Genomic DNA, 114,489 nt, shown 5'->3' on the forward strand with positions numbered 1-114,489 from the left:
GTGGGCAATCGGCGCAAGCAACGACGGATCGAAGGGTTCCGGCGCGCGTCCCTCCAGCAACCGTTGTACAAGGTCCGGATTGGCCAAGGCAGCCTTGCCGACAGCGACAATATCTGCGCCAGCCTGCAGGGTTTGTTCAACGCTGCTCAAGTCCTGCACTCCGCCATTCGCAATCAACGCGACACCAGGCGCATAACGGCGAGCCAGCGTTACCAGGCTTGCCTCGTTACCGCTGAAGGCCGGCTGCCAGGCTTGATGCTCCGTCACATGGATGAAGTCGACCCCAGCGTCAGCCAAGCTGCCGAAGATCGTCTGTGCGTCATGTTCCCCACCCGCCCATTTGTGCTGAAAGTCATTGACCTTGCCCTGGGATATACGCACACCGACCGGCGAGTGCCCGACCACCTTCTTCACCGCTGCAATGACCTCAAGCGTCAGGCTCAAGCGCTGGCGAACATCACCGCCCCATCGATCTTCGCGTTGATTGGAGTAGCCTGTCATGAACTGATCCAGCAAGTAGCCGTTGGCACCATGGATCTCAACGCCGTCAAAGCCCGCGATTCCAACAGCCCGTTTAGCCGCCTGGGCAAACCCCTCAATGGCATCCGCGATAGCTTCATCGCTCATGGCCTGGGGCACTCGATACGCCCCCTCGCCGTAATAGAACTTCATCTGTTCGCCTTTCGGGCGAATGGCCGAAGGGCCAGCAGATTGCTCAACAAAACGGTTCGCCTGGCTCAATGCACCGGCGTGCATGATCTGCGCGATTGCTGCGCTCTCATGGCGATGAATCGCCTCGACTACCTCGCGCCAGGCAAGCGCCTGTTCGCTGTCCGTGATACCGGGCTGGTTCAGGTAGCCCTGGGCATACTGCCGATCGGTGTAGATCCCCTCCGTGATGACCAAGCCAAAACCGCCACGGGCAAAACGCTCGTAGTATCGCGCCATCGCAGGTGTGGCATTGCCGCTCCCGCTCGCACTGACGCGTGTCATAGGAGCAAGCGCCATGCGATTGTTCAGCTTAAGAGCGCCCATATCGAATGGCGTTACAATGCGCGAGTTTAGTGCTGTCATGATTTGCCCTCAATTATTCGCCAGCCACGACGATAAGCGTGGCAATCGCCCATTAGAAGCGCACGCTTGCAATAAGGCGCCTTAACGCAAACGGTTATAACCATGCAGATTCCCGAGATAGAGGTGTTCGCTAACGTCGCCATCAGCAGCAGTTTGTCCGAGGCTGCGCGGCGGCTTGGGCTGTCGGCGATGACCGTCTCACGGCGTCTGGCGGCCCTGGAAAAAGAGCTGGGTGTGCGCCTGGTACACCGCACCACACGCTCCGTCGCACTCACGCCGGAAGGCGAAATGTACCTGCCTTACGCAAAGACCATGCTTGAGGCCAACGAAGCTGCGCGGGCCACGTTGAAAACCAGTGCGGGCAGTGCCAGCGGCACATTGAGGGTCACCGCGCCTAGCGTCTTTGGCCAAACCGTCATCATGCCGCTGCTGCCAGCCCTGCTGGCTGACCACCCAACCCTCAAGGTCGACCTGACGCTATCGGATAGCATCATCGACATCGCCGGGCTCGGCATTGATGTGGCCATTCGCATCGCCACGCTGCGCGACTCGACATTGGTGGCTACCAACCTTGCGCCCAATCCGCGTGTCGTGTGCGCAAGCCCGGCCTACCTGGCGCAATGGGGCACACCGACGGTGCTGCATGACCTCAATCATCATCGATGCATCGCGTTGCACGGAATGCCCTATTGGCCGTTCACCAACGGCGAGAACGCCGTGGCCATTCGGGCTCAGGGCGCGTTTTGCGCCAACAGTGTTGAGGCGGTGCGCACCGCAAGCAAACAAGGTCTGGGGCTGGCCATGCTGACCTATTGGGATATCCGCAATGAGCTTGCAGAAGGCTCACTCGTAATGGTGAACCTTGAGGATGTGCTGCCCGAGCAGCTGTCGATCACGGCGGTGCTGCCGACGCGTCAGCAAGTTCCGTACAGGGTGCGCGTGTTCGTTGACCACTTAGAAGCGGAACTCAAGAAAGACCAATGAAGGGGTAGCATCCACCAGCCTCTCGAAGCTGGGCAACATGGTTCACCACCATCGCTTATGTGCGCGTCAGGATAACGGTTGCATTTAGTGAGTCCTGATAGATTTCAGCATCATTTCATCGCCAGCAAGAATCCCGGCGCAGATTGCTTGCAGACTTCTCGGGTGCGGGGAACGCCTCCTTCTCCACACCAGCGTCGGCGGCAAAAAAAGCGCTGCACACTGATGCAGGAAAACAGTCGTGCTGGTTGTAAACGGTTTCCCATGATCAAGCGATTGGCCGCTTGATCATGGTGGGCGGTGGGAAGTTAGATCGCTAAGGGTGTTACGTTCTCAAAACCACTGTGTCGCAACAGCGCTTGCAAGTCAGGTTCGCGTTGACGGAAGTCGACAAAAAGCTCCATCGCGCTCCGTGAACTACCTGAAGCCAGGATGGTTTCACGAAATGATTGGCCGACACTCCTATCAATTCCGCCTGCTTCCTCGAAGCGCGAATAAGCGTCAGCAGAAAGCACTTCAGCCCATTTATAGCTGTAGTAACCCGCAGCATAACCGCCAGCGAATACATGTGAGAACGTGTTCGCGAAGCGATTGTAGTGAGGTGGAGGCATGACGGACACGCGACTGCGTACCGAATCGAGGACGCTTTGAACACTACGTCCATCACCATGGGTGGCATGCAGTTCGAAATCAAATAGCGCCAGTTCGACCTGGCGGAGCGTCGCAAGCCCTGACTGGAAGTTTTTGCCCGCAAGCATCCTTTCCAGAAGCTCAGGAGACAACGGCTCGCCGGTCTCGAAATGCGCGGAAATGAGCTTGAGCCCTAGCTCTTCCCAACACCAGTTCTCCATGAATTGGCTAGGAAGCTCGACCGCGTCCCATGCAACGCCATTGATGCCTGATACCCCAGCTTCCTCAACGCGTGTCAACAAATGGTGCAAACCGTGGCCAAACTCATGGAATAAAGTCGTAACTTCGTCATGAGTCAACAAGGCCGGATGGCCTTCGCCGGCGGGTGTGAAATTGCACACCAACTGAGCCACAGGCTGATGCAGTTCGCCGTGAGCGTCACGACGACGCGTGGTGACGACATCCATCCACGCACCACCGCGTTTATTGGCGCGAGCATACAGGTCCAGGTAGAAACGGCCGATAGACGCGCCCTCTTCTACGACTTCAAAAAGTCTTACATCGGGATGGCACCGATCAAAGTCACTGAGTTCACGCACCTCAATGCCGAACAGCAACCGAGAGATATCAAACAACCCATTAAGCACGTGATCAACCGGGAAATACTGGCGGATCTCTTCCTGAGACAGATCAAGCAATTCTTTACGCATTTTCTCGCTGTAGAAACCCATGTCCCATGGTTTGAGATCGCTGCTGCCCTGAGCTGCAGCATATATTTTTAGCGCGCTCAAATCGCGGCGTGCAGGCTCCTGGCCATGGCGATTCAGCGCGTCTAGAAACTCCAGCACCTGCTCAGTGGTGTCGGCCATCTTTGTTGCCAGACTCAATTGGGCATAGTTCGAATACCCCAGCAAAGCCGCCATTTCGGCGCGCAACGCGAGTGTTTCCGTAATGATTTGGGTGTTGTCTTCCATGCCTGCGCGAGGCCCCTGATCCGAGGCGCGCGTCGTATTAGCAACGTAAACCTCTTCACGTAATGCCCGGTCCTTTGCATAGGTCAGGATGGCCTGGATGCTGGGTTGTTCGAGGGTTATCAACCACCCTGCGCTACCGCGCGCCGATGCCGCGGCTGCAAGTTGTGCTTTGGCGTCGGCTGGCAGGCCATCCAGATCTGCTTCGTCAGTGATTGCTTTTGTCCAGCCTTGAGTCGCGTCCAACGCCTGATTCGCAAAGTGGCTGGAGAGTTCGGAAAGTCGAGCGCTGATAATTTTGAACCGCGCTTGTTCATGAGGTGGCAGGTCGATGCCCGATAAACGAAGGGCACGAAGCTCTTGCTCTAGCACACTCTTCTGCGCCGGGTTGAAATGCTGGCTCTCAGCACTGATAGAGAGTGCGTACAGCGCATCGAAAAGGTCACGGTTCTGACCGAGCTCCGTGGAATACTCACTTAATGCAGGCAGACAGGACTCATACGCCTCGCGAATTTCGGGCGTATTACAAACGGCGTTCAGGTGGGAAACTGGTACCCACGCGCGCTGCAGTCGGGCACTGAGTTCATCAAGCTGCAGAATCAGACCCTTCCAGGTCGGCGCTATTTTCTGCTGCTTCAGGAGCTTCGCGATTGCATTACGGTTGTCTGCGAGAATCAAGTCGATCGCGGGCTTAAGATGCTCTGGACGGATGATGGAGAACGGGGCCAGATCGTAAGGTTGCAATAGTGGGTTATTCATTGCGTGGCAGATCCTTGAAGTTCAAGCAAAGTAATTAATGTTGGGTTGAATGCGCGCGAGTGATGAGAAACTCAGTCAACAACCTGACGGGACGCCCGGTTGCGCCCTTCTGCGGGCCGCTTCGCCACGCGGTGCCGGCAACATCCAAGTGCGCCCATGGGTAGCTCGTTGCGAAATGCGAGAGAAAGCAGGCTGCAGTGACACTCCCCGCGCCCTTCGTACCGATGTTTGGGAGATCGGCGAAATTGGATTTGAGTTGTTCTTGATAAGCCTCATCCAGAGGCATTCTCCAGGCGCTGTCTCCTGAAGCATGAGCTGCCTGCAGCACCTCCTTGCCCAGCGCCTCATCATTCGCGTACAGCCCACTGTGAACGTGACCGAGTGCAACGATGCAAGCTCCAGTCAGCGTGGCTACGTCGATCACGCAGGCCGGTTCAAATCGCTCGGAATAGGTCAGAGCGTCACAAAGAATGAGGCGACCCTCTGCGTCGGTGTTGAGCACTTCGATGGTCTTGCCGAGCATGCTGGTGATTACGTCACCGGGCTTAACAGCGTTAGGGCCTGGCATGTTCTCGCATGCGGCAATGACGCCGATGACGTTCAGCGCCAGCTTCATCTGCGCGGCTGCACGCAGGGTTCCTATGACCGCAGCTGCGCCGCACATGTCATATTTCATCTCGTCCATGGCTTCACCCGGCTTTAGCGATATGCCGCCGGAGTCAAAGGTGATGCCTTTGCCTACCAGCACCACCGGTGCCTGCGCTGCTTGTGCGCCGTTGTGTTTGATCACGATAAATCGGGGCGGCTGCGTTGAACCTTGAGCCACTGCCAGGAAAGCGTTCATTCCCAATGCGGCGATTTGCTCTTGGTCCATGACCTGCACTTCAACCGGAAACTGATCAGCCATCGTCAGTGCAGACTCTGCCAGATAGGTCGGCGTGCAAATATTCGGCGGAAGGTTCCCAAGATCACGACACAGATCGAGACCATCAGCGATGGCAACCCCGCGAAGTACCGAAGCCTCTGCTGCGTCGTGCGGCCCCTTGATCAGTAAGCGGACATGATCCAGCGGGCGACGTTTTTCACTTTGGCTGCTCTTGAGCGCACCGAACGTATAGTAAGCGTCCCGAAGCGCGAGCACCGATGCAAGCACCTGACACTCATCTGCGACAGTCATCGTGGTTGCGCTCAGGCACCATACCGCATCAGCGCAGCCACTGACTTTGAGCGCCTCAGCGCCTGCACAAAGCGCTTTTTGCAGGTTTTGTTGCGTGAGACTGGCGCTCTTGCCGAAGCTAACCAACAACACTCGACGCGCATTCAGGCCGCGCGGTGCGTGTAGCAGAAGCGTCTTGCCTGTTTCGTTCTCCAGTTCGTCTGCTTCAATCACGCGGGTGAGCAAGCCATCGGTCAAGTCGTCGAATGCCTTCGCGGTGCCTGACAAATCATTGCGGTTGATTCCCAGCACGAGGCATTCGGTCTGTACCTCTGCCAGGTAGCGCGCATCTGGAATATCTTGAGTTAGAACGAAGTTCATGTTCGTATTTACCTAAGAATTAAGTTAAGCCTCTCTCGAGGTCTTTATGCATTGACGCAGGGGACGTTCAGGCGACAGCAAACTGCGTCGGTGCGAAGGCCAGATGCAGTGCGCGGTGGAAGTCTTCAAGTAAATCGTCGATATGTTCAAGACCTGCGTGAACCCGCACCAAATAACCTTCTGCCGCCGGCTTGACGCTTCGCTCAGGTATTCCTACGGGCACCACAAGGCTTTCGAATCCACCCCAGGACAGTCCGATACCAAATAGTTTGAGGTTGTTGAAAAATGTACTGAGCTGCTGTGGGTTTTGCGCGACCAAACGTATGCCGAACAAACCGCTAGCACCTGTGAAGTCGCGCTTCCAGGTGTCGTGACCCGGATCGTTTTGGAGGGCTGGATGCAGTACTCGGGCTACCGCACTATTGCTCTGTAGGCTTTGCGCCAGCATCAGGCCGTTTTCCCAATGCTGGCGCAGCCGCACGGGCATGCTTCGCAGACCACGCAGGGCCAGGAAGATGTCATCAGGGCCCGCGGTTTCACCGAAATCATGGGCGCTTGCTTTCAGTTGGGGCCAGGCACGAGCGTTAGCTGTTGCTGTCCCCAACAGAGCATCGGAGTGCCCCACGATGTACTTGGTAGCCGCTTGAATCGAAACGTCTGCGCCGTGTTCGAAAGCTTTGAAGTAAAGGGGCGACGCCCAAGTGTTATCGATAATCACGATAGCGCCTACTGCGTGAGCCGCGGCGCTGATCGCGGGGATATCCGCTACCTCAAACGTCAGTGAACCAGGCGATTCCGTGAATACTACCTTGGTGTTTGCGCGCAGCATTGACTCAATTCCGGCTCCGCACAAAGGGTCGAAGTATTCAACATCGACACCCAGACGCTTGAGCACACGATCGGCAAACATCCGCGTCGGACCATAGATATTATCTGTAATGAGAATATGGTCACCCGCAGCTACAAACGCCAAAAGCGAATGGGTGCAGGCTGATAGTCCTGAAGGGAATACGAGCGAATGTTGTCCACCTTCCAGCTCTGCAATCGCGCTTTCAAACGAATGAGTTGTTGGGGTGCCAAAGCGGCCGTAATAGGCGTATGGATTGCCATCCTTTTTATGCGCCTGCCACGATTCGAAATTCTCAGCAAGCACTGTCGAGCCTCGAAACACCGGGGTGTTCACCAGCCCAGAGAACTTTTCTGGGGTTCGTCCTGCATGAATGCAATGTGTTTCGATGTTACGCATTTCAGAGCACCTGAGGATTTAAGGTGATGAAATATTACATGCGATCAAGCCGAATTATTTTGCATAATATACTTATAGAAGAACTATAATACGAATATAATTCTAATATGTTGGCTGGGAGGCGAAATGGATAAATTTGACTTGGCGATACTGGGAATTCTTCAAGCGGACAGCACCCAAGCGGTAGGAGCCATTGCTGATCAGATTGGCTTGGGCACTACTGCCTGCTGGAGGCGTATTCAAAAGCTTGAGGACGAAGGCTTCGTTCGTAAGCGGGTTGCGCTTCTCGACAGCGCAAAACTGAACGTTGCCGTAACCGTTTTCGTCTCTATCAAAACCAACCAGCACAGTGCTTCCTGGCTACACACATTCCATGAGCGCGTGGCGGCTATCACCGAGGTGATGGAGCTGTATCGAATGGCCGGTGATACCGATTATCTGGTGCGCATTGCGGTGCCCGACATTGCAGCCTACGACGCGGTTTACAAACAGTTGATTGAGATTCCCGGCCTATCGGACATCAGCTCGAGTTTTGCCATGGAGCAAATCAAATACACCACTGAGTACCCGCTCAAATACGCCCCCTGACAAACCTTCCTGAACGTCAGGTGGCCATTAGGTCAACCAAGTCAAAACAACAAAAAGGGGCCTACCCCCTGAACAGGAGTCACTAGATGTCTGAAGTCAAACACGCCAGGGTCATTATTCTGGGCTCTGGCCCTGCCGGTTACAGTGCTGCGGTCTATGCAGCCCGCGCCAATCTGAGTCCATTGTTGATCACTGGCATGCAGGCCGGCGGCCAGCTGACCACCACGACCGAAGTCGACAACTGGCCCGGCGACCCGCATGGATTGACCGGCCCCATGTTGATGGAGCGCATGCGAGAACACGCAGAGCGTTTTGAGACTGAAATCGTGTTTGATCACATTAATGCGGTCGATCTGGCCAGCAAACCGCTAACGCTTACGGGTGACGACGGAACGTACACCTGCGATGCGCTGATTATCGCCACTGGTGCCAGTGCGCGTTATCTCGGGTTGCCCTCCGAAGAAGCTTTTATGGGCAAAGGTGTTTCGGCGTGTGCGACCTGCGACGGTTTCTTTTATCGCAACCGCGAAGTTGCCGTCGTAGGGGGCGGAAACACGGCAGTCGAAGAAGCGCTTTACCTGGCCAACATCGCCAGCAAAGTTACGTTGATCCATCGCCGCGAGACTTTCCGAGCCGAAAAAATCCTGATCGACAAGCTGCACGCACGCGTTGCCGAAGGCAAGATCGAGCTTAAGCTCAATGCCACACTGGAAGAGGTATTGGGTGATGCGATGGGCGTAACTGGCGCACGCCTGAAGAATAACGATGGCAGCAGCAGCGAGCTAAAGCTGGCCGGCGTGTTCATCGCTATCGGCCATACGCCGAATACATCGCTGTTCGAAGGCCAACTGGCACTAAAAGACGGTTATATGGTGGTGCAAGGCGGTCGTGAAGGCAATGCGACAGCGACCAGTATTGAAGGTGTATTCGCGGCCGGTGACGTAGCGGACCACGTCTATCGTCAGGCGATCACTTCTGCTGGCGCAGGTTGCATGGCGGCCCTGGACTCCGAACGTTACTTGGATGGCCTGGCAAGTGCTTCGCTCTGATCGGCGCGCCGAGTTGAAACGCCAACGCTAGAGGTTGTGCAAAGATATAAAAGTCTGCGCGGCGATCAAAGCAAACGCTCCCTACAGGAATGTAGGGAGCGTTTTTCGTTATGGCTAAAATCCCAACTCGCAGGCACTTAGCGCTACTCTGGGTCAATAGGCGAAAAAATTTCAGGCGAGAAGTAATATTTGTCTCACAACATGTGACTTGGCTCAATGCGCTATCGGTGGGCGCATAAGCAAAGGCTAGGGCAACCCATAAATAGGAGTTGCCCCTTTCCCTGTGCCGGCTAAAGCGTGAAACGCGCAACGACAGTTCGCAGTTCTCCTGCCAGCAGCGAGAGCTCCTGCGCAGTCACCGCGTTGTCCTCTATGCCGTCCATCAGCGCCACACTGCCGTTACGAATCTCGGTCACATTGCGATTGATATCCTCCGAGACCGCGTGCTGCTGAACCGCCGCGCTGGCTATCTGGGTGTTCATGCCGACGATTTGCTCAACGCCGTCATTGATTGCATCCAGGCTGGCCGAGGCCTGATCAGCGGACTCGATGCACTCCTGCGCGCGCAGCTTGCCCGCTTTCATTTGCTCGACGGCGTCGCCTGTCGCCAGTTGCAGCTCCTGGATAATCCGGCGGATCTCTTCGGTGGAGTTTTGTGTGCGCGAGGCCAGCGTTCTGACCTCGTCGGCGACCACCGCGAATCCTCGACCCTGCTCGCCGGCGCGGGCCGCCTCAATGGCGGCGTTCAACGCCAGCAGATTCGTTTGATCAGCGATGTTACGGATCACCTCTATCACGCCACCGATCTGCTGGCTGTGTTGCGCAAGCGCCGAGACCTTTTGCGCGCTGCGCTCCACCTCATCCGCCAGGGCTTCAATGGTCACGCGGGTTTCCTGCATCTTTGCCAGGCCGGCGTTGGAGGATTGGCTGGCGTGCTCGGCGGCGTGGGCGGCACCCTCGGTGTTTTGCGCCACGTCCGCAACGCTGGTGGTCATCTCATTGATGGCCGTGGCGACTTGTTCGGTTTCGCTTTGCTGGGCGCTCATGGACCGCTTAGCCCGGTCAATCGACACACCTATTCGCTCAGCCGCGTCGGAGACCGATTGTGAACTGCGCTCAACCTGAGCCAGCGAAGAGCTAAAGGCCTGCACCATATGGTTAAGGCCGTTGCCCACATCGGCCATTTCATCTTTGCCACGCACGTGAATGCGCACGCTCAGGTCGCCCTGAGCAATCAGTTGGGTGGCAATCAACACATCGTTGATAGTGCGACGCATGGCGCTGTAGATGCCGCTGAACACATACACCAGCAACAGGCCAAGAACGACAAACATGCCGAGAATGAATAGGCGTTCCGACGTTTTTTCCTGAACTCGGCGTTCAAGCGCATTCAGCAGTGCGTCTTGCAGCGTGTCTTGCGCTTTGTACAACTCAGCCACCACCGCATTGCCTTTGCCCGGCAAGTTCTGCACGCCGCTGATGATGTCGCTTGGCGCGTCAATCAATACTTCGAGGTCGGCGCGGAAGCTGTCCAGGCTGGTAAAAGCACGGGTGATCGGCGCCTGAATACTGTCGGCGAGGGCGGGTTCTCTTCTACGCAAAAGTGCCAGGCTTTGCTGCAGTTCTTTATGGATGAGTAACTCGTTTTTGAGCATCGACTTGATGACGCTACGCGTACCCGCATTCAACGTTTGCCCGTCATGCAGCCCGCTGGCCAGCCCGCGCAATTGCCCGACGATATTGATTTGTCGTGGCAGCCTCAAGGTGCTCTGATCGATCAAGAACAACGATGCGTAATCTTCATCCAGCACCATGCCCGACGTGGCCGATACGTAGTACACGAAGTTCAACGTTTCGGTGAGCTGATCGTTCCAGTCATCGAAGATCGCGCTCTGGTTGGCATCCGCTTTCGCCAGCTCAATCAAACGCTGCGCCCCAGCGTGCAGGCGCTGCACTCGATCACCGGTTTCCAGCTGTGTGTTGAGCTGCCCGTCGGTTGCGGCCAGTTTCGAAAATGCGTCCTCCAACTTCAACTGGTTGGCCGATAGATCGGCTTGAGCGGTGCTGTCACCGCCGAGCAAGCGGTTGGTGAGTGCGCGTTGCAACATCGATAAACGCAGTAAAGGCGTTATCTCCAATAGGTAACGCTGGCCTAGTTGTTCCGAGCGAATGACCTCAAGGCTTGCGTTGATCTGATGGATGACGCGCGTACCAAGCAGAACCAAAGGGATTAGGACGATGATGGCGAGCACACCGAATTTCGCGGAGAAGCGTAACCGGTCGGCCAGGTGTACGGCAGGAGCAAGGATGTTCATGGAGTTCTCACAGCCCGGAATGGGACGGTTTGTAGTAGATGTGTGGTTGAGAACACTCCATTTTCTCGAATGCCTGGCTCTATCTGGCTCATTCGGCTAATGACGTTTTATGTAATTAAACGTTTCAGACATCGTGTCGGCATTGAGATTGCAAACTTTATGAAGAGTTGTACATTTATTTATTTTTGTACAACCTTGGAACGCTTTGAAAGCAATGATGTCGCTGAGCCATCACTACTACAGGGAAAAGTTTGAAAGGGAAGCGCTGGGGTAGCTGGTGGATTGACCTGTGCTGGAGGTAGTTTGTCTCCCATCAATACACCAGCAGCGAAGCAAGGTAAGCGACGGCGCCCGTATCTGGATCATAGGTCAAGCATCTTGATCGCTCGTATAGAGCTATTCTTGATGAAATTGGCGCAGATCCTATGCATGCAACCTTCCAGTAAAGAGGGCTATCTCTACATTTGAAATTGCTTGACCAACCTGTTTAATTCAACCGCGAGCTTCGTGAGTTCGGATGTTGCAATAGCCGTTTGACTGGAGCCCTCTGCCGCTTGATTTGAAAGGTCACGGATACTCACCAAGCTGCGATCTACCTCCCTGGCAACCTGAGCTTGCTCTTCCGATGCGGTCGCAATCAGGACGTTGCGCTCAGTAATATTGTCGATAGATTCGGTAATTTCCACCAACGCGGAACCGGCACCTTGAGCAGTATCCAACGTTTTCTGAGCTTGGGTGTTCGTGTGAGCCATTGCCGATACAGCAGATCCCGTGCCTTTTTGAATTGAACTGATCATCTGCTCAATTTCACTGGTTGATTGCTGTGTACGATGAGCCAGAGCTCTGACTTCATCAGCGACTACTGCGAAGCCTCGACCAGCCTCTCCGGCACGCGCAGCTTCGATAGCCGCATTCAACGCAAGAAGATTAGTCTGTTCTGCGATAGCGCGTATCACGTCCAAAACCTTGCTAATGTCTGTGGCCATGACGGCGAGCCCTTGTACCTCTTGCGATGCATCTTCAACATTTGCGACCATCAGACTAATGGCATGCACGGTTTCATCGACGCGGGCACGACCAGCCAATGCGGCGGAGTTGGATCGATTGGCTGCCTCAGAGGCTGAGGATGCATTTCTAGCCACCTCTTCCACAGCGGCACTCATCTCGGTTACGGCAGTAGCCGCCATTTCTACTTCATTATTCTGACGCAGCATGCCTTTATTTGCGTCTTCGGTGACAGCATGCATTTCTTCAGAAGTTGAGGCCAACTGGTTGGAAGAATCAGATATTAAAGTAAGCGTATTCCGCAACCCCTGCTGCATTGCACCTAACGCCCGCATAAGCCTAGCCACTTCATCGTGCCCTTGAGCGTCGATAACCCCAGTGAGATCGTTTTCAGCGATACGCTCCGCGATGGCAAGTGACTGGTTGATCGGGCCAGTAATACTTCGAGTGTACATTAGAGCTATTGCAATAGCGGCCATCGTGCTAACCAATATGAAACCGCCAACGATAAACTTAGCTTGCTCATAAATCAGGCTCGCCTCTTCTCCGGCATTTTTAGCTTTATTATTGTTAACACCTATCAGATCTTTAATGTCGATTTCAACAGCATCAGCAGATTGTTTCATCGACTCACCGGAAAGCTTAACCGCTTCGTCTAAATTGCCCGAAGAAACAAAAAACAAGTATTGATCTTGTACTATCTGATAGCTGGCGAGGCTTTTTGAAAGCTCATCAATTTTCTGTTTACCCAGTGGCGTTACGATGAAAGGCTGCAAGCTCGACAAAGAGTTCTGGATATTAACTCTAGCCCTCTTCAATTCTTCAAGAGCTTGGGCTTTACGGCTTTCTGGCTCTACGGGATTACGCAAACGTGCATTGCTACCTCTGATGCTTACGAACTCTCTGTCAATTACTCCGAGTATAGATATGCTGGGTACGACATTATTTTCCACAAAGCTTTCGGACGCCTTCAAACTAGACGCCTGCTTGAGGGCAACTATCCCCAACGCAATAATCATAAGGCAAAAAAAACCGAAACACAGAGCTGAACGTGGAGCAAGGTTGAATTTACGCAGCATCATAATTGTAGCCTCGTCTATATTTCCAGCTATGTCGTCACTCAAGACGTGATCTTAAGTACCGTTCGTCGAACAATGCCAGGCGACCTGAAAAAGTTAACCTTTCGCTTGAGCAATTATGTTTCTAGATGTAACCACCAAAATATTATCCGGAACCATTCGGTGATTTAGAGCCCATAACATTTATCGATACAAACTTTACTACCTTGCACAGCGTCCATTCAGTGTCATATACCGGGTTGTAGGTGGCTTCCAGCCAGATGGGCTGACCGCTTTTAAGAAATGGTTGTTTACTTTGATTACATACCAGGAGAGGACGAGATCGATTACCCAGCGAACAAAGTAATACATAGAGGAATGACGCTTTCTCCAAAGCTTGATATTAAATAGCTCCGGTTGAAGGCCATAGTAGCCGGGTGGTGACGAAAGATTGTGCTTGTGGCTCGTATAAACGAAAATACCCCTATCATATCGGGGCATTTTCGGGATAGGGCTTCATCATGTGTTCGTGTAGGGTGATCGGTATCTCATTTCCTACTCGTGCTGCTTAGAAGTCATAACTGAGGGTCAGGCGTGTATTTCGTTCAGGGCGCACACCGATGTACAACGGAGTACTAGAGTACGAGTACAACGTGCGATCAAAGATATTTTTCACCCCAAGCGTCAACGACCAGTCTTTCTGACGATAGAAAACCGATGCATCTGTTTGTGCGCCTCCAGGCAGATCAAAGTAGTTGAAATTATTCGGGCTGCCGTTAACCGTAGCACTGAAAGCGTTAACACCAATACCGGCGCCGAACCCTTTCAACTGACCTTCGAGCAGTTCATAGGACGTCCAGACACTGGCCGAGTGCTTGGGTTGGCCAATGGTTTTAGGGGTGTCAGAAAACGTAGGGTCAAAACCCTCTGATGGAGGTGGCTCAGCAAAATGGGTGTAGGTGTAGCTAGCGGCGACCGCCCATCCCGGTACGATCTCACCACTCAAATCAAAGTCAATGCCTTTAGACTTGAGCCCCTGAGAACCTGTTGTACGGCCGAATCCATCGGTAATGGGTACGCCTGTTTCTTCCATCTGAAAAATGGCACTCGTGAAGGTCAGCGCATCGTCGTTCAGCTTGATCTTGACGCCCAGTTCTTTTGAATCACTTTCTAGTGGCGGCAGCGGCGTATTGGTTGACGAGTCCAGCGTGTTGTTAGCCTGGAATCCCTTGGTGCGGTTTACATAAACTGTAACGTCAGGCGTTACGTCGTAGCTGACACCATAACTTGGAACCCATTTCGCACTTTTGAAAGAATCTTTTGTGCTTGTCCCCAACAACTCGGCAGGGATTTCATCCGGGTTGTTCGGAAGGTAGTTTGTTGACTGTCCATCGTACAACGTGCGGCGCGCTGCGAGCATTACGTGGGTCCGATCTCCCAGTTTAATCAAATCCTGAAGCAACAAGCCCTTCTGAACCTGCAGATAGTTAGTGGTGTGATAATAATTAGGCGATTTATAGCCGAACTTGGGAAAATCAAAGTCGGTGCCGTCATTGATGTTTCCTGAAGCCACTATCCTTACATCTGTGTCGAACGAGTTTGTGGTGTAGCGTTGGTAATCCACCCCGGCCAGTAACTTTTGCTCAATGAACCCGGTATTCAGGGTGTAAATAATGTTGTTCTGCGTGCTTGCCGAATAAGTGATGGCTCCCGCCTGAAGCCCCGTCGATTTAATCTCTCCGTTAGGTCCATATCCCGGCGCGCCTCCTCCACCGCCATTGGGCTCCCACACATTAAGCTGGTACTCATTTCGGGAATAGGTCGCCTTGCTTTCGAACGTTAAGTTGTCATTAAACGAATGACTGAACTCGTAATAGCCAATCTTGGAATCCGACGCAATACGGTCGTCCTTGCCCGTAACGCGGTAGTTGGAAAGTTTCTGTACATTCCCTTCAAATCGATAGGTCGCAGGCCCAAGCGCTCGGCGTTGACCCTGGAACTCTGCACCCACAGTAAAACTGGTGCTGTCGTCCTTCCAACGCAAGACCGGAGCAATATAGTCGCGACGGGTGCCGTTGTAGTCTGGCTCACTCTCCGGCGCACGCATGTGAACGATATTGAGTCGGTAGCTGAACGCTTTGTCCGCAGTAATAGCATCGCCCAAGTCTAAAGCTTGCTGAAACTCACCCTTGTCGGTGACATCGAGCCGGAGCTGATGCAGCGGGACAGTGACAGGGGCCTTGCGAACAAGATTGATAGCACCTGACGATCCCGCGGTCCCAGTCATGATGGAATCGGGACCTTTAATAACCTCAACACGATCAATACCTTCTATGGGGGTAGAACCGGTGCCCACGTCTGGAACACCGTTGGTACTGGTATTGGGGATAGCAAAACCACGAATGTAGAACTGCTTTGTACCCCGGTTGGTGTCCCAAGTAGTCACACTGCCTGAGCTGCGCAAGGCATCCTCGAGGGATGAGGCTTGGCGATCTGTCAGCAATTTCTGGCTGATGACCTGCACTGACCGAGGGGTTTCCTGAATCGACGTGTTGCCTCGCATAGCGCCAGTGGCATTACCAGGGTTGTAGACTTCGCGGTCTTCATACTCCGCGGCACTGCTGACGGTGATGTCGGGAAGCTGTGCATCAGTGTTCGCCACCGGCGGCGCAGATGTAATCGCAGGCCTGATGGGTGCCTGCTCAATGGTCAGCGTCCCATTGCCGGTGATGCCTAACCGCAGACTGCTGTTTTTCAAGGCTTGAGCAATCGCCTGTTCAGTCGTGAGCTGGCCACTGATTACCGGCGCCTGGAAGGCTTTTGCGAGCGCTGGATCGAAAGAAATCACCCTCCCACTCTGGCGAGCAATCATTAAGAGCGATTGATCCAGTGGACCGGCCGGAATATTGAACTGCATTCGCTGCACCACTGCGTTTGCCGACGCAGAGTTCGCAAAGCTAGTCGGTGCAACTGCGTAAACTAAGGCTACGCTCAACGCCAGTCTTGCCAGATTGAAAGGTGACACCTTACGTTTCAAGCTCATCTTGCTCTCCCCGAACACACTCAATAAGTACTTGCAATTAATCTGTGCGACGAGAGAGAAAAAGTGACAGCCCGACCACCGAAAAACTTTTTGTACTGCTGCGCGGAATGCGACTTTGCGGCTTTAACGCCGGTGGTTATGGGTGCAATGCAAGACCGTGCGATGAAACGTTTTTCGATGCCTACCTCGGGCATTCGGCAGGTTGCTAGAACCTCTTGAGCGACGCGTCGAAAAATAGTAAGCCCGCTATACGTAAAATGAGTATGACGGCCCATTGGTGTCTGCCAAGCGTTCGCGCACGCGCAAAGTCGATGTCCGCCCAGAAAACACAGATTGGGTATTTTTGGCACATTGAATCCTATTTGCACAGATTCGCGAGAAATTAGGTAACGAAACCGACAGACACATACAAATTAGAATTTTATTCCGGGCATACAGTTTTTTGGTGACGTTCTTCGCGCTTAATTGGTGCTGGCCTTCATTTAGAGCCTCAATTGAGAGCACTAAGCCTGGCAGACTCACATGACGATGGCTGCGCGGGCGCTGAATCGCGAGATTGGCTTGAAATTTGCTGGGTGATTGCCGCTGACACATTTTTATTACAAATGTGTGAGTCCTCAATTTTTCACCGTTGACCAGGTGCTTTCATGGCCGCAAGTGACGCAGTGCTTCGATCTGACTTTTTGACCGTCGTCTTCCGCAGCGACTATAGCTGGCTGGCAGCACGTTTGCGTTACAAGCTGGGATGCCGACACAATGCCGAAGATGTGGCGTGCGAAACCTTCACTCAACTGGCAGCGATGCCCACTCCGCAAGATGTAAAAGAGCCTCGCGCGATGTTGACCACTATCGCGAACAGGGTCATGTATGAGCTTTCACGTCGGCGTGATCTTGAACGCGCCTACATGGAGGCTTTGGCGCTGATGCCAGCGGCGACCCATCCATCGCCCGAGGATCAGCATCTTTTGATGGAATCTCTGTTGGCTGTGGACAAGGCACTCGAAGGATTACCCGTGAAAGCGCGAATGGCTTTTTTATATAGTCAGATCGATGGTTTGACTTATGCCGAGATCGGGTCCCGCCTCGGCGTCTCCGCAAGCATGGTGAGGCAGTATATGGCTAAGGCACTTAAATGCTGCTACCTGGCAGCGTCTGAATGAAAAAAAGCGTCGACACAATCGATAGTATCGCCGAGCAGGCTATCGAATGGATGGTGTACCTGCGCTCAGGTGAGGCAACGGCGGAAGACGAATCTGCTTTTTTGACGTGGCGCGCGCAAAGACCCGAACATGAACAAGCGTGCACGCGAATTGAATCAACCCTCGGAAAAATGCCGTCGCATTTATCCGCAGTATCGTCGCAGAGCGTCCGCAGCGTGTTGCTGGCACCGTCACGAAGAAGAGAGTTTTTGCGCACTGCTCTGAGTATCGCGGTAGTGGGAACCATGGGGGGGTGGTTGGTCAATCGAACTTATCCCGTCGGCGACATGTTAGCCGACGTGACTACCCGCACCTCTCAGCGCCGTACATTGCAGTTGTCCGATGGCAGTTCGCTGACGCTCAACGCACGCAGTGCAGCGAATATCAACATTGATATGCAGTCGGGAAGCAGAAAAATTCGACTGGTGTCAGGTGAAATGATTTTGAACGTCGCCCCCTCCCAGCAGCCATTTCTTGTTCAGATTGGGCGAGCCATTATTGAGGTCAAAGATGGCAGATTCTCGTTGCGCGAAGTGAGCGACGGTTTCAGGGTTGTGGCCTTGAATGGAGGCGTTCGCGCGACAGCGAGGGGTGACACCAAACTACTCTCGGTCGGCCAGGGGGCCACATTCGGGCCTGAAGGCTTCAGAGTATTTCCTGTCTCCATTGGGGCCGAATCGAGCTGGCTACGAGGAGTGCTTGAAGTCAATGACCAGCCTCTTTCCGTCGTCATTGATGCTCTGCGAAATTACCGCACAGGCATTGTCCGCCTCGACCCGGCTGCTGCCTCACTGCGAGTCAGCGGCCTGTTTCCATTGGACGATACAGATTTTGCTATAGAGGCACTCGCGCAGACGATGCCTATCGTCGTTCGTCGCACTACCGGTTACTGGGTAAACATCAGCGGCGCTTAATCCGCTCTTTGCGTCGTTCGCCGCCCCCCCCTCCTCCCTCCTCCCCGACGCACTTTCGCGTCTTTCTCATAAAAAATATCTGCTGACCACTGTCACTTTTCCTTTCTCGTCGCACATAACTAATAAGAATAACTTTTAGAGCGGTTGCCATCTTGCTTAAAGCATCGTTTTACAAGCTTGGGTCGAGTCCTTTGGTAGCCGTTGGACTGGTTATGCTCTTCGCGGGCAACAGCATCGAGGCATTGGCCTGTGATCTTGATACTCATCGCAACTATGCAATTGATGCTGGCTTGTTGAGCAATACGCTGCTGGATATCGGACGTATCAATGGCTGCGTAATCGTTTTTGAACCTGGCTTGATTGTTGAAAAGCGCAGTAAGAGCGTCCGGGGCCAGCTCACAGGTTATGAAGCTGCGCGCCAGGCGCTGGATGCCTCGGGGTTTGAGCTGTCGCGGACCGCCAATGGCACGCTCAAGCTGCTTCCCAGCAATATAAAGATAAGAAATGCAAAAGCGGAGACAGGCGTGTGAGCAATCTCAATTTACCGGGCAGCCATTTTCCTCATGCGCGAGGCTGGGAGTCATGCGCCAATATCGAAGCGGCAGAGCCAAAGAAAAATCGGCTGCCCATTATCGCAGCCTTCTCTGTGGCGCTTCTAGTCCATGTGGGCGGGCTGGCTATATTGGTCACACAGGTGACCAAGCGTGAGCTGACTATGGAGCAAGCTGCTTCCGTAAGCAGTGTACGTGTGAGTCTGGTCGCCATGCCGCCTCCGACTCCGGTCGTGATTCAGCCGCCAGTTGAGGAAGTACCGGTCCAGGCGCCGCCGACGCCTGCCGTGCTCACCAGCGACGCCTCGGCCCGCACCATTGAACAGGAGCCACCGAAGCCTAAGCCAGTGGAAAAACCCAAGGAAGTCAAACCTGTGCCTAAGCCCAAGCCTGTGATCAAACCTGCTCCAAAAAAACCGGCTCCGGTGCAGGAGCAAAAACCAGTCGAGCCCACGCCACCCAGTGAAGCCAAGCCTGACCCTGCCTCTACCCAAGCGCAATCTGCACCCGTCGCGCCGAAGATGATGGATTTGCCAACTGCCGCGCCCAAGGATGTGCCGTCTGTAGGGTGCCGCGTTCCAGCACCGGCTTATCCGCGCAGGGCAAGACGTTTACACGCCGAAGGTCAAGTGTTGGTGCGTCTTGAGATCAACCCGAAAGGGCTGGTGCAGCGAGCCGACGTGGTCCGCAGCAGTGGTAATGAAGAACTTGATGAATCGGCTGTCGCGGCTGTCCGCGGCGCGGTTTGCAACCCTTATGTAGAAGGCGGACAGGCCATCTCGGTTCGCGCTGTGCAAACCGTTGACTTCCGTCTGAGCAACTAACCACTCGATCGTAATCGAGCGCTAATGAGAGAGGATTGACCATGCAAGAATTAGGGTTGGCCTACGCCTGGCAAACAGGGGATATGGTTTCAAAGACCATTGCCATAGTGCTGTTGATCATGTCTGTGCTGAGTTGGGGCGTGATGATCATCAAAACCGTACAGTTACTTAAGTTGCGAGGAATGACGCGCCGTGCAGTCACATCGTTCTGGAGAGCGGAGAACTTCGACGCGGGCGTCGAACAGTTGAACACTGGCCCAGGCAATCCATTCGTGCATTTGGCCCAAGTAGGTGTTGCTGCCAATGCACACCAACAGCAGCAAAGCTCGCAGCTCCACAGTCGTTTTGACTTGAGTGATTGGCTGGGGCGATGCCTGAAAGACGTTCTGGAGGAGCATCTGTCGCGATTGCAGATGGGGCTGGCGATTCTTGCTTCGATCGGCAGTACGGCGCCGTTCGTAGGCCTGTTCGGGACGGTATGGGGTATCTACCACGCGCTCAAGGTGATCGGAACCACCGGCGACGCGTCGCTGGCGCAGGTCGCTGGCCCGGTTGGCGAATCGCTGATCATGACGGCGTTCGGTCTGTTTGTAGCGATCCCCGCAGTGCTCGGTTACAACGCAATCTCGCGTCGCAACAAAGGTGTCAGTCACGCGCTGGCACGCTTTGCACACGATCTGCACGCGTACTTTTTGACCGGTGCGCGGGTCAATGTTGAAGAAGCCTCCCCTGGAGTGCCTAGCAATGCGGCAGATAAGCGCTTCACCAACGCGACGGTCGCGAGGACTACGTCATGAGCATGGGGTCGCAGTTCGAAGCCGATGATGTGATGGCGGACATCAACATGACCCCATTGATTGACGTGATGTTGGTGCTGCTGATTATCTTCATCATCACATTGCCGGTGATTAATCACGCGGTGAAGTTGGAGCTGCCCAAAGCCGATAGTCATACGATGGAGAAGCAGCCCGACGCCATCGACGTTTCTATCACGCCCGATGGCTCCATTTTATGGAACAAGGAGCCGGTCAGCGATGATCAGCTCAAACAGCGAATCGCTGTGGCGGCCGTTCAAGATCCAGTCCCCAATGTGCGGCTGTTTGCTGACAAGGAAGTGCGCTACGAGCGCGTTGCTACTCTTTTGTCGGCGGCCCAGGGCGGAGGCTTGAGCAAGATCGATTTTGTAACCGAAGCCAAACCCACTACGCCCTGAACTTACCGGAACGTCTATGACCAGCGCCACCCTCGCCGCTGCACGGCCATCGCTCGCCCAGCTTTTGTTGCCCTATTGGGTATCCAAAGATCGCTACTGGGCCTGGGGGCTGCTGGCAACATGCCTGTCGATTAGCTTTGGTGGGATTTATGTGTCACTGCTAGCGACTGAGGTGGTTGCCAAGACAACAGACGCCTTAGTCGCGCGTGATTGGCCGACACTATGGTCGACATTGATCTTTGGCTTTGTTCTTGGGTTGCTGATGGCTGGCCTGGCAATCGTGTCTTATGCGGCTCAGGAATACTTGCAACTCCGCTGGCGTGCCTGGCTTAGCCACAGATTGATCGACCGATGGACCGCAAACCAGCGTTTCTATCCGGTAGAGCGAGATGGCCTGGTGAGCAACAGTGATCAGCGAATTTCTGAAGACATCAATATATTCGTACAGCGCTCGCTTCTGCTTACTCTGGGCGTGATTACCGTGCCCGTCAGTGCCGTGACTTTTGGTGGGGTCCTATGGGGGTTGTCTGGGGTGCTGAGCCTGGAGTTAGGCGGGCATACTTTTGAGATCCCGGGTTACCTCCTGTATGCAGCGATCATTTACTCATTGCTCGGATTATTGATCGCTCATTGGGTGGGCAAACCCTTGATTGCTTTGAATATTCGCAAGCAAACGGTAGAAGCTGATTTCCGCGCACTGGGAATGAACTTGCGTGAGAACGCTGAGCAGATTGCGTTCTATCGCGGGGGCCCGAGGGAGGGGCACCGGATGATGCAGCAGTTCCGGCAGGTGCAGCTCAATTTCATCGCGCTGCTGATACGAATCTGCAAATCGTCTGTGGCCAATTCGGCTTATCTTCAAGTTGGGAGCCTTGTGCCTACTGCGCTATCGATGCCTCGCTATTTATCAGGGGCTGTCAGCTTGGGCGGTCTCACTCAAGTGACCGCAGCGTTCAACCAGGTCAGTTCATCACTGAACTTCTTTAGCTCCAGCTACGTAGACTTCAGTATTTGGCTCGCCTCGGCGAATCGGTTGCGTGATCTACAAGGTGCGTTGCTTAGCCTCGAGACGCAAGTGCCTGGGATTACACTACGTTTTACAGATAAGCCAGTCATCGCAGCCTCGGCCCTGACGCTGACCAGCCCACTCGGAGAGACACTGAGTCATACACCCGCGGTGTACATTGAGCAGGGTCAGAAGTGGGTCGTGCGCGGCCCATCCGGCGCCGGCAAAAGTACCCTGATGCGAGCGCTGTCCGGCCTGTGGCCGCATGGCAGTGGCTGGGTGCAAGTGCCGGACAGCAGTGTCTCGCAGCTGTTTGTACCTCAGAAAAGCTACATCCCTCAGGGCACGCTCAAAGCAGCGCTGTGTTATCCGGATGGTGATTCCCGCTTTGATGACGACCAATGCCGCCAAGCCTTGATCGATGTGCGGTTGGAGGCGCGTGTCGAATCGCTGACACAGGCAGCGGATTGGCAAAACCTGCTTTCCGGAGGCGAGCAACAACGATTGGCGATCGCGCGCGTATTGTTGCAGCAACCAAAATTGGTTTTCTTTGATGAGGCTACCAGCGGCCTTGATCCGGACACGGAGAGGTATATTCATCAGCTGTTATTCGCGCGTCTTTCTGAAAGCGCCATCATCAGCATCAGTCATAACCGCGAGTTGGATCCTCTCTTTTCACACACGCTGGACATCACACCCGCGCATGACATTGGTCCTGCTGCCGACGCGACGACTCATATGTCGGTGCGCCCATGAGCCGGCCGTTGAGCGGTGCCCATTTGCCTGAACAGCGCCCTTCGATAGGAAGGGTTTTCAGCGCGTTCTGGCTGTCCGAGGAAAAATGGCTGGCGGCGGCTTTATTTGCCGTCTGTGTTTCGATCACATTGGGCATGGTTTATGTTGCGGTCTGGGCAAACCAGGCGGCCGGTAACTTGGTTGATGCGCTGGTCTCAAAGGACTGGCATACATTGCTACCCGTCTTATTGATGAATTTTGCGCTGGCGCTGACCTCGCCATTGCTGATTATCGTCAACCTTGCTGTACGTCAGGTGCTGGAGTTGCGTTGGCGTACTTGGCTTACGCGCAATTATGTAGAGCGATGGACTCAGGGGGATCGCTACCTTGAACTGGAGCGTGAGGGGTCGTTGACCAACGCCGACCAGCGAATCTCCCAGGATATTGCTGAATTCGTCGAAATCACGCTGACCAATGTTCTGAACCTTATTTACATGCTAGTGAGCGCAGTGTCGTTCGGCGCTGTGCTGTGGAGTTTGTCGGGAGAGTTGTCTTTCAGTATTGCCGGTGCAGCCATCGTTATTCCCGGCTATCTGTTGTTCGCCGCGTTGGGCTACACGGTTGGGCAACTGGCAGTTGTGCATTGGGCTGGCAAGGCGCTGGTAGGCCTTAATAGTCATAAGCAAACCGTGGAGGCAGACTTTCGTTTCCTCGGCATGCGCTTGCGTGAAAACGCTGAGCAGATTGCGTTCTATCGCGGCGGAGCAATCGAGCGTGGTCGCTTGTTGGCGGCCTTCGCACGGGTGCGCAGCAACTGGGCAGCCATCATCAAACGCACGTCCAAGCTGATGTTCGCCCGCGATGCGTACCAAGAAACCTTTTCCTTGTTGCCGATGCTACTGGCGGTTCCTCGCTACATGAGCGGGGATATCAGCCTCGGCGATGTGGCGCGTATCCAGGGTGGGCTCGGTGGCCCGGCGGGCGGCGCCTTCGGCGCGATGACCGCAACGTTGAATCTGTTTGTGCAGGTCTACCCGACCTACACCCGCTGGCTGGCGCTGGTGAATCGGCTGCGCGACTTCAGTTGGGCCATGAACAAGCTCGACGCCCGACCTCGTGAGATCCAGTTGCATGCCGGGGGAGATCAACTGGTCTGTACCGATTTGGACTTGCGCAAGCCGTCAGGTGAGGCGCTGGTCCAGGTGCCATTGCTGCAGATTGAAGCTGGGCAACGCTGGGTGATCAAAGGTGCATCCGGACGCGGTAAGAGTACGTTGCTGCGTGCCATTGCCGGTCTGTGGCCCTACGGCAGCGGGACCATTGCGATCCCTGAGGGGTGGAAGGTGATGTTTGTACCCCAACGTAGCTATGTCCCTACCGGCTCTTTGAAGGCAGCGCTGTGCTACCCCTACCAACCGGAAACTGTGACTGACGAGCACTGCCGGCAGGCTTTAATCGATTGCCATATGGATAAATTCGCATTCGATCTGACGCAGGAAGCGGTCTGGCAGCGCAAGCTTTCAGGAGGCGAGCAACAACGTCTCGCGCTCGCCCGGCTGCTGATTCATCGGCCTGACCTAGTGTTTCTGGACGAGGCCACCAGCGCTCTCGATGGCGAGACCGAACAGTCCATTTACCGGCACCTTTTAACCGAATTGGCCACCAGTGCAATGGTCAGTGTGACCCACCGAACGGCACTGGACAGCCTGCACGATCGCGTCCTGGACTTGGACGCTGTGTCGCAGCCCCCCTACCCCGATCCTCATCGCAAAAGCGCTTCGAGATGCCCTTCCTGAAATTGGAGTTATAGATGAATCAGCAGTTCGCTTATACCGGGGAACAACTGGCGGAGATCGCGCAGGACCTCGTCGCCAAGGCAAGACACTTGGGTGCCAGTGACGCCAAAGTTTCCATTTCAGAGATGTCCGGGCTAAGTGTCGAGGTATTGGATGGGCGGGTCACAACCCGCACGGTACATACGCAAAGTAGCATCTCTCTCACGGTGTTCAGAGGCCAGCGTCAAGGCTTCACGAGTTCCACCGATTTCAGCCCCGCCAATGTGCAGCGAATGGTGAGTGCTGCGTTGGACATCGCTCGCTACGCCAGCGAAGACCCCGACGCGTGCCTGGTCGACAGCGCGCAACTGAGCACTGTCGAGCTGGATTTGCAAACGGACAACCCTTGGTCTCTGGATATAGAGCAAGCGGTGCAACACGTCAGACAGGTCGAAGACGGTATTCACCGGTTGGGTGCCGAAGTTCGCAGCGATGGTGCAAGTCTTGAAACCGCTCGCTCGCAAATGCTCCTGGCGACATCTCAAGGCTTTTGCCGTCGTTCACAGCGCACCGATCACAGTGTCACCGCGAGGGTGATTGGCAGCCGCGATGACCAACGCAAAACTGATTCCTGGACTGATTACCGCACCGCACCGCAGTTGCTCATGGCGCCTGAGCAGGTGGGTGAAATAGCCGCACGTAGCGCTATTGAATCGCTGGGCAGCCGCTCAATCAGCTCTCGCAGCTGCCCGGTCTTGCTGGCGCCGCAGGCCGCCCACAGCCTTGTTCATCATTTCCATCAAGCGGTCAGTGGAGGCGAACTCTCAAGAGATGCGTCGTTTCTACGTGACAGCCTCGGACAAAGAATTTTTGCCGAGCATCTGGACGTCTTCGAAAATCCTTTCCAGTTGTACGGGACGGCAAGCGGTTGTTTCGATTCAGACGGTGTAGTAGGCCAGCAACGAGCGGTTGTTGATCAGGGCGTAGTTCGCGGCTACTTCCTTTCTGCCTATACGGCCCGACGTCTTGGCATGGTAAGCACGGGAAATGCCAAAGGCGCATATAACCTTAGCTTGAAAAGCCGCCTTACCAAGGACAGTGATGATCTCACCGCAATGCTCGGAAAATTGAATAACGGACTGTATATCACTCATCTGATCGGGGATGGCGTGCGCCTGGCGACCGGCGATTACTCACGTGCCGCGCAAGGATTTTGGGTGGAAAACGGCGAGATCCAATTTCCGGTCGACCACGTCACTGTGGCGGGAAATCTGCGTGACATTTACGCCGGTATTTTAGCCGTTGGTAGCGACAGCATGACGCTGGGAAAAGTCAGCGGTGGTTCGATTTTGATTAATGACCTGCGCATCGGCGGGCAGTGACTTCTAACGCATTAACACTGGAGTAGCACTAATGAGTGAATTAATTCAAGACCTTTCCCTGAGCACTTTCGACGCACAAGTCACTGACGCTGATCTGCCTGTACTGGTCGATTTCTGGGCGCCTTGGTGTGGTCCCTGCAAAATGCTTGCACCCATTATCGAGCAGTTGGCCGAGGAATACAGCGGTCGCCTGAAAGTCATGAAATGCAATATGGATGAGGTCAATGCCGAAGATCCCGAAGCGGCTAAGACGCGTTTTCAGGTTTCAGGTATCCCGGCGCTGGTTATCTACCAAAACGGCAAGGAAGTCGCACGCCATGTGGGCATTCAGTCCCGACTGCGGTTGCGCGGTTTTATCGACAAAGGGTTGGCGTCCAACGCTGACTGATCATTCATCGCATCTGACGCTTTCAGTCCGGACCTTCAATGAACGCACCTCATAGTAACGTCGATAATTTGCAAGCCGCCAAGAAGCTGTTGCTGGAGCCTTATGGCCTGAATGAACAACACCTGACGCGAGTGCTGGACACAGTCATGGAGCACCGTGTCGACTTCGCCGACCTGTTTCTGCAATCCGTCAAACGCGAGAACTGGAGCATTGAAAGTGGTCTCATCAAGTTCGGCTCCTTCAGTGTCGATCAAGGTTTCGGCTTGAGGGCGCTGGAACACGATCAAAGCGCTTTCGCGTATTCACAGCAGATCACCGAGCGCTTTCTGATGGACGCTGCTCGGTCGGTGCGCACCATAGCAAGCCCGGGTGGCTCTCGGGTTCAAGTTGGAACTCCGCAGACCTCACCGCAGAGTGCCTACTCCAGCGCTGACTCCATCGATTCGGTGGGTACCGAGACCAAGATCGCTATCTTGCAAAGCGTTGATCGTATCGCGCGAGCTATGGATCCGCGGGTGGTCGATGTGTTCGCAATGATAGAAATAGAGCACGAGACCGTTCTGGTCATGCGCCATGACGGTCGGCTAGCCGCGGACGTGCGTCCGATGATTATTGTCCAGATGACCGTCATGGTTGCGAATGGCGATCACCGTGAAACGGCCGGTACCGGGCTGGGTGGACGGTATGCATTTGAGTTTCTTGATGAGGACCGTATTCGCGAAGAGCTCAAAAAGCTTGTCGAGGGGGCATTACTTAATTTGGACGCTATCCCAAGCCCATCCGGCAGCATGCCTGTCGTGCTGGGGCCAGGATGGACCGGCATATTGCTGCACGAAGCCATGGGCCATGGGTTTGAAGGGGACTTCAACCGTCTGGGTACATCCGCCTACACGGGACGCCTGGGTGAACGTGTCGCGCCAAAGGGCGTGAACATCGTCGACGATGGTTCGCTGCCAGGCTATCGCGGCTCGCTGAATATTGACGATGAGGGCGAGGCCGGGCAATGCACGACTCTGATCGAGGACGGTGTGTTGTGCGGTTACATGCACGACAGCCTCAGCGCCAGGTTGATGGGCATGTCGCCTACCGGGAATGGTCGGCGACAGTCGTATGCGCATCTGCCAATGCCGCGGATGACCAACACCTTCATGCGCAATGGAAATCTTGGGCCCGAAGAAATTATCGCTTCCGTCAAGCGTGGCTTGTACCTCGCGTTGCCAGAGAGCGGTCAGGTCGACATCGTCAGCGGTCAGTTTACCTTTCAGAGTGCGTTGGCCTATCTGATCGAGGACGGCAAGTTAGTAGCTCCGGTACGTGGGGCGACCCTGACCGGGAATGGCCCGCAAACACTTAGTCAAATCAGTATGGTCGGCAACGATATGGCGCTGGACCCAGGCATGGCGGTATGCGGCAAAAAAGGCCAGACCGTTCCAGTCAGCGTTGGCCAGCCGACACTAAAAATCGACAACCTTATTGTGGGTGGAACGGCCTGAGCCGTATCCGGAGGAACTAAGTAATGTCACTTGTCAGTTATGAGCGCCGTGGCGCAGTCGCGATCCTGCAACTCAATAACCCTCCGTTCAACGCATTCAGCGAAACGTTGCTGGAGGACTTTTCGCGGGTTCTTGAACGCTACAGCCAAGATCCTCACGCGTTGATCGCGATTGTGTGTGGGCAAGGGGATGATTTCTCAATTGGCGCCTTGAGAAATGAACTAGGGGTGGTTTACAACAGTGATGCCGCAAGGCCCTTGGTCGAAGCGGTGGAAGCCAGTCGCAAGCCGTTGGTTGCGGTAATGCATGGACGTGTCTTCGGCGCGGCATTGGAGCTGGTCTTGGCATGCCAATGGCGCCTGGCAACCGCCGATGCGTTGATCGGCGCTCCCGAGATTCACGTTAGCCTCCCACCGGGTGCCGGCGCGACTCAACGCTTGCCACGATTAATTGGTGTGGCGCCAGCGCTCGATTTGTTGATGTCCGGAAACCCGATCAATGCTGATCGCGCGCTTGAACTCGGTCTTGTAGACGGCCTGCTGAATCGCAATTGGCAAGAGCGGCCGCAAGATATTTTGTCCTGGACAGCCGCTCATCCCAACCCCGTTCCTTGCCGCGATCGTAATTCGTTACATGCGCATACCCCTGTCGATTATTTAAAAGACTTCAAGGCCCTACAGGCTCCAGATTTTTTTGCCTATAAAGGTAAAGCCGCGATTTTGCAGTTGTTGGAGGCCGCACTTGACGGTGACTTCGATAGCGGATACGCACTGGAAGCAGACCTTTATCTGGATGCTGAGCAATCCGGTCAGAGCATGGCGTTGATGGCCGCCGACGATAATGACGACGCAGCCGCATGGGGACCTTTACAGCAGCCGGATGCAAAACCTGTTGAGCTGAACCGCATCACATTTACCGGCGAGAGCTTACCACCGGGTTGTCGCCTCGATGGCCCGGGGCCCCAGCGGCTCTGGGTGCATCAAAATGCTAAATCGGACGACTTCCTGGACAACGTTTCTGCCAGTGACGTATGGCTGGATTTAAGCACCGACAGCCAGCTCTGCCGATTGAAGAAGTACGCCGAACTCGCGGGACAAATGAGAGAGGGAGGCGTCATCGTTTATGGTGTTTGCGACGGTCAATCCGTAGATCTGGATGCACTGCCCGAACAGATAGAGGGCCATCCAATAATAGCCGCGTTCTCCTACGGAGAAGGACCGCAGAGCCTGTTGCAGTTTGTTAAACGGGAAACTAACACCCTTGACTCTGGTCGTATGGCTGTCAAGGGGGCAAGCACCATGGGTTACGCATGCTTGCACTCAACGGGCAAAACTCCCTTGGGCCGGGCATTAATCAACCTCTGGACGGCCGACTTGGAAAGCCTGTGGGCCGGCGGCGTCAGTCACGACGATACAGTTCGTGTGTTAAATAACTTTGGGTTGCCTCTGCCCCCTGACGAGCAGCTTGCAAGATCGTCGATCAAAGGCGTCTCGACCGTGCCGATACTCGACGACGAGTCATTGTTACAGGCAGTACTGGCGTCAATGGCTAACCAGGGATGCAGGCTGTTGGACGAAAGACTGGCAATGCACCCGGATGATATCGATATGATTTTCACTCGAGGTTACGGCTACCCTCCCTATCAGTTCGGGCCGATGGCGCATTGGTCACCGAGCGTGGTGCAACTGCACGACTCATTATTGGAGTTCGCTGAGCGATTTGGTCCCACTTGGGAACCCGCCTCAATGCTGAAACGCATGGCAGCCGAACAGCGTTAAGCAGTTACACCATCCCTCCCATGAGCCCTCCAAAGCCTGACTTTCGAGGGCTTTTTCAATTCTGCCCTCTTCTCTCGAGCGATTGGCGCCGAGCGCTGTTGGTAAACATAAAGAAAATGACTACCCTCTGCGCGAACATCCAACAATGGGTCACGGTGCAACATGATCAGAGAGCTGAAGACATTTATCTGCGTTACGCAGCGGGGTACCTTCGCAGCGGCTGGCCAGCAGGTTGGGCTGACGCAGTCTGCCGTCAGCGCCCAGATCAAAAGCCTTGAGGACAGCTTGGGGGTCAAATTGTTTGATCGTACCGGACGCTCAGCCACGCTCAATTCAGCAGGCCAGCGCGCCATTCCCCTGGCCGAGGAAATCCTGCGGCTTTTCGGTCGAATGGGGGCCGCAGACAGCGGCAATGACTTCCACGGCGCACTGCGAATCGGAGCGATCGGCACGGTTCAGACCGGGATCCTGCCGCAGGCTCTGGTGGCGTTGAAGTCACAGGCGCCTTTCATCGAAACCAACCTAGTGCCGGGTGTGTCGTTGAACCTGCTGAGCCAGGTGGACGCCGGCGAGTTGGACTTGGCCATCATGATCCGGCCACCGTTTTCCCTGCCCAAGGACCTGCATGCCGAAGTCATCGCGCGCGAGGCTTTCGTATTGATCACGTCCAAAGAGGTGGTGGGTGACGACCCGCTGGCTATTCTGGCGGAACAGCCCTTTGTGCGATATGACCGAGGCTCGTTTGGCGGGCGGTTGGTTACCCAGTTTCTCAAGCAGCAAAAAATTCATGTGCATCAGGCGCTGGAGCTGGATGAACTGGATGCCATTGTCAAAATGGTACGCAGTGGGCTCGGCGTTTCGCTGGTACCCAAGGCGGGGTTATGGCTCGAACATGCGGATGATGTCAGGGTGCTGGAGCTGCGCAAGCTCACGTTTTTCAGGGAGATCGTACTGGTCTCGAAATACCGGCAAAAACATTCACCGCTGTTCAACATCTTCCGCACCTGCGTCCTTGATGCAGTGTGATGCCTTTCGCATGCATAGGGGCAGTAGAAAATCAACCGCGGTCACGCAAGCTTTTCAGCCTTTGCACGAACCATCGTGGTGCAGCACGAACAACAATGGTGCAAAAGCCTGTGTTACCGATTTACTCATCGAAATTATTCGTGCTCAGGACACAGAATTTGCGCTTTTCCCCACCGTGTTTCCGGATAAGAATTGATTCAGATCAAAACAAATCAATAGGAAACCACCGTGAGCCTCTCTCCTTTCCATCTGGCAATTCCCGTCTACGATCTGGCCGCCACACGTCACTTCTACGGTGAGGTGTTCGGTCTTTCCGAAGGTCGCTCCAGCAACCAGTGGGTCGACTTCGATTTCTACGGCCATCAGTTGGTCATCCATGAGCACCCAAAGACTGCTTCGCAGGAAAGCGTGCACAGCAACCCCGTAGACGGCCACGACGTGCCGGTTCCGCACTTCGGCATCATCCTGGAGTGGGCGCAATGGGAGGCCCTGGCCGAACGTTTGAAAGCGCGTGAGACCCAGTTTGTGATCGAACCCTACATCCGCTTCCAGGGCCAGGTCGGCGAACAGGCCACCATGTTCCTGTTCGACCCGTGTGGCAATGCGTTGGAGTTCAAGGCGTTCAAGGATATGAGCCAGCTGTTCGCCAAGTAATACGTTGTTCAAGCGACCGTCGCCATTAGAGCGACGGCGCACTATCAAGCCGTGAAGCCTTGCTGTGTTGCGCCGGATACCTGTGAGAGCCCGCGCTTTCTCTGTCTCGCTGCACGCGCCTGGCCGATGTTTAGCCTGCCGCATGAGGATAGAGAACACTATGTCCGACCTCAGTCGCATTTTGGATGAGCCGCCAAGGGTGCCTCTCTCCACCGTTAAATGGCACTTCGAGCCGTGCGGTGATCGCTGCGTGATCCTGATATTTGGCAGCGTACTTTCCATTGAGCTCAACCGCGAGGCCGCCTCGGTCGGCAGTCAATTACGCACCTTGGTCGCGCAGGGACAATTACCGTGCGTCACGGATGTTGTCTCTGCGATGGTGACCGTCGGCGTTCATTACTCTCCTGAGTCAATTGCCAACCTGTTCCCCGGCGTGTCGCCCTACGAATCGATGTGCACATTGGTGACCGAGCGTCTCATGAATTCGCACAGCGCTGCCGCAACGATCGGCAGCCGCCTCGATATTCCGGTGTGCTACGACCCCGAATATGCCCCGGATCTTGAAGACATCGCGCAGGCCTGCGGCCTGACCACCAACGAGGTCATCGCCGCTCACTCGGCCGACTGGCTGGATGTTTTGATGGTCGGTTTCGCGCCAGGCCACCCCTACATCGGCATGCACGACAGCGCTCTGTCGCTGCCGCGTCGCGCCACACCGCGCACGCTGGTCAAGCAAGGCAGCATCGGCATCGCTAACCGACAAAGTGTGATTTACCCGGCTGATCTCCCCGGCGGCTGGAACCTCATAGGGCGGACACCGCTGCCCATGTTTTCTGCTTTGAGTGAGCCGCCGTGTCTTTTACAGGGCGGCGACCAGATTCGATTTGTACCCATTACCCGCCATGAATTCGATCTGCTGGCTCGGGAGAACATGAAGTGACCATCAAGGTAATCAAACCCGGCATGCTCTCAACCTTCCAGGACACTGGGCGGCATAGGTTCCAGCATTGGGGCGTACCCGTGACCGGCGTGATGGATGAAGATGCGCATGCCCTGTGCAACCTGCTGGTCGGCAACCCTCGTACCTTCAGCACGTTGGAAATGACCCTGCAGGGCCCGACACTGCACTTTCAGGCCAAAGCCGTGATTGCGCTCGCCGGCGCGGACCTCGGCGCCGAGCTGGATGCGATTCCGCTCAAGCCCGGCGTGGCGGCCCTGGTGTCGCCAGGCAGCACCTTGAGTTTCGGCAAGCGGCGACAGGGCGCCCGCAGTTACCTCGCGGTAGGTGGCGGCTTTTTGCTGCACCCGTTGATGAACAGCACCAGCACGTACTCCCGGGGCGGGTTCGGCGGGCTGCGCGGCCGTGCGCTGCAAGCCGGGGATTTGATCCCCATCTGTTCATCGTTTGCCAACCCGCCTCGCCTAAGCCCTCGCTCCAACTTTGGGCTGTATGAAGCGGCCGCCTGCGAACCGATCAGAGTGATCGCGGGGCGGGAGTGGAAGGACTTTTCCGCGGAGTCCCAAGAGCACTTCATAAACAATGATTACACCCTGACCGGTGACTCGGACCGTATGGGCTACCGGCTCGACGGCACGTCCTTGACGCTGTCTTCGCCCAAAGAACTGTTATCGGAAAGTGTTGCATTCGGCACAGTCCAAGTGCCTCCCAGCGGCAAGCCGCTGATCTTGATGGCTGACCGCCAAACAACCGGTGGCTACCCACGAATAGCCCAGGTGGCCAGCGTCGACTTACCTCGGTTGGCGCAGTTGCTGCCGGGCGACAAATTACGATTTTCACTCATAGAGTTGAGCGCCGCCGAAGCCTTGCTGCTCACCCGCGCTCGTACGCTCAAAGCGATGGAGGCCTTCAATGCCTGAAATAGATTTCAACAGCGACCTTGGCGAAGGCTTCAGCATTTATCGCGCAGGCGACGATGCGGCGATTCTTCCACACCTCACCTCAGCCAATATCGCCTGCGGGTTTCACGCCGGGGATTCGCGCTCCATGCGCTCAACCGTGGCACTGGCAGCCAAGTTAGGTGTGGCAATCGGCGCCCATCCTGGCTTTGACGACCTGCAAGGTTTCGGTCGCCGAATGATGACGCTGTCCGAGGATGAAGTGTACGAACTCGTCGTATACCAGGTCGGTGCGTTGCTGGGCTTTACCAAAGCCGCCAAGGTCGAACTGCGCCACGTCAAACCCCACGGTGCGCTTTACAACTTCGCGGCGGTGCACCGGCCCACTGCCGATGCGATCTGCCGGGCAGTCAAAGACATTGATCCGAGCCTGATTCTTTTCGGCTTGTCAGGGAGTGCCTTGGTCACCGCCGGCCAAGCCTGTGGCTTGAGCGTGGCACAGGAAGTGTTTGCCGATCGCAGCTACCAGGCTGACGGTATGCTGACGCCGCGCAGCCAGCCTGGCGCAATGATCGAAAACCTCCACGAGGCCATCGATCAAGTCATGAACATGCTGCATTTAGGCGAAGTGCGCACCACCCAAGGGACCTGGGTACCGGTGACGGCACACACACTTTGCCTGCACGGCGACCAGCCCGGCGCTGCAGCGTTTGCCAGTGCGATCAGGCAAGCCCTGCTCAAAGAAGGCATCACCATTCAAAAACCCGCGCGTGCGCGTATTTGAGTGACACCCACAACGTTTACCCATAATAAAAAGGAAACAACCATGCCTCGTGAATCAACCCCCTCGTTTTAACTGCCGAGCTTAAAACCTCGTCTGAGAGCTGAATAGTCAATGACGGATGCGTCTGGGCGCCTGAATGCCCGGATGAACTGTGCACTGTCGGTTTTCAGTACGTCACTTTCAAGGCAGGCCCCTCTGCCACTTAACTCTTTTGGCCATTGGCCAGAGTGGAAGGTATTTATGTCTCGTGTTCTCTCTGAAAATACGCACTCGCCGCACATCGACGTCGAGGCACACGCCACCGGCGGCACAACGCAGTCGGCCGTGATTGCCAAGCGCGCAGCCATGGCCTCGGCCACCGGCACCGCCGTTGAATACTATGAGTTCAGTATCTACGGGTATATGGCGACCATCATCGCCCCGCTGTTCTTTCCCGGGGACAACCCCGCCGCCGCCCTCCTCGCCACGTTGGCGGTGTTCGGCATTGCCTTTGTTATCCGCCCGATCGGCGGCGTGCTGCTCGGCCGCCTTGCCGACCGCATCGGCCGACGTCGAGTGCTGCTCAGCACCGTGATCGGCATGGGCACCGCCACCGCTCTTATTGGGGTGCTGCCGACCACCGCCCAGATCGGCCTGGCCGCGCCTATCCTGCTGGTGCTGTTGCGACTGTCCCAAGGCTTCTTCGCCGGCGGCGAAGTGGTAGGCGCCGCGGCGTTTGTGGCGGAATCTTCTCCCAACGGCCGACGCGGGTTCTTCGGTTCATTCACACCGCTGGGCGTTGCCGTGGGTGGCGCCACCGGCGCGATTGTCTGCGGTATCACCACCGGGTTGCTCAGTGCCGAGCAACTGCAGGCATGGGGCTGGCGTATCCCGTTCTTTCTGTCCATCCCGCTGGTTATGTTTTCGTTTTACATGCGGCATAACGTTGAAGAAACGCCGGAATTCAAAGCCTTCCTGGAGAAGGAAAAGCCACCGGTAGCACCGGTCAAAGAAGTGTTCAGCAAAAACCTGCCAGCACTGCTGCGGGTCATCGTATTTGCTTCTGCACAGAATGCGGGTTACTTCATCGGGATGGTGTTCATGAACATCTACCTGACCACCTACCTGCATTTCGACAAATCCAAAGTCTACTGGGTGATTGCAGTGATCAGCCTGTGCATGGCGGCGATGATGCCCTTCTGGGGTGGTTTGTCAGACCGTATCGGTCGCCGGAAGGCACTGAGCATCGGCTTCCTGGGTTACGCCACTCTGGTGATTCCCATGATGATCCTGATGGACAGCGGCAGCCTCTGGATCGCCGCCCTGGCGATGTTTGTCGCCACCTTGCCCATGCCAATCGTGCAATCGGTGGGCTACCCCACTTACGCCGAGCAATTTCCGACACGTGTGCGCTACACGGCCATGGCGATCAGCATCAACCTGGGCGCCATCCTGGGCGGCGGGATCACCCCCTACGTGGTCACCTCGATTATCACCAAGACCGGCAATTTACTGGTACCGGGCTATTTCATGGCGGGTGCTGCGGTGTGTGCCTTGTTAGCGATTCTCACGTTGCGTGAAACGTCCAAGGGCAACCTCCTTAGATAGTTCGACGCGACGTTAAGCCTCTAATCCAAACATAAGGTTGCAGCAGCATGGACATTGAAAAAGTAAAAGAACTGGTCAAGTTGATTGAAGGCTCGGGCCTGGCGGAGATTGATTTCAAAGAAGGTAATAATCGGGTTCGTCTTCGTCGTAACAGTAAACCCGCCGCTCCTCCCTCAGCGGTGGCGGCCCCACAAATAGCTGAAACTCAGCAGGTTCAGCCTGAGTCGAAACTCGCCGGCACAGTTATCTCGGCGCCGATGGTGGGCGTCTTCTACCGTAAGGCCTCGGCGACTTCAGCAGCGTTCGTTGAGATTGGCCAATCTGTGGCAAAGGGCGACGTGCTGTGCATCGTGGAAGCCATGAAAATGATGAATACGGTGGAGGCAACCTGCAGCGGGGTCATTGAAGCAATCATGGTCGAAGACGGTCAACCCGTTGAATACGACCAGCCCATGTTCAACATCGTTTGAGCGGCGTGGAGATCAGAATGAGTGAAGTCGCAAAACTGCAAAAAGTAGTGATCGCCAACCGTGGTGAAATTGCTTTGCGCGTCGTGCGCGCCTGTAAGGAACTGGGCATCAAGACCGTCGCTGTTTACTCGACGGCCGATACCGAATTGATGCACGTGAAACTGGCGGACGAAAGCATTTGCATCGGCCCGCCACTGGCCACGAACTCGTACCTGAAAGTCTCGAACATCATCGCCGCCGCGGAAGTGACCGGCGCTGATGGCATCCACCCGGGCTACGGCTTCCTCGCGGAAAACGCCGATTTCGCCGAACAGGTGGAAAAATCCGGGTTCGCGTTCATCGGCCCTAAAGCCGAAACCATTCGCCTGATGGGCGACAAGGTCTCGGCCAAGGACGCCATGATCGCAGCCGGCGTGCCAACCGTTCCTGGCTCCGACGGCCCGCTGCCGGAAGACGAGGAAACCGCTCTGCGCATTGGTCGCGAAGTCGGTTACCCGGTGATCATCAAGGCCGCCGGTGGCGGTGGTGGTCGCGGCATGCGCGTGGTGCACAAGGAAGAAGACCTGATCGAAGCTGCCAAGCAGACCCGCTCCGAAGCGGGCGCCTGGTTCGGCAACCCGATGGTCTACCTGGAAAAGTACCTGACCAACCCACGTCACGTGGAAGTGCAAGTACTCTCCGACGGCCAGGGCCACGCCATCCACCTGGGCGACCGCGATTGCTCGCTGCAACGTCGTCACCAGAAGGTACTGGAAGAAGCGCCGGCACCGGGTCTGGACGAGAAAGCCCGTGAAGAAGTGCTGGCTCGCTGCGTCAAGGCGTGCATCGACATCAACTACCGTGGCGCCGGTACCTTCGAGTTCCTCTACGAGAACGGCCGTTTCTACTTCATCGAGATGAACACTCGCGTGCAGGTAGAGCACCCGGTTTCGGAGATGGTCACCGGTATCGACATCGTCAAGGAGATGCTCAGCATCGCCGCTGGCAACGTGCTGTCCTTCACCCAGGACGACGTGAAGATGCACGGCCACTCCCTGGAGTGCCGCATCAACGCCGAAGACCCGAAAACCTTTATCCCAAGCCCTGGCCTGGTCAAGCATTTCCACGCGCCCGGCGGCAACGGCGTGCGTGTGGATTCGCACCTGTACAGTGGCTACAAGGTTCCGTCCAACTACGACTCGCTGATCGGCAAGCTGATCACCTGGGGCGCCACCCGCGACGAGGCCATGGCCCGTATGCGTAACGCCCTGGACGAAATCGTGGTCGACGGCATCAAGACCAACATCCCGCTGCCTCGGGACCTGGTGCGTGATGAAGGCTTCTGCGAAGGTGGTGTGAACATTCACTACCTGGAACACAAGCTGGCTAACCAGCATTGATATCGGTGGCCGGGGCCAGTCTGATGATCGCCAGCCCCGACCGTATTCATGTCCTCGTTGCGGTATTTAAAGCCATCCAATCCGTGCTCGGGTATAGTGCTAAAAGGCCATCATCTGTTGTCGCTTTATGGCGGACTAGCCCTATGCCAAATCTTCACTCTTTTCCCACTACACGGTTTATCCGCTGGTTTGTGAAAGACAACCAAAGCATGGATCGGAACATACGCCTAAAGCTACTTGAAGGTCCCTTTACCTCTCGCGCCGCGCTAGTCGCAGCAGGGATGAACACACTGCTCATATGCAGCGTTGCAGTCATACTTCACCCCACGCCGTTCTTCATCAGTTGGTTAGCCGCCGACGTTGTGATTTGGATCACCCGCTGGTTTGTGCTGCAGAGATTTATTGCCGGCGGCAAATCCAGGCCTCGCTACGCAACGGACCTTTCTCTGCTCTTGGGTTTGGTCTGGGCCGCCGAAATAGGCATTGGTACCGCAGAATGCATCATCAGCCAGGACCCGGTACTTCAAGTCCTCGCATGCACATCGACGGTCAGCATGAATGGGGCGATAGCCATGAGAAACCAAGGCATACCCCGCTATGCATTTACACAAATCCTGCTCACGGACATACCAATGAAATTGGCCACGCTGTTCCAACCGGAACCGATGTTGCGGGTGCTGATTCTGCAAGCGCCCATGTACCTCACCGGCTTGTGGGTACTGTTGAACAACCTCAATGAAAACCTGACGAAAGCCTATATTTCAGAAGCACAGAGTACACATTCCGCCACCCATGACAAACTGACCGGCGTGCTGAACCGCTTAGGAATCCTGAATAGGATAACGGCGATATGTGATTCGAAAGCCAATGGCAACAGTGACGTTTGTGTACTTTGTCTGGATTTGGACGGGTTCAAAAAAATCAATGATGCTAATGGGCACGCCACCGGCGACAGTGTATTAGTTTCTTTCTCGAAAATGGTCACCCGGGTGGTACGCAAGGGTGACGCAGTGGCACGCATAGGCGGTGACGAGTTCGTCGTAGTGATGCCCGATACCGACAAGATATCCGCCTCACTCATTGCTGAACGCATTATAAAAAGCCTCGAAGATTACACGAGTAAAGACGCGAAATATCAAGGTCTCGGCGTCAGCATCGGCATTACCGCGACTTACACCTCAGAGCTTGGGTGTGTTGAACAGATTTTATCCAAAGCGGATGTCGCGATGTATAGTGCAAAATCTGCGGGCAAGAACTGTTTCCGATTTGGATGAGTCTCGGGTGGCTAGAGATGAACCGAACCCGTAGGCATTGATGAGTACATCCAGTATGACAATCTATCGCGCGTCAGACTGAAGCTAAGCGGCCTGAGCCTGTTGAATACAGGAATCAAGCCGCTCAGGCGTAGAGAGGCAATCGTCCAACTGTGCGGGGTCAGTTCAAACACAGAAAAAAGAATTCGACTCGGAGAGCACGAAGCTGTGCAGAACAGAATGCAGGCACGGCCGAGCAAACCACCGAAGTTAGTGAAACCGCCACCTACTGTGTCTTGATAAACTCCAGCATCATTTCATTGCCATCGAGAATGTCCGTACAGATCGCCTGCCTGGCGGCAACCCCATCACGGTTCTTCAGGGCCGCCAACACTTCCCAGTGGTGCTCGATCGCCATCTGCTCCGAAAAGTGATCGTAGGCCAGTGCGAGCAGTGGCCCAGTGCGCATCCATAGACTGTCCAGAAAGCCTCGCAACAGCGGCATTTGAGCGATGTCGGCAAAGAAGAAGTGGAACGTCTGGTTGAGGTTCAACGCTTCGCTCATGTCTTCACGATGAATTGCGTCAAGGTTGGCCTTGATGTTGGCCTCAATACGCTCCAAATCCTCATCGGTGACAAGGCTCGCCGCCGTCTCCGCAGCCAACCCCTCAAGGGCAAGCCGCACAGCGCGAATTTCCAAATATTGTTGGCTTGTCAAGATCGGAACGCGTATGTCCTTGGGCGTCTTCATGACTAACGCTTGCTCTTTCGCAAGCTGAAGAATCGCATCGCGCACAGGGGTGACGCTGGTGCCCAACTGCATGGCCAGGTCACGAATGCGAAGTTTGTCATCGGGCTTGAGCTTTCCCGTGACCAACGCTTCCCGTAGAGATGAATAGACGCTGGTGCCGAGATACGCGTGTTTTATTTCACCGATGGGGTAGCTCATATCAGATCCGAATGGAGGGAGAGGCTCTATTTGGCGGGAAACAAGGCCCCGACAGCACAGGGCTGCATCATCGCGGTTTTATGGAGAAAAAACCAGCTACACAACATGATGCATCATGCATTATGCTTCAGTTAGCGGTCCCATAAAACAGCGAGATCATCATGACCACGACACGTTCCTCTCTAGCCGACAAAGACATGCGTCATCAATTGCACCCCTACACAAACGCCAGGGCTCACGAGGAACAGGGGCCATTGGTGATTGATCGAGGGGACGGGGTGTTCGTCATCGACGAAAACGGCAAACGTTACATCGAGGCCATGGCCGGGCTATGGAGCGCGGCCCTGGGCTTCAGCAACAAGCGACTGGTGGCGGCGGCTGAAAAACAGATGTCTACGCTTCCCTTCTACCACCTGTTTGGTCATAAAGCCCACGCCCCCAGCATCGAGCTGGCGGAGAAGCTGATCAACATGGCACCGGTGCCCATGAGCAAGGTGTTCTTCACCAACTCCGGCTCCGAGGCCAACGACACCGTGATCAAGTTGGTCTGGTATCTCAATAATGCCCAGGGCAAACCGACCCGCAAAAAATTCATCAGCCGAATCGGCGGCTACCACGGCATTACGCTTGCCAGTGCCAGCCTCACGGGCCTGCCGGCCAACCAGCGCGGCTTCGACGTCCCGTTGCCAGGCTTCCTGCACGTCGGCTGCCCGCACCATTACCGCCATGCGCTGCCGCATGAGACCGAGGAGCAATTTGCTGATCGACTTGCGGCTGAATTGGAGGCGTTGATCCTGAAAGAGGGTCCGGAAACCATCGCGGCATTCGTCGGAGAACCCTTGATGGGGGCCGGTGGCGTGATTGTGCCACCACGTACGTACTGGGAAAAAATCCAGCGTGTGTGCCGCAAGCACGACATTCTGATTGTCGCCGACGAGGTGATCTGTGGCTTCGGCCGTACCGGTACTATGTTCGGCAGCCAGACCTTCGGCATTGAGCCGGACATCATGATTCTGTCCAAACAACTGTCGTCGTCCTACCAGCCGATATCGGCCATTCTGCTCAATGAGCGGGTGTATCAAGGCATCGCTGACCAGACCAAGTCCTTCGGCGCACTGGGCCATGGTTTTACCGGCGGCGGACATCCCGTGGCGGCAGCCGTCGCGCTGGAAAACCTGAAAATCATTGATGAAGAAAATCTCGTGGCGCATGCCGCGCAGGTGGGTGAACTCCTGCACAGAGAGTTGCAACGTTTCGGCGATCATCCGTTGGTCGGTGAGATCAGGGGGGCGGGCCTGATCGCAGCCGTCGAACTGGTCGCTGACCGCGCCACCAAGGCCACCTTGGACGCGCCAGGCACGCTGGGACGCTATCTGGCAGGGCGTGCCCAGGCGCATGGCATGATCACGCGCAACATGGGCGACGCCATCGCTTTCTGCCCTCCGCTGATCATCAGTGAAGATGAGGTGCGGTCAATCGTGGATCGGTTCGGCATGGCATTGGACGACACCAGCAAATGGGTCAATGGCTAAGTGAGCATGTCTAGTCCTGAAATAGGTTTACAACTGTTTCAGTCTCAAAACGCCCGATGCATCGCATCGGGCGTTTTGTATTTCAAGGCCACATGCGGCCGCTCTTTGTTGTAGATCAGCACCGACTCGCCCATCATCTTCACTCCTTCTGCCAGATTTTAGGCCGACGGAGTAAAAACTCGGTTTTCAAAATCCCATTTATTCGCTCGCCATAGCGTTCTGATAGCAATCATAGCCATCGGTCATTGAGCACCTGATTCCGTGTTTCGTATGTAGCCGCTGATACAAGTCGGAGCAGTACTGGGCCCCGCGATCCGAGTGATGGATCAGCGACTGCATGGATTTTCGCTGGCTAACAGCTTTCTGCAATGCTTTGACCAACGACTCCATATGCAGACTGTCATGCACATGATGACCCACGATCTTGCGTGAGTACGCGTCTGTTATCAGGCTGACGTAAACAACACTTTCCCGCGTGGGCAGATAGGTAATATCTGCAACCCAAACCTGCTCGGGCCTGCCAGCGACAACTTGTTCCGGGCCTGCTTTGAGCAGGTTGGGATGGCGGCGGAACTGATGATGGCTATGCGTAGTTTTATGATAAGCACGCTTTCGAGGAACCAGCTCTCGCGCTTCGCGCAAGATGGAAAAAAGACGGTCTCGACCAACAATTACCTGCGCTTCAGCCTCAGTGCTCATCAGATAATGCAGCTTGCGCGTGCCTAACCTCGGCTGGCGACGCCGCTTTTCCAGAACAAAGTCCACTACTTGCTGGTCTTGGTGAGCTCTCGCATCAACGGCTCGGTTACGTTTGTAATACGCTTGGCGCGAAATTCCCATGAACAGGCAAGCCCTGGTAATCCTCAGGTCTTGGATTTGCCCTTGCGAGAGGACTTGCCGGGTCGCTTTTTTACGATGGACACACCGTAATCATTTTTCAAGACGTTCACGACAGCTTCAAAGAACTGGGCCTTTTGATTGCTCAGCGCCAACTGTTCTTCAAGCTCTTTAATCCGCTGCTCGGGTGTCCGCGGGAGGTTGGGGTCGGTCATCGGCCTGCTCCACGGCGCTCGGATTGAGGCGCATTGGCTCCAGTCCTGTCGGCCATGCTTGCGTAGCCAAACCAGTACCGTGGACCGGCCCTGAATGCCAAAGCGCCGTTGAGCCTCTTTATAACTCAACTCGCCTTTTTCGACTTGGTCTACGACCGACAATTTAAAAGCTATCGTGTAATCGCGTTGGCTGCGCCTTTTTCTCGTATCCATTGAGTCCTCCTGAAGAAAGGTCAGAAGGTGTAAACCTTATTCGGGACGGGACAGCACCATGAAAAAGGCCTGGTGTGAACCCGGCCTTTTTTTGCTTCGACAACCCGTCTTCAGTTCAGCTCAGCCAGAAACGCCGGCACCGCGTCAAACAAGTCCGCCACTAGGCCGTAATCAGCCACCTGGAAGATCGGCGCTTCTTCGTCCTTGTTGATCGCAACGATCACTTTGGAGTCTTTCATACCGGCCAAGTGCTGGATCGCGCCGGAGATACCGACCGCGATGTACAGCTGTGGCGCGACGATCTTGCCGGTCTGGCCGACCTGCATGTCGTTGGGTACGAAACCTGCGTCGACGGCAGCGCGGGAAGCGCCGACCGCAGCGCCCAGCTTGTCGGCCAGGGCGTACAGGTGCTTGAAGTTGTCACCGTTCTGCATGCCACGTCCGCCCGAAACGACGATCTTGGCAGCGGTCAGCTCAGGACGGTCCGACTTGGCCAGCTCTTCGCCGACAAAGCTGGAGGTACCAGCGTCGTGGGCAGCGGAGACGGCTTCAACGGCAGCCGAACCACCTTCAGCGGCAACCGGGTCGAAACCGGTGGCGCGCACGGTGATGACTTTGATGGCAGCGGTCGATTGCACGGTGGCAATGGCGTTACCGGCATAGATCGGGCGCTTGAAGGTGTCGGCGCTTTCAACCGAAACGATCTCGGATATCTGGTCAACGTCCAGCTGCGCGGCAACGCGTGGCAGGATGTTTTTGCCGTTGGAGGTGGCGGCGGCCAGGATGTGGCTGTAGCCAGCGCCTAGCTCTGCAACCAATGGCGCAACATTCTCCGGCAGCTGATGCGCGTAAGCGGCGTTGTCAGCGTTCAGGACTTTGCTCACACCAGCAATCTTCGCAGCGGCTTCAGCCACGGCGCCAGCGCCTTGGCCTGCAACCAGAACGTGGATGTCGTCGCCGATTTTGGCAGCAGCAGCCACGGTGTTCAGCGTGGCCGGGGCCAGCACTTTGTTGTCGTGTTCGGCGATTACCAAGATAGTCATGATCAGATTACCTTCGCTTCGTTTTTCAGTTTCTCGACCAGTTCAGCCACCGACTTGACCTTGATGCCCGCGCTGCGTGCAGCCGGCGCTTCGACTTTGACGGTCTTGTTGGTAGAGGCGGTGGAAACGCCCAAAGCGTCCGGAGTCAGCACTTCAAGAGGCTTCTTCTTGGCTTTCATGATGTTTGGCAGGGACGCGTAGCGCGGCTCGTTCAAACGCAGGTCGGTGGTGACGATGGCCGGCAGTTTCAGGGAAACCGTCTGTGCACCGCCGTCGATTTCGCGGGTCACGGCAACGCTGTCGCCGCTCACTTCCACTTTGGAAGCGAAGGTGCCCTGGCCGTAACCGGTCAGTGCAGCCAGCATCTGGCCAGTCTGGCTGTTGTCGCTGTCGATGGCTTGTTTGCCGAGGATCACCAGCGAAGGCTGTTCCTTGTCGACAACGGCCTTGAGCAACTTGGCCACGGCCAGGGAGGTCAGCTCTTCAGCGGACTCAACCAGCACGGCGCGGTCGGCGCCCAGTGCCAGAGCGGTACGCAGTTGCTCCTGGGCAGTGGTCGGGCCGATGGAAACCACGACGATTTCAGTCGCCACGCCTTTCTCTTTCAGGCGTACGGCTTCTTCCACGGCGATTTCACAGAAAGGGTTCATCGACATTTTTACGTTTGCGAGGTCGACGCCAGAGTTGTCCGCTTTGACGCGAACCTTGACGTTATAGTCGATCACTCGCTTTACAGAGACCAGGACCTTCATCAATTACCTCAGTAAGCATAGCCAGGGTGGGTCGGGATAACGTGTCAAACGGTACTGCTGCCGCGAAGTTTTTCGTTGCGCCGACGCAACCACTCCATCAGCAGTAACAGCACGGCTGACGCACCTACCATCAAGGTCGCCGCCGCAGCGATGGTGGGATTGAGGTTCTCGCGAATGCCTCCAAACATTTGCATCGGCAACGTGCGTTGGGCGGGGCTGGCCAAAAAAAGCGTCACCACCACCTCATCGAAAGAGGTGGCAAACGCGAACAAGGCCCCACTGATCACGCCGGGCGCAATCAGCGGCAGCATGACCTTGCGAAACGCCAACAACGGCGGTGCCCCCAAACTGGCGGCTGCACGGGAAAAATTCCGATCATAGCCCTGTAACGTCGCCGCCACGGTGATCACTACGAAGGGCACTCCGAGCGCAGCGTGAGCCAGCACGAGGCCAAGGTAGCTGTTGAGCAAATTCAATTGGGCGAAAAAAGTAGAGCGCCACCGCAATAATCACCACGGGCGCGATCATCGGCGAAATCAATACGGCCATCACCAGCCCCTTACCACGGAACTCGCCGCGGGCGAGGCCCACGGCGGCCAGGGTGCCGAGCGCGGTGGCCAGCAACGTGGCTGCCGGTGCGATAATCAAGCTATTGCGCAGTGCCCGCATCCACTCCTGGGAACCGAGAAACTCCTGATACCAGCGCAATGAGAAACCGCTCAACGGATAACTGAGAAACGACCCTTCGTTGAAAGACAGCGGTACGATTACCAGGATCGGCACCACCAGAAAAACCAGCAGGCTGAAGCTGAATACACTGAAGATCGGCGACCAGAGGCGCTCGACCACTGTAGAATGATGATTCATCAAACACCTCATGCACGTTGGGCGGGGTTGGCTGAACGGGTGATGCGCGAATACACCCAATACAACAGCAAGACGATGATCAGCAACTGGCTCCCCAGCGCCGCGGCCATCCCCCAATTGATGGTGCTGTTGGTGTAGAACGCGACGAAATAACTCAGCATCTGATCACCCGGCCCCCCCAGCAACGCGGGCGTGATGTAGTACCCAATAGCCATGATGAAGACCAGCAACGCACCTGCCGTAACCCCCGCGAAGGTCTGCGGCACGTAGGCCGACCAGAACGCGCGGAACGGATGCGCCCCGAGTGAAACGGCTGCGCGGACGTAGTTGGGAGAGATGCCTTTCATCACTGCATAGAGCGGCAGGATCACAAAGGGCAGCAGTATGTGGGTCATGGAGATGTAGACCCCCCCGGTTAAATACTAGCTGCAAGGGGTGCTCGATGAGCCCGAGACCGATCAGTGAACTGTTGATCAACCCGCCGTTCTGTAGCAGCACGATCCAGCCCGCCGTACGCACCAGCAAAGAGGTCCAGAACGGTAGCAGCACCATGATCAGAAGAAGGTTGGCGCGGCTGCTCGGTTGCTTGGCCAGCCAATAGGCCACCGGGTAACCGAACAGTACGCACAGCAGCGTGACCACGCTGGCCATCCAAAGTGTGCGCATCAGCACTGACAGATACAGCGCCTGCCCCTTGGGCAGCTCGACAATATCACCGCTTTGGGCATCCACCTGATGATCGAACGCAGCCAGCACGTAATACGCCGTGAGCGGGCGCCCTGCGCGCTGGATACTGCGCCAAGTACTCGGCTCCGCCCAAAGCGTCGATTGAGCGATGAGCGCCCGACTGATCGATTCGGCGTCGTTATTCGGCAACTTGCGCAAGGCCATGTTGAGGAGCGTGCGATAACGACCGTCTTCATAACCCAGCCGCTTGATCAAGCCTGGGGTCTGCCCCTCGGCCTTGGCGGTTTTCAGGTCCATCACCAACGACGAAAAGACTTTCTCATCCGGCCGGCTTTCACCGTCCCAGTCTTGCAACGCCTGCAGCGTCGTGGGTAATGCCCGTTTGACTTCCGGGTTGTCGAGGCTCTTCCACAGTATGTTGCCGATCGGGAACACGAAGCTGATCAGTAGAAATATCAAAAGCGGCGCGATCAGCAGTACGGATCGCTTACGGTAGGCACGTTCGGCATGCAGCAATCGCTGCTTGAGAGAGGCGCCCTTATCGGTTGAATGATCGATAGCCGTCAGGCTGACTTCTGACATGCTGGTCTCCAAGTATAAGGCTGAACCGGCTTCAAACAGATGAGGCCGGTGGTGGCTGATTAGTTCGCCGCCCAGGCGTTGAAGCGTTGCTCCAGCTCTTCACCGTGTTCGATCCAGAAATCGGTATCTACCCCGCGTGCGCCTTTGAGGTTAGCGGGAGCGGTTGGCAAATCGGGGCGCACCGTGGCGTCGATCTGCGCAATGGCCAGCGTGTTGGTCGGCCCGTAGGGAATGGTTTCGGCGAAGACTTTCTGGTTCTCGGGACGGTTGGCGAATGCGATGAACTGCTCGGCCAACGCCTTGTTCTTCGACCCCTTGACGATCGCCCAGCTATCCAGGTCGTAAAGACTGCCATTCCAGACGATCGAGAACGGGTGCCCTTCTTTCTGCGCTGCGGTGACGCGCCCGTTATAGGCGGAGGTCATGACCACGTCGCCGGAAACCAGCCACTGCATCGGTTGAGCGCCGGCTTCCCACCACTGGATACTCGACTTGATTTCATCGAGCTTTTTAAAGGCCCGGTCGACGCCCTCGGGCGTGGCCAGCACGTTGTAGAGTTGGCCCTGGGAAACGCCATCGGCCAACAATGCAATTTCAAGGGTAAACTTCGCGCTTTTGCGTAGCGCACGTTTGCCTGGATAGGTCTTCAAATCCCAAAAATCCGCCCAACCGATGGGGGCCCTGGCGAGTTTTTTGGAATCGTAAGCCAACACCGTGGACCAGATGAAAATGCCTGCCCCGCACTCACTCACCGCCGAATCGACCAGCTGTCTCTTGTCGCCCAGCTTTGCCCAGTCCAAGGGTTCGAACAGCCCCTCGCTGCACCCGCGTACCAACTCCGGACTTTCAACCTCGACCACATCCCAGCCGACCTGACCGGTCTCCACCATGGCTTTGATCTTAGCCATCTCGCCGTTGAACTCACCCGCCTCAATGTTGACGTCGTTCGCCTTGGAAAACGGTTGGTAAAACGCTTTCTCCTGGGCTTGCTTATTAAGCCCTCCGAACGACACAACCGTGAGCTGTTGAGCCTGCACCTGGCTTGCTACGCCAGCCATCAACGCCAATACCGCGATTTTCTTGAACATGGGAACGCTCCTCAGCAGTGTTTTGGGCAACGCTTTTTTCAGTAATGGGCCAATGGATCGAGCGCACTGGCGTCGTGACTGAACCAGCCGACAGGCAACGTATGACCGGTCAGCCAGTCATCGTGCATTTCAGCGATAGGGACTTTTGCAGTGAACGCCTGGTGCCCGACAACGTTGAGCCGCACCCGAACGTGATCGCCCAGATAAATCAGCTCCTCAATGCGTCCCGGCAGGCTATTGGCGGACGGTTTGTTCAGCCCGACCCGTTCAGGACGGATCGACAACGATGTGGAATCACCGGCAGACAGAACAGTCGTGGCGCGGGCGCCGACCTCGGAACCATCCGCCAGGCGCACGCGACACTCTGCACCGGAAACCGAAACAACCGTCCCCGGCAGCGCGTTGTTTTCACCGATGAAGTGAGCCACGAAAGAATTGTTGGGGTGCTCATAGAGCGCTTTGGGCGTGTCGATTTGCTGAATCACACCATCATTGAAAACCGCGACACGGTCAGAGAGTGTCAAGGCTTCCGCCTGATCATGGGTGACGAACACTACGGTCAAGCCCAACTGGCGATGCAAGCGTCGGATTTCCAACTGCATCTGTTCACGCAGCTGTTTATCCAGCGCCCCCAAGGGCTCATCCATCAGCACCAGACTGGGCTCGAACACCAGCGCACGCGCCAGTGCGATGCGTTGCTGTTGCCCACCGGATAACTGCGCCGGGTAGCGTTGCGCGAGGTGACCGAGCTGGACCATTTCCAAAGCACGCTTGACCTTCACGTCGATATCGACGGCACTCATTCGCCTAACTTTAAGAGGGAATGCGAGGTTGCCCGCCACCGTCATGTGGGGAAACAGTGCGTAGTTTTGAAACACCATGCCGATCCCACGCTGATGCGGCGCCACCGTATGTAACGGCTTGCCGTCGAGCAGAATTTCGCCTTCGGTGGGCGTTTCGAAGCCTGCCAGCATCATCAGGCTGGTGGTTTTTCCAGAGCCCGAAGGCCCGAGCAAGGTAAGGAACTCACCCCGCTGGATGTCGAGGTCAAGCTTTTTGACCACCAACTGTTCGCCGTCATAGCTCTTCTGCACGCCTCTGAAGCGTACATAAGGGGGGGCAATGCTCATGGCTGCACCTGCTTATTATTGTTTTGGATATGTCGTTCAGGGTTACACGGCTTCATTTTAAGCACATCTTCAATGATGATGCATCATGTTTTATATTTCAGAATTTCAGCATAAAGAGTGCCAACGTGGCCACAGATGTTAGGTGCGAAAAACACTTGAACGCTGCCGTAACATCCAAGGGGCCTGGCACTCGCACGGTGCAATGAAAGGCGTGTACGCACCGCTTAGGCGCGCCGTGCGAAGCATAGAAGAACCGGTTGACAGTACAGATTTTTTTAAACATGATGCATCAAACATCAACAACCCGCACCGATTGAGGACGTCCCATGAGTGAGAAAAAAACCCTGCTGCTGACAGGCGCCAGCAGAGGCATCGGGCATGCAACGGTCAAACACTTCAATGCAGCGGGCTGGCGCGTTTTCACCGCCTCCCGCCAAAGCTGGGCGACCGAATGTCCCTGGGCGGACGGTCAGGAGAACCACATCCATCTGGATCTCGAGGACATTGGCAGCATTGAAGCCAGCATCGACCTGATCAAAGAAAAACTCGGTGACGGCAAGCTGCATGCACTAGTCGATAACGCCGGCATGAGCCCTAAAGGACCGCAAGGCGGCCGACTCGGCGTGTTGGAAACCGACTATGCCACCTGGCTGCAGGTCTTCAACGTCAACCTGTTTTCCACCGCGCTGCTCGCTCGGGGTTTGTTCGCTGAGCTGAAAGCGGCGCAAGGCACCATCATCAACGTCACCTCGATTGCAGGCTCAAGAGTCCACCCGTTCGCCGGGGTCGCTTATGCGACGTCGAAAGCAGCCTTATCCGCGTTGACTCGAGAAATGGCTTACGACTATGGGCAGCACGGCATTCGGGTGAATGCTATCGCCCCTGGGGAAATCGATACGTCGATCCTCTCCCCCGGCACCCAGGACATTGTTGAACGCAACATTCCAATGCATCGGCTTGGCAAGCCGGAAGAAGTGGCGTCTCTCATTCATTTCCTGTGTACCTCAGGTGCCTCCTACATCAATGGCGCAGAGATCCAGGTCAACGGTGGCCAGCACGTTTGAGCGGGTCATTCCTTTCCCTTTTGCAAAACGTCCAACCGGAGTTTTTATGAAATTGCGTGATAGCCGTCTGTTCCGCCAACAAGCCTATATAGCCGGCGTCTGGACCGACGCGGACAATGAACAGCACGTGGACGTAAACAATCCGGCGACGGGCGAAATACTCGGCCAGGTACCCAAAATGGGCGCCGCCGAAACACGCCGCGCCATCGAAGCCGCCGAACAGGCACTGCCGGCCTGGCGCGCACGCACCGCCAAGGACCGCGCCACCGTACTGCGCCGCTGGTTCGACCTGATCATCGCCAACCAGGACGACCTGGCCTGCCTGATGACGCTGGAACAGGGTAAACCCCTGGCCGAAGCCAAAGGCGAAATCGCCTACGCCGCATCCTTCATCGAATGGTTTGCCGAGGAAGGCAAACGCGTCTATGGCGACATCATTCCAGGCCACCAACCGGACAAACGCCTGCTGGTGATCAAGCAGCCTATCGGCGTGACGGCCGCGATTACACCGTGGAATTTCCCATGCGCCATGATCACGCGCAAAGCGGGCCCGGCGTTGGCCGCGGGCTGTACCATGGTGATCAAACCGGCGAGCCAGACGCCTTTCTCCGCTTTGGCCCTGGCAGAACTGGCCTCCCGCGCCGGCATTCCTGACGGCGTGCTCAGCGTGGTGACCGGTTCTGCGGCGCAAATCGGCGCAGAACTGACCAGCAACCCGATTGTTCGCAAACTGTCATTCACCGGCTCGACCGAGATTGGTCGTCAGTTGATGGCCGAATGCGCCCAGGACATCAAGAAGGTTTCGCTTGAGCTCGGCGGAAACTCGCCGTTCATAGTGTTTGAAGACGCGGACCTGGATGCGGCCGTCGAAGGCGCCATGTCGTCCAAATACCGCAATGCCGGGCAAACCTGCGTGTGCGCCAACCGCCTGTATATCCACGACAGCATCTACGATGCCTTCGCCGAAAAACTGCAGGCTGCCGTCGCCAGGCTGCGTCTGGGCAATGGCCTGGACGAAGGCACCACGACCGGCCCGCTGATCGATGAAAAAGCGGTGCAGAAGCTTCAGGAACATATTGCCGATGCAATCACCCAGGGTGCACGTGTGATCCAGGGCGGCAAACCCCATGCGTTGGGCGGCAACTTCTTCGAACCGACCATCATGGTGGACGTGCCCAAGACCGCCCTGGTTGCACGCGAAGAAACCTTTGGCCCCTTGGCACCGCTGTTTCGCTTCACCAGCGAAGCGGATGTTGTTGCACAGGCCAATGACACCGAGTTCGGCCTGGCGGCGTATTTCTTCGCTCGCGACCTGTCGCGGGTGTTCCGCGTGGCCGAAGCGCTTGAATACGGGATCATCGGCATCAACACCGGGATTATCTCGACTGAAACCGCGCCTTTCGGCGGTATGAAAGCGTCCGGCCTGGGTCGTGAAGGTTCCAAATACGGCATCGATGATTATCTGGAAATCAAATACATGTGCCTGGGCGGCATCTGAGAAGGAGTCGTGACGTGAGTGTCGATATTGATTGCGTAGTCGTAGGCGCTGGCGTAGTAGGGCTTGCCGTGGCACGCGAAATGGCCCGGGCCGGCCATGAAGTGCTGGTGATAGAAGCTGGCGAGGCAATCGGTATCGGCACGAGCTCGCGCAACTCGGAGGTTATCCACGCGGGCATCTATTACCCGCCCGGGAGCCTGAAAGCCCGATTCTGCGTCGAGGGCCGACATGCCCTCTACGCGTACTGTCTCAGTCATGGGGTCGATACGCGCAGAACCGGAAAGTTGATCGTTGCCAATACGGAAGCGCAAGTCGCTCAGCTGGAATGCTTGCTCAAGCGTGGGCTTGAAAACAGTGTGAATGATTTGCGCCTGCTTGATCGCAGCCAGGCCACTGCACTGGAGCCCGCGCTTGAATGCATCGCGGCGTTGTATTCGCCGTCCACCGGCATCGTCGACTCCCATGCGCTGATGCTGGCGCTGCAAGGAGATGCCGAAGCGGCCGGCACCAGTATCGCGTTTCACGCGCCACTGATCGGAGCCAAAGTCACAGCGGACGGTTTCTTGCTGGACATCGGTGGGGAGTCCCCCATACAGCTCTCCTGTCGCAGGCTGATCAATTCGGCGGGGCTTCATGCGCCGGCACTGGCAAGATCCATCGAAGGGTTGGCGCCAGACAAGGTGCCACGCGACTATTTGTGCAAGGGCAGCTACTTCAGCGTTTCAAAGCGCGTGCCCTTCACGCACCTGATCTACCCGGCACCGGAAGCAGATGGTCTCGGCGTGCACATGACGGTCGACCTGGGTGGCCAGGCGCGCTTCGGCCCGGACACCGAATGGGTCGACACCGAGGACTACCAGGTCGATCCGGCACGCGCGGACGGTTTCTATTCGGCCATCCGCAGCTACTGGCCCGATTTGCCGGATAACAGTCTGCAACCGGGCTACAGCGGGATTCGTCCAAAAATCTCGCCACCGGGCGAGCCGGCCAGCGATTTTGTGATCAGCAGCCAGCGCGAGCATGGTGTACCGGGGCTGATCAATTTGTTCGGCATTGAGTCACCGGGCCTGACGTCGTGCCTGGCGATTGCCGAGCATGTGCGCGAGCTAATTGATATTTAGTGCGTATTTCCCGAGAGTGGCTACAGTCGCACCACCATGTCGGCGAAGCCGCGTCCCCTCTCCTTGCAGGTGAGCATTGCCGATGAAATTCAGTCATAAGATACTGCTGGCCGCCGTCTCGGTCGTCACACTGGCGTTTGCAGCCTTTTCGACTTACAGCTTGCAGCTTCAAGAGCGCTACATCATGAACACCCTGCAGGCGCGCTTGAACGATAGCGGCCAAAGCACCGCCAACCATGTGCAAAGCTGGTTCGAAGGGCGCTTGCTGATGATTCAGAACCTGAGCCAGAACATCGCCCTGAATCCGCACCCGGAACATATCAAGGCGTTGATCTCGCAAAAGGCACTGGCGAGTGAATTCCTGCAGAACTTCATTGGCTTGGCCGACGGTAGCGTGGTCATGGAACCGGTGACCGCCCTGCCCGACCAATACGACCCACGCACCCGCCCCTGGTACAAAGATACGGCGACGAGTAATACCCTGAACCTGAGCGAGCCCTACGTCAGCCAATCCACCCATCAACTGGTGCTTTCAATCAATACGCCGTTGAACAGCGATGGCAAACTGATTGGCGTCGCCAGCGGTGACCTTAGCCTGGATGCCTTGACCAAAATGATCGGCGGCCTGGACCTCAATGGGCTGGGCTATGCCTTTATGGTGAACGCCCAGGGCAAGATCCTGGTCAGCCCAAACCGCGACCATTTGATGAAAACCCTCCCTGAGGTGTTTGGCGACCACCCTCCCCGGTTGGAGCACCCCTTCAACACCGTCATGCTCGACGGCCATGAGCAGATCATAGGCTTCACCCCGATTCGCGGGCTGTCGGGCGCGCAATGGTACATCGGCATTTCCATCGACCACGACAAGGCGTATGCGGCCCTGGGCGAGTTGCGCAGGTCCGCCGTGTTCGCGACGCTCATTACCGTCGCTATCATCGTGGGCTTGCTCGGCAGCCTGATGCACATCTTGATGAGGCCCCTGCGAACCCTGGGCAAAGCGATGCACACAGTCGCCGAGGGTGAAGGTGACCTGACCTTGCGCCTGTCCGCGCAAAGCCGCGACGAATTCGGTACCGTCGCCCAATCCTTCAATACCTTTGTCGAGCGAATCCATCGCTCGATGCTCGAAGTCGCCTCCACCATTCGACATTTGAAGCAGATGGTCGAACAGGTGCACAGCAGTTCCATCGTATCGCTGAGCAGTTGCGACGAACAGAACCAGCGCAGCAACAGCATCGCCACCTCGCTCAATGAACTGGGCGCCACCGCCCAGGAAATCGCCAGGAATGCCTCCTCCGCCTCCGTGCAGGCGTCAACGGCGAAGTCCCAGGCGATGGAAGGCCAGATCGTCCTAAGTAAGACGCTTGCCGCGATCAGCGAACTGTCTGAAAAAATACACACGTCCTCCGGCCGGCTCGAAGTCCTGAGTGGCAGGACTGTCGATATCGGCAAGATCCTCGAAGTCATCAAAAGCATCTCCCAGCAAACCAACCTGCTGGCTTTGAACGCAGCCATCGAAGCCGCCCGTGCTGGAGAAGCCGGCCGCGGTTTCGCCGTGGTCGCCGATGAAGTCCGAAGCCTTGCCCACAGGACACAGTCTTCGGCAGAGGAAATCCAGCAAATGATTGAAGAACTTCAATCGGACTCCCGTTCATCCGTGACCACCATGAATGAAAGCCAGCAGTACAGCGCGCAGAGTATTTCGATCGCTACGCAAGCCGGTGAACGTTTTGATGCGGTGACCCAGGGCATCACGCTCATCGATGGCGTGAACCAGTCAGTGGCGGCGGCGACCGAGGAGCAGACATCGGTGATCGAGTTGCTCAACGTCGACATCGTTGAAATCAATACGCTCAACGGCCAATCCGTCGACAGCCTGAATGCCACACTGACGGCCTGTGAACAACTGCGGTTGCAGTTCTCCGGTCTGTCTCAGCTCGTTGGTTCTTTTCGTGTCTGAACAATTCAGCCTTAGGAATTTCGGCTGCGACAATGATCACACCTAACGCCCAGATCCTGGTTAATTACTGGCAAGACGTTCATGTCACCTCAGGACTTGCCGTAGAACGATCATTTCAGTTGCACCTTGCATAGGCGTAATAATGCCAAAGAGCAACCCACCAATGGTGCAGATTATCTCTACTCGGACCCCAAACAAACATATTATCATTAACAAACCAAGCACCAGCAGATCTAATGCTGTTTCTTTCTGATGAAAAAATTAACCATTCGCTTAATTCCTCCATTCTAAATCACAACAGCGCCACGAGATTGAGCACAACAACGAAAATATTATATCAACCAAAAAGCGCGCTAGACACTACAGATACTCGAAGTAGCCCAATACTCAATGTAAAACGGTCTGCCCGCGCTTTAAAAACTTCCTTTTCCATTGTTGATCAGGGTGATTAGGTGCGAGTAGCACCTTTGAACTTGAGAGCTCAATATCATGCATCATGAATCTATGCATATTAAATCAGTACACTTATTCATTCATCCGAGACTAAATTTTCTTGACATGGCAGGCCCGATCGAGGTGTTTTCGGCAGCCAATCGCTTAGCCCGCCTAGGGCACGAACCGTATACAATTTCAATACTAGCATTAAACAAAAAAACTGACGTATGGAATCATACCTCAATGGAGACTGAAACTTTACAACCAGACACTTCCACTCCGCACACTTTAATCATACCCGGAGGACCAGGAATACAGAATTTCTGTAAAGACCCTAGGTTTCATACCCACTTTGTAAAGCATGCGAACAAAGCCGAGCGTTTGATATCCGTCGGCACAGGAGTACTCGCACTAGCCCGCGCGGGAAAAATAGATGGACGAAAAGTAACTACTCACTGGTCCGCCTATGACGAACTTGAGGAGATTTGCCCCTCAGCATTAATACAACGCGGACCTATATATATCAATGATGGCCCCATTTGGACATCCGCGGGTATTGCATCAGGAATTGACTTAGCGCTATCAATCGTCGAGGAGGACCTAGGGTATTCAGTCGCGCTTGAGATTGCACGCCATCTGGTAATTTTTCTCAAGCGCCCAGGAAATCAAAATCAATTTAGCTCTTTGCTTAATCTACAATCAAAAAGTAGTCAATTCTCAGATTTGCATGCATGGATTCATGGGAATTTGAGCACTAACTTATCAGTGCCAGCACTCGCAAATTTTATGAAAATGAGTGAAAGAACCTTTACACGCAAATACACAGAATCAACTGGTAAGACGCCAGGAAAAATGGTAGACATAATACGGCTAGAAGCAGCCCTTGACATACTTGCATACTCAAACAGCCCACTTAAAACAATAGCCCAACATTGCGGCCTGGGAAGCGAGTCGACGCTTATTCGAAAATTTGCAAGACGCTTTGGCATTACCCCTAAGAAATTTCGCTCACATTTAAAATCAACACAGTAATATTTTCAAATTTCAGAATCTCTCATATCGCCCTCTCTAAAACGACGAACTGAAAAACGACCAAAAAGATATACGTCCATACCAGGCGCTAAAAGATTGGTAGCCGTAGGCCAAGCCCAGTTATCCCCTTGGCTGAAACCATCAATATTTTGTCATTTCTCCTCGAGAATTTTCCTTATATTATCCATTGTTCTCACTAAATTTTTTTACCGGGAAATTCGCCGTTAGCACTTAGGCCCATGGTTGCCGAATGACGAATAATTTTCAGCAATATTGATGACGACATTCGCATGTAACTATCTACCTGCACGCGTAAAAGCAACGTACTCACTACTCATGGAGCAAAACAACCCAAGGGAGTGACTTTTCATGCATACAACCAACGACTACAACCCTGATGCAAAGCTATTTTACAGACCTGTAGAAGCTGCATTGCGCTGGTGCAACTTAATGAATTATGAAACTGAAATACTCGAGGCAATGCAGCAATTCCCGAACAAGCTCAAGGAAAAATTTCCGCAGTGGCCATGTCTACATATGAATATCGAAAAAATTCTTGATGCTATTCGACACGGCGAGCTCGCCTATGGTTGTTTCGGCGCACCTGTGATCATGGGCACTCCGGTTGAACTCGACCATATAACCGTTCGCCACATTGATCTAAAAATCTGGATGTCGCGGTTTTATCCCGAGCAACGACCAACGTTTCTTTTTTGAGAGGATTCCCAATCAGCAAGAAGGTATCAGCATTAACACATACTTAGAATTGCAAGCGGATCGAGAAGCATTGCAAGTAAAGCTAAAGGCTTTGGAGGCAGCTCATGAGCAATTACTTAGCGATCTGGAAGCCATCGGACTAGAAAGAAAAAATATTCATAATTTGCTCAAGACCAATAGCAAAGTCAGCGATCGTAGCGAATCCATTTACCTACACATAATTGGAGTGATGGTCAATCTTTTTCTCAATGAATCCCCGTCTGGAAAACCGTTTTCAGTTTTCCGCTCGCAAGCAGCCATCGTTGACGCGCTAACCGCTCACCATAAAAATATTCCCGGAATAACCAAACGTACGTTGGACGAAAAGTTTGCTGCCGGTAAACGAAGCCTCCTTATGCAATGAGGCAATTGCACCGCAAGCATTCCTATTGCGGCGCAATGACTCGTGGCCATTTTTTGTTATTCAATTCTGATCACTTCCCACTACGCGCCAATCGGCGCCAGGAGTGACCAGCATGCCCAGCCAATCCTTACCCATCGTTGAAGCACCTCAACTGCAGGTGGAGCGTCACATCATGCGGCGTGACGAGGTGGAGCGAAAAACCGGCTTCAAGCGTGCGCACATTTACAACCTGATGAAGGAAGGAAAATTTCCTCAGGCTAAACGCATTGGATTGCGCGCTGTGGGCTGGGACTCGCTGGAGATAGAGCAGTGGGTCGTTGATCGCTTGGACCAACAGGCCTGATGCCATGCGCGTAGTCACGGTGGTTTCTACCAAAGGCGGAGTCGGAAAGACCACTGTTACAGCCAATCTTGGCGGTCTGCTGGCGGATGCGGGCTTACGCGTCCTGCTGCTCGATCTGGATAGCCAACCGACCCTCTCCAGCTATTACGCCTTGAATCACGAGGCTATCGCCGGTGCGTACGAACTTATCGCGCTCAACCAAACAGATCCCACGCAGATAATTTCCACGACGGCGGTCGCCGGACTCGACCTGATCTTCTCCAACGACGATCAAGGTCGACTAATCACTTTACTGCTGCACGCCGCGGATGGGCGATTACGGCTGAGAAATGTGCTCGACCATTTCCGCCCCCGTTACGACCTGTTGTTGATCGACACCCAAGGCGCACGTAGCGTGCTGCTTGAAATGGCCATCCTAGCCTCCGATCTTGCCGTTTCTCCCATTACCCCGGAAATGCTCGCCGCCCGCGAACTGCACCGTGGGACCTTGAAGCTGCTCAGCGAACTCGAACCGTTCCGCCACATGGGCATTCCACCACCCTCCTTGCGACTGCTACTGAATCAGGTGAACGCCATTAGAATTGACACCAGGATGATCATGAGCGGTCTGCGCGATACCTTCGCTGGAGCTACCAATATCTCGGTGCTAGATACCGTAGTTCCAGACGCAGTGGCGTATCTCAATGCTGCCTCCCTCGGTCTGCCAGCCCACCGGATCGAGACGCGCCGGTCCCATAAACGACGCTCGCCATCGGCATTGGAAACCATGCAAGCACTGGCCATCGAATTGTTCCCGGAATGGCACACAGCAATCTCTACTGTAAGCAAGCGCGCGGAGGCTCAATGAAATGAATCACCAAGCCGTAGTTCTCGAGAGGAGATTCTGTTCGATCAACATTGAGGGCCAACAGCGTTTGGCGAGGAGTCTTTTGTTGGATCAGTTTCCCACCATCGTTCAGCCCGCCAGTCGACAAGATCATCTACCTAGCGAGGAATACTGCACCGTGGTCTTTCGCCTAGAGCGCGGGCGCTCGGCCATGAGTCGTTTTCTCGCGGAACTTTCTGGGCACGTCGAAGGTTCGGGTACAGCCGAGATCGTTAAGTTCGAGGTCGGTGACCATTTGCGTAACCGGCGTTAACTGAGGCTATTCAAATGAAGAAGCTCAGCCAGGAGGAGATCACCGACAAACTTCACCAGGACCACTTCCCTCGCGCTCCAGAACTGAAGCGGCTGTCCGATCCACTCACTGATACGCCTATGCTGATCACTCTGGAGCAGTTACGGCCCTACGAACACAACCCGCGCTTCATCCGTAATCCGTTTTATGACGACATAAAGGCCTCTATCCGTGAACGCGGGCTGGACCAACCTCCACCGATTACCCGCCGCCCGGGTGAAACCCACTTCATCATCCGCAACGGCGGCAATACACGCTTGGCTATTCTCGGCGAGCTATGGCAGGAAACCCGCGACGAGCGTTTCTTCCGCATCCATTGCCTGTTCCGTCCCTGGACCGATGAAATCAGCGCCCTCCTCGGCCATCTGGCCGAAAGCGATCTGCACGGTCAGCTCACCTTCATCGAGCGTGCTCAGGCAGTGGCCAAACTCAAGACCATGCTTGAATCAGATGGCGCAACACTCTCACAACGTGAGCTGGCGCGACGCCTAGCTGGTGGGGGCTACCCCATTTCACAGTCGCACATCAGCCGGATGCTGGACACTCTTCAACATTTATTGCCCGCCATTCCACAAACCCTGTATGCCGGGTTGGGGAAACCAAAAATTGAACGCCTAATTGGTCTGCGTAGCCAGGCTGAAAGAACCTGGAATCGTTATCCAACCGACGCCATCGCTTTTCCCGAGCTTTGGCTCGACACCTTGGGCCAATTTGATACCGACGCCGAGTCATTTGATCTTGAGCGAGTCCAAGATGAACTGCTCGAACGCATGAGCCGCTTACTCGGACAGTCCTACCGCATGTTGGCCCTCGAGCTGGGCGATACCCAACGGGTTATCCAGACGCCCGGCGTGGTCGTCACGCCCCCCCAGAACAACCTTCTGACGACCGTCGATGAGCCCGCGGCCGAGCCTCCCCCTTCCAAGCCGCATTCCAAATCAACTGATACCAGGACGCAGATCGGAACAGAGCGAGAGGAGCAGCTCACGCTGCCCGAAACGACCCTGGTATCAGCAGCCAGCCCTCCGTCACGTGTCCAGCAGATCCGCGAACAGATTGATCGCGCCACTGCCTCCGAACCAGCACAGACCGTCGCAACCTGCCCGATCGAAGACATCTGGATCATCGCACCAACACTGGATACCCCCGAACAACTGCGTTTAGCCATTGCCGGCCTGACTAGGGAAATGGCGGCCTATGCTGGACATCCCAAGAGCATCATCGACCAGAAAAATGGCCTGGGCTTTGACCTGAACATCGAGCAACTTAATCTTGCTGCGCCTCGTGCGGCCGGCGTTCACCTATTGCTCTTGGCCCTGCTGCGTGCCCAAGACGAAGTGAACTGGGAGGATCGCAAGCAATTGCCCTCAGCTCTGTTCGGGCAGCTGTTATTGGGGGTCTATCAACTCCCGCTGACAGATCGTCCCGCCATGGACGTAGGGCTGGAGCGACTGCCGGACGGTCTGCTAATCAAACTGTATCGCCTCATTCGCTTAGCCCGGCGCCTGATCGACTTAACGCTCCCCCCTGAAAACGATTCACCAAGGGAGCTGCCATGAACCTGTCCTTCAACGTGCTCAATCAGGCCATGCTGACCCAGGTCCTTCACGAGTTGCGTTTGGGTAATCTGCAGCGCTGCAAAGCACTCGGACTGGGTGAAGAGGACATCTACCTGCTGCAATCATTACCACCGACCACATTGTCACGCCTGGCCCATGCCACCGTCCCCTGGGTTGAGGTCAAGATTGATTCGCCGGTGTTGCATCGGTTGATCGACCAAGCCGAACGTGACGAACAGAACGAGCGCCTGATCAACCGAGCGCTCAAGCTCGGTGCCAGCAGTACCATCATGTATCAGTACTTCGGCTTGGCGCATTCGGAAACCGCCCTGCGCCGACGTCTGCTCAAGATAGAAACCCGTAAGGGCCGCCCTCAGAACTTGAGCGAAGCGCAGGAACATGCGCTCTGGCAGCGTTGGTGCCAACTACGCGCTGAGGACGGTGCTGAGGATCAGCTCGACGCCATGATGATGTTGGCAGAGGAGCAACAGATCAGCTTGACCATCGTTTGGCAGCAGATCGACCATTACAGCAACGGAACATGAACACTGCCCCTTCCAGTCGCTGGCAGCGTGTTCTGCTGCAATGCACCCAGCAACTAAGTGAACGTTGGCCCGCACGCCCCACCACTGAACATCCTTCCAACCAGGCCCTGCAAGCTGGCTTCCTGTTCAGTGGCCAATCACACGAAGTCGTGCCGCGTCGCTTGCTGCTGGATTGTCGGCTGACGCCATTGGAGCGTAATGCATGGCAAGTATTTCGACTCATGCTGCAAGGCCAGGGTGTGGTCACACCGCGCTATGAAGATCTGCAACCTTACTTGTCGAGCGTGCCCTACGGTGCGTCAGCCTCTCGTGAAACCATCGCTCGCGTTTTGACGATGCTCCGGCTGACCCGCTGGCTCAGCTTGGTAAGTCGTGGCCGCGATCAGCTCAGCGGGCGCCTGCAAGGTTCTCTGTACGTACTGCACGATGAACCGTTAACCCCCGCCGAAGCCATGGAGCTGGATCAGGATTACCTGGAGCTGGTCGGACACGCCCTCGATCATGCAACCAAGGCTGTGCGAATTGTCGCTCGGCATGTTTTGGAAGAAATTCGTCAGGACACCAATATCGATTTGGGTCGGCTCCCCACCCGGCTCGACAGTTGGGGCGACCACTGGACAAAACAACGATTGGATAAGGCGCCCGATGAAGCGCTGCACGATTCCGAACTGGGTGGCGACCACCTCGTTCGGAATCGTGCGGGACGTCGTTCGGATTCCGAACCGGGTCTGAACGCCAATGTTTCCGGCACCGTTCGGAATCCGAATGCCGCCTGTACTGTATTAACAGAAAGTATATGTACTGTACCGCGCGCGACCCCAGCAGTGGATAACCTGCACTGGCCCGATCCGCTGCACCTGAGTCCGAGCGAGCGGCAGGCCGTCACCGTGACGCTGAACAAGTTGAAACCAGCAGATCGGCAGGCGGTGCTCAACGAAGCGGGCGCGCGATGTGCGGCAGGAAGCGTCCGCAAACCCGCGGCGTATCTGATGGGCCTGATCCAGCGGGCGCTGAAAGACGATTTCCGCCCTTGGGCAGGTCAGGCTGAATCGTTACCCATGACAGAGCCGCCACCCGCTCCCCCGCGCCAACTTAGGAAAAAGGGCGAACCCGCCTCTGCCCTCGCCCAAGCGTGCCTGGATGAACTACGCCAGCTGCGTAGCAAACGCCCTGGACGTCAGTAGATTTGATGCCACTGGCATCACTGACGAGCGTCTCGAAAATCAACCGTCTCGAACCAAATCGAACACACAGCATTCAGCTTTTCGGATGTCCTTTACCTTCGTCTGTCGCAACGTTCCCGTCCAAGCCTATGCGAGGACGACACCGTGGCCGATCACTATCAGCTCAACCTTGGCTCATTGCGCAGCAGCATCACCCTGACACTGCACACCCACCACGCCGCCCGCATCTGGCAAGGTCGAACCGCACGCGAAGGCGTCCACTCGATCATGGGTATGGCCGGCTACATCAGCGTCACCAACCTGATCAAACAGGCCGCAGCGCAGGACGACCCCTATGCCGATTGGGCGATCGTGCAGCTCGAAGAAAAATTGATGCAGGCCAAGGCTGGGATGCTGGAACTGACTCAGCAGTTGGACCGGATCAGACAGGACCTGCCGACGCAGATCGACATGAGCGACAACCTCAACATCCATCCCGTCACCTTGCCGTTGTACATCGGCAGCCAACTGGGCTTCCTCGCCGTTTACCTGCTGACTGACTACGACACCTTGGTGCGACATACCCTGTTGGCCCATCACACCGCCTTGATCGGTCGCCGGGACATGGAAGCCTGGATCGACGACGGTGCCCATTTGCTGCGCAGCCTGTTCGGTCAGGCGCAGCGCTATCGGCATGCTGGCGTCACCCGTGACGACATGGCGGCGAACAACGCCCGTGCTCTGGCGGCAATCGAGAGAATGGGGCTGCCCCCTACGGACATCCTTGAGGGGCATCGCCGCTCCCAGTTCGCGCCACCCATCATTCGTCGTGGTGCTGTGGCGGTGGATGGCGCTGACGCGTTGACGGAGAACGCGGTAGAGCCTTCTGCGACAGTAGATGAGCCGGAGGACGAAGTATGAGGCACCTCATCCCGACTCAACCAATGCCCCTCGAAACACTAACACCGGATGCATATCGACAGCTCGAACACGCTGCCTACCTAAAAGGCCTTTTAAAACCTTTTAAGGGTAAGGGGGAACTGGAATACCTGGCGCAGGTGGCGAGGGAAATCGAGGCGCAGTTGCGTCACCTGATGGAAGCTGTGATGCAGCAGGCCGGACACCCCCCGTACTCACTGCTGAATATTCGATTGGTGCTGCAGAACACCAACGCAGGCAGCACTTTTTTGCGTTGGCGCACCCGTGACTTCGCCCGTATGGGGGTTGCGGTCTGGGAACGCCAGGTCTCCAACATGGCCTTGCCGCAAGCCGTACGCGAGGAATTGCACCGTTTCGAATGCGAGCGTATCGCACTGAACTTGCAGATGAGCGTGGTGCATTCGCTCTACCGTCAGGCTTCAACCTGCGCGATCAAAATGGCCAGCGCCGAACGGCTGCTGCGCCAGTTCACACCAGTAGCGGAGATATCACGATGAGTACTTTTTTTGTCGGCGAAGGCAACATTGGCAGTGCGCCAGAGTTCCAGGAGTTTCCATCAGGCAATGACGAGCCACGGCGTTTGCTACGGCTGAATGTGTACTTCGACAACCCCGTGCCACGCGAGGGGAGCTATGAAGATCGAGGCGGCTATTGGGCGCCAGTTGAACTCTGGCACCGCGAGGCTGAACACTGGAGCACGTTGTACCAGAAAGGCATGCGTGTGCTGGTCGAAGGCCGCACCGTACGCGATGAGTGGGAGGACAGCGAAGACAATGCACGAGTGACCTTCAAGATCGAGGCCCGTCGAGTCGGCATCCTGCCGCACCGAGTGCACAGCATAGGCATGCGCGAACGCTCCGGTGAGCCAGCGGCATCTGCGACACACGCCGGGCAACATACGGAGCAGGCCGGTTCACCTGCGTCGAAACCCAAAAAACGCAGAGGGTAATCACCGTCGGACTGACAGAGTTCAGGCGTGAAAATTGCGCCTCTGCGCGAAGTGGCTGGCCTGTCGTTACTCGCTGCTCGTGAAGATCCACCTATCGTCCACACTACAAACCGCCACGGCCCATTCAAGCCAGCCCTGACCGATTAATATGAGGAACCTGCCATTCAGGTTTCTCATATCTCGCCACTGCTGTATCCAACAACGCTGCTCCGAACTCAATCCGGAGCAGTTCTATGCGCCTCTTCCTCTGCGAAAAACCTTCCCAAGGTCGTGACATCGCCAAGGTTCTCGGCGCCACCCGACGCGGTGATGGTTGCCTGATCGGCACCGATTCAACCGTCACCTGGTGTATCGGCCACCTGCTGGAGACAGCCCCACCTGAAGCTTATGGTGCCCAGTACAAATCCTGGTCGTTGGATCAACTTCCGATCATTCCCACGCAGTGGCAGGTTGAGGTCAAACCCAAGACTGCCGCGCAGTTCAAAGTCATCAAGCGCCTGCTCAGTGAAGCCTCCACTGTCGTCATCGCGACCGACGCCGATCGCGAAGGTGAAATGATTGCCCGCGAGTTACTGGAGCTGTGCACGTATCAAGGCCCCATCCAGCGCCTCTGGTTGTCCGCACTCAATGAGGCCTCGATTCGCAAAGCACTGCTCTCGCTGAAGTCTAGCCAGGAAACCTTCCTGCTCTACCACTCCGCCCTGGCGCGCAGCCGCGCCGATTGGTTGATCGGCATGAACCTCAGTCGCTTGTTTACCCTCCTCGGTCGACGGGCGGGTTACGACGGCGTGTTGTCGGTGGGACGCGTCCAGACACCCACGTTACGTCTGGTGGTCGATCGGGATCGCGCGATTGCCAGCTTCGTCTCGGTGCCCTACTGGGAAGTGGATGTGCACCTGTCCTCAATGGGGCAACAATTCATCGCGTCGTGGTTACCGCCACGCTCAGGACGGGATGAGGCCGGTCGTTGCCTGCAACAGGCACTTGCCCATCACGCGGTCCAAACAATCACCGACGGTAAGTCCGCCACAATACTCTCGTTGCAGACTGAGCATCTCCGAGAACCGCCGCCCCTGCCCTTCGACCTGAGCACGTTGCAGGAAGTCTGCTCGCGTAAGCTGGGGCTCGGCGTCCAGGAAACCCTGAACATCGCCCAAGCCCTGTATGAAACCCACAAAGCCACCACCTACCCGCGCAGCGATTGCTGCTATTTGCCCGAGAGTATGTTCAACGAGGCACCCGCGGTACTCGACGCTCTGCTCAAAACGGATCCCGCACTGCGGCCCGCACTAGGAAGCCTCGATCGATCATTGCGCTCACGAGCATGGAACGACGCCAAGGTTACCGCGCACCACGGCATCATCCCCACCACCGAGCCGGCGAACCTTGTGCGGATGTCTGAACAAGAGCGTAATGTCTACGAACTGATCCGCAGCCACTACCTTGCGCAGTTTCTTCCGCATCATGAGTTTGATCGAACCCAGGTCGAACTGGAATGTAGCGAAGAACGTTTGACCGCGGTTGGCAAACAGATCCTGGTCCAAGGCTGGAAAGGCTTGCTCTGCGAAAACATCGAAGAGGCTGAGCCCAGTCACAAGTCCCAACTCTTACCGGTCTTGCAACAGGGTACTCAGTGCGCAGTGGACGACGTCGAACTCAAGTCCATGCGCACTGCCGCTCCCAAACCTCTCACCGAGGGCGATCTGATCAAGGCGATGAAAAATGTGGCCAAGCTGGTCAACGACCCTCGCCTGAAACAGAAACTTCGGGACACCACCGGTATCGGCACCGAAGCCACGCGAGCCGGCATCATCAAGGGATTGATTGATCGTGGCTATTTGCTGAAGAAAAAACGCGCCTTAATGGCCTCGGCGGCTGCCCATACCCTGATCGAGGCGGTACCCGTTGCAGTCGCGGATCCGGGTATGACCGCAATCTGGGAGCAGGCTCTGGACGAAATCGAAGCGGGACGTCTGAGCCTGGATGCGTTCGTCGCCAAGCAGGCGAATTGGATTATGCAGTTGGTCGCATGCTGCGGCTCACTTACTTTAGCCATGCCTATCGAAGCCGGTCCGGCCTGCCCCACTTGCAACGCCTCAATGCTCAGACGAAAGGGGAAATTAGGGCCGTTCTGGTCATGCTCCCACTACCCGGACTGTAAGGGCACTGTATCGATCAGAAAAGATGCGCGGCGCCAATGACAGCTCGGTTGAGATCCGCATGACGTCGGGGTGATGCAAATGCTCAGTGCATCATCAGCGGCGGCTGATCCATTTCCAAGTCGATCAGAGGTTGTCCGATTTCTCGGGCCAATGCGATGCCTGTCGAAATCCATATCTGCCCCAGTTCGTTGAACGCTTTCAGGTGCGCAGGATCTTCGTTGAGCCAATGGACAAGACGGTCGAAGTGCTCGGGGTTATCAGGGCATTGATGAATCTTGATGAACAGCTCCAGGGTTCGATCCCAGGTCAGATCCATAACGTTCTTGCTCTCTTCTTCCATGCTCAACCTTCCTCAGTCTGGTCCTCTCTGACCGTCCATTCTCGCTGGCCGCCTTGGACTCTGATTCCTTGAGGAATAGAAACCACATCGCGACACACAGCTATTTCGGTCACTATAGCAACCCATAAAGTTGATACTCAACCCTTGAGGATGTTCATGTCAACGGGTCTTTGCTCAACCATTCGGGTTGAACTGGAGAACTCATCACTTGGCACATAAACATCCAACCCAAGCCCAAATCGGGCGCATGATCGCGAAGCACCGTACCGAGCGTAATCTGACCCAGGAAGAGGTGGCCGAACGCTTAGGGATCGGCAGCGAAGCCATCTCGCGCTTGGAACGGGGTGTGGTGGAGCTTTCCGTGGTCAAACTGATGCAACTGGCGGATATCTTCGACTGCCGGATGGATGAACTGCTGACGGCGTCGAGCAATCGCCCCAATGACCAGGGCCAGACGATCGCGGGTCTGCTGAATGGACTGAAAGAAAGCGACCGTGCCTTTATCTTGGCAACCGTCGAACAATTAGCCGCTCATCTCGCCAACAAGTGAGTTCATTCACTCGCATCCGATACAGGGTCTTTGAGGCGGCGCACTCTGTCTTGACGTCGTCCCACCCTCTCTGCTGTAGTGCCTCAGGATCATCGCAACGGCGACCCAAGACCGATTTGCTCCGGGTAGCTCGGTCGGACTCCTTGAGTTCGGAGCCTTCTCTTCTGTGGGATTTCATTCCCGATTTGTGCTCGACTTGATCGTGGTGGCGGATGACCGCTGTTGCCTCTACAAGACAACAGCGGTCATCCCCCTCGGCGATCGTATTCAGCCCCGGGGCCCGCCGGGGAAACACTGGGCACCCTTTGTGCGCGGATGCGTGCCAGCATGTTCCGACCCAGGCCACGACAAGGGTCGGTTGACGAATCAAGGCGCAGTTAAACCAAGCTTTGCGAGGAGCTTTTCGACTGCGTATGACCGTCAAAGGTGGCTTTTCTGTTCCTCGCCTGGCACCCCGCCAGGCCCGCTCTTCATTTTATTCAGTCCAGTGACTGCCACTGTATTCCGGCCATAAAAAATCGGGTTGCAGCGTCTTGACGCTCCCCTGTGACAGGCTTATACAAAGGGCGTGGTTCGCTGTCGTTGACAGCCCAGCCCAGGTAGCTTGAACCTTCAAGGCTACGCCACGCTTGTGGTGGTTTACCCAAGTGCGATCAGCGTTCGGAAGCTCGCGCGGTCACCGCTTCAGCGGTGATGAATGCCCACTACCCCATACCTGCGGATCACCACTGCAGACGCTCCTCTGCGGTACAGCCGTTCCCCCAGACGCAACGTTCTGATCGTCATCGGCTTGTCGGTGGCGAATCGTTCATCGCTCGACTTCACCTAACTCACCCTGACGGGGGCCCACCTCCCCGCCAGGGGCTGTGCGTCGCCGTTTTTCCCTTGAAACAGGAGAACCACCATGGCCCACGCCAACCAACCCCAAGAAGCGACCACTTACTTCAATCTGCACACCGTCGGTATCGGCTACCTCAATCGAGTTCGTGAAGTACAAGTCCGCCGCGGCCCACCATTCATGGCCTGCGATGTTGCAGCCCTGCACGGTGCCACCGATGCGGTGGAGTACACCCGCTTCGACTGCAAAGTCGCTGGGGGTGAAGCTGAACGCTTGATTCGTCTCTATATGGACGCCGTCAACGCCGAGAAAAAGGTCTTGCTGTCGTTCCGTATCGGCGACCTGTGGATCGATCCATTTCTCTACGAGAAAGGCGATAAACAAGGCCAACCGGGCGCGAGTCTGAAAGGTCGTTTGCTGTTCATCGACTGGATCAAGGTCAACGGCACGTTCGAGTACAAAGCGCCCGCCAGGCAGGAAGCAACAGCACCTGCTGAGCAAGCGCCCACCAGTGAGTCATCCCCACCATCGGCTGATACCAAAGTGGAGGAAATCGAAAACCCAACAGAGGCTCGGGTTGAACCTGACTCTCCACCCACTCCTCGCACGTCTCGCCGTGATGCTACCCGTAACGTTCAGTCCGTCTGAACAGGACACGATGTTTCTCACCAAGGCGCTCCGTTGAGCGCCTTTTCTTCAATCAGCACAGGAGAACCAACATGGAATCCTTCTGGCTTTGCGATGACTGCCTGTTCGCTGTGGCTTACGAGGACTACAGCACGTTATCGCTCTACTACACGACGGATGAAATCGAGAAACGCATCGCCGACATCCATCGTGGACTGGTTCAGTTGATGCCCATCAGTGCCGACTTCGACCCCGAAGCCGGCTGGGGGATAAAAGCCTTTTCCCCGTTGCCCTGCGACAGTTGTGGTTCACCCCTACACGGTCAACGCCATCGATTCACTCGGCTGTAAATAGCGCGCCATCGGCTATCGCCCGCGACACTCTATCCACCTCGGGGACACCACTCCCCTCGGGTGCGTACCCCTGATTGTTCCCTCCGGAGGTACCACCATGAGCATCCAACTCACACTGATTGAAACCTCGGATTTCGAGGCTGATCGTATCGTCCAAGAAAACCAGCTGATCGACGACGCGCAGCATATCCTGGATCGTCGGCTGTTCACTCGCGGCCCCAACCTGACATCACCTGACACCGTGGCCTCATACCTAAAACTACACCTTGTACAACAGGAGCATGAAGTCTTCGGTGTAATTTTTCTCGATGCCCAGCACCGGGTGCTGGCGTTCGAAGTCCTCTTTCACGGCAGCATTGATGGCGCCAGCGTTTACCCCCGCCAAGTCGTTAAGCGCTCCCTCGCGCATAACGCTGCGGCCGCCATTTTTGTTCACAACCACCCCTCAGGGTGCACGGAACCCAGCCAGGCGGATCGCATCTTGACCGCACGGCTGAAGGACGCCTTGGCCTTGATCGAAGTGCGCGTACTGGATCACTTCATCGTGGGTGAAGGTCGTCCTCTCTCCCTTGCCGAATATGGCTGGCTTTAACCCTAACAGGCGTCTTCGGGCGCCTTGTTCATTTTCATCCAGGAGAATTCTCATGCCCCCCACGCCCCAAGCCCCAACCCTTCTGGCAGCTTCAAACCCATTTGCTCGCGGCTACGACAACCTTCATATCGAACGGCTGCTACTGATCACCTACGAAGACGACTGCCCTCCCTGCTTTCGACCCGTACACGACTCACAGACCCATCTGCCCGACGATGAGCTGCGGCTGTTCCCCTGCCTGTTCAATGACGATTTCGCCTTGATCAGCGAAGGCCAATTCATTCAGGAGGGGTTGGATGAACGCTGTCAATCCACCGGACTGGTGCGCCAAGTGATCTACGCCGTGATTGGCGAAATGCTCAACCAGCAGTGTCACGTCGGCGACCTGTACTCCCTAGAGGAAGCCCAATCCATGGCCCATCGCCTAAGCTTCGAAACGGGACACTACAGTCGAGCCTGGGAGATCAATACCGCACACCTTCCTGAAGAAACGATGCTGTGTCTGGAGGCGTGGGTCAGTGACTCCGCGCTAAGACAAACCGGCCTCTTGTTCGAACTGTTCGCGTTGCCGGACTGCTGCGGTATCGGATGCAAACTGATCGGCACGCCATGGACGGACGACAACCTGCTGAACATTGAGAGCCAGCCTTATTCAACCCTGAGACAAGAGCAACTCGACGCCGGCACACCGCAAGCCCTGGTCAAAATACTGTATCTAGCGGCATTGGCGGATGTGCGATTGTTGATCTTCGACCCCGACGCTGCCGTCTTGGATGGGCTCGCCATTTTTGATGAATAGCAACGCGTTTAGCGTTAACACGACCCGCCTTGCATCAACTTTCTCACTGAATCGCTCCTTCACCTCATGTCAGGTTCTGCACTGAATCTGACATGAGGTTTCTTCCATGGAGCGTTTTTTCACGCCTGTCTGCCTGCTGGGTTTGTTGAGCGCCTGCATTGCGCAAACCCCAAACCCTTTGCCGACCAATCCAGAGATAGACAGTGGCTCCAATCGGGCCCAGCACTCGAGAGGCATAGCCGAAGGAAGTCATCCGGCAGAGCTTCGTTATGGCCGCTACACGCTGGTCAGCACCGAGCCCACCACGGAACAAAGCGATCTTTTTGCCCAAATCATTGAAGTGAACATCCCGTCCAGCCTGAACCCCTCGGTGCAGGATGCGTTGCAGTACGTGCTGCTGCGCTCTGGTTATACGCTTTGCCCAGTTACTGCGTCGGTGAAGGTGCTGTTTACCCGGCCTCTGCCCGCAGCCCATTACCGGCTCGGCCCAATCCCGTTGCGCCGCGCGCTACAAGTGCTGGCTGGCCCCGCCTGGCAACTCAAGACCGATGAAGTCGGCCGTTCGGTCTGCTTCGAACAGCAAAAAACGGGGGCTGGCGTCACGCCAATCACACCCGTCTCGCCCCATCAGTCGGAGTCACGCCCATGAAAGCCTCGACGTTTCAAACCCTCATCATTGGGCTGCTGTGCCTGGCGGTCGCCGGCCTGAGCGGTGGTTTGCATAACCAGTATCAGCGCATGGCGGAGCTGCAGAGCACGAACACGCAATACCGACAAACCCTGGACACCCTGCAACGTGATTCAAGCGCGCTCAAGGATGCCCAGGAAAAACTGCAGTACGCGCTGAAAGACCTGAAGCAGATGGTCGATACCGGTGAGCAACAGGCCAATACCCTCGATCCCATGCTGGATCAATGGGCACAAGAGATTCAGGAGCTGCGCGATGGTCTGGCAGGCCGCGCCACCGTGGCAGACCTGACAGTGCTACGCGCACGCCTTGAGCAGGTCGAGCAACAGCTCCTGGAGCTCAAGAATCAGCCATCACCCCCACCGCCGACGTCTTCCGTGACCAAACCGAAAAAGACCGCTCGCCCCAAGCCCGCCCCGCTTTCACCACCGTTCTCAGTGTTGGGTGTCGAGTCCCGAGGGGGTGAGCGCTTTCTGGCGGTCGCACCTCCTGACAGTCGCTCTCTTAGAGATGTTCGGCTGCTGCATAACGGCGAGCAGCTCGGAACTTGGCACCTGAAAGTACTGGAACCGAACTCAGCCATCTTCGCAGTGGCGGCTCAGCCAGACCAGACCGTGCACCTCCCTTGAGACGCAATCATGAACAGAGCGCAACTGCCCGCCGTCGTCTGTCTCGTTTCGCTACTGAGCACAGGAGCAGCGATGGGCAATCCCATGACGACACCGTCACGAATCCAGGACACGCAGTCCGCTCCGCTGGGGCGCTCTGACTCTGAACAGGCGGCGAGCTGGGGTCTGACGGAGCAGGAGTGGACGCGCTTCGAACAGATCCAAGCCGGCCCGCGCGGTTTCTGGAGCCCGAACCTCGATCCGTTGACCGCACTCGGGGTCGAGGCCCAGACCGACCAAGAGCGCCAGCGCTATGCCGAATTACAGGTAGCGCTGGAAGCCAAACGCGCTGAGCGCGAGTTGGCCTACCAAAATGCTTACACCGCGGCCTGGGCCAAGCTGTTTCCCGGGCTGCTGCCGATCCAGGGCATGGCATCCCCGTCCCCTGCCAGCTCAGCGGTCATGCCGCGTCAAGCCTTGTTTGTGGAGGACCACTGCCCAGCGTGCACCGCCGAAGCGCAGCGTCTGCAAAGCAGTGACATGGCGTTCGATATCTACCTGGTAGGCAGCCAAGGCGAGGATGAACGCGTCCGTAGCTGGTCTCGGCAAGCCGACATCGATCCGGCCAAGGTTCAACGCCGGAAGATCACGCTGAACCATGACCGTGGTCGCTGGTTCAGCCTGGGTGCATCGGGGTCATTGCCCGCCACATTTCAACAGGTGAATGGACAATGGCAACGCCTCGACTGAGTGGTATTGCGATCCTGCTGATGGTGCTCGCCGTCCAGGCTGACGAACTTCCGCCTCCGGCCTACCAATTGGCGGCGCATGACGCCGACATTCCTTCTACGGTGCTATTCGCGATCGCCCTGCAGGAGAGTGGTATCCACGTCCGTGGTCGACTGCTGCCCTGGCCCTGGACACTGAACATCGCTGGAACACCCTACCGCTTCGCCACTCGCCAGGCCGCCTGTCACGCTTTGCTTCAGGCCCTCGCCCGACATGACGCCAAGCGGGTCGATGCCGGACTCGGCCAAATCAACCTGGGTTACCACGGACAACGTTATTCCACCCCCTGCGAAGCCCTTGATCCCTACCGAAATCTCGCCGTGACCGCCGCGCTGTTGCAGGAGCATCACGCCGCCACCGGTGATTGGGTGTCAGCGGCCGGACGCTATCACCGCCCGGCGGGAGGAATGCCGGCCGCGCGTTACCGCGCAGGCTTCTCCCGGCAACTCGGACGGTTGCTGATTGCCTTCAAACAGGGCACACCACCATGAAGCGAATACTCCTTACCTGCTATTTCACCTTGCTCTTGGCACCCTTCGTCCAACCGGAATTGACCATAGCCGGGGATCAGCCTAGCGACTACACCCGACCTCATTTTCAAGCTGCCAGGCCGTCAATAAGCAACGGGCCCCAGCCTGATCGGGCTATGCATGCGGATCTCTCCGCGTTTGCCGATGAAGCCTGGATACTGCCGATCCGCAGCTCTCACTTGAGCCCCGGCCAGATCACGTCTCGCACGCTGGACATGCCGGGGTTGCGGCCATTTTTCCTGGTCGGTGACGATCCCCAATCACTAGCTTGGTTGCGTCAACGCGCGACTGAACTGCAGGAAATGGGCGCGGCTGGCCTCGCCGTCGAAGTGGCCGATACTGAAGCCCTGGTCCGGATTCGAGCAGCCGCTCCGGGCATCACCATCCTGCCGGTCAACGGCAACGACATTGCCACCCGCCTGCAGGTTGAGCACTACCCCGTCTTGATCACTGCCACCTCACTGGAACAGTGAGTCCAGGTCATGGCCGATCATGCGATGGAGTCCAAGCTCCGGCCAGCGGTAGAGCTGTACACCGTAGCGATATGTATCGCCGCCGTGGTGTTGTGCGTGTACTCGCCCTGGGCTGTAGCCCTGTCACCCGAGATCGGTCTGATTGCGGCGCAGGCCTATGCCCTGTTCGGCCTTATCCGCCTGCGACAAGCCTGGGAGGTGTTGCGCTATCGGCGCAATATCCGCCGGCTCCCCCGCTACGAGCTGACCAGTCGGCAGATTCCGGTCAGCCGCAAACGTCTGTTCATGGGCCGCGGCTTTCGCTGGACCCGTCTGCACACCCAGCGCTTGGTCGAGGCCCAGGATCCGGCGGTCGCTCACTATGTCGACCAACCGACCCGTTACCGCCTGGCCCGTGGACTCGAACGTCGCCTGGAACATGCACCGTTTCCGTTCTCGACACTGGCCCGTGTCACGGCTTGGGACAGCGCCTTCAATCCGATGCGCCCTTTACCCCCGGTCGGTGGCTCGCCGCTGTTGCATGGGGTCGAGCCCAACGAAACGGAAGTCAGTCTGCCGCTGGGCGAACGGGTCGGACATACCCTGGTGCTGGGCACGACCCGTGTTGGCAAGACCCGGCTCGCCGAGGTGTATATCACCCAGGACATTCACCGCGTCGAACATGAGGTGGTCATCGTCTTCGATCCGAAGGGCGATGCCGACTTGCTCAAACGGATATACGTTGAAGCCAAACGCGCTGGTCGAGAAAAGGAGTTCTATGTTTTCCATCTGGGCTGGCCGGAGATCTCCGCTCGCTACAACGCCGTGGGACGTTTCGGACGTATTTCGGAAGTGGCGTCGCGCATCGCCGGACAGCTCAGCGGTGAAGGCAATTCTGCGGCCTTTCGTGAGTTCGCCTGGCGCTTCGTCAATATCATTGCCCGGGCTTTGATCGAGTTGGGCCGGCGCCCAGACTACCTGCAGATCCAGCGACATGTGGTCAACATCGACGCACTGTTTATCGAATACGCCCAGCAGTTTTTCGCCAAGACCGACCCGAAGGCGTGGGAAGTGATCGTCCAGCTTGAAGGCAAGCTCACCGAGAAGAACATTCCCCGGCATATGATCGGGCGCGAAAAGCGTGTGGTGGCCATCGAGCAGTACCTAGCGGTGAAGCGGGTATTTGATCCGGTAATGGACGGACTGCGTTCGGCGGTACGATATGACCGTACTTACTTCGACAAAATCGTTGCCTCGCTACTGCCGCTGCTGGAGAAACTCACCACCGGCAAGACCGCCCAACTGCTGGCCCCCAACTACACCGACCTGAATGACCCGCGGCCGATCTTCGACTGGATGCAGATCATCCGAAAACGCGGCATCGTCTACATCGGCCTGGATGCACTGACCGATGCCGAGGTCGCCGCTGCCGTGGGCAACTCCATGTTCGCCGATCTGGTCTCGGTCGCCGGACACATCTACAAGCATGGCATCGACCATGGCTTGCCTATCGCAGGCAGCAGCCCCGACAAGCTACCGATCAACCTGCACGCCGATGAGTTCAACGAGTTGATGGGCGATGAATTCATTCCGCTGATCAACAAGGGCGGCGGTGCCGGTATCCAAGTCACCGCCTACACCCAAACCCTCAGCGATATCGAAGCGCGTATCGGCAACCGAGCCAAAGCCGGCCAGGTCATCGGCAACTTCAACACCCTGCAGATGCTCCGGGTGCGCGAAACCGCCACCGCTGAGCTGCTCACCCAACAGTTGCCCAAGATCAACGTGCTGACCAAAACCCTGGTCTCGGGGGCCACCGACACCTCCGATCCGGAGGCCAACACGGACTTCACCTCGTCCTCGCAGGACCGGGTCAGTAGCACCAGCGTGCCGTTGATCGAGCCCGCGCATATCGTCAGTTTGCCCAAGGGGCAAATGTTCTCCTTCCAGGCCGGTGGCCAACTCTGGAAAGTCCGCATGCCGTTGCCAAAACCCTCCAACGACGATGCCATGCCCAAGGACCTGCAGGAACTCACTCAGCGGATGCGGGCGACCTACAACGAGCAGGCGGGACAATGGTGGAGCGCAAGCGGTGGCGGCCCGACGCTCGACTTCGATCCAGATCGGGTTACGCCTCCACGCACTTCTTCAGCGGTGGATGCAAGTGTTCCTGCTCAGGAGACCCCATGACGCCGTCGGCCCTGCAGTGCATCTCGCGGAGTCAAGAAGGATGACTTCAGCTCAAAACCCTCCACCGCAACCCATCCAGCGCCCAGGGCTAATCGTCTCGGCGATAAACCTGGTCCTGCACGTCATCGGTTTGCTGATCGCCTCGTTGCTGTTCTCGATTCTGATCGAGTGGGCCGGTCTGCTGCTGTTCTGGGGTGATCAAGGCTGGCGACACAGTCAGGCGATGCTGAGCAGCGAACTGGGCTGGCTCAGTGAGCACTTCACATCCTCACTGATTATCCAACAGCCTGGACAGACGATTGTCCAGTGGCTGGATTTCCTCCAGCAGTGGTTACTGGTCAAGACCGGTTTTACGGATTTCGCCCAGCAGGCGCGGGCGTCGAGCCAGGACAACGGCTTCTGGAGCGGGCTCAATCAGCTGTATGTGAGCATCGAGGATTTTGTACTGGCGGCGGTGTATGTCACTTTCACTTTCGTGGTGCGTCTGACCATTCTGGTCTTGGCGACCCCCCTGCTTCTGCTGGCCATGTTCACCGGCTTCATCGATGGTTTGATGCGCCGCGACCTGCGTAAATTCGGCGCTGGGCGCGAAAGCAGCTTTGTCTATCATCGGGCGAAGCGAGCGGTCATCCCACTGCTGATCGTGCCCTGGATCCTTTACCTGTCCCTACCCTTTTCGCTCAACCCAATGGCGGTACTTCTGCCTTGCGCCGTGATGCTCGGGGTCGCCATGGCCATCACGACGGCGACATTCAAAAAATATCTCTGAGTGCGACACGAATGCTTATCTGCGGAAGTGCTCAGAAGGCTAGCTCATGAGAGGCCCAAGCTCCCGGTCGTAAGGAGCCGCCAGTCCCGCGTTAGTGGACAACCCTCACAGGTGTTTGGCTTCGAGAGGAGTTTGATCATGGCATCGGTTGGTAGACGAGATGGGCGCAATTTTGGCTATGGCCGACAACTGAGTTATGCCGGACCGCAAGCCTTGCGCGATCTTTTTGGCGGCGGGCATTACGCCACGGTCAAGGCGCACAGTGATCGCTGGCAGGCGTTTGTCCGCTGGTGTCGTTCGGAGGATGGGCCGGGGTTTAACGATGCGCGACAGATAGATCGGCAGACCTTGCTGGACTACGCAGGGCATCTGCGCCAACAAGTTGAACAAGGCGCTATCGGCATCGCCACAGCGCAAAACCGGTTGTCCAGCGTAAACCGGACTATGGCGGCGCTTCGCGGCGATCAGTCTGTGGCGGTGCCAAGCCCGAGTAAGGCCTTGGGAATGCGGCGTACCAGTGTTCGTCGCTCGACGCCGCAAGGCCAAGACCATGAGCAGGTGAAGCGGATCGTCGACGTGCTCTGCGAACACCAAATGCCGCGCGCGGCGGCCATCGTTCAGTTGGCGCGAGCCACCGGCATGCGCTTGCGCGAGGCCATTTTGGCCGACCTACCGCGCCTAAAACATGAGACCGAACACTACGGCAAAATCAACATCCGAGATGGCATCCAAGGTGGCCGCTCACGTGCGTCGGCGCTTCGTTGGATTACGGTAAATGATCCTATTCGTGACGCGCTGAAATTTGCCGAACAGGTTTCACCCAACGGTAGCCGCAATCTGCTTGCACCGAACGAAAGCTATGTCGATTTACAACGGCAAATCGTCCGCCCCGCACGAGAGATCCTCCATTCGCACAACCTCAAAGGCTTCCACGAGCTTCGGGCCGCCTATGCGTGCGAACGCTATGAGCAGAGCACTCATCATCTTGCGCCCATCAACGGTGGCCGTTGCTACCAACTCGACCGACGCCTAGATCAGGATGCCCGAGTGCAAATCAGCTACGAGTTGGGACTCGGCCGTATCGACCTGTTATCGACTTACATTGGTGGTCGAACATGAGTAAGCCATTCGATATGAAGCCGTTGCTACTGCTCGCGAACGTAGTCCGACATGATCGGATCGGCCGTGACGTGTGAATTGTGCTGGTGGATCTTTGGGAATGGCATGGTCGCTTCCTATGCGGATGGCTTCGGGGCGCGAGACATCAGCAACCCGCACACTTCGCATAAATAGCTGCCATCTGGCCCGTTTCTGAGGCCCTTGATCGAAATACTCTCCCAGCACTTCGAATATGGCTGATCGTTCTCGGTGGTTTTCTCTTCGCCCTGGTGGCCGTTGGGGCAAGCAAAGTATTCATACGTGCGCATGGTCATAGCCGTGGTTTCCTCTAGCTGGTGATCAGCCTGCGAACCTTTCCCATTTTTTGATCGCTGCGCTGGTTTTATCCACGTCTATACCACTGACGAGTGAATCGGCAAATGCAAGGTGAGCCTCCATGTAACTGTCAAAGTCCTTCACCTGGACACCATTCGAAAGAGCGCGACTTCACCAAGAAAATGCGACTACCAGCTTACCGAGTTCAGGGTCATGCTGATCTTTCATTCGCTCAAGACCGCCATCGTTATGAGCTACCGCCCAGCCAAAGGCTTTGGAAAAGTCCCGAACCTTCTGCGGCTGTGAACCGCTTGCTAGCTTTTTATGAATAGCAGCGTGAGTTTTTTGATCCTCTACCAAAGACGACACATAAAGAAGCCCGCAGATGCGGCAGGTAGCAGTGCTCATAATGCTGATCCCCTTGTAAACGAGGACGCGAAAATGGTCCCCTCCTACGGGCTTAGCCCGCGCATTGGCGGGCTGGCGGTGGAGCGGCTTTTCCTCGTTAGGTGCACGATATTCGTACCATGCACCTAACTACCTTAGAAAATTAGTATTCTCGAGGGAAATAATGTCCATCGGGATATGGTAACCGCCCATTTATAAACCTCACGAACTCTAGAAATTTGGCCAACGCAGCATGCAGCTCATCAGTGGTACCGATAGTTTTTGCCTTGAAAGCGTGTATCGCGTTCCGGCGCTGTTGAACCATCCGCACCCATGTCTCCCATTCTTCTTCAGGGGACCAAATTCTTCGCTTGAAAAAGAGAATCAACGGTTCCAGAGTTACTCCGTCAGGATCTAGGGTGTGCCCTTTCTTTTTGATGGCATCAGCATCTGTTAGGTAATCCTGGTAATACACCGACAACAACAACTTCATCTGACCCTCAACTAAGGCGCCTAGGTTTGCCCAGGCGAGAATAAGCTGGCCGTCAGTCAGCGTGCCACACCATACTGACAGTTGCTCTGCCAGCGAGCCCTGCCATTCGAGCATTGATTTATTCAGCAGTTCTGCTGCCTCGATCGGAGCCCAACCGTGAGCCTCCTTCCAGAATCCCATCATGTCTTGAATTAAGTGTGTAGTTCGTCTGACTGTTTCGGTAAGGGGTATCGACATTTGAATTCCTTTTCTATCGTGCTTTAGCCTGGTTGCCATCGGAAAGCCATTGGCTCGCCCTTGTCTCTGCGTCAAGCGCTCGCTCCGCCAGCGGCTTTGTAGGGGCTTTGGCGGGCATCGCTACTTTTCCCTTAGCTCATGTGGTTGTGCGCGAACCAACCCATGGCTAGCAGAAAGGCCGGGATGATGACAGCCATGAATACCGACTTTGCGACACCTTCACCAAGCGATTCTGACTCCTTGATGTTGTCGTCACTTTTGACCCCAGCGAAGGCTGCAACCACACAAGTCAAACCGACTGCATGCCAGTAGGTAATCGCCATCACTCCCAGCGGAACAACAAACCAACCCCATAGGGTGGCAGCGACGTATCCACCCCAAAAAATGTACAACGCGAAAGCGACCACAACACCCAACACCACGCCCATTTGATTTCCCTCACTGCGCACTCCAGCCATCCCGGCGTGCCTCTACTGACCTTGCCCAACGTTTGACGGCTGGGCTTGTGGTGTACCTGGGCGTTTTCCGGCTTATTTAGATTTTCCGGCTTTAGCGCCTGATGCCTCAGCTTTAGGCGCATCAAAACACTGCATTTTGGTCTGCGCAGTCGTGTAGCTCGTAAGTGAAACGACACACTGCTTTTGCCCGCAAGAACAGTTGGCCATAATCAATTGTTCGGTCTGTGACATCGTGCAAACACATGCTTCGGGCATCTTTTGCAGGCTTGCCCTTGGCTGCATAATTTCATCGGCCAACGCGCTTTGCACTACAGCAACGAAAAACATCAACATGGCGATTGAATTCGATTTCATAGTTTTTCCGCTCGATCCTGTGGCCAAAGCGGCCGGTTCCTACCGACAAGGCCCACACATGGCGGGCTGTTGATCTGCGGCGTTTTCCTATAGGACTGGAAGGGCAGTAGACGGCTTGTGCAGTGGGTCAGCCCCGATAAAGACTTCTTCCGGCGCCTCGGGCCATTCGTTGCGGATCGCTTCAAAGTCCGCTTCGTTCCAGCAGCGAAGAAATTGAAGTCCTTCCTCGGTTTGTAATGCGAATTTGATGGCCGCGACCGCTGCATGGTTGCCGTGGTCGCTGTTGGCCCGCACCATCGCAGCATATTCAGCTTCCACGTCCTCAAGTGCCGCGATTCCTTCGGCGCTCATACCGTTGCCGGAGATATGCGAAATTTCCAGCAGCGCCAGAAGTTGCGCCGTATCGGTTGTATAGCTGTGGGCCTCTTCCTCGGAGACCCCACCTTGGCCCCAATACGCGGACACTGCCGCGAGCCGACTTTTCGCCTGATTGACGATGGTTTGTTCCAATCTATTCACGGCAATAGCTTCCTGTAGTGGATATGAAACCGCATTTTTCTACGTCCTTAGCCCCACGTTTTGACGGCGGGGCTTGGGCGTACCTGGGCGATTTCCGTGAATTGGTGGTGGTACTGCTCAACCTTCCATGGCGTCCGCATCGTCCATTGCACCACGCAGATATAGCTGAACCTTATTTAGCTCATCTAGAGCTTCACGCAGGCTTGCTCCGGTACACGACTGACCATAAGCATTTTCGGTATGAGAGAATCGCCATTCACCATCAGCAGTCCTCTCCCCTGTGTACCAGTTATGTGCTTGGGGGCGGCGATCAAATCCGACGCAGCCGCAACAAGCCATTATCGAACCACCACATGGCAATGTATCCTTCCGGCATGGCAAGAATCGTGGGCGACGGTGCCTCATTCGCCCTCAGCTACCGCTCGGACATGCGACAGAAAAATCCGATAGTGCCCGCCCACCGGCGTTGCGCACGGACATCAGCATCGTTGCCGCGCAACGTTTGTTTGATCGACGGCATTTCCATCAGCCCTCGATTTACCGCGAAATACATCAAAAATATTCAGCATCGGTTCAGCTTAAGACTATATCACTGGTGATATAAGTTCCTAGAAGCGCGACATGCACAAATGTGTACTACTTTTAGGTGAGAGCGACGATGAAAAAAAATTGGCGAAAAGTTGCCTTCTGTTGGCTTTGGTCATACGCAATGTGAGTGCAGCGAGTGATCAACCCTCCCCCGTGGACACAAACACCCTCGGTCAGCGCAGTGTGGTGCCTATCCATGAAGTATTGATCGGACCTAAGATGGTCCCAAGGTACACGATCAATGTCATTGTCAATGGTCAACCACTACAGGCAGGGTTGGATACTGGATCCACTGGACTGCGTTTACTACCTCGAGCAGTCGCACAAGCGGGAATATCATCTTCAGGCATCGATGCCACTTATGGATATGGCAGTGGCGTCACCTTAATTGGGCCCAATACGCTCGCATCAGTTGAGATAGGTAGTTCGAAAAAAGAAATCCTCCTACAGGCTGTTCGGATGACGGGATGCCGCGGAGGCGGAAATGACTGCCCAGCGGGTAAACTCACACCTTCTCAATATGGCCTAATGGGGTCTGGGTTCCCGAATCAAGGGTTTTCCGCGATCATAGGTATTCGTTTTGGATCAAAGCTTGCCCCAAATCCGTTAGTTAAACTAGGAGTAGAGAGCTGGATCGTACATATTCCTCAGCGTGGCAAAGGAGATGGCTTCCTCGTTCTCAACCCAGACTCACGCGACACTAAAGATTTTGTGCCATTGCTCTCGAAAAGTCAGCCTACAGGTTCGGTTGATGGCTGCATAAAGGTAGCGCGCTTGGAGGCTCAGGAAATATGTAGCGCGATACTTTGGGATACCGGTGCACCAGCAATAACCGTGCGAAATGCCCAACGTCCTAGGGCATGGCAGCCAGGAGCACCAATTGAGATGCTATTTACCACGGCGTCTGGGGCTCCGCTGCCACCAATTGAATTTCGGGCAGGAGATCCTGAACGTAGGGGTAGGGCTAATTTTTCTTCGGCACCCAATCGACCTGGTTTACAAGTTTCAGCTGGGTTGTTGCCATATTATTCGTATGACATGTTTTACAATGCAAAGACAGGAGGAATGGCGGTTCGTGCCAATACTGGAAATCACAGCTTCACTTCTGCGAGGTAGTAAATTTAATCTACATGGGCCTCATCCTCCACGATGAGGCCCTTTCTTTTTTATTTCTGGATGTAGAGTTAATCGCCCAAATCACCACCGGCCGCATGCCTGTGCTGATTAACAGAGCTTTTTAGCTAAAGCTTCATAACTCTTAATACAGAAAAATAACATACAAAGTTACCAAACAGATTTTTATATCAACCTGTGCTTTTGGATACATACAGTGGAAGATCAATCTTTTTAGAATTTCGAAGTAATAACTTGGAAAAACCTTTACGCAACGTCGGTTTTCCTGCGATGCGGATTAGATATCTCAGCAATTTAAGTCCAGTACGAGAGTGAGGCCAAAGCATGCGAGGCAGAATTTTAGGAACGCCTTGCCCTTCTCTTACAAACGGCCGCATGACGCGCTCATAAGAGGCCAATGCAGAGGGAAGATCTTCTGTTTTTGCTAACTCACCTGCCAATACGTAGCCGCCGACTATAGCTAATGTAGTGCCGATGCCCGACAACGGCGTAACGCACCAGGCAGAATCACCGGTAAGGACCACACGGTTACGGTGCCAGCGACGCATTCTTACCTGTCTAAGAACATCAAAATAGAAGTTGTCAGTTTTATTCATACCGTCAAGGATTCGCGGGAAGTGCCATCCTGCGTCGGAGAACTTCTCTTGCAGGAACTTCTTTTGTAGCTCTACAGGCCAGTCATTCTCGCCCTCTGGTTCTTTCTGCATACCCAAATATACATGCACATTCCCCTCGCGACCTGGCTTTAAGGTCGCTCCGATTCCACCTAAAGTATTGTATTGTCGCGCGAATACACCATCGACTGAAACTTTGGGTATTGCGAAATAGGCGAGAGTCATATCCATCCACTTCGGATTGTTCTCTCCTGGGAAAATCAACTCGCGAGTAGATGACCCTACACCCTCCGCCACAATCACAACATCGTATCGAGCACTTGGGCGATTCTGGAAGTGAACGGTGCTACCGCTTTCATCTTGTTCAACCGCCTTTATAGTTTCATTGAAGAAATAGGTTGATCGATTGCTTGCAGGTTCATAGATCAATCGAGCAATGTCGCCACGCATTATTTCCAACTCTGCTGTTGGTCCATCGCCAATATCATCGACTGTGAATCGCGCGATTGGATTGTCGTTTTCGTCTACCCAATCAGTGCCTACCTCAGAGGTACGAAGGGCTAATGCAGCCCGCTCAAGCCCCATCATTCGGAGCACATCTCGACCTGCTCCTCGGACATCTACGTTTTGGCCTTCATCACGAAATGCGGGAGCTTTTTCAATAACAGTAACGTCAAAGCCATATTGGGAAAGCCACCATGCTGCGGTATTGCCAGCAACGCTTGCTCCACTGATGAGGATTTTTTTAGCCATGCAGATTCTCCTGTAATCCGCACACAATATCACGCATGATGCAAATTAACATCACGCGTGATGTTAAATTTTAGCCTTCTAAATTTGCAATAAATCGTTGGAGTAACGCCACTAACATCGCTGCTTCCTCAGGCGTGAATCCATTAACGCCTTGTGCGTTCGTATCGAGCAAAACATGCCGTCCTAGCGCGGCAGTATCCCGACCGCTTGGTGTGATGCTCACAAGCGCAGCTCGCTTGTTTGTCGCTACAACGGCCCTCTCAATCAGGCCGGCTGCTTCTAGCTTATCAAGCGTCGCAACCATGGCCGGCTGTTTTACTGCAGATGCCTTCACGAGATCCCGCTGCAACATAGGGCCGCGCCAAGACAGCCATAGCAACGGGCCGATTAAAGTAAGCGATGTCCCATGTGACCTTAACGTAGCTTCTACCGCGCGATGAAACACGCGTTCTGCTCGCTTCGCGAGGTAGCTGGGAGCAACAGCCGCGTCGGGATGAATATCTTTGTCATTGTTCATGCCAGCATTTTGTCGGAAATTGATGACTATCACTAGCCTGATGCTGAGTTAATCCGAATGTCATCCCCGATCAGCGTTTACCATCGATACCACCTTGAAGGAGTTACCACTGTTGCCTCGATCGCTTCAAAATGCCGTTGATCTGAGTTACCCCCCAAACACACCCCTTAGAGTCCCCTAGGGTCATGCTCCTCCCGAGCGGTTTGCATCTGCCAAAACTTGGGCCTGGCCAGCTTCATACTGGGCCTTGGTGACTTCATCGGCATCCATGCTGGCTGCATGGGCCACTGTGGCAGTGAGCAGCATCAGCGCTGCGAAAAAAGGCTTCATATGTGACATACCTGCATTTTCGCGGGCGAGAAAACCACGCCCTGGTACTGCCGAAGCCCGCACGGTGGCGGGCTGGATGGGCAGCGGGGTTTCATGTCGTTTTCCTAGCTATCGCTCTTGGTTGGTCTGGCCATCGACTGGGTTGAGAAACTCGCTCAGCACTCTGTCCAGATGGGGCGCGAGTTTCAGCACATCAGAATCAATTGCCTGAGTGGAACTCGCTTCGTAAGGGTATCGAGTGCCGACAAACAATGTAGAACAAGAGATAATCCACTTTTCCAGCTGAAAGCCAGGAGACAAGCGACCTGAGATTTCACGCAACTTGTCCGCCAAATCCACCGGGATTGCTCTGTATAGCTCGAGCAGATTATGCCTATTTCCAGGCAGGCCTACAGCTAATCTGAGGTGCCCTTCAGGGTCATATTCACTCCTTGGAAAGCGGGGGTCAGCCTCCACCAGAAATGACTTGAGATATAGCTCTGATGCAAGTGCAGAGTTCATCGTCGCTGGCCAATATAGAGCTACGTCGCCATCTGATGCATGCCGCTCAAGCAGAAGCGAAGCTCTCAAATAAGCCCGCGCCTCGTCGATTACCCAAGAGCTTGGCAAAGTCTCATTGTCCATTTCTGTTTTCCTTTGGCTCGTTGCTGCATTGGTAGAGCCGCCCGGTCTGACGTTTGATTACCTTCTGACGGCATGGCCATCGCGGGTAATCGGTACTCCGGGCGACTCTCCGATGCAGCCCCGGAGGGCTGTCGGGTATCCCGTGAATTCTTTAACGGTATGGGTCGTGGGGGAGCTGAGCCTCACGACAGTGCGTAAGAGCTTCCTCGTAAGTCTGGAAGCCACTGCAACGATGCTCAGATGGTGCCAGGATGGACTCGCGGAGCTTGTGGGTACTGCGATTTTTCCTCGGTCAAATCGAAGTGTCTTGACCTCGCACTATGCGTGTCACCTTCCCATACTTCCTTCGCAAGTCTGACTTGCGTAATTTCACCCCACACGCGGCACCGACAAGGGGGGTAATGTCCCAAATGGTCGAGCCCACGGGCTGCCCAGCGGAGTATTGTTCTAGGTTCGACTCAGCGACGAACCGACCAACATCGTCTAAGCCACTGGGAGAGCGAATGCCATACAGCAGCTCCGTAGGTGAGCCCGTATCCAGATTTAATGATGCAAATACTGACGGCCCAACGTGATGCCCTTCCTCACCAGGGAAACCGACCGCCACGTCATAAATTTCCCCATCCAACTCAACCCACGAATGGTCAAATGTGCCGGCTGATGCCTTGACCTCACCAGTAACTATCTTTGGCGAAAAACCCATCTCATTGAGAACCATGAACAAGGTCGCAGAGCTGTCATGGCAGGCCCCCGTCCAGTCGTTCTGCCACGCGAAGTTGAGCAGCACGGCATAAGCCTGGAAAAGGCGTTTGCCGTTAGGCAATGATGTAGACGCTTGCTCTGCGTTGTGAAGCCATGGCTGGATCATCTTCGTTCCCTCGTTTTGTTGACTTTAGAATCAATGACATCTCGTCCTCTACCCCGGCTTTTTGAAGGCCGAGGCTTACCAGCATGTACAAGGCTCCGCTTAATCAGAGCTGGCTTCGCAAGCGCACTGAGGAATTTTCTCATCGCAGTCTTTGCACACCTCGCAGCAACATTCAGTTTCTTTCTCACCGCAGTTGTCGCAAGTTTCACAGGTGCAGTTATCTTCTTTGGCGCTACAGTGACTGCACCGCTCGCACACACAGTCAGCTTCCTTTTGCTCACAGTCTTCGCAATAGCTGCATTCACAGGCGCTGCCTGGCTGTTCACAACCATCACAAATTTTATCCATGGGATCCATAGCTAGCTCTCCTTCATTTTATGGGCACGGAATCCGCACCTCTTTTTACGGGCTTAGCCTGCACTTGGCGGGCTTGGGGGCAAAGCGATGTTTCCCTGTTACTCAAAGAGCGCTTGAACGCGGGCCAGCACATCGTCAATCACAACTTCGGGGACCGACTCCGTACGCTTTGCGCCACGTGCCTCAAGATCAACGGTGCGAATCTGATTGCACAGCACAACGCCCTGCGTCTCGGTGCCAGAACCGCTCAAAGGCACAGCGAAACCGGCATAGCGCGCAAAATCCCCGCCTTGGGTGATCGGGGCAATAACGGCGAGCCCAGAAGCGTTATAAGCCGCAGGCGTGAGGATCAGTGCAGGACGGAAATCGCCCTGTTGCTCGCGGCCAGCGGTAGGATTCAGGTTCAGACGCACAATGTCAGCCCGGTTGAATTTGGCTCGCTTCACGCTTCACGCCCTACCGGTTGCATGGCATTCCAGGCGGCCAGCTCTGCGGGCTCTTGCGCATTCAAATCGCACTGCTCCATCAGGTCCGCCAACCGGTAGTGCGGCTTAGTCTTGGCGCGCTTGAGCGTCATTGCCTCGGCAGACACATCGAGCGACAGGACATCGCCATTTACCAAGCTCATTTGTTTGAGCGCGGTAGACGGCAAGCGGATCGCCTGACTATTACCCCACTGCTGAATTTTCACCTGCATATAAACCTCCAAAAACGTATACACATAGTAGATACACAACCCACAGGAAGCAAGCATTTCGTTTAAACATAGTATCTACAATGCAAGCTCAAAAGCCCTTCGTATAGTGGCCTGATCAACTGAGAGATAAGGTTTGCTGTGATCCAGATCGGCATGGCCCAAGATCATTTGAACCGTTTCAACGTCACCAGTCGCGGCCAGTACCTTTGCCGCTAGTGAACGCCGTCCGCTGTGCGATGACCCCTGCTTTATCCCCGCCTGTCGATAAAGCCTGCTGATGGCCTGTTGCAAGGAATCACACGCCCTGTAGACCTCCGGCCCGCTATCCAACTGGCGGTGTTTGAATGCGAGTTCGAAGGCCTGCCCCTTATGGCTCAGAACCAGCTTTGAACCTGGGCGCATGCCTCGATACTCATCGGCACCGGTATAACCCCAACCACGGGCAACACGCACCTCAAACCATCGCTCAAGGGCTTCAAGGCATTTCGGGTGTGTGAGGTAGATGTTCCGGGCACGGCAGCCTTTCGTAATGGACGGCGACAGATACACCTCTGGTCGCACCGCTCCACTTGGATAGAGCACGTCGGAGATTTCGAGCTGGGCCAATTCGGTGACACGAATTCCAGTCGTGTGCGTGACCCATAACAGCATCACATCACGCTCAGGATTTCGCCCGGTGACTGAAGCAACCCGAATGAGGTGTTTGAATTGACCAGGGCGAAGGGATGTTGCGCGCCGAATATCGGTCATAAGGCTCTCTGTCAGGATTGAACGCGGATCGAGGTCGATCCTGAGAGAGTTGGTGGTAGGCCTCCAGCGAAGCCTAACACCAATGTTTTCGGCGTGTTCACGGAAAATGGGTTGTGACGATATCGTCATCAACGAAGCTCATCGAGAGTGGAATTTCCCTAGAGCCTCAACCACTCTCTCCATCAAAGATCGAAGGACCACATAGCTGTAAGTAAACATCTCCAGTACCTCCCCAGAAAAAGCGATTCATCAGACCTCAGGTTTCTTACGGAAAAATTCGACCTCTAACTTGATTCTGCTCCCAGATCCATATGGGCCAGCATCATGCCAACTACCATCTTTCGCTGCTTGTTACTGCTCTCGCTGGCTATCGTCGATGGCAACAGCTATGCCGCATCTGGTCATGAGCAGGATCAGCTCAGCCGAGTCCAGCAGCAGCTCGACATTATCGAACGCCTTGCAACGCAAGCTGAGGCAGCCAGCACGGCTGAACCAGTCGAACGCTATCGCTTCGACTATCTCCGTCTTTCCCAAGACATCCAGCGCATCCGCCACGGTGTGCAGGGCTACCTTTCCCCTTCCCGCGCTCAACCCCGCGATCCCAGTGAACTGGTCGGCGACTACCGCCTCGACACTCCGTCCGTGGAGCCCTCGCCATGAGCATTACTGAGGCTCAGACCGCTGCCTTTCAAAACGCGTCCGGTTTCTTACCGCAGAGCAGTTCGACGCTCTGGCTGTCCCTGGTTCTCGTCCTGGCTTTGCTGTGGTGTGCCTGGGTGATGTGGACGGCTTACCGAGGTTGGGCGGCTGGCAGCGTGCGCTTCGGTGCGTTGGGCGGCAGCGCCGCCCGCGTCCTGCTCGTGTTGTTGGTTCTGATGTTCTTCACCCTTTCCTAATCCAGGAGATCGCCGTCATGTTCAAGTGCCTTGTCCCCCTGAAAAACAACCTGCGTGATCGTGCGACCCAACGCTTGATCGGTCTGCTGCTGGTGCTCGGCCCAAGCCTGGCTTTAGCCGAGCTCCCCACCATGGAAGCCCCCTCGCGCGGCGAAGGCTCCGGGTTGATCGAGACGATCAAAAACTACGCCTACGACGGCGGTATCCTGCTCGGCCTGCTGATCGCCCTGCTCGCGTTTCTCGGCGTGGCCTGGCATTCCCTGACCGTCTATGCCGACGTGCAGAACCAGCGCAAGACCTGGAAGGACTTGGGTGCGGTGGTCGGTATCGGTGCTCTGTTGGTGGTGATCATCATCTGGTTCCTGACCAAGGCTGCCGCGATTCTGTGAGGTCGGCATGAACGACAAAATCGAACATCTTGCCGACGGTACCTTGGTCTTTCTGCCAGAGCGACTCAATCGTGATCCCGCCGTATTGCGCGGTTTAACCAATGATGAGATGTGGGTAGCGCTCGGCACCGGCGCCGTCATTGGCCTGCTGCTGGGCGTTCCTCTGGCGATCGCCACCGCCTCCATTGCCGTGGCGCCGACCAGCATGATCGCAAGCATGGCGGTGGTGTTATTTGCCGGTGGCACACTACTGCGTCGGGCCAAACGGGCTCGCCCCGAGACCTGGTTGTACCGCAAGCTCGAATGGATACTCGCCAGCCGTTGGCGCCTGGGGCGCGGAAGTTTGATTCTCCACTCCGGCGCCTGGACGGTTCGCCGTTCGCGTCGACTGCGCCCTGCCCTGTCCCGGTGGCAGCCATGAGCCGATTTCGGAACAAGGTAGATGCCCAACAGGCCCACATCTTCAGCCTGCGTCTGGCGGTAGTGATTCTGGCCCTGGTCTGTGCCGGACTTTGGTATGGCTGGCGCTCGGCACCGACCGATCTGACGGTGCATGTCCCCCCGGATCTGCGCTCGGGCAGCACTCGTAAGTGGTGGGATGTCCCCCCAGAGAATGTCTATGCCTTTGCCCTGTACATCTTTGGCCAACTCAACCGCTGGCCTTCGGATGGCGAGCAGGATTATCGCCGCGCCATCTATGGCTTGCAGTCCTACCTGACACCCGTCTGCAAGGCCTTCCTCGACGGTGATTATGAGTACCGTAAGGCCGCCGGCGAGCTGCGCCAGCGGGTGCGTGGCGTCTACGAAATTCTGGGCCGAGGCTACAGCGAAGATCCGGAACTCAGGGTCAAGCAACTCGACCGCGACAGCTGGCTGGTCAAGCTCGATCTCAATGCCGACGAATATTACGCCGCCGAACCGGTGAAACGGGTGGTGGTGCGGTATCCATTGCGCGTGGTGCGTTTTGATCTGGACCCCGAACGCAATAAGTGGGGGCTGGCACTGGATTGTTATCAGGGCACTCCGCAAAAAATCTCCCTGCCTGGAGTTGCACCATGAAGCGGATTTCTACCCTGGGACTCACCGTCGCACTGATGCTATGGGGAGCTGCAGCGCAGGCCGTCGAGCTGATGCACTGGGAACGCCTCCCCCTCGCGGTCCCCCTGGTGATCAATCAGGAACGAGTGGTCTTTATCAATGAGGATGTTCGAGTCGGCGTGCCCTCAACCCTGACAGGCAAACTGCGTGTGCAATCAACTGGCGGCACGCTGTACCTGCGCGCGTCAGAAGCCATTGCACCGACCCGACTGCAACTGCAATCGGTCACGACGGGCGAGATTATCCTGCTGGATATCGCGGCCACTCCCGGCGATCAACCGCTGGAGCCCGTACGTATTCTCAAGAATGCTCAGGGGCAAGCTACCGAGGCTGAATCTAGCGCCGTCCCTGTTCCAGAACGCACACCGATCCCGGTCGCTTTGACGCGCTACGCCGCGCAAAGCCTGTACGCGCCGCTGCGCACCGTGGAGTCCCTGCCCGGTGTACGCCGCGTCCCGCTCAAGCTGCGCACCGAAATGCCAACCCTGCTGCCGACCGAAAACGTGTCCAGCACACCCATCGCCGTCTGGCGACTCGGTGATTACTGGGTGACGGCGGTGAAATTGCGCAATCGTGGTTCAAAGACGGTGCAACTCGATCCACGTCGACTTCAGGCCAAGCTGTTCGCTGCGGCCTTCCAGCATGCTTTCCTCGGGCTTGTCGGCAGCGCTGAAGACACCACGATCGCCTACCTTGTCACCCGCGGTGCCGGCCTCGAGCAAGCTGTGCAGCTCCCGCCCGTTGCGCGAGGTGCTGACGATGAAAGCTAACGCCTTGCTCAAATGGCTGGTACCGGCTGCGCTACTGGCCGTGGTGGTGATCATCCTGAAAACCTGGGTCGCGGGTAGTAACACTTCCTCTCCAGAGCACCCAGTTGATCAGGGCAATATTCAGTTATCCGCCGAGCAAGCCAAGTCGCTCGGCATTGCTGGCGATACCCCACGCGACACGGTCGCCACCCTGGTCGGCCAGGTGAAGGCCATGCGCAGTGACATGCTTGGCCTGAAGAAACACAACGAGTCGCTGCAGACGGAGAACAATCGCCTGCGCGATCGGGAAAACAGTGTCGACTCACGTATCCAAACCGCCCTTGGTAGCGTGACCCAGCAGGTCGACGAAGGCCGACGCCAAGCCAACGAGGCCCGGCTCAAAGCAGAACAAGACAGTCGTCAGGCTCGCGGTCTGCTGACGCAATTGCAGGACCAGCTGTCGGGGCTGACCGGCAAAGGCAAGGACATGCCGATCGGATTGGGGCTTGAGCCGGGCGACGGCGCTCAGTTCGAGGGAGGCCATTCTGCCGGTGACACAATGCAGTGGATTGAACCCTCGGATGCTCCGTCCACCGACGCCCGAGGCAAAACCAAGACCGCATCCACACTAAATCTGCCTACCGCTTTCGACTCACTGGAAGGCTTGAAAGATAACGCGATTGATCGCAGCCAGAAACAGCTGCGTGCCGTCACCCAGGGTGAGCGTGACCTGACGCGATCCGTTGATCGTACCGAAGGCGCGAAGCCGGTCTACACGATTCCCGAAAACGCGACATTGATGGGCTCGGTCGCCATGACCGCGCTAATCGGCCGAGTCCCGGTGGACGGCACAGTGAATGATCCCTACCCCTTCAAGGTGCTGGTCGGTCCGGAGAACCTGACCGCCAACGGCATCGACCTGCCGGACATCGCGGGGGCCGTGATGAGCGGCACGGCGTCCGGTGACTGGACCCTGTCCTGCGTACGCGGACAGGTCGAGTCAATTACCTTTGTGTTTACCGATGGCACCATCCGCACGGTGCCTCAGCCGAAGGCGATAGCCAGCCGCACTGCCTCCACCACCCAGAGCTCGAACACCGACAAGATCCGTGGCGGGCTCGGTTACCTGTCCGATCCGTATGGCATTCCTTGCATCGCTGGCGAGCGCCGCTCGAACGCCCAGCAATACCTCGGCAGCCAGAGCCTGATCACTGCCGCCGGTGCCGGTGTCGCAGCGCTGCTCGGGGATGAGCGGAACAACAGCAGTGTGATCAGTTCGGGCGGCAGTACGCTCGGAGTCACCAGCAGCAGTGGCAATAGCGCACTGAATTCAATTCTCAGTGGTGGGGTCAGCGACATCCGCGAGTGGGTGAACAAACTGTATGGCGAAGCCTTTGCTGCCGTGTACGTACCACCTGCAGCACAGGTCGCACTGCACCTCGACCATGAGATCACCATCGACTACGAGCCCAAGGGCCGGAGCGTTCGCCATGAAAAAGACCATGCTTCTCTGCCTGACCTGGATTAGCTTGCTCTGCTGGGTCCTGACGGGGTGTTCCACCGACAAGGAAACGCTTCTTCCCCATGGCGAGCAAACCATGCTGGACATCTGGAACGGTGCCGGTTCGCAAGGCCTTCAGCAGCAACTGCTGGATGCTCGGCAGCAGTTACGCCGCCCGTTGGCCCAGGCAGATTTCTCTGCCTCTCTCCAAGAGCCGTACACGCGCACAGCGGCGAACGAGATCCGCAACCTGTTCCCTCGCCTGCCCAATCCCGATCTGGTGCTGTACGTGTATCCGCACTTGAGTGGTACCGAGCAGGCACCGGTCCCCGGTTACTCGACCGTCTTTCCGTTCTACCAACGGGTGCAGTACGCATTGCCGGGTGAACGTCAGGAAGACTTGTAGTGCGTACCGGCGATTCGGGCAAGCGCACTCCTGCGTGGAAAGCCTGGCGCAACCCATTGCGCCCTCGCGCCACCTTGGCCGATGAAGCCGCGCTCTATGCGCACAACCCAAGCTTCACCGATCACCTGCCGTGGGTCGAATACCTCGACACCGAGCAGTGTTTTCTGCTCGATGACAATCGCTCGGTGGGTGCGGTGTTCGAGTTGCTGCCCATCGGCACTGAAGGGCGCGAACCCGATTGGTTGATGGTGGCCCGCGATGCCCTTGAGGATGCCCTGCAGGATAGCTTTGACGAGCTGGATCAAGCGCCTTGGGTGGCGCAGTTTTTCTGCCAGGACGACAACGACTTCACCCCCTACCTGACCCGGCTCACCGATTATATTCAGGACAGAGCACGAGGCACGCTCTTCACCGAGGCGTATTTGGAACTGAGCCGCCGTCATCTGAAGGCCATCGCCAAGCCCGGCGGTCTGTTTGAGGATAAGGTGGTGACGCGCCTGCCCTGGCGTGGCAATACCCGACGGGTGCGCCTGGTGGTCTATCGCTGGTTTGAGTCTGACGCTGAAGAGACGGGACTCACCCCGGTGCAATCCCTGCGACAGGCTTGCGAACGTATCCGTGCTTCGTTGCAGTCATGCGGGGTGCAAACGACACGAGTCGATGGCCGAGGTTTGTATGCCTGGTTAGTGCCCTGGTTCAATCCGGCGCCGAGGATCACCAATGAAGCACCCGAGGAGTTCTACCACCGCGTGGCCTACCCGGAGTCGGGCGACGATGAGTCGCTGGAACTGCCCTTCGATCATGACTTTGCCGAGCGGCTGTTCTTCAATGAGCCGCGTTCGGATGTCCAACGCGGACTCTGGTACTTCGATGGTCAGCCCCACCGCGTCATGGTCGTGGACAAACTGCGGCGGGCACCGTCAATTGGTCAACTCACCGGCGAAACCCGCAAGGGCGACGCGGTGAATGCGCTGTTCGACCAGTTACCCGAAGGTACGGTGATGAGTCTGACCCTGGTGGTCAAACCCCAGGATGTACTTGAGGATCAGTTGAACCGCCTGGCCCGCAAAGCCATCGGTGAAAACCTGGCCTCGACTCAGACTCGTCAGGATGTTGAAGAAGCTCGCGCGATCATCGGTCGCCAGCACAAGCTGTACCGCGGAACCCTGGCGTTCTATGTACGTGGTCATGATGAACAGCAACTACACCAGCGCTCGGTCAGCCTGGCGAACGCACTACTGGGTGCGGGCCTGCAGCCGGTACGCGAAGGCGATGAAGTCGCCGCCTGCAACAGCTACCTGCGTTGGTTGCCAATGGCGTACAACCCGGCCCGCGACACACGCAGCTGGTACACCCGCCTGATGTTCGCCCAGCACCTGGCGAATCTGGTTCCGGTGTGGGGCCGCAGCACGGGCACCGGCCACCCGGGCATCACCCTGTTCAATCGTGGCGGCTCGCCGTTGAGTTTTGATCCGTTGTCACGTCTGGACCGAGCCATGAACGGTCATCTGCTGTTGTTCGGTCCCACCGGTGCCGGCAAGTCGGCCACCCTGGTCACCCTGCTGATGCAGGTCATGGCGGTATACCGCCCTCGCCTGTTTATCGTCGAGGCCGGTAATTCATTCGGCTTACAGGGCGACTACTTCGCGACACAGGGCCTGTCAGTCAACAAGGTCCAATTGAAACCTGGCGCCTCGGTCAGTCTCGCCCCGTTCGCCGATGCCTGGCGCCTGGTCGAGCAGCCGGATCAGGTCGCGAGTCTGTCGATCGATGAGCTGGACGATGAGGCGGTAGCCAGTCGCGAAGACCAGCGCGATGTTCTCGGCGAATTGGAAATCACCGTTCGCCTGATGATCACCGGCGGCGAGGCCAAGGAAGAGGCGCGCCTGAGTCGAGCCGATCGCAGCCTGATTCGCGAGTGCATTCTCGATGCGGCGCAGACCTGTGTCGCCACCGGCCGCCAGGTGCTGACCCGCGACGTGCGCGACGCCTTGCTGCGTGTTGCCGCCGACCCGCACCTGCCAGAGAAACGTCGCGAGCGTGCCCAGGAAATGGGCGAGTCCATCGACCTGTTCTGCCAGGGCTTCGAGGGTCAACTGTTCAATCGCGAGGGCACGCCTTGGCCCGAGAGCGATGTGACCATCGTCGACCTGGCCACCTATGCTCGTGAAGGTTACGAAGCCCAGATGTCCATCAGCTACATCAGCCTGATGAACACCGTGAACAATCTCGCCGAGCGCGATCAGTACCTTGGCCGACCGATCATCATGGTCACCGACGAGGGCCATATCATCACCAAAAACCCGCTGCTGGCGCCCTTCGTGGTCAAGGGGACGAAGATGTTGCGCAAGCTCGGCGCTTGGTTCTGGTTGGCGACGCAAAACCTTGCCGACTTCCCCACGGCCGCGCAGACCATGCTCAACATGATCGAATGGTGGATTTGTTTGAACATGCCGCCGGCGGAAATTGAAGAGATCGCTCGCTTCAAGAAGCTCACACCGGCGCAAAAAGCCTTGTTGCTCTCCGCCAGCAAGGATCCGGGGAAATACACCGAGGGGGTCGTGCTGTCGAAAAAGCTCGAAACGCTGTTTCGAGCCGTGCCGCCCAGCCTTTACCTCGCACTGGCCATGACGGAGCCTGAGGAAAAAGCCGAACGCTGGACCTTAATGCAGGAATACCAGTGCTCAGAGCTAGAGGCTGCTTTTCGTGTAGCTGCGCGCATTGACCGGGCCCGTGGAATCGGGGCATTGATACCCGATTTGAAGCCCAAATAGCGTTACATTAGCAAAGGGCGGGAGAACGGTTTTGTGCTGGATATGCCCAAACTATCTGAGTAGATTACTCATCAACACTCAGCCAGCGGAAGGAGTCACACATGAATAAAAACGATCTGATCGAGGCCATAGCGAGCTCCGCCGACCTCCCGAAGTCCACTGCCGGGCGCGCACTGGAAGCCCTCACAACCATCATATCCACGGCGTTGCAAAGCGGTGAAAACGTCACGCTGGTGGGTTTTGGCACCTTCGCGGTAAAAGCGCGTGCAGCGCGCGACGGCCGCAACCCTCAAACTGGGGCCACCATCAAGATCGCAGCGGCTAAGACGCCCAGCTTCAAGGCCGGTAAGTCGCTGAAAGACGCGGTTAACTAGACGCTGGTGGCAATTACCCAATACCAACTCTGCGAGAGTACTGGTATGGGGCTTCAGCAGCCTCAACGCTTGATGAACGCCGGGGGCCGTTCAAGCCATATGTATGAACCCGTCTTAAACGTCGTTTTTCTCAGCTTTGACTTGGGCTGGGTGACACATTGCTTAACCGCTGCTGAATCCTCAACAGGAATCCGGCTTCAAACGCATCCTGGCAGTCACCGACAGGAAAGGTCTTGCGGGTTTGCGCGAGCTCCCACCACAACGGAATCTCGCCGGGCGTATCAAGCCAAGCCTGAGCGCATTGCACGCCACGTTCGATCATCGGGGCAAATTCGCTGCCCCAAGGCGTCAGAAGACTTGGGCTACCATCCGCCGCCGGAATTGAAATGTAGTTTTCGTTCATATACACCCTAGACTTGTGATTTATTGTTAGACCTTCGGCACAGCTTCGAGAGGCTTAACGACTCCAAATGAACGCTCGATAACAGGCATGAGCATCAAATGGCCTAGATCAATGCCAATGTAGACTATATCCCGTGGATTGAGAGTCCCTCAAGGCGCAATTTGCGCGCATGACTCAAGACTACGAACACCTTCGTCTGCAGCTGGCGGAAAATATCCGCTTGATGCGACGCGTGAAAAACCTTACCCAAGAGCAGCTCGCGCTCATGGCCGAGGTGGATCGCACCTACGTCAGTCAAATCGAAAGATGCACGGGCAATCCGTCGTTGTTGGTCCTGTGCAAGCTGGCCAATATTCTCGAAACAACCACAGATCAGCTACTTGCAGAACCCGATACTCTGCGCAGCGCCCTTCACGTCAAATAATAGTCTCACAACTCACAAATCCGATAGATCCGCCTTCATAATTTCCACTGACAGTCTTCAATCCGTAACCGAACCTGCCCAGGCCAAACACCGAGAGTCTGGATCATGCCTGTTGCCTGCTCGTCAATCCCGCCCACAAAGCTACGGCCTTTGGCGCTATGCATCCTGCTAGCGTGCGGCCCAAGCATGGCGCTGGACACTGGCAGCATCACGTCCTCCGTGCTTTCGCCAAACTGTCTCGAATACAGGGTCGTCGGCATTTGTTTCTGGCTCCTCTGCACGCCCTTCGGCTGCAAGGTCAAAACCTCGACCAAGGTTCGTCATTTCATTCCTGAACTGGTGGTCTCGAGCTACGCCACCACCGGCAACAATCCCTGGGCCGAGATGGCCACCCTCTCTTTCCCCATCAGCGGTGCGGAAGGTGGCGGCAACCTGATCACACTGAACACCCGCCGCGACAACCTGCCCCGCTTCAAGAACGTCGACGGTATCGGCCACCCCGGTGGCTGGGCCGCAACGCAACTGGCCTCTCAATCCGGCTATGCCTGCGCCAGCGGTGCAACTGCGTTCATGCCCTACTACCTGAGCACCCTGGACTCACTGGCCTGGCGCCATGGCATACCGGAAAGTCTTTACCCCGAGTCGCTCATGCCGGGGATCCGTGAAATTGGTCGTCAGGCTTCGGGAAATATGTGGGGCAACGTCTATCCCCGGCAGGGCTTTCTAGTACAGCCCGACGACTTCAAGGCGGCCGCGGTCATGGCGCAACGGGCCGGTGATGTGATTACCCGCAATTGGCAGCCGCATGTCTATGTACCACTGACGCCCGCCAAACGCGACGGCTACTGGCCGCCTGGCCCGATCGTTGAAAACGACGCGTCGACCCACAAATGGCAATTGCTCTTCCCTCAGGTTCAGCCCACATGCGCCATCTTCCCCAGCGATCCGGTACAGAGCGCGGATGGCGGCTACGCCTGGTCGCTGTGGCGTCCCTATAGCTGCTGCAAACGTGAGGGGCAGACCTTTCTGTTCAGTATCGACTTCGAAGGCGGTGCATCATGATTCGGCTTTGCGCGCGATCATGGTTGGGCATGATGAGTCTGTTGCTCTGTGGACTGCTCGCCGTGGCCACTCATGCTCATGCCGTCGAGGGCGATTACCGCCTAGGTACTCAAGGCGAAGTACTCGACGACCGAGTGATGTACACCATTGGTGGCGGCTCGGCAGTCGGCTCACCGAGTTCGTTCTACCGACCCAGTGGTCTCGGTGTCGGCGGCTCCTGGCGAGCGAACATGATGTGCGGAAACATGAGCCTCACCAACACCCTGCAAAACCAGCTGAACGGCGTCACCGAAGGTTTCCAGCAGATCATGGGCAGCATCGTGCAGAACGCGACCCAAGCGGTGATGTCGCTGCCGGCGTTGATCATCCAGCGCGCCAACCCCGGTCTCTATGAGTTGCTCAGTAACGGGGTGATGCAGGGGCGTATCGACTTTGACCGCTCCAAGCTGACCTGCCAGGCCATGGCCGAAAAGATGGCGGACAAGGTCGGTCAAGCCGGTTGGGGCGCGCTGGCCAAGAACCAAGAAATGCAGGGCAATCTGGAGCAAACCGGCGGTGATGCGGTGGCGGCGGTGAAAAACACCGAGGCCCGTAACGGCAATAATGGGGTGTCCTGGGTCGGCGGCTCAAAGGCCGGAGGTAGTGGGCAGACACCCATCCGGGTGACTGCCGACGTGGTGCGCGCGGGCTATAACCTGCTGCATAACCGGTCGGTGGATGACAGTGCCTCGATCAGTAGCAGCGATTGCCAGGGTGGGGCTATTTGCCAGACATGGACCTCGCCCCAAGAGGAATCCGAATGGGCCGTTCGCGTGTTGGGCGAGAGCGAAGTCTCGACCTGCGACACCTGCGAAACCCTGCGTGCGACCGCTGGCAGCGGATTGACGCCGCTGATCCAGGAGGCCTACAGCGAACACCTCAAAGCACTGCAAGGGTTACTGTCTGGCTCTCTGCCGCTTACCCCTGACAACCTGACTAAAGCCTCCAGCCCGATGCTGCCGGTAACCCGTGGTGTGGTTGAAGCCCTGCGCGACGATCCCGACCAGGATCTGCTGGCGCGACGCCTAGCCAGCGAGACGGCCCTGTCCAGCGTACTCGACAAGGCACTGCTGCTACTGCGTACGCTACTGGCGGGCAGTCACGAACCGAACATCGCCTCCGCCGAACCGGCCCAGAACGCCTTGACGAAAAACATAGACACTCTGGAGCGCGAAATTCGCCTGCTGCAAACCGAGCTGCAGATACGGCAGATGCTGGCCACCAACACCGCCAGCCTAGTGCTCGATCGGCATGCCGGTGGTGCCGACGCATCGCGCACCGTCGAGCAGGGTGATCCTGAACCGGGCCGACTCAATGATGCTGACGCCAGGCGCAAGTGAGCCATGAAACGCTCACCGCTATTCACTTTTCTTTCAGGTCTGGGGATTGCCGCGGTGATGATCCTGGCCGCCGCACTGGTCGCCTGGATCGGCCGCACTGCGCTGGGTAGTTTCGAGGCCTGGCAGCAGGCATTCGAATCCGTACGGCCGTATCTGCGGTGGTGGCGCGCCTTGCTCTACAGCGCCCTGTTTGCGCTCTGGTGGGATCTGCTTCGGCGCTACCAACATCGGCCACAGGATCGACTGCGTGTGAAGCGCATCGGAGCATTAGGACTTGTGCTCTTTACTTGCCTCGAACTCACCCGACTGTGAGGTCATCACCATGCTCCTGAGCACCAACAGCTACCTGGAGTTTTACCTCTCCCTGCTGGCCTGGATCATCAACAACGGCCTCTGGAGCGTCCTGTCCGACACCGGGCTATTCGCCGCGCCCTTTGGTGCAATCATCTTGCAGGAATGGTTGTCGGCCCGTCAGCAAGGCGCGGATGAAGGCAACAAGGGACTGCTCTCGGTGCCGCGGATCGAGAACCGGTTGTGGCTGGCCTACATTGTCGTGTTGTTCGGTTGCGCGCCAGTGTTTCCGTTGAGCCTCTCGTCAATGACGTTCGATGATGCGGCGAGTCAGCGCTGCGGCGTGAGTGTGGCCCAACCGACGGAAACCGCCTGGGGGGCGACCTTCAATACGATCGGCGAACGCTCCGCCAACGTACCGATCTGGTGGTTTCTGGTGCATGCCTTAAGCAAAGGTGTGACCGCGGCGGCCACCGCCTCCATCCCTTGCGCAGCGGATATCCGGCAAATGCGCATGGAGATCGACAGTTCGCGCATCGACAGCCAGGTACTGCTGCAGGAAGTCGCCGACTTCACCCGCGACTGCTATGGCTATTCCCGTTCTCGGTTGTTCACCAACCGTCCGCAGTTGGACAAGGTACAAAGTCACGACGCGTCCTGGATCGGCTCAAGCTATTTTCTCGACACGCCCGGCTACTACGATACGGATCGTTCACGCACACCGCGAGTCAGCTGGCCGTATGACGAAAGCCGCGATGTTTCCTTACCTCGGCTGGAGAATGGCGCGGGCTACCCCACCTGCAAGCAGTGGTGGAGTGATAGCGGTGTTGGCTTGCGCGAGCGCTTGATCCAGCAGGTCGATCCCTCGCTGCTGACTCAGCTGAAAGGTTGGTTGACTGGTCGTTCGAGCAACGAGATCGAGGATGCCACCCTGCGTGAGCTGGTCAGCCCGCGCCAGCAATCGATGTCCATGTCGCCCGGACAGGTGTACCAGGACTACGGCTCCAGCGCTCGTGGCGGTTCGATCAATCAGGGGCTCAATAGCCTCGCCACCAATACCGGGTTGGCCCTCGGTTCCTTCAGCAACTTCCCGGCGATGAATGCGCTACGTGCAGCGCTGCCGATGGTGCAGGCCTTCCTGATCATGGGCGTCATCATCAGCTTGCCGTTGATCCTGCTGGTCAGTACCTACCAGCTGAAGACCGTCATGACGGTGACGTTCGCGCTGTTCACGCTGCACATGCTGAGTTTCTGGTGGGAACTGGCCCGCTGGGTCGACTCCAGCATGCTCGATACCTTGTACAACCAAGTTTCGGCTTCCAATCAAGTGCTGTTGTCGCTGCCCACATCCGGGTTTATGGATGGAACCGTCACGGCGCAGGTGATCGAGTATGTGATGGGGGCAATGTTCGTCGTGCTTCCAATGTTGTTTTTGGCTGCGATGAGCTGGGCAGGATATAGCGTTGGCTCAATTGCCGACGGCATGCTTAGCAAAGGAGCAGCTCAAGCGCAAGATGCTGGTGCAAGGGGCGCTGGAGCTCTGATGTCTGCTGGAAAGGCCTTAAGGAAGGGGTGAATATCTCGACTACAGGTCTTTTAAATCAGGCTGACCGGGTGCGCGGCCATACTCATACTCACCATATGGGTCGCCATATGCCTTGTACCGGAGAGCATCCTTAGGTTTGATAGGAGTTCCATTGGCGATGGCCCAACACAAGACAATAAGGATCATCACCGACACTGTGAACCATAAGCTGACTAGAAGGAGTCCGGCAGCAACTGCCAACTTGATGACTAGAAAACTCCCGCGAATAAGTGTTTTACCTGCGGGCATACCTGCCATCACCGCTCGCTCAGCCACGCGGGCCTCAAACGTTTTCAACCTACGATAACCACGCTTTACCGACATGCCACAGGCGTACGCCCAGCGGTGGGCACGTGAATTCTGAACAGGTTGCTGAGTCGGCATGGTCTCGCCCTCTTTTGAGCGTTTTCATGATTGGATCTGCCATACTAGCCTACTACCGAAAACTGACCGGAGTTGACCGTTTATCAGCTTGCCCTGCCGAGAGCCATTTCATTGGATAAAGAAATCAAACCTCTTTGCTGAAGTAGTGAACTGCATAACCTCTCAGATAAATACCTCGGCACAGACTGTGGCCAGTTATGATAAAAAGGGTATTAGTCAGAAAAATACATGAATGCATCAACAATACTATAGGAGTTACAACTCATCAGTGAGTACGGAGGTCTTCGTGATCGCGCATCAGTATTTCAGCTCTGCGATTACTAGTTTCAAAGTCTTCCTGGTGCATTGGCAGTGGCTTAGATAATCCATATCCAATGCTTGATACTGAGCTGCTCGCCACGCCTCGCTGTACGAAATAGTCTCTCACCGCTGCAGCGCGTAACTGAGAGATACGTTGGGCCACATCCGCAATCGACTCTCCGTCGGCGTTAGCCTCCACGGCATCAATTTCATCTGACGAAGAGTGCCCCTCAATCAAGATATCGTTCCCAGGGTTTTCCTTGTACCACTTGATAGCATCCTCAAGTCCGACGAATGCTGATGCGTTCGTTGCAACTTTCCCGTGTTGAAAGTAGATGATCCATTTCGGTGACTTGGGTTTGATGACGCCTAGGTCTTCTCGTTTACACCCGCCTAGCTGTACCTGAATGTACTTCATCAACTGAAAACTGCTTGGTTCACATTGGGTAACCACTCTGTAGGCTACCGCTGTGAATAAAATCACAATGACCAAAGCTGATGCCCACACAACGGGGCTATGACTTATAGATCTGGATTTTCTCGGCATCGTCGCTCCCTGATGTGATCGCACTCATGTTGGCGTAGGTTAGCAGGCTTGCGTAAAGGGGGAGGTCCACAATTGCCGTTACGGGCCAGCGCAACCCTGGCCCTATGCTAGAGACCGTTCCCAGGCACAACTCCGGAACAACATATCGCGAATTACTAGATTCCTCGATCGCTTATGGCGAAGCTGCTTCGGTCGAGTTCCTTGCATGCGATGTGACATCCCTCCAGAGGGTCACCAGCCATCTCGCTGAAAGCCTCATTGAGAATATTCGATTGGGGTGAGTGCGCCCCTCCAATGCTTCGTTGGCACCTGCCACAGAGCGACACCTTTCAAATGTCTGCTCCTGAAGAAGTTGAAAGCGATTACACACTTGACCATTTATCAGTTCATCGAGCAGAAAAGTTCGCTCTGGAAGTAAATAGACAACCCTCGTGGAATGGCGCCTCTGAAGTGGTTGATCCGTATATATCACTAGGTTAAATACGCAGTACGGATCGCTGTTATCGACAGCACCTTCCCAGGTAGCCAGAGCCTTCAAGACTACGTCACTTCGGTGATGGTTCTCCCCAAGTGCGATCAGCGTTCGGTAGCTCGCACGGTGACCGTTTTTACGGTGATGAACGCCTACTGCTCTCGTGAGCGCCGTTCTAGCTCTGCTCGTGAGGTAAGCCCTCTTGATTTTCTTCAACCCACTGCGGGGAAATCTTTCCCCGCACGGGACAGGTTTCTTCGCGTTTTCAACGGAGACATACCATGCCCGACTCACTTACACCGGAAACACTGAACACCCTTCGGCTGCCCATCGTGTTCACTCCTGGCGCGTGGCAACGCGCAGTACTGCTCGAGCGCTCAGGTCATCCTGAGAAGCTGCAGGTCGATCGGCTGAGCCACGTATTGCGCGCAGCCTTCGAAGCCCACCTGACCTATCCACACGAGCCCTATGTGCTGTTCGAGGTAGTCCACATCGCGTCAACGGGTCATCCACGCCAAAACCCGTTGCTGCAACTGAGCCTAAGCCTGCTCCTTGAGCCAGGCCAGCCTAACGCCTTACTGATAGCGCTTGCAGGAGAACATCAACGCTAAACACATACGGTCGTACTCGGCACCCCCGATCCACACTCAGACGGCATGCAAGTCCTGCATCAATCCAACCCACCGGGGAACCCTCCCCGACGGGCAAGGCGTTCCTCTGTTTTCTCTCGAGGAAAATGCCATGCGCGATATCTACCAAGACGTGACTGACAAGATCGTTACTGCGTTAAACCAAGGCGTTACACCCTGGATCAAACCCTGGTCCTCAAGTGGCTCAGCTGACGTCGGTCATCACCCCTACCCCATCAACGCCATCACGCATCGTCCCTATTCGGGGATCAATGTACCGTTGCTCTGGGCCGAGGCCCGATTGCAGGGGTTCACTCAAGATCGTTGGCTGACCTTCAACCAAGCCAAAAAAGCCGGCGGGCACATCCGTAAAGGTGAACACAGCACCCTGGCGGTGCTCTACAAGCCGATGGAGCGTGAGGAACAGACCGCGTCAGGCCAATCCGTACTCGATGAAAACGGTCAGCCCAAGGTCGCTCACTTCGGCATCCTCAGGACACATTTTCTGTTCAACATCGAGCAAACGGAGGGGCTCGAAACGTTCAACGAAACCCTGCTCGAGACGGAACAGAGTTATCCCTTCCCGGCCAACAGTGCTGCGGAAAACCTGCTGTTAAGTTCGGGGGCACACATCGTTCATCGATCTGCCGACGAAGCCTTTTACCACCCGATCAGGGATCTCATCCAACTGCCGACAAAAGCGCAATTTCACAATGAAGGTGGGTACTACGCTACCGCACTGCACGAGCTGACGCACTGGACCGGGCATCACGCTCGGTTGCAGCGCGAAGGCATGACGTCATCCTGTCCGTTCGGCTCGCCAGGCTACGCGTTTGAGGAGTTGATCGCCGAAATGGGCGCAGCGTTTTTATGTGCCTACACCGGTATACAGGGAGAGCTGCGGCACGAGGGCTACATCGACTCCTGGCTCAGCCTGCTCAAGGCTGACAAGCGCGCAATCTTTCGTGCCAGTGGCCACGCCCGAAGCGCCTCGGAGTATGTGCTCCACCTGTAGCAGCAACTGAAGCAAGCGGTCTTGGATGACTCACTATGCATGAACGACGGAGCTTAATTGTTACCTCACCACTGCAAGCGTTTCACAGGGCCCAACGCGAGTTGAGCCCTTTTTTCTGCGCTTTGAAAAAAGCCCCGCACTGCGGGACTCTGACGCGAAGAACAACAGATGGGGCAGCCCCGCAGCATGTCATTCCGTATCCAGGTTCTGCGCCAAAAAATCCACCAGCTCGAGCGGACTCCGACTGTCGATCACCTTGTAGATCAGATCGCGCTTGCTGCGTGGCAACTTCTTCACCACGCTCTTCGCCGAGGCCCTGACAGCTTCGTCTGTCCCATGGATACGTGCCGCGAGCAGCAGCACGAGCGTGGCGTCAGTGAGGTTCATGGCAAGTTCCAAAAAAGATGCACCGCAGTGTACCGACTCTTTTCTTTTTCGTACCAGCCCCCAACAAAACGAAGCCTAGCAGTATCGATATTCCGATTGCCGTACAAAGGGACACAAGCCAAAAGGTCGGGTAAGGGTTGGAAGGGAATGGTTGTTTAAGGGTAAGAGCTCTATCCGAAAAGGCTAAAAGGTCACTGACTCAACCACGTCCCGGAGGTCGCGATGCTCAGTCTGTTTCGCCACAAAAAGCAGAAGCCCCCACCGCCACCAACCGTAAGCGTTGACGAAGGTTACCTGCCCATCGCGTCGGCCCACAGCTTGTTAGCCGCGGAGCACCGCCGCCAGTTGCTCGATCGCATCTGGCAGTACACTGCCCTCTCCCACGCCCAATTCACCCAGTTCTACTTAAATCCGATCCATCGCTACGCCGAACAGGTCCAGCAACTCCCGGCCAGCGAGACGCACCACCATGCGTATCTCGGCGGCATGCTCGACCATGGCCTGGAGCTGGTCGCTTGCAGTTTGAAACTGCGTCAGTCGTATCTGCTGCCCACCGGCGCCGCGCCCGAAGACCAAGCCGCCCAGGCCGATGCCTGGTCGGCTGGCATCGCCTATGGTGCCCTGCTGCATGACATCGGCAAGATCGCCGTGGACCTGCTGGTCGAACGCCAGGATGGCCGTGTTTGGCATCCTTGGCACGGTTCCCTGGATCAGCCCTACCGTTTCCGCTACCTCAAAGGCCGCGACTACCACCTGCACGGAGCCGCCACAGGCTTGCTCTACACCCAAATTCTCGATCGACCTATCTTGGACTGGCTCAGTGGATTTCCGTTGCTGTGGGCCTGTCTGCTATATGTCCTGGCGGGCCAGTACGAACGTGCCGGCGTGCTCGGTGAGTTGGTCATTCAAGCCGACCGCGTCTCCACAGCACAAAACATCGGAGGCAACCCAAACAAGGCGCTACAAGCGCCGATTCATTCGTTGCAACACCATTTGATCAGCGGACTGCGTCATCTGGTTCAACACGAGCTGAAACTCAACCAGCCGGGTGCCGCGGGATGGTTGACCCAGGACGCACTTTGGCTGGTCAGCAAGACCGTCACCGACAAGCTGCGAGCCTATCTACTGTCGCAAGCGATTGAGGGCATTCCCTCCTCCAACATCGCGGTGTTCGACGAGCTGCAATCGCATGGGCTGGTCGAGTCGACCCCGGAAGGCAAAGCCATCTGGAACGCGCTCGTTGCGCAGGGGAACTGGCAGCAGAGCTTCACCTTTCTGCGCCTTCAACCGGTGTTGATCTGGGGAAACGAAGACCGGCCCGTCGCTTTCAGCGGAACGGTGAGCGCGGCAGGCGATGACCACCCGACTGACGTTCCGGTACCACCACCTGCGCCCGAGACAGTCAGTACAAGATCAACTCAAAGCCCATCGCAGCCCGAGCCACTGGCGATGGAAGATGCCGACTACCTCGGCACGCTGTTGGATATGTTCGAGCTGGAAGAGCCTGAGGTCAGCGACACATCGTCAGCAGGCATCCTCGAAATCTCAAATCCCTCATCGGACAACCCTGGTCAGGCATTCCTGAATTGGCTCAAGGAAGGCATCCTGAGCCACAAGTTGATCATCAACGAGAGCAAGGCCAAAATCCACACAGTGAGCGGTACTGTGTTTCTGGTCACACCTGGCCTCTTTCAACGCTACACGCAGGAGTTTCCCGGTATCTCACAGGGGACCAATCAAGAAATTGAAGAATGGCGCTGGGTGCAGAAGCAGTTCGAAAAACTGAAGATCCACAGGAAGCATGGCAACGGCTTGAACATCTGGAAGTGCAAAGTGCAAGGTCCCAGGAAGAAAACGACCTTGAAGGGGTATTTGATTTCGGAGCCGACATCAATTTTAGAATCGATACCACCAGATAACCCTTTTCTCGCGCTTGATGATGGCTAACGACGCTCATCAGTCCCTGGGTGATCTACCTTTCCCTGCCATGGTCGCTTAACCCCAACTGGGTGCTTCTACCGTGCGTAACATTGCTCGGCTGTATGGTCGGTATTACTGACACGACATTCAAGAAGTACCTCTGACATCCCAGGGCTTTTGCCTCTTGAATCGCTGATTCAAGGGGACGCTCAACTCTGCGCTGTTAGTCTAACCGGGGATCTCGATATACAATCTTTACAATCGACAAAAATGCAATTTTCTTTAACGCTCGCATGCACCGCACTGGAACCACAGACAGGACAACTAAAAACGGATGCAATTGTTGGAGTCTCGACCTTAGAAACAAACGAGAAATACTCATCCACTTTCTTGTACGAACCTCCGTCCTGAGCCCGCAGAACCAGATCGAAGATCACTTTATTAAGCTCGGACCTAGGATCGCCCGTAAGATACCGTTTTGATGCCAGATCCCAAGCCTCGCCCTCTGCCTTCATACCGTATTCCTGCATTCTTCCAGGTATTATGTTTGACGCCTGAGCCTTGCTAATATTGGCATCCAAATAATAGTCATTGGCTCTACGGGCAGCCAAATACGCAAAATAACACACCACAGCCAAACTATGGCTGAGCAGGAGAGTGCCAATAACATCCCTACCCTTCTTTTCAGCGGTGAATGGCAGAGAATAACGATCACATTGATAGCGAATCTGCCGTATGGCCTGCTCAGTCAGGATGCTCGTTGCCACCGTATTCAGCTGATGCGCGTCAAAGTCTACTGGCGGGAGTGAGAGGTCTTTAACAATTCTCCTCTGCACATCCTCTATGGAAGACCTTCGCGCGTCACCAAGCGTGACGTTTATGATCCACCTCACGCCTATGACACTTACCGACTCGACGTTTTTGGAGTCGAACGCTGTAATAGGTGACTCGGGGTCTACAGCTATCATCCGACGCCTATAAAGCAGAACCAGAATTTCATTTTCGAGGCTTTCTGACGGAGCAAACCAAACGTCTCTCCTGCGTTCAGCGACAGATTTGACGATTGAGAGATTAAGGTCCGCTTGCGCATTCACCAATGCCAAGAGATAGACTTTCTCTTGAATATCCAACTGCTCATACGGAATAGCATCGCCAACACGGGACTGCCAGTATTGACAAATTTTTTCACGAAGAGATCTTTCTCTTTCCGCTAGCTCTTGTGCTTGAGCTATCACACACGGACCACACGTACAGTGCCTCTGCCTGCCTCGAGAACGGACCACGTAGTACTTGTGATCGCACTCCTTGCAAAAACCTACTGTATCTCCCGACGCAACATCCCCTTTGCTCTTTCTCCGCTCATACATTTGCAAATCACAACGAGGACAAGAAACACCACTCAATTGCAGCGGCGGAAACACTTTGATCAAGCTGTTTGGAGAGACCTCAATCTTATATTCAGCAACAAGGTCTGAATTTCGCTCACCAGCTACATATCGCCGATACAGCTCCTCAACCTGTTCATCGGAAAGATGAGAAATCTCAGACTGACGTTCCATTTTTACACTCTGTAAGCAAGCTAAAAGCTATGAAGCTTAGCTCATCCAAGCTCAGCGCAAAACCGTCCCGCCACCTCTCAACCGAGCAGCACAAGGGAAAGATCATGGTTTTGAGAAACTTGCTAAGGCGGCCGAGAATAAGGTGGCGCAGCTGGACGTTGATGAACGTGTTAGACCAATAGTAAACTTTTGAGCTTCCACGCCCTGCACGACCAGCATCAAGTCACCCATCTATAAATGACCCTGCCGAACTCAACAGGGCCTTTGATTACCAAAGCGAAAACCTATTCCGCTGAAACAATAACAGATTTAGATATATTGGTTACCACTGACATTTCTACACCAGTACGAGGATTCCCTTCTAAGTGAATCATGTTTAGCAGGTGCCTATCGCTAATGCTTGAAAACTTTTGAGCCATGTGGCGGGCCAAGGATTCACTCGCGGTCGTAAGTACAAGATTCATATTTGGCATTGAAGTGGCTACAAGCCGGAAGATATCCAGCATCGCGACCCGATTTAGATCATCCAAGTGGGCTATAGGCTCGTCTAGGAAGAAGCTCCCGCCGGTATTACGAGCACGTGCAAGGTACAGCGAAAGCGCAAGATCTTGTCGTTGACCTTGGCTGAACTTGCTTTCCGCATCGAGTCCATCTTCGCGCCCATCCGCGAAAGCTGTCCAGTGGAAATGATCCGTACCCTGCGATACCCCTAACCCCTTGTAAACCTCGTTCGCATGCATGCGCGAGAACAGTTCGCCGGCTGGGGCCAGCAGGACATCCAAACTTGCAGAAGTCAGCGATTTTACATGAGACGCATATTGCTCAATAGTTCGATCAGCATCAAGAATGTATTTTGTTCCCACGTCCAACATTGCTTGGAACCTGGTGCGTTCCTCGTGGAGCTTTTTGAGTGCACTAGCGTCAGAGTCAATATTCGCCACAATATCACACTCATCCAGCAATGCCTTATAGTCACTCGCCTGCCGACGATGAAGCTCGACCTCCTCAAGCGCAGCGAGACGCCGTTCTTGACTAATGTCAGCGCCTTCGACGGTTTCAGACCAAAGCCTGGTAAATTGATCGATGGATGCAGACATAGCTGACACACTAGCAGCATAGGAGTTAATCTGTGCTGTCTTTTCCTTGATCGCAGCCGACAGATCTTTCACGATCTTATCAAGTCTAATTCGCTCAGGGCTGAACTCATCCATTTGGCCCTGATAGTATGACGAGTATTTCTCTATAGCATTCTTAACATCTTCAATACGAGCAGCGCAGTCCACCCTTGGGATTAAAGAGAAAAATTTTTCAAGCTCTTGCAGCTCATCAAATATGCCCGCCAGATCAATCGCCGCCGAAATGCGCTCTTTCAGGTATGCAAGATCCTTCACGTCCAGAGACGAGAAGTCTGGCTTTTGCATAATATTTAAATAATTAGTTTTCCCCTCAAACGAGGAAAGTTCATTTTTTAATGCAGATAGCTGATTGACGTACTGCTCATGGGCGAATTGCTCAGCTTTTGTCTTAGCAAGCGCCGCACTCGTTATTTTAGCATTGGCTCTAGCAACATTGAGCTTCTCAGAAGCTTCGTTCAATACCGGAGTCAAACTCACACTGGCGGCAACTGAATCTCGCAGACGTTTTGAGTCTTTCCAGTCGTGAGTACAAAGAGGACAATGCTGGCTATCGGTAGAATTAAGCAACTCAATGCCTAACTCTCTTAACCGCTCAGCTGTATTGGCATACGCATTAAAATTAGCGCTCTGACGGATCAACTCCTCGCTCGCGATCTTTTCAGCATTGACAGCACCTTGTAGATCCACAGGCGGATATACATAACTTGCCTCTAAGCGTCGCTGCTCCTGCACCAGCTTGTAGATTTTATCCGAATTTTCCACTAAAACGTCTAGAGAGTTACGCCACTCAATCTGTTTCGTTTTTACCCAGCTGAGCTCAACGAAATTGCCAAATAGTGATGACTGGGTAATTGGCTCTTGTGCGAAGTACTCAGAAACACTGGAAACCGAAACAATGGACTGCCACTTATTAAAAATCGCCAGTTTTTCTTTAGCCCAGGCTACCGAGCGCTCGCCATCACCGTATTTTATATTCGCAATACTCAATGCATCAGCATTACTTCTTTGCTGCTCCGTAAGGCTCAAGTTTTCAGTGGTGAGCTCAGTGATAGAGCGACGAAGAACCTCGACCTGCTTCAGTGATGCATGATAATTATCCCATTGGCTCTGCAAATCTGTCAGGCCTTGGAAACGCGATTGTGCACGCTGCTCAAACATGCGCACCCGCAATTTGGCTTCTCGCAGTTCACTGACAAAATTAGCACCACTTGACAAAAGGCCGAAGCGATCACTTACGACTTTCAGATTGGAGATTGCTTTAGAACTACCTGGAGCACTCTCCTTTAGTCTGCGCTCAGTTTCTTCAATATCATTACTGAGGCGCTGAATATTATCCTGAAGCCCTCTTGTACTGGGCAATGCCCCTCTGTAATCCTTCAGGTCGCGAAGGGTACTGGTGATGTGCCCAAAGCCTAGAATGTCAGCAAAAATCTGCTGCCTGTCTTCAGCACGATTATTATCGATGAGCAACGAAAGGGAATTCGAATACAACCAGCGGCTATTACGTAGCCAGCCACGCTTTGCCTTTTTGGCCGCATATGTCGTCCTTCCAGAGATCGACTCAGGAGTGAGCAGAGAGAGCAGCTTTTCTTCGCTGCATTTAACGAATTTTCCTCCGTCTCTGGACAGCCAGAAGGCACTTTTTTCCCGTTTCATCTCATGGGGAATACCCCCTATGAGGCAGGTGGCAGAGACACGTGGTTCACCCTCCCCCCACTCACATTTGATATGTTCGCTATCTAGATCTTCTACTTCTCCAGTAATCAGCCATTCTAGCGCATAGCAGATCGTACTTTTGCCCGTACCGTTGGCTGCATAAATCACCGTCAGGGGAGCGTCCAAGGGGATTACGAGTTGGCCTGGAATGCCTCTAAAGTTATTGACCTCTACAGAGAGGAATTTGATTGGGAGATTATTCATTGAGATTCCACTCCTTTCCGTGAAGCTTAGCAAGATCTTTACTACCCATGTTTTCTAGCGCGTCCAACAACCCCTTCGCGTCCATATCATCCGGAGTGTAAGGCGGGCTGACCGGGGGAGTTTCCGATCGACTCAGGCCTATCGGAGTAATTCGCTCACATCGTTCCCACTTAGACTCACCCTGAACGACAACATGCTTGCGCACAAACAAAGTATTTCTTTCAATTGTCAGAATAAAACCTTGTATCTCTTCGCTTGGAGATACCGCCATCACAAGGTAACCATCAACTACAGGCTTTTTCCTTTCACGCTGCAGGATACGCGCGTCTAAATAGTTTTCAGCACGCTTGGCCATTTGCTCAACGTCGGATACCGACTTATTCGTCAGGTCAACCAAAAGTACCGAGGCGAACTCAGACTCCCAATAGCCGAGTTGACCAGGAGCTTTACCGTGAGTCCACTTCTGATCGTCACTAACCATGAATTGCTCAACAGGCACAGGTTGAAATTGAGCATCCGAAGCTCTTTCGTTCATGATTTCCAACAATTGATTAAGCATCTATTTCATTCCTGCGCTGCATAACAACCTCCATGAATTCCTCTGCTGTTTTATCGGCATCTGGAAGGCACTGATCCTCGACTTTCCTCAAGTCAAAAAGATAAACACTTCGAGGAACCACCGTATCAGTAAATGAGCGGTGCACTGGCGGTGTGACGGTGATGTCATATCGACCATGACTAGGCTTAGGTACTTTTATACTCCCCCTACCTTCGGCAAACACAATCAAACTGGGGTGAGCACTAGGCTGCCTCGCCCATTCGAAAAGCTGCGCCTCCATATCACGAACAGCATAATCAGAGCTCGACCACGCCATTATGCTTACCTCCCCCAATACGGGATCACTGTAGCTAATATGTGCATCATGACGAGTCACTACCGACCATTGACTCAACGGCGAAAGATTTATGAAACTCAATGCATCAATGGAGCGCATAACGCTCTCTCCTGCAGCAGACAAATCCTCTGGCGAGAACTCTTTATCTGTTCTTGTCCCATAGCACGCCCGATAGCTAAATCCTTTGCAGTCCGTGAGCACACCATTTTGCACTAGCGCATTGAGACTATTTCGTTCGTTAAGCACCGCCGGGAGATAGCCGTCTATGGGAGGATGCCGATCAAAAAGCTCATGAAACTCCAATGACTCTGGAGATAGCTCATCAACGACTTGGCCCGCGACCAGGCGTTGAGTTTTTACGAGCTTGAGAATCGGCTCTGCAGTCCAGTCCAAACAGAACATAAGCAAACCGCTGGAGCTGCGGCGCATGACTCTGCCGGCGGGATCGATCAAGCGCAATGAAGACCGGGTAGAAAGCCCATTGTCGGTACCCGGGAATATTCCGGTGACGCTCCACATGTGAGCATCACATTTTGCCAGTTTTGCACTATTGGCCGTGGCGATCCCAATCACCGCAGAAGCTCGTTGACCGTAGTAGTCGGAAGCAGCTTTAAGCACGCTGCTCACACTGGCCACATGCTGAGAGGCTAAGACCAAATTTTGTCGATTTGCTGAGTCTTCGCTGTGGCTTGCGATGAGTCTTCGCAATTGAGAGCGTGAGTTTGTCAGCGGGTTAGTGAAATCATTACCCAAGGTTGGCCAGATAATGACGTCCTTGAAGGCAAGCCGAAGCGACATACTGCCGTGATCCAACGTGGGATCGCCGGTTTCATTTTCGACCAAAACATAACATTTGTATGTCCCTTGGTCTGGATCCGAAACCCAGCACCAGCCGCCTTTGAAGCGGTTTTCAGCAGCTGGCAAGTTAGGATCAATTGATATGAAATCGTCAGACTCCCGCCAAGCGATTAATTGCTCACCTCCAACCTCGCCACACCCCAAAAACAAAATAAGAGAGTAAGGGTAATCTTTGACTAAACGATCAATTTCATCCCAATCCGCTGGAATAGCCGCCTGTGCTCCAGCCGTTACGACCACCGGTCGAGAGCCAAATTTGGTCTTTATAGTTCCATTCAACGGGCATAGCATACCTCGAAGAAAAGGTAGCAGTTCAGCGCCCTGGATCAGAGAGATGTTGAAGCTTTTGTGATCACCGAAGTCAGAATCAAAATACTCAGTTCTAATGGACTTAACGAATTTCTCATCCTGGCTGACGAAACTAACCCCACGACTTTCAAATAGATTTTTTATTTCCTGAGTGATGCGAGCAGCATCTGACTCCAATCTAAAGTAGGTGGACTTTATTATAGGATGCCTAGCAACTAAACTCGACAAGTCGTCCTTCTTGTGAAGGCTTGTGTGAAGGTCATCGATCCGTTCCCAGATTAGATCGCATAGCTGCGCCTTCTTGAGATCCTTCAAACTCGGATGTTTTTTGAGCGTTTCCGAAGCTTTCCATGCTGCTAGTGCTTTTCTCTCGAAGACATCACGAAGATCGACGAATCGCTGCCGCCCTTTGTTAACAAGGAGTTCCGTGAGATCAATCGCCGCGCCATCCGCAACAGCCAATATATATCTAAAAGGCGTACCTTTTGGAGACGCGATTTGAGGCCGAATATGTGCATACAGGAAAAACTTGCATATTTCCTGGATGATTGCATCTCGCTTTACGATTGACTTCAAACGCTTACACTGAATTACACCTACCGGGACAGAGTCTTTAAAAAGAATGACGTCACGCCCTTGGTCAGCACCATCGTTTAGACGCCGAGCTTCGTCATACCAATCGAAGTCTTTCTCACCAACGTTATCGCGGTAAATATCAGCGAGCAGCAACTCGAAATGATGGTCGCCCATTGATTCAAAAGGAAGCTGACCACAGTCGAAAGCAAAGACATCTGGCGTATTAGAGTTACTCTCTCGAAGCTTGTCTTCATGCTCTTCGTCAAAGCATATCTCATCAGGAATCGTCAAAATCTTGCTCCACGCATCGAATCGGCCATGCCGTGAACTCCCACGACTCGCGCTGATCAGGCCTTGCGGCCTGACAACCAGGTTTTTTCTTCAGGAGGAGATCAGACGCGACTGAGCGCCGGCAGCGGGCTCCCTCCCATTTACCAATGCACCCCCATGTCCCGGCAGCATGGCTTTAGGGAGGAGCGATGCCAAACTGGCATCATAGTAAACGGGAGCATCAGTGCTTACCAGACGATCGCATGTTCGCTTGTCGCTTTATCCCGCCTGACTGCATGTGCGAGACCTATCCTAGAGCGACAACGTCAATTGAGGGCGAGGCCCTTAGCACCAATGCACTTGTCTTCGACTGTACAGCACCTCTGGGACGACAGAGGGGAAAGTACGTCAGACGCTTACAGAGCATCGCCATCATGAAAGATTTAACTGCTATGCAAATGAGGAGCTCTATTTCTGAGCCGGATGCACCGCTTGCAGATGGTTGGAAAAACCTGCCTCAGTTTCACAACGCCAGGTCGCCCACAGCTTGCAACCGGTCTCGCCTCCCATGTCCAACTCAAACGCCAACCAATTCCGGGATGGCATCACATAGCGATTAAAACCCGGGAACAACATCATCTCGACACAGTGCTGCACATCGATAGACTGGACCTTGCTGGCTGTGTGGTTCAGCAGCTGAAGAAAAAGCCGTTCGGCCACTCCAATCAACGACGGATGCACCACACCTGACGAAGTAAATTGCTGAATCTGCGCCCAGTTCGACGTTGGCGGAATATCCCTTCGGTAGCAACTGCCCCAGGCCGCGACATGCACGTCCCCAGAAGCAATGGATACACGCAGCATTCTCTGCTCAGCAATTCGAGTCAGCGACTCCAGGAGTCGCTTACGCTCCCCCTCGTGATCCCCGTGCGACCAATGATCCTTAAGGTCATCAGCATTACTGTCGAGCACATGATCCTGCCCAAACGTATCGAGCAACCCTTCAGCCAGCGACAATTTGGGGTGCGCGACCGGAACCGAGGACATGAAGATCAAGTGCTGACATTTGCTTCCCGGATGAGCAGGCTTACCGTCACGGAGCGTGTTGAGCCAAGCCTGCATAGCAGTCCAGGTATCGGCCCCCAGTACTTGGGTACGTGAACGCTCAGTGCGCAGATCAGCAACAAACAACGATACCGGCCCCAAGTGATAACCGAAACTAAAGCCCGGTTGACCATCCAAGAGCGGCAAGGC

108 protein-coding genes and 8 pseudogenes (2 of these 116 running past the window's edge) are annotated in these 114,489 nt (G+C 55.6%); 75 read left to right on the top strand and 41 right to left on the bottom strand.

The genetic code is table 11. The features are described 5' to 3' along the window. Positions 1–1,074 carry the 5' portion of an oxidoreductase gene (locus AB4N82_RS24715; RefSeq protein ID WP_460103411.1) on the bottom strand. It extends 24 nt beyond the left edge of the window, so only the first 1,074 of its 1,098 coding nucleotides appear in the window; it begins with the start codon at positions 1,072–1,074; its stop codon lies beyond the left edge, outside the window. A 102-nt stretch (positions 1,075–1,176) separates the two neighbouring features. Here AB4N82_RS24715 and AB4N82_RS24720 point away from each other — a divergent pair, with 102 nt between their 5' ends. Beyond that, positions 1,177–2,058, top strand: a complete 882-nt coding sequence (locus AB4N82_RS24720; protein WP_460103414.1) for a LysR family transcriptional regulator — start codon at positions 1,177–1,179, stop codon at positions 2,056–2,058. 305 nt (positions 2,059–2,363) lie between these two features. Here AB4N82_RS24720 and AB4N82_RS24725 read toward each other — a convergent pair whose 3' ends face one another. From AB4N82_RS24725 to metC, 3 genes are all read right to left on the bottom strand, one after another. Continuing rightward, entirely contained in the window at positions 2,364–4,415 is a 2,052-nt protein-coding gene (locus tag AB4N82_RS24725) for a M3 family metallopeptidase (protein ID WP_034105518.1), read from the bottom strand. Between the two features lie 34 nt (positions 4,416–4,449). Further along, complete coding sequence (locus tag AB4N82_RS24730) at positions 4,450–5,952, bottom strand: leucyl aminopeptidase (RefSeq protein WP_052211107.1); 1,503 nt, start codon at positions 5,950–5,952, stop codon at positions 4,450–4,452. 67 nt (positions 5,953–6,019) lie between these two features. Continuing rightward, on the bottom strand, positions 6,020–7,198 hold the full coding sequence (metC, locus tag AB4N82_RS24735) for a cystathionine beta-lyase (RefSeq protein WP_034105520.1): 1,179 nt from the start codon (positions 7,196–7,198) through the stop codon (positions 6,020–6,022). 126 nt (positions 7,199–7,324) lie between these two features. On the opposite strand from metC, the gene AB4N82_RS24740 reads away from it, so the two are divergent. Next, positions 7,325–7,786 (top strand): Lrp/AsnC family transcriptional regulator, encoded by a 462-nt coding sequence (locus tag AB4N82_RS24740; protein ID WP_034105522.1) that lies wholly within the window; start codon positions 7,325–7,327, stop codon positions 7,784–7,786. 86 nt (positions 7,787–7,872) lie between these two features. Further along, positions 7,873–8,835, top strand: coding sequence for a thioredoxin-disulfide reductase (trxB, locus tag AB4N82_RS24745; protein WP_034105525.1), 963 nt, complete (start codon positions 7,873–7,875; stop codon positions 8,833–8,835). Positions 8,836–9,125: 290 nt separating this feature from the next. On the opposite strand, the gene AB4N82_RS24750 is transcribed toward trxB, so the two are convergent. The 6 genes and pseudogenes from AB4N82_RS24750 to AB4N82_RS24775 form a co-directional block, all read right to left on the bottom strand. Beyond that, a complete protein-coding gene (locus tag AB4N82_RS24750) occupies positions 9,126–9,989 on the bottom strand; it encodes a methyl-accepting chemotaxis protein (RefSeq protein WP_460105165.1) in 864 nt (287 codons plus the stop codon). Then, positions 9,990–11,150 (bottom strand): annotated as a pseudogene (locus tag AB4N82_RS24755) (HAMP domain-containing protein); the annotation flags it as partial. It abuts the gene before it with no gap. Positions 11,151–11,608: 458 nt separating this feature from the next. Then, positions 11,609–12,490 (bottom strand): methyl-accepting chemotaxis protein, encoded by an 882-nt coding sequence (locus AB4N82_RS24760; RefSeq protein ID WP_422121194.1) that lies wholly within the window; start codon positions 12,488–12,490, stop codon positions 11,609–11,611. Positions 12,491–12,514: 24 nt separating this feature from the next. Then, positions 12,515–13,237: pseudogene (locus tag AB4N82_RS24765) on the bottom strand (MCP four helix bundle domain-containing protein); the annotation flags it as partial. A 184-nt stretch (positions 13,238–13,421) separates the two neighbouring features. Next, positions 13,422–13,511: pseudogene (locus tag AB4N82_RS24770) on the bottom strand (hypothetical protein); the annotation flags it as partial. 270 nt (positions 13,512–13,781) lie between these two features. Beyond that, a complete protein-coding gene (locus AB4N82_RS24775; RefSeq protein ID WP_460103419.1) occupies positions 13,782–16,256 on the bottom strand; it encodes a TonB-dependent siderophore receptor in 2,475 nt (824 codons plus the stop codon). Positions 16,257–16,903: 647 nt separating this feature from the next. Between AB4N82_RS24775 and AB4N82_RS24780 the strand changes: the two genes are divergently transcribed. The 21 genes from AB4N82_RS24780 (at position 16,904) to AB4N82_RS24880 (ending at position 38,545) form a co-directional block, all read left to right on the top strand. After that, positions 16,904–17,416 carry a sigma-70 family RNA polymerase sigma factor gene (locus AB4N82_RS24780; protein WP_052211108.1) on the top strand — a complete coding sequence of 171 codons (513 nt, stop codon included), beginning with the start codon at positions 16,904–16,906 and terminating at the stop codon, positions 17,414–17,416. Continuing rightward, positions 17,413–18,369 carry a FecR domain-containing protein gene (locus AB4N82_RS24785; RefSeq protein WP_460103421.1) on the top strand — a complete coding sequence of 319 codons (957 nt, stop codon included), beginning with the start codon at positions 17,413–17,415 and terminating at the stop codon, positions 18,367–18,369. The genes AB4N82_RS24780 and AB4N82_RS24785 overlap by 4 nt, the downstream gene beginning before the upstream one ends. Before the next feature lie 212 nt (positions 18,370–18,581). Continuing rightward, positions 18,582–18,899: an STN domain-containing protein gene (locus AB4N82_RS24790; RefSeq protein WP_252994208.1), complete on the top strand. Its 318-nt coding sequence runs from the start codon at positions 18,582–18,584 to the stop codon at positions 18,897–18,899. Then, positions 18,896–19,744: an energy transducer TonB gene (locus AB4N82_RS24795; RefSeq protein WP_080758281.1), complete on the top strand. Its 849-nt coding sequence runs from the start codon at positions 18,896–18,898 to the stop codon at positions 19,742–19,744. The genes AB4N82_RS24790 and AB4N82_RS24795 overlap by 4 nt, the downstream gene beginning before the upstream one ends. Before the next feature lie 41 nt (positions 19,745–19,785). Beyond that, positions 19,786–20,541, top strand: a complete 756-nt coding sequence (locus AB4N82_RS24800; RefSeq protein ID WP_052211114.1) for a MotA/TolQ/ExbB proton channel family protein — start codon at positions 19,786–19,788, stop codon at positions 20,539–20,541. Continuing rightward, positions 20,538–20,957 carry an ExbD/TolR family protein gene (locus tag AB4N82_RS24805; RefSeq protein WP_034105538.1) on the top strand — a complete coding sequence of 140 codons (420 nt, stop codon included), beginning with the start codon at positions 20,538–20,540 and terminating at the stop codon, positions 20,955–20,957. The genes AB4N82_RS24800 and AB4N82_RS24805 overlap by 4 nt, the downstream gene beginning before the upstream one ends. 16 nt (positions 20,958–20,973) lie before the next feature. After that, positions 20,974–22,719, top strand: a complete 1,746-nt coding sequence (locus AB4N82_RS24810; protein ID WP_460103426.1) for an ABC transporter ATP-binding protein/permease — start codon at positions 20,974–20,976, stop codon at positions 22,717–22,719. After that, on the top strand, positions 22,716–24,494 hold the full coding sequence (locus AB4N82_RS24815; protein ID WP_080758282.1) for an ABC transporter ATP-binding protein/permease: 1,779 nt from the start codon (positions 22,716–22,718) through the stop codon (positions 24,492–24,494). Before AB4N82_RS24810 ends, AB4N82_RS24815 begins: the two co-directional genes overlap by 4 nt. 14 nt (positions 24,495–24,508) lie before the next feature. Continuing rightward, the gene (locus tag AB4N82_RS24820) at positions 24,509–25,855 is read left to right on the top strand and encodes a TldD/PmbA family protein (protein ID WP_034105540.1); all 1,347 of its coding nucleotides are present in this window, start codon (positions 24,509–24,511) and stop codon (positions 25,853–25,855) included. 31 nt (positions 25,856–25,886) lie between these two features. Beyond that, positions 25,887–26,243 carry a thioredoxin gene (trxA, locus tag AB4N82_RS24825; protein ID WP_034105542.1) on the top strand — a complete coding sequence of 119 codons (357 nt, stop codon included), beginning with the start codon at positions 25,887–25,889 and terminating at the stop codon, positions 26,241–26,243. A gap of 38 nt (positions 26,244–26,281) precedes the next feature. Further along, entirely contained in the window at positions 26,282–27,736 is a 1,455-nt protein-coding gene (gene tldD, locus AB4N82_RS24830) for a metalloprotease TldD (protein ID WP_252994204.1), read from the top strand. 23 nt (positions 27,737–27,759) lie between these two features. Further along, positions 27,760–29,514 (top strand): enoyl-CoA hydratase/isomerase family protein, encoded by a 1,755-nt coding sequence (locus tag AB4N82_RS24835; RefSeq protein ID WP_460103431.1) that lies wholly within the window; start codon positions 27,760–27,762, stop codon positions 29,512–29,514. Positions 29,515–29,676: 162 nt separating this feature from the next. Continuing rightward, positions 29,677–30,540 (top strand): LysR family transcriptional regulator, encoded by an 864-nt coding sequence (locus tag AB4N82_RS24840; protein WP_252994203.1) that lies wholly within the window; start codon positions 29,677–29,679, stop codon positions 30,538–30,540. A 228-nt stretch (positions 30,541–30,768) separates the two neighbouring features. Continuing rightward, on the top strand, positions 30,769–31,194 hold the full coding sequence (locus AB4N82_RS24845) for a VOC family protein (protein ID WP_034105497.1): 426 nt from the start codon (positions 30,769–30,771) through the stop codon (positions 31,192–31,194). Between the two features lie 160 nt (positions 31,195–31,354). Continuing rightward, positions 31,355–32,134 (top strand): 5-oxoprolinase subunit B family protein, encoded by a 780-nt coding sequence (locus AB4N82_RS24850; protein ID WP_460103435.1) that lies wholly within the window; start codon positions 31,355–31,357, stop codon positions 32,132–32,134. After that, positions 32,131–33,072 carry a 5-oxoprolinase subunit C family protein gene (locus tag AB4N82_RS24855; RefSeq protein ID WP_460103438.1) on the top strand — a complete coding sequence of 314 codons (942 nt, stop codon included), beginning with the start codon at positions 32,131–32,133 and terminating at the stop codon, positions 33,070–33,072. The genes AB4N82_RS24850 and AB4N82_RS24855 overlap by 4 nt, the downstream gene beginning before the upstream one ends. Beyond that, positions 33,065–33,835, top strand: a complete 771-nt coding sequence (locus AB4N82_RS24860) for a LamB/YcsF family protein (protein ID WP_460103440.1) — start codon at positions 33,065–33,067, stop codon at positions 33,833–33,835. Before AB4N82_RS24855 ends, AB4N82_RS24860 begins: the two co-directional genes overlap by 8 nt. A 240-nt stretch (positions 33,836–34,075) precedes the next feature. Next, the gene (locus AB4N82_RS24865; protein WP_236417461.1) at positions 34,076–35,422 is read left to right on the top strand and encodes an MFS transporter; all 1,347 of its coding nucleotides are present in this window, start codon (positions 34,076–34,078) and stop codon (positions 35,420–35,422) included. Positions 35,423–35,469: 47 nt separating this feature from the next. Next, on the top strand, positions 35,470–35,892 hold the full coding sequence (gene accB, locus AB4N82_RS24870) for an acetyl-CoA carboxylase biotin carboxyl carrier protein (protein WP_460103444.1): 423 nt from the start codon (positions 35,470–35,472) through the stop codon (positions 35,890–35,892). Between the two features lie 17 nt (positions 35,893–35,909). Next, positions 35,910–37,271, top strand: a complete 1,362-nt coding sequence (gene accC / locus AB4N82_RS24875) for an acetyl-CoA carboxylase biotin carboxylase subunit (RefSeq protein ID WP_460103447.1) — start codon at positions 35,910–35,912, stop codon at positions 37,269–37,271. A 23-nt stretch (positions 37,272–37,294) separates the two neighbouring features. Beyond that, the gene (locus tag AB4N82_RS24880; protein WP_460103450.1) at positions 37,295–38,545 is read left to right on the top strand and encodes a GGDEF domain-containing protein; all 1,251 of its coding nucleotides are present in this window, start codon (positions 37,295–37,297) and stop codon (positions 38,543–38,545) included. A 265-nt stretch (positions 38,546–38,810) separates the two neighbouring features. Here AB4N82_RS24880 and AB4N82_RS24885 read toward each other — a convergent pair whose 3' ends face one another. Beyond that, positions 38,811–39,473 (bottom strand): GntR family transcriptional regulator, encoded by a 663-nt coding sequence (locus AB4N82_RS24885; RefSeq protein ID WP_034103253.1) that lies wholly within the window; start codon positions 39,471–39,473, stop codon positions 38,811–38,813. Positions 39,474–39,634: 161 nt separating this feature from the next. Here AB4N82_RS24885 and AB4N82_RS24890 point away from each other — a divergent pair, with 161 nt between their 5' ends. Next, complete coding sequence (locus AB4N82_RS24890; RefSeq protein ID WP_460103454.1) at positions 39,635–41,005, top strand: aspartate aminotransferase family protein; 1,371 nt, start codon at positions 39,635–39,637, stop codon at positions 41,003–41,005. 44 nt (positions 41,006–41,049) lie between these two features. Here the strand turns inward: AB4N82_RS24890 and AB4N82_RS24895 are convergent. The 7 genes and pseudogenes from AB4N82_RS24895 to AB4N82_RS24925 form a co-directional block, all read right to left on the bottom strand. Beyond that, positions 41,050–42,270, bottom strand: a pseudogene (locus AB4N82_RS24895) (IS3 family transposase). A gap of 110 nt (positions 42,271–42,380) precedes the next feature. Next, a complete protein-coding gene (locus tag AB4N82_RS24900) occupies positions 42,381–43,313 on the bottom strand; it encodes an electron transfer flavoprotein subunit alpha/FixB family protein (protein ID WP_460103457.1) in 933 nt (310 codons plus the stop codon). Positions 43,314–43,315: 2 nt separating this feature from the next. Then, positions 43,316–44,065, bottom strand: a complete 750-nt coding sequence (locus tag AB4N82_RS24905) for an electron transfer flavoprotein subunit beta/FixA family protein (protein WP_460103460.1) — start codon at positions 44,063–44,065, stop codon at positions 43,316–43,318. Between the two features lie 44 nt (positions 44,066–44,109). Then, positions 44,110–44,935 (bottom strand): annotated as a pseudogene (locus tag AB4N82_RS24910) (ABC transporter permease). Positions 44,936–44,940: 5 nt separating this feature from the next. Then, positions 44,941–46,201 (bottom strand): annotated as a pseudogene (locus AB4N82_RS24915) (ABC transporter permease). Positions 46,202–46,260: 59 nt separating this feature from the next. Then, the gene (locus tag AB4N82_RS24920) at positions 46,261–47,289 is read right to left on the bottom strand and encodes an ABC transporter substrate-binding protein (protein ID WP_052211074.1); all 1,029 of its coding nucleotides are present in this window, start codon (positions 47,287–47,289) and stop codon (positions 46,261–46,263) included. Positions 47,290–47,327: 38 nt separating this feature from the next. Further along, complete coding sequence (locus AB4N82_RS24925; protein WP_034103268.1) at positions 47,328–48,419, bottom strand: ABC transporter ATP-binding protein; 1,092 nt, start codon at positions 48,417–48,419, stop codon at positions 47,328–47,330. Positions 48,420–48,745: 326 nt separating this feature from the next. Here AB4N82_RS24925 and AB4N82_RS24930 point away from each other — a divergent pair, with 326 nt between their 5' ends. The 17 genes and pseudogenes from AB4N82_RS24930 (at position 48,746) to AB4N82_RS25010 (ending at position 65,526) form a co-directional block, all read left to right on the top strand. Continuing rightward, the gene (locus tag AB4N82_RS24930; RefSeq protein ID WP_034103269.1) at positions 48,746–49,483 is read left to right on the top strand and encodes an SDR family NAD(P)-dependent oxidoreductase; all 738 of its coding nucleotides are present in this window, start codon (positions 48,746–48,748) and stop codon (positions 49,481–49,483) included. Positions 49,484–49,529: 46 nt separating this feature from the next. Beyond that, a complete protein-coding gene (gabD, locus tag AB4N82_RS24935) occupies positions 49,530–50,981 on the top strand; it encodes an NADP-dependent succinate-semialdehyde dehydrogenase (RefSeq protein WP_034103270.1) in 1,452 nt (483 codons plus the stop codon). A 14-nt stretch (positions 50,982–50,995) separates the two neighbouring features. Beyond that, the gene (locus tag AB4N82_RS24940) at positions 50,996–52,102 is read left to right on the top strand and encodes an NAD(P)/FAD-dependent oxidoreductase (RefSeq protein WP_034103271.1); all 1,107 of its coding nucleotides are present in this window, start codon (positions 50,996–50,998) and stop codon (positions 52,100–52,102) included. 184 nt (positions 52,103–52,286) lie between these two features. Next, positions 52,287–53,204, top strand: a pseudogene (locus AB4N82_RS24945) (HAMP domain-containing protein); the annotation flags it as partial. A gap of 57 nt (positions 53,205–53,261) precedes the next feature. Continuing rightward, positions 53,262–54,062: a methyl-accepting chemotaxis protein gene (locus AB4N82_RS24950; RefSeq protein ID WP_460105167.1), complete on the top strand. Its 801-nt coding sequence runs from the start codon at positions 53,262–53,264 to the stop codon at positions 54,060–54,062. A 489-nt stretch (positions 54,063–54,551) separates the two neighbouring features. Beyond that, a complete protein-coding gene (locus AB4N82_RS24955) occupies positions 54,552–55,529 on the top strand; it encodes a GlxA family transcriptional regulator (RefSeq protein ID WP_460103466.1) in 978 nt (325 codons plus the stop codon). A 369-nt stretch (positions 55,530–55,898) separates the two neighbouring features. Beyond that, a complete protein-coding gene (locus tag AB4N82_RS24960; protein ID WP_460103469.1) occupies positions 55,899–56,246 on the top strand; it encodes a hypothetical protein in 348 nt (115 codons plus the stop codon). Between the two features lie 70 nt (positions 56,247–56,316). Continuing rightward, positions 56,317–56,649 (top strand): protein kinase, encoded by a 333-nt coding sequence (locus AB4N82_RS24965; protein ID WP_460103472.1) that lies wholly within the window; start codon positions 56,317–56,319, stop codon positions 56,647–56,649. A 112-nt stretch (positions 56,650–56,761) separates the two neighbouring features. Continuing rightward, positions 56,762–56,992, top strand: coding sequence for an AlpA family transcriptional regulator (locus AB4N82_RS24970; protein WP_034103277.1), 231 nt, complete (start codon positions 56,762–56,764; stop codon positions 56,990–56,992). A gap of 4 nt (positions 56,993–56,996) precedes the next feature. Then, positions 56,997–57,839: a ParA family protein gene (locus AB4N82_RS24975; RefSeq protein WP_034103278.1), complete on the top strand. Its 843-nt coding sequence runs from the start codon at positions 56,997–56,999 to the stop codon at positions 57,837–57,839. A gap of 306 nt (positions 57,840–58,145) precedes the next feature. Further along, a complete protein-coding gene (locus tag AB4N82_RS24980) occupies positions 58,146–59,729 on the top strand; it encodes a ParB family protein (RefSeq protein WP_460103475.1) in 1,584 nt (527 codons plus the stop codon). Next, the gene (locus AB4N82_RS24985; protein WP_068934431.1) at positions 59,726–60,274 is read left to right on the top strand and encodes a DUF2857 domain-containing protein; all 549 of its coding nucleotides are present in this window, start codon (positions 59,726–59,728) and stop codon (positions 60,272–60,274) included. The genes AB4N82_RS24980 and AB4N82_RS24985 overlap by 4 nt, the downstream gene beginning before the upstream one ends. Then, entirely contained in the window at positions 60,271–61,458 is a 1,188-nt protein-coding gene (locus AB4N82_RS24990) for an STY4528 family pathogenicity island replication protein (protein WP_460103477.1), read from the top strand. Before AB4N82_RS24985 ends, AB4N82_RS24990 begins: the two co-directional genes overlap by 4 nt. Before the next feature lie 144 nt (positions 61,459–61,602). Continuing rightward, complete coding sequence (locus tag AB4N82_RS24995; protein ID WP_459677267.1) at positions 61,603–62,358, top strand: PFL_4669 family integrating conjugative element protein; 756 nt, start codon at positions 61,603–61,605, stop codon at positions 62,356–62,358. Further along, positions 62,355–62,873: a DUF3158 family protein gene (locus AB4N82_RS25000; RefSeq protein WP_460103480.1), complete on the top strand. Its 519-nt coding sequence runs from the start codon at positions 62,355–62,357 to the stop codon at positions 62,871–62,873. The genes AB4N82_RS24995 and AB4N82_RS25000 overlap by 4 nt, the downstream gene beginning before the upstream one ends. After that, entirely contained in the window at positions 62,870–63,325 is a 456-nt protein-coding gene (locus AB4N82_RS25005) for a single-stranded DNA-binding protein (RefSeq protein ID WP_460103482.1), read from the top strand. Before AB4N82_RS25000 ends, AB4N82_RS25005 begins: the two co-directional genes overlap by 4 nt. Before the next feature lie 233 nt (positions 63,326–63,558). Then, positions 63,559–65,526, top strand: a complete 1,968-nt coding sequence (locus AB4N82_RS25010) for a DNA topoisomerase III (protein WP_460103485.1) — start codon at positions 63,559–63,561, stop codon at positions 65,524–65,526. 43 nt (positions 65,527–65,569) lie between these two features. Here AB4N82_RS25010 and AB4N82_RS25015 read toward each other — a convergent pair whose 3' ends face one another. Continuing rightward, complete coding sequence (locus AB4N82_RS25015) at positions 65,570–65,827, bottom strand: hypothetical protein (protein ID WP_460103487.1); 258 nt, start codon at positions 65,825–65,827, stop codon at positions 65,570–65,572. A 208-nt stretch (positions 65,828–66,035) separates the two neighbouring features. Between AB4N82_RS25015 and AB4N82_RS25020 the strand changes: the two genes are divergently transcribed. From AB4N82_RS25020 to AB4N82_RS25080, 13 genes are all read left to right on the top strand, one after another. Continuing rightward, positions 66,036–66,377 carry a helix-turn-helix domain-containing protein gene (locus tag AB4N82_RS25020; RefSeq protein WP_460103490.1) on the top strand — a complete coding sequence of 114 codons (342 nt, stop codon included), beginning with the start codon at positions 66,036–66,038 and terminating at the stop codon, positions 66,375–66,377. Positions 66,378–67,281: 904 nt separating this feature from the next. After that, positions 67,282–67,863: an STY4534 family ICE replication protein gene (locus AB4N82_RS25025; RefSeq protein ID WP_460103493.1), complete on the top strand. Its 582-nt coding sequence runs from the start codon at positions 67,282–67,284 to the stop codon at positions 67,861–67,863. Positions 67,864–67,934: 71 nt separating this feature from the next. Continuing rightward, positions 67,935–68,192 (top strand): hypothetical protein, encoded by a 258-nt coding sequence (locus tag AB4N82_RS25030; RefSeq protein ID WP_460103495.1) that lies wholly within the window; start codon positions 67,935–67,937, stop codon positions 68,190–68,192. A gap of 100 nt (positions 68,193–68,292) precedes the next feature. Continuing rightward, a complete protein-coding gene (gene radC, locus AB4N82_RS25035; RefSeq protein WP_460103498.1) occupies positions 68,293–68,787 on the top strand; it encodes a RadC family protein in 495 nt (164 codons plus the stop codon). Positions 68,788–68,839: 52 nt separating this feature from the next. Next, positions 68,840–69,586: a DUF5983 family protein gene (locus tag AB4N82_RS25040; protein WP_460103500.1), complete on the top strand. Its 747-nt coding sequence runs from the start codon at positions 68,840–68,842 to the stop codon at positions 69,584–69,586. A gap of 106 nt (positions 69,587–69,692) precedes the next feature. Further along, positions 69,693–70,235, top strand: a complete 543-nt coding sequence (gene pilL2 / locus AB4N82_RS25045; protein ID WP_460103502.1) for a PFGI-1 class ICE element type IV pilus protein PilL2 — start codon at positions 69,693–69,695, stop codon at positions 70,233–70,235. After that, positions 70,232–70,903, top strand: a complete 672-nt coding sequence (locus tag AB4N82_RS25050; RefSeq protein ID WP_460103504.1) for a chemotaxis protein — start codon at positions 70,232–70,234, stop codon at positions 70,901–70,903. Before pilL2 ends, AB4N82_RS25050 begins: the two co-directional genes overlap by 4 nt. A gap of 9 nt (positions 70,904–70,912) precedes the next feature. Further along, positions 70,913–71,632 (top strand): TIGR03759 family integrating conjugative element protein, encoded by a 720-nt coding sequence (locus AB4N82_RS25055; protein WP_460103506.1) that lies wholly within the window; start codon positions 70,913–70,915, stop codon positions 71,630–71,632. Next, positions 71,614–72,162: a lysozyme family protein gene (locus AB4N82_RS25060; protein WP_460103509.1), complete on the top strand. Its 549-nt coding sequence runs from the start codon at positions 71,614–71,616 to the stop codon at positions 72,160–72,162. Before AB4N82_RS25055 ends, AB4N82_RS25060 begins: the two co-directional genes overlap by 19 nt. Then, positions 72,159–72,674, top strand: a complete 516-nt coding sequence (locus AB4N82_RS25065) for an integrating conjugative element protein (protein ID WP_460103511.1) — start codon at positions 72,159–72,161, stop codon at positions 72,672–72,674. The genes AB4N82_RS25060 and AB4N82_RS25065 overlap by 4 nt, the downstream gene beginning before the upstream one ends. A 9-nt stretch (positions 72,675–72,683) precedes the next feature. Continuing rightward, positions 72,684–74,843: a type IV conjugative transfer system coupling protein TraD gene (traD, locus tag AB4N82_RS25070; protein WP_460103514.1), complete on the top strand. Its 2,160-nt coding sequence runs from the start codon at positions 72,684–72,686 to the stop codon at positions 74,841–74,843. Positions 74,844–74,883: 40 nt separating this feature from the next. After that, entirely contained in the window at positions 74,884–75,612 is a 729-nt protein-coding gene (locus AB4N82_RS25075) for a TIGR03747 family integrating conjugative element membrane protein (RefSeq protein ID WP_122426612.1), read from the top strand. Positions 75,613–75,750: 138 nt separating this feature from the next. Continuing rightward, positions 75,751–76,731, top strand: coding sequence for an integrase domain-containing protein (locus AB4N82_RS25080; protein ID WP_460103517.1), 981 nt, complete (start codon positions 75,751–75,753; stop codon positions 76,729–76,731). 486 nt (positions 76,732–77,217) lie between these two features. Here the strand turns inward: AB4N82_RS25080 and AB4N82_RS25085 are convergent, their stop codons facing one another. The 5 genes from AB4N82_RS25085 to AB4N82_RS25105 form a co-directional block, all read right to left on the bottom strand. Continuing rightward, positions 77,218–77,454 carry a hypothetical protein gene (locus tag AB4N82_RS25085; protein ID WP_460103519.1) on the bottom strand — a complete coding sequence of 79 codons (237 nt, stop codon included), beginning with the start codon at positions 77,452–77,454 and terminating at the stop codon, positions 77,218–77,220. Between the two features lie 142 nt (positions 77,455–77,596). Continuing rightward, on the bottom strand, positions 77,597–78,163 hold the full coding sequence (locus tag AB4N82_RS25090; RefSeq protein ID WP_460103521.1) for a hypothetical protein: 567 nt from the start codon (positions 78,161–78,163) through the stop codon (positions 77,597–77,599). A 131-nt stretch (positions 78,164–78,294) separates the two neighbouring features. Further along, positions 78,295–78,591, bottom strand: a complete 297-nt coding sequence (locus AB4N82_RS25095) for a hypothetical protein (RefSeq protein WP_460103524.1) — start codon at positions 78,589–78,591, stop codon at positions 78,295–78,297. A gap of 102 nt (positions 78,592–78,693) precedes the next feature. Continuing rightward, entirely contained in the window at positions 78,694–78,975 is a 282-nt protein-coding gene (locus tag AB4N82_RS25100; RefSeq protein WP_460103527.1) for a hypothetical protein, read from the bottom strand. Between the two features lie 87 nt (positions 78,976–79,062). Beyond that, positions 79,063–79,494 carry a hypothetical protein gene (locus tag AB4N82_RS25105; protein WP_460103530.1) on the bottom strand — a complete coding sequence of 144 codons (432 nt, stop codon included), beginning with the start codon at positions 79,492–79,494 and terminating at the stop codon, positions 79,063–79,065. 23 nt (positions 79,495–79,517) lie between these two features. Between AB4N82_RS25105 and AB4N82_RS25110 the strand changes: the two genes are divergently transcribed. Beyond that, a complete protein-coding gene (locus AB4N82_RS25110) occupies positions 79,518–80,093 on the top strand; it encodes a hypothetical protein (protein WP_460103532.1) in 576 nt (191 codons plus the stop codon). 1,293 nt (positions 80,094–81,386) lie between these two features. On the opposite strand, the gene AB4N82_RS25115 is transcribed toward AB4N82_RS25110, so the two are convergent. The 8 genes from AB4N82_RS25115 to AB4N82_RS25150 form a co-directional block, all read right to left on the bottom strand. After that, positions 81,387–82,583, bottom strand: coding sequence for an FAD-dependent monooxygenase (locus tag AB4N82_RS25115; RefSeq protein WP_460103535.1), 1,197 nt, complete (start codon positions 82,581–82,583; stop codon positions 81,387–81,389). Between the two features lie 70 nt (positions 82,584–82,653). Then, on the bottom strand, positions 82,654–83,100 hold the full coding sequence (locus AB4N82_RS25120; protein WP_460103538.1) for a MarR family winged helix-turn-helix transcriptional regulator: 447 nt from the start codon (positions 83,098–83,100) through the stop codon (positions 82,654–82,656). 183 nt (positions 83,101–83,283) lie between these two features. Further along, positions 83,284–83,430 carry a hypothetical protein gene (locus AB4N82_RS25125; protein ID WP_460103541.1) on the bottom strand — a complete coding sequence of 49 codons (147 nt, stop codon included), beginning with the start codon at positions 83,428–83,430 and terminating at the stop codon, positions 83,284–83,286. Positions 83,431–83,538: 108 nt separating this feature from the next. Further along, the gene (locus AB4N82_RS25130) at positions 83,539–84,054 is read right to left on the bottom strand and encodes a hypothetical protein (RefSeq protein WP_460103543.1); all 516 of its coding nucleotides are present in this window, start codon (positions 84,052–84,054) and stop codon (positions 83,539–83,541) included. A gap of 292 nt (positions 84,055–84,346) precedes the next feature. Beyond that, entirely contained in the window at positions 84,347–84,922 is a 576-nt protein-coding gene (locus tag AB4N82_RS25135) for a hypothetical protein (RefSeq protein WP_460103546.1), read from the bottom strand. Between the two features lie 455 nt (positions 84,923–85,377). Beyond that, the gene (locus AB4N82_RS25140; RefSeq protein ID WP_460103549.1) at positions 85,378–85,725 is read right to left on the bottom strand and encodes a type II toxin-antitoxin system ChpB family toxin; all 348 of its coding nucleotides are present in this window, start codon (positions 85,723–85,725) and stop codon (positions 85,378–85,380) included. Beyond that, complete coding sequence (locus tag AB4N82_RS25145; protein WP_117144304.1) at positions 85,722–85,976, bottom strand: AbrB/MazE/SpoVT family DNA-binding domain-containing protein; 255 nt, start codon at positions 85,974–85,976, stop codon at positions 85,722–85,724. The genes AB4N82_RS25140 and AB4N82_RS25145 overlap by 4 nt, the downstream gene beginning before the upstream one ends. 75 nt (positions 85,977–86,051) lie before the next feature. Beyond that, positions 86,052–86,726: a tyrosine-type recombinase/integrase gene (locus tag AB4N82_RS25150; protein WP_460103552.1), complete on the bottom strand. Its 675-nt coding sequence runs from the start codon at positions 86,724–86,726 to the stop codon at positions 86,052–86,054. A 324-nt stretch (positions 86,727–87,050) separates the two neighbouring features. Between AB4N82_RS25150 and AB4N82_RS25155 the strand changes: the two genes are divergently transcribed. The 10 genes from AB4N82_RS25155 (at position 87,051) to AB4N82_RS25200 (ending at position 94,913) form a co-directional block, all read left to right on the top strand. Then, complete coding sequence (locus AB4N82_RS25155) at positions 87,051–87,386, top strand: integrative conjugative element protein, RAQPRD family (protein ID WP_253547813.1); 336 nt, start codon at positions 87,051–87,053, stop codon at positions 87,384–87,386. Then, on the top strand, positions 87,383–87,622 hold the full coding sequence (locus tag AB4N82_RS25160; RefSeq protein WP_460103556.1) for a TIGR03758 family integrating conjugative element protein: 240 nt from the start codon (positions 87,383–87,385) through the stop codon (positions 87,620–87,622). Before AB4N82_RS25155 ends, AB4N82_RS25160 begins: the two co-directional genes overlap by 4 nt. 17 nt (positions 87,623–87,639) lie before the next feature. Continuing rightward, positions 87,640–88,011 carry a TIGR03745 family integrating conjugative element membrane protein gene (locus tag AB4N82_RS25165; protein ID WP_223542740.1) on the top strand — a complete coding sequence of 124 codons (372 nt, stop codon included), beginning with the start codon at positions 87,640–87,642 and terminating at the stop codon, positions 88,009–88,011. A 7-nt stretch (positions 88,012–88,018) separates the two neighbouring features. Next, positions 88,019–88,432, top strand: coding sequence for a TIGR03750 family conjugal transfer protein (locus AB4N82_RS25170; protein ID WP_460103559.1), 414 nt, complete (start codon positions 88,019–88,021; stop codon positions 88,430–88,432). Continuing rightward, a complete protein-coding gene (locus AB4N82_RS25175) occupies positions 88,429–89,070 on the top strand; it encodes a PFL_4703 family integrating conjugative element protein (RefSeq protein ID WP_460103562.1) in 642 nt (213 codons plus the stop codon). The genes AB4N82_RS25170 and AB4N82_RS25175 overlap by 4 nt, the downstream gene beginning before the upstream one ends. Next, on the top strand, positions 89,067–89,879 hold the full coding sequence (locus tag AB4N82_RS25180; protein WP_460103564.1) for a TIGR03749 family integrating conjugative element protein: 813 nt from the start codon (positions 89,067–89,069) through the stop codon (positions 89,877–89,879). Before AB4N82_RS25175 ends, AB4N82_RS25180 begins: the two co-directional genes overlap by 4 nt. Next, entirely contained in the window at positions 89,869–91,386 is a 1,518-nt protein-coding gene (locus tag AB4N82_RS25185; protein ID WP_460103567.1) for a TIGR03752 family integrating conjugative element protein, read from the top strand. Before AB4N82_RS25180 ends, AB4N82_RS25185 begins: the two co-directional genes overlap by 11 nt. Beyond that, positions 91,349–91,765, top strand: coding sequence for a TIGR03751 family conjugal transfer lipoprotein (locus AB4N82_RS25190; protein ID WP_460103570.1), 417 nt, complete (start codon positions 91,349–91,351; stop codon positions 91,763–91,765). Before AB4N82_RS25185 ends, AB4N82_RS25190 begins: the two co-directional genes overlap by 38 nt. After that, positions 91,765–94,539, top strand: coding sequence for a conjugative transfer ATPase (locus tag AB4N82_RS25195; protein WP_460103572.1), 2,775 nt, complete (start codon positions 91,765–91,767; stop codon positions 94,537–94,539). Before AB4N82_RS25190 ends, AB4N82_RS25195 begins: the two co-directional genes overlap by 1 nt. A gap of 101 nt (positions 94,540–94,640) precedes the next feature. After that, entirely contained in the window at positions 94,641–94,913 is a 273-nt protein-coding gene (locus AB4N82_RS25200) for an HU family DNA-binding protein (protein ID WP_460103575.1), read from the top strand. A 130-nt stretch (positions 94,914–95,043) separates the two neighbouring features. On the opposite strand, the gene AB4N82_RS25205 is transcribed toward AB4N82_RS25200, so the two are convergent. Beyond that, on the bottom strand, positions 95,044–95,316 hold the full coding sequence (locus tag AB4N82_RS25205) for a LasR-specific antiactivator QslA (RefSeq protein WP_460103577.1): 273 nt from the start codon (positions 95,314–95,316) through the stop codon (positions 95,044–95,046). Between the two features lie 169 nt (positions 95,317–95,485). On the opposite strand from AB4N82_RS25205, the gene AB4N82_RS25210 reads away from it, so the two are divergent. From AB4N82_RS25210 to AB4N82_RS25230, 5 genes are all read left to right on the top strand, one after another. Further along, positions 95,486–95,740 carry a helix-turn-helix domain-containing protein gene (locus AB4N82_RS25210; RefSeq protein ID WP_460103581.1) on the top strand — a complete coding sequence of 85 codons (255 nt, stop codon included), beginning with the start codon at positions 95,486–95,488 and terminating at the stop codon, positions 95,738–95,740. A 105-nt stretch (positions 95,741–95,845) separates the two neighbouring features. Next, positions 95,846–96,802 (top strand): TIGR03756 family integrating conjugative element protein, encoded by a 957-nt coding sequence (locus AB4N82_RS25215; RefSeq protein WP_460103584.1) that lies wholly within the window; start codon positions 95,846–95,848, stop codon positions 96,800–96,802. Next, the gene (locus AB4N82_RS25220; RefSeq protein ID WP_460103587.1) at positions 96,799–98,181 is read left to right on the top strand and encodes an integrating conjugative element protein; all 1,383 of its coding nucleotides are present in this window, start codon (positions 96,799–96,801) and stop codon (positions 98,179–98,181) included. Before AB4N82_RS25215 ends, AB4N82_RS25220 begins: the two co-directional genes overlap by 4 nt. Before the next feature lie 3 nt (positions 98,182–98,184). After that, on the top strand, positions 98,185–98,493 hold the full coding sequence (locus AB4N82_RS25225; RefSeq protein WP_460103589.1) for a hypothetical protein: 309 nt from the start codon (positions 98,185–98,187) through the stop codon (positions 98,491–98,493). Between the two features lie 10 nt (positions 98,494–98,503). Further along, positions 98,504–100,048, top strand: coding sequence for a conjugal transfer protein TraG N-terminal domain-containing protein (locus AB4N82_RS25230; RefSeq protein WP_460103592.1), 1,545 nt, complete (start codon positions 98,504–98,506; stop codon positions 100,046–100,048). Positions 100,049–100,057: 9 nt separating this feature from the next. Here AB4N82_RS25230 and AB4N82_RS25235 read toward each other — a convergent pair whose 3' ends face one another. Continuing rightward, entirely contained in the window at positions 100,058–100,441 is a 384-nt protein-coding gene (locus tag AB4N82_RS25235; RefSeq protein WP_460103595.1) for a DUF3742 family protein, read from the bottom strand. A gap of 265 nt (positions 100,442–100,706) precedes the next feature. Then, a complete protein-coding gene (locus AB4N82_RS25240) occupies positions 100,707–101,159 on the bottom strand; it encodes an OmpA family protein (RefSeq protein ID WP_460103598.1) in 453 nt (150 codons plus the stop codon). Between the two features lie 882 nt (positions 101,160–102,041). Here AB4N82_RS25240 and AB4N82_RS25245 point away from each other — a divergent pair. Further along, entirely contained in the window at positions 102,042–102,371 is a 330-nt protein-coding gene (locus tag AB4N82_RS25245; RefSeq protein WP_460103601.1) for a hypothetical protein, read from the top strand. A 130-nt stretch (positions 102,372–102,501) separates the two neighbouring features. Beyond that, on the top strand, positions 102,502–103,404 hold the full coding sequence (locus AB4N82_RS25250) for an ArdC family protein (RefSeq protein ID WP_460103604.1): 903 nt from the start codon (positions 102,502–102,504) through the stop codon (positions 103,402–103,404). Between the two features lie 189 nt (positions 103,405–103,593). Here the strand turns inward: AB4N82_RS25250 and AB4N82_RS25255 are convergent, their stop codons facing one another. After that, positions 103,594–103,791 carry a DUF7740 domain-containing protein gene (locus tag AB4N82_RS25255; RefSeq protein WP_032803416.1) on the bottom strand — a complete coding sequence of 66 codons (198 nt, stop codon included), beginning with the start codon at positions 103,789–103,791 and terminating at the stop codon, positions 103,594–103,596. Positions 103,792–104,013: 222 nt separating this feature from the next. On the opposite strand from AB4N82_RS25255, the gene mobH reads away from it, so the two are divergent. Next, positions 104,014–105,738 (top strand): MobH family relaxase, encoded by a 1,725-nt coding sequence (gene mobH / locus AB4N82_RS25260; protein ID WP_460103608.1) that lies wholly within the window; start codon positions 104,014–104,016, stop codon positions 105,736–105,738. Continuing rightward, positions 105,735–105,875 (top strand): annotated as a pseudogene (locus tag AB4N82_RS25265) (DUF4400 domain-containing protein); the annotation flags it as partial. The gene mobH and the pseudogene AB4N82_RS25265, both read left to right, overlap by 4 nt. A gap of 45 nt (positions 105,876–105,920) precedes the next feature. On the opposite strand, the gene AB4N82_RS25270 reads toward AB4N82_RS25265, so the two are convergent. The 5 genes from AB4N82_RS25270 to AB4N82_RS25290 all read right to left on the bottom strand — a co-directional run. Next, complete coding sequence (locus AB4N82_RS25270; protein ID WP_460103610.1) at positions 105,921–107,270, bottom strand: hypothetical protein; 1,350 nt, start codon at positions 107,268–107,270, stop codon at positions 105,921–105,923. A 284-nt stretch (positions 107,271–107,554) separates the two neighbouring features. Continuing rightward, positions 107,555–110,326 (bottom strand): AAA family ATPase, encoded by a 2,772-nt coding sequence (locus AB4N82_RS25275; RefSeq protein WP_460103613.1) that lies wholly within the window; start codon positions 110,324–110,326, stop codon positions 107,555–107,557. Then, positions 110,319–110,885 (bottom strand): hypothetical protein, encoded by a 567-nt coding sequence (locus AB4N82_RS25280; protein ID WP_460103616.1) that lies wholly within the window; start codon positions 110,883–110,885, stop codon positions 110,319–110,321. The genes AB4N82_RS25275 and AB4N82_RS25280 overlap by 8 nt, the downstream gene beginning before the upstream one ends. Beyond that, positions 110,878–113,256: an ABC-three component system protein gene (locus AB4N82_RS25285; RefSeq protein WP_460103618.1), complete on the bottom strand. Its 2,379-nt coding sequence runs from the start codon at positions 113,254–113,256 to the stop codon at positions 110,878–110,880. Before AB4N82_RS25285 ends, AB4N82_RS25280 begins: the two co-directional genes overlap by 8 nt. A 447-nt stretch (positions 113,257–113,703) precedes the next feature. Then, on the bottom strand, positions 113,704–114,489 hold the end of the coding sequence (locus AB4N82_RS25290; protein WP_134939709.1) for an alkaline phosphatase D family protein. Its footprint extends 984 nt past the window's final position; only the last 786 of its 1,770 coding nucleotides appear in the window; its start codon lies off the right edge, out of view; its stop codon occupies positions 113,704–113,706.

This window comes from Pseudomonas sp. H1_D04 (genome assembly GCF_054683855.1).

Bases quoted from the DNA above. Each gene is read 5' to 3' on its own strand.
- AB4N82_RS25030 (WP_460103495.1), top strand. From the start codon at position 67,935: ATGGAATCCTTCTGGCTTTGCGATGACTGCCTGTTCGCTGTGGCTTAC.
- AB4N82_RS25175 (WP_460103562.1), top strand. From the start codon at position 88,429: ATGAGCCGATTTCGGAACAAGGTAGATGCCCAACAGGCCCACATCTTC.
- pilL2 (WP_460103502.1), top strand. From the start codon at position 69,693: ATGGAGCGTTTTTTCACGCCTGTCTGCCTGCTGGGTTTGTTGAGCGCC.
- AB4N82_RS25095 (WP_460103524.1), bottom strand. From the start codon at position 78,591: ATGGGCGTGGTGTTGGGTGTTGTGGTCGCTTTCGCGTTGTACATTTTT.
- AB4N82_RS24805 (WP_034105538.1), top strand. From the start codon at position 20,538: ATGAGCATGGGGTCGCAGTTCGAAGCCGATGATGTGATGGCGGACATC.
- AB4N82_RS25240 (WP_460103598.1), bottom strand. From the start codon at position 101,159: ATGAAGTACATTCAGGTACAGCTAGGCGGGTGTAAACGAGAAGACCTA.
- AB4N82_RS25040 (WP_460103500.1), top strand. From the start codon at position 68,840: ATGCCCCCCACGCCCCAAGCCCCAACCCTTCTGGCAGCTTCAAACCCA.
- AB4N82_RS24970 (WP_034103277.1), top strand. From the start codon at position 56,762: ATGCCCAGCCAATCCTTACCCATCGTTGAAGCACCTCAACTGCAGGTG.
- AB4N82_RS24760 (WP_422121194.1), bottom strand. From the start codon at position 12,490: ATGCGGGCGTTAGGTGCAATGCAGCAGGGGTTGCGGAATACGCTTACT.
- AB4N82_RS25205 (WP_460103577.1), bottom strand. From the start codon at position 95,316: ATGAACGAAAACTACATTTCAATTCCGGCGGCGGATGGTAGCCCAAGT.
- accB (WP_460103444.1), top strand. From the start codon at position 35,470: ATGGACATTGAAAAAGTAAAAGAACTGGTCAAGTTGATTGAAGGCTCG.
- AB4N82_RS24990 (WP_460103477.1), top strand. From the start codon at position 60,271: ATGAACACTGCCCCTTCCAGTCGCTGGCAGCGTGTTCTGCTGCAATGC.
- AB4N82_RS25110 (WP_460103532.1), top strand. From the start codon at position 79,518: ATGAAACCGCATTTTTCTACGTCCTTAGCCCCACGTTTTGACGGCGGG.
- AB4N82_RS24740 (WP_034105522.1), top strand. From the start codon at position 7,325: ATGGATAAATTTGACTTGGCGATACTGGGAATTCTTCAAGCGGACAGC.
- AB4N82_RS24780 (WP_052211108.1), top strand. From the start codon at position 16,904: ATGGCCGCAAGTGACGCAGTGCTTCGATCTGACTTTTTGACCGTCGTC.
- AB4N82_RS25060 (WP_460103509.1), top strand. From the start codon at position 71,614: ATGGCAACGCCTCGACTGAGTGGTATTGCGATCCTGCTGATGGTGCTC.
- AB4N82_RS25130 (WP_460103543.1), bottom strand. From the start codon at position 84,054: ATGGACAATGAGACTTTGCCAAGCTCTTGGGTAATCGACGAGGCGCGG.
- AB4N82_RS24850 (WP_460103435.1), top strand. From the start codon at position 31,355: ATGTCCGACCTCAGTCGCATTTTGGATGAGCCGCCAAGGGTGCCTCTC.
- AB4N82_RS25215 (WP_460103584.1), top strand. From the start codon at position 95,846: ATGCCTGTTGCCTGCTCGTCAATCCCGCCCACAAAGCTACGGCCTTTG.
- AB4N82_RS25170 (WP_460103559.1), top strand. From the start codon at position 88,019: ATGAACGACAAAATCGAACATCTTGCCGACGGTACCTTGGTCTTTCTG.
- AB4N82_RS24810 (WP_460103426.1), top strand. From the start codon at position 20,974: ATGACCAGCGCCACCCTCGCCGCTGCACGGCCATCGCTCGCCCAGCTT.
- AB4N82_RS24785 (WP_460103421.1), top strand. From the start codon at position 17,413: ATGAAAAAAAGCGTCGACACAATCGATAGTATCGCCGAGCAGGCTATC.
- AB4N82_RS25120 (WP_460103538.1), bottom strand. From the start codon at position 83,100: ATGAACAATGACAAAGATATTCATCCCGACGCGGCTGTTGCTCCCAGC.
- AB4N82_RS24750 (WP_460105165.1), bottom strand. From the start codon at position 9,989: ATGGTGCAGGCCTTTAGCTCTTCGCTGGCTCAGGTTGAGCGCAGTTCA.
- AB4N82_RS24835 (WP_460103431.1), top strand. From the start codon at position 27,760: ATGTCACTTGTCAGTTATGAGCGCCGTGGCGCAGTCGCGATCCTGCAA.
- AB4N82_RS24720 (WP_460103414.1), top strand. From the start codon at position 1,177: ATGCAGATTCCCGAGATAGAGGTGTTCGCTAACGTCGCCATCAGCAGC.
- AB4N82_RS24820 (WP_034105540.1), top strand. From the start codon at position 24,509: ATGAATCAGCAGTTCGCTTATACCGGGGAACAACTGGCGGAGATCGCG.
- AB4N82_RS25190 (WP_460103570.1), top strand. From the start codon at position 91,349: ATGAAAAAGACCATGCTTCTCTGCCTGACCTGGATTAGCTTGCTCTGC.
- gabD (WP_034103270.1), top strand. From the start codon at position 49,530: ATGAAATTGCGTGATAGCCGTCTGTTCCGCCAACAAGCCTATATAGCC.
- metC (WP_034105520.1), bottom strand. From the start codon at position 7,198: ATGCGTAACATCGAAACACATTGCATTCATGCAGGACGAACCCCAGAA.
- AB4N82_RS25210 (WP_460103581.1), top strand. From the start codon at position 95,486: ATGACTCAAGACTACGAACACCTTCGTCTGCAGCTGGCGGAAAATATC.
- AB4N82_RS24790 (WP_252994208.1), top strand. From the start codon at position 18,582: ATGCTCTTCGCGGGCAACAGCATCGAGGCATTGGCCTGTGATCTTGAT.
- trxA (WP_034105542.1), top strand. From the start codon at position 25,887: ATGAGTGAATTAATTCAAGACCTTTCCCTGAGCACTTTCGACGCACAA.
- AB4N82_RS25025 (WP_460103493.1), top strand. From the start codon at position 67,282: ATGGCCCACGCCAACCAACCCCAAGAAGCGACCACTTACTTCAATCTG.
- radC (WP_460103498.1), top strand. From the start codon at position 68,293: ATGAGCATCCAACTCACACTGATTGAAACCTCGGATTTCGAGGCTGAT.
- AB4N82_RS24920 (WP_052211074.1), bottom strand. From the start codon at position 47,289: ATGTTCAAGAAAATCGCGGTATTGGCGTTGATGGCTGGCGTAGCAAGC.
- AB4N82_RS25145 (WP_117144304.1), bottom strand. From the start codon at position 85,976: ATGCAGGTGAAAATTCAGCAGTGGGGTAATAGTCAGGCGATCCGCTTG.
- AB4N82_RS25150 (WP_460103552.1), bottom strand. From the start codon at position 86,726: ATGACCGATATTCGGCGCGCAACATCCCTTCGCCCTGGTCAATTCAAA.
- AB4N82_RS24930 (WP_034103269.1), top strand. From the start codon at position 48,746: ATGAGTGAGAAAAAAACCCTGCTGCTGACAGGCGCCAGCAGAGGCATC.
- AB4N82_RS25100 (WP_460103527.1), bottom strand. From the start codon at position 78,975: ATGAAATCGAATTCAATCGCCATGTTGATGTTTTTCGTTGCTGTAGTG.
- AB4N82_RS24865 (WP_236417461.1), top strand. From the start codon at position 34,076: ATGTCTCGTGTTCTCTCTGAAAATACGCACTCGCCGCACATCGACGTC.
- AB4N82_RS24800 (WP_052211114.1), top strand. From the start codon at position 19,786: ATGCAAGAATTAGGGTTGGCCTACGCCTGGCAAACAGGGGATATGGTT.
- AB4N82_RS25065 (WP_460103511.1), top strand. From the start codon at position 72,159: ATGAAGCGAATACTCCTTACCTGCTATTTCACCTTGCTCTTGGCACCC.
- AB4N82_RS25235 (WP_460103595.1), bottom strand. From the start codon at position 100,441: ATGCCGACTCAGCAACCTGTTCAGAATTCACGTGCCCACCGCTGGGCG.
- trxB (WP_034105525.1), top strand. From the start codon at position 7,873: ATGTCTGAAGTCAAACACGCCAGGGTCATTATTCTGGGCTCTGGCCCT.
- traD (WP_460103514.1), top strand. From the start codon at position 72,684: ATGGCCGATCATGCGATGGAGTCCAAGCTCCGGCCAGCGGTAGAGCTG.
- AB4N82_RS25080 (WP_460103517.1), top strand. From the start codon at position 75,751: ATGGCATCGGTTGGTAGACGAGATGGGCGCAATTTTGGCTATGGCCGA.
- AB4N82_RS25220 (WP_460103587.1), top strand. From the start codon at position 96,799: ATGATTCGGCTTTGCGCGCGATCATGGTTGGGCATGATGAGTCTGTTG.
- AB4N82_RS24815 (WP_080758282.1), top strand. From the start codon at position 22,716: ATGAGCCGGCCGTTGAGCGGTGCCCATTTGCCTGAACAGCGCCCTTCG.
- AB4N82_RS25015 (WP_460103487.1), bottom strand. From the start codon at position 65,827: ATGGAAGAAGAGAGCAAGAACGTTATGGATCTGACCTGGGATCGAACC.
- AB4N82_RS25270 (WP_460103610.1), bottom strand. From the start codon at position 107,270: ATGGAACGTCAGTCTGAGATTTCTCATCTTTCCGATGAACAGGTTGAG.
- accC (WP_460103447.1), top strand. From the start codon at position 35,910: ATGAGTGAAGTCGCAAAACTGCAAAAAGTAGTGATCGCCAACCGTGGT.
- AB4N82_RS25050 (WP_460103504.1), top strand. From the start codon at position 70,232: ATGAAAGCCTCGACGTTTCAAACCCTCATCATTGGGCTGCTGTGCCTG.
- AB4N82_RS24885 (WP_034103253.1), bottom strand. From the start codon at position 39,473: ATGAGCTACCCCATCGGTGAAATAAAACACGCGTATCTCGGCACCAGC.
- AB4N82_RS24860 (WP_460103440.1), top strand. From the start codon at position 33,065: ATGCCTGAAATAGATTTCAACAGCGACCTTGGCGAAGGCTTCAGCATT.
- AB4N82_RS25185 (WP_460103567.1), top strand. From the start codon at position 89,869: ATGAAAGCTAACGCCTTGCTCAAATGGCTGGTACCGGCTGCGCTACTG.
- AB4N82_RS25135 (WP_460103546.1), bottom strand. From the start codon at position 84,922: ATGATCCAGCCATGGCTTCACAACGCAGAGCAAGCGTCTACATCATTG.
- AB4N82_RS25255 (WP_032803416.1), bottom strand. From the start codon at position 103,791: ATGAACCTCACTGACGCCACGCTCGTGCTGCTGCTCGCGGCACGTATC.
- AB4N82_RS24925 (WP_034103268.1), bottom strand. From the start codon at position 48,419: ATGAGCATTGCCCCCCCTTATGTACGCTTCAGAGGCGTGCAGAAGAGC.
- AB4N82_RS25125 (WP_460103541.1), bottom strand. From the start codon at position 83,430: ATGAAGCCTTTTTTCGCAGCGCTGATGCTGCTCACTGCCACAGTGGCC.
- AB4N82_RS25010 (WP_460103485.1), top strand. From the start codon at position 63,559: ATGCGCCTCTTCCTCTGCGAAAAACCTTCCCAAGGTCGTGACATCGCC.
- mobH (WP_460103608.1), top strand. From the start codon at position 104,014: ATGCTCAGTCTGTTTCGCCACAAAAAGCAGAAGCCCCCACCGCCACCA.
- AB4N82_RS25275 (WP_460103613.1), bottom strand. From the start codon at position 110,326: ATGAATAATCTCCCAATCAAATTCCTCTCTGTAGAGGTCAATAACTTT.
- AB4N82_RS24985 (WP_068934431.1), top strand. From the start codon at position 59,726: ATGAACCTGTCCTTCAACGTGCTCAATCAGGCCATGCTGACCCAGGTC.
- AB4N82_RS25180 (WP_460103564.1), top strand. From the start codon at position 89,067: ATGAAGCGGATTTCTACCCTGGGACTCACCGTCGCACTGATGCTATGG.
- tldD (WP_252994204.1), top strand. From the start codon at position 26,282: ATGAACGCACCTCATAGTAACGTCGATAATTTGCAAGCCGCCAAGAAG.
- AB4N82_RS25280 (WP_460103616.1), bottom strand. From the start codon at position 110,885: ATGCTTAATCAATTGTTGGAAATCATGAACGAAAGAGCTTCGGATGCT.
- AB4N82_RS24950 (WP_460105167.1), top strand. From the start codon at position 53,262: ATGGTCGAACAGGTGCACAGCAGTTCCATCGTATCGCTGAGCAGTTGC.
- AB4N82_RS25200 (WP_460103575.1), top strand. From the start codon at position 94,641: ATGAATAAAAACGATCTGATCGAGGCCATAGCGAGCTCCGCCGACCTC.
- AB4N82_RS24775 (WP_460103419.1), bottom strand. From the start codon at position 16,256: ATGAGCTTGAAACGTAAGGTGTCACCTTTCAATCTGGCAAGACTGGCG.
- AB4N82_RS24980 (WP_460103475.1), top strand. From the start codon at position 58,146: ATGAAGAAGCTCAGCCAGGAGGAGATCACCGACAAACTTCACCAGGAC.
- AB4N82_RS24725 (WP_034105518.1), bottom strand. From the start codon at position 4,415: ATGAATAACCCACTATTGCAACCTTACGATCTGGCCCCGTTCTCCATC.
- AB4N82_RS25085 (WP_460103519.1), bottom strand. From the start codon at position 77,454: ATGAGCACTGCTACCTGCCGCATCTGCGGGCTTCTTTATGTGTCGTCT.
- AB4N82_RS25230 (WP_460103592.1), top strand. From the start codon at position 98,504: ATGCTCCTGAGCACCAACAGCTACCTGGAGTTTTACCTCTCCCTGCTG.
- AB4N82_RS25005 (WP_460103482.1), top strand. From the start codon at position 62,870: ATGAGTACTTTTTTTGTCGGCGAAGGCAACATTGGCAGTGCGCCAGAG.
- AB4N82_RS25115 (WP_460103535.1), bottom strand. From the start codon at position 82,583: ATGGCTAAAAAAATCCTCATCAGTGGAGCAAGCGTTGCTGGCAATACC.
- AB4N82_RS25055 (WP_460103506.1), top strand. From the start codon at position 70,913: ATGAACAGAGCGCAACTGCCCGCCGTCGTCTGTCTCGTTTCGCTACTG.
- AB4N82_RS25250 (WP_460103604.1), top strand. From the start codon at position 102,502: ATGCGCGATATCTACCAAGACGTGACTGACAAGATCGTTACTGCGTTA.
- AB4N82_RS24880 (WP_460103450.1), top strand. From the start codon at position 37,295: ATGATCGCCAGCCCCGACCGTATTCATGTCCTCGTTGCGGTATTTAAA.
- AB4N82_RS25155 (WP_253547813.1), top strand. From the start codon at position 87,051: ATGCCAACTACCATCTTTCGCTGCTTGTTACTGCTCTCGCTGGCTATC.
- AB4N82_RS24840 (WP_252994203.1), top strand. From the start codon at position 29,677: ATGATCAGAGAGCTGAAGACATTTATCTGCGTTACGCAGCGGGGTACC.
- AB4N82_RS25165 (WP_223542740.1), top strand. From the start codon at position 87,640: ATGTTCAAGTGCCTTGTCCCCCTGAAAAACAACCTGCGTGATCGTGCG.
- AB4N82_RS24960 (WP_460103469.1), top strand. From the start codon at position 55,899: ATGCATACAACCAACGACTACAACCCTGATGCAAAGCTATTTTACAGA.
- AB4N82_RS24730 (WP_052211107.1), bottom strand. From the start codon at position 5,952: ATGAACTTCGTTCTAACTCAAGATATTCCAGATGCGCGCTACCTGGCA.
- AB4N82_RS24955 (WP_460103466.1), top strand. From the start codon at position 54,552: ATGCATCATGAATCTATGCATATTAAATCAGTACACTTATTCATTCAT.
- AB4N82_RS24900 (WP_460103457.1), bottom strand. From the start codon at position 43,313: ATGACTATCTTGGTAATCGCCGAACACGACAACAAAGTGCTGGCCCCG.
- AB4N82_RS25000 (WP_460103480.1), top strand. From the start codon at position 62,355: ATGAGGCACCTCATCCCGACTCAACCAATGCCCCTCGAAACACTAACA.
- AB4N82_RS25090 (WP_460103521.1), bottom strand. From the start codon at position 78,163: ATGTCGATACCCCTTACCGAAACAGTCAGACGAACTACACACTTAATT.
- AB4N82_RS25160 (WP_460103556.1), top strand. From the start codon at position 87,383: ATGAGCATTACTGAGGCTCAGACCGCTGCCTTTCAAAACGCGTCCGGT.
- AB4N82_RS25245 (WP_460103601.1), top strand. From the start codon at position 102,042: ATGCCCGACTCACTTACACCGGAAACACTGAACACCCTTCGGCTGCCC.
- AB4N82_RS25225 (WP_460103589.1), top strand. From the start codon at position 98,185: ATGAAACGCTCACCGCTATTCACTTTTCTTTCAGGTCTGGGGATTGCC.
- AB4N82_RS25075 (WP_122426612.1), top strand. From the start codon at position 74,884: ATGACTTCAGCTCAAAACCCTCCACCGCAACCCATCCAGCGCCCAGGG.
- AB4N82_RS24905 (WP_460103460.1), bottom strand. From the start codon at position 44,065: ATGAAGGTCCTGGTCTCTGTAAAGCGAGTGATCGACTATAACGTCAAG.
- AB4N82_RS24890 (WP_460103454.1), top strand. From the start codon at position 39,635: ATGACCACGACACGTTCCTCTCTAGCCGACAAAGACATGCGTCATCAA.
- AB4N82_RS24975 (WP_034103278.1), top strand. From the start codon at position 56,997: ATGCGCGTAGTCACGGTGGTTTCTACCAAAGGCGGAGTCGGAAAGACC.